This is a genomic window from Flavisphingomonas formosensis, assembly GCF_009755815.1.
Lineage (GTDB): Bacteria > Pseudomonadota > Alphaproteobacteria > Sphingomonadales > Sphingomonadaceae > Flavisphingomonas > Flavisphingomonas formosensis.
In genome coordinates this window covers 168,051-282,557 of the sequence record NZ_WRPK01000010.1, presented here as the reverse complement: position 1 = coordinate 282,557, position 114,507 = coordinate 168,051, and the positions used below count along the sequence as shown (strand labels likewise).

102 protein-coding genes and 1 pseudogene (2 of these 103 running past the window's edge) are annotated in these 114,507 nt (G+C 66.1%); 54 read left to right on the top strand and 49 right to left on the bottom strand.

Annotated elements, in window-relative coordinates; all coding sequences use genetic code 11:
* Positions 1–334, bottom strand: the 5' portion of a protein-coding gene (locus GQY20_RS24940) for a hypothetical protein (RefSeq protein WP_157219853.1). 326 nt of this gene lie to the left of the window's left edge; 334 of the gene's 660 nt are visible here — the first part of the coding sequence; it begins with the start codon at positions 332–334; its stop codon lies off the left edge, out of view.
* Positions 335–486: 152 nt separating this feature from the next.
* Here GQY20_RS24940 and GQY20_RS24935 point away from each other — a divergent pair, with 152 nt between their 5' ends.
* The 8 genes from GQY20_RS24935 (at position 487) to GQY20_RS24900 (ending at position 8,979) form a co-directional block, all read left to right on the top strand.
* Positions 487–2,109 carry an NAD(P)/FAD-dependent oxidoreductase gene (locus tag GQY20_RS24935; protein WP_157219852.1) on the top strand — a complete coding sequence of 541 codons (1,623 nt, stop codon included), beginning with the start codon at positions 487–489 and terminating at the stop codon, positions 2,107–2,109.
* Complete coding sequence (locus tag GQY20_RS24930) at positions 2,106–3,284, top strand: BaiN/RdsA family NAD(P)/FAD-dependent oxidoreductase (RefSeq protein WP_157219851.1); 1,179 nt, start codon at positions 2,106–2,108, stop codon at positions 3,282–3,284. The genes GQY20_RS24935 and GQY20_RS24930 overlap by 4 nt, the downstream gene beginning before the upstream one ends.
* A gap of 114 nt (positions 3,285–3,398) precedes the next feature.
* The gene (locus GQY20_RS24925; protein ID WP_157219850.1) at positions 3,399–3,773 is read left to right on the top strand and encodes a hypothetical protein; all 375 of its coding nucleotides are present in this window, start codon (positions 3,399–3,401) and stop codon (positions 3,771–3,773) included.
* Between the two features lie 12 nt (positions 3,774–3,785).
* On the top strand, positions 3,786–3,875 hold the full coding sequence (gene kdpF, locus GQY20_RS24920) for a K(+)-transporting ATPase subunit F (protein ID WP_157219849.1): 90 nt from the start codon (positions 3,786–3,788) through the stop codon (positions 3,873–3,875).
* A 13-nt stretch (positions 3,876–3,888) separates the two neighbouring features.
* Entirely contained in the window at positions 3,889–5,592 is a 1,704-nt protein-coding gene (gene kdpA, locus GQY20_RS24915; protein ID WP_157219848.1) for a potassium-transporting ATPase subunit KdpA, read from the top strand.
* Positions 5,593–5,605: 13 nt separating this feature from the next.
* Complete coding sequence (gene kdpB, locus GQY20_RS24910; RefSeq protein WP_157219847.1) at positions 5,606–7,642, top strand: potassium-transporting ATPase subunit KdpB; 2,037 nt, start codon at positions 5,606–5,608, stop codon at positions 7,640–7,642.
* A gap of 12 nt (positions 7,643–7,654) precedes the next feature.
* Positions 7,655–8,242 (top strand): potassium-transporting ATPase subunit KdpC, encoded by a 588-nt coding sequence (gene kdpC / locus GQY20_RS24905; protein WP_157219846.1) that lies wholly within the window; start codon positions 7,655–7,657, stop codon positions 8,240–8,242.
* A gap of 44 nt (positions 8,243–8,286) precedes the next feature.
* A complete protein-coding gene (locus GQY20_RS24900) occupies positions 8,287–8,979 on the top strand; it encodes a response regulator (protein WP_157219845.1) in 693 nt (230 codons plus the stop codon).
* Between the two features lie 12 nt (positions 8,980–8,991).
* On the opposite strand, the gene GQY20_RS24895 is transcribed toward GQY20_RS24900, so the two are convergent.
* Positions 8,992–9,888 (bottom strand): DMT family transporter, encoded by an 897-nt coding sequence (locus GQY20_RS24895; protein ID WP_232476237.1) that lies wholly within the window; start codon positions 9,886–9,888, stop codon positions 8,992–8,994.
* Between the two features lie 102 nt (positions 9,889–9,990).
* Here GQY20_RS24895 and GQY20_RS24890 point away from each other — a divergent pair, with 102 nt between their 5' ends.
* Positions 9,991–11,424: an aminotransferase-like domain-containing protein gene (locus GQY20_RS24890; RefSeq protein ID WP_198351189.1), complete on the top strand. Its 1,434-nt coding sequence runs from the start codon at positions 9,991–9,993 to the stop codon at positions 11,422–11,424.
* Here the strand turns inward: GQY20_RS24890 and GQY20_RS24885 are convergent.
* On the bottom strand, positions 11,402–14,785 hold the full coding sequence (locus GQY20_RS24885) for a DUF3857 domain-containing protein (RefSeq protein WP_198351188.1): 3,384 nt from the start codon (positions 14,783–14,785) through the stop codon (positions 11,402–11,404). The two genes, GQY20_RS24890 and GQY20_RS24885, sit on opposite strands and share 23 nt — an antisense overlap.
* Positions 14,786–15,007: 222 nt before the next feature.
* Here GQY20_RS24885 and GQY20_RS32870 point away from each other — a divergent pair, with 222 nt between their 5' ends.
* On the top strand, positions 15,008–15,133 hold the full coding sequence (locus GQY20_RS32870; RefSeq protein ID WP_269769779.1) for a hypothetical protein: 126 nt from the start codon (positions 15,008–15,010) through the stop codon (positions 15,131–15,133).
* Between the two features lie 10 nt (positions 15,134–15,143).
* Here GQY20_RS32870 and GQY20_RS24880 read toward each other — a convergent pair whose 3' ends face one another.
* A complete protein-coding gene (locus tag GQY20_RS24880; RefSeq protein WP_157219843.1) occupies positions 15,144–16,661 on the bottom strand; it encodes an acetyl-CoA hydrolase/transferase family protein in 1,518 nt (505 codons plus the stop codon).
* A 116-nt stretch (positions 16,662–16,777) separates the two neighbouring features.
* Here GQY20_RS24880 and GQY20_RS24875 point away from each other — a divergent pair, with 116 nt between their 5' ends.
* Complete coding sequence (locus tag GQY20_RS24875; protein ID WP_157219842.1) at positions 16,778–17,677, top strand: LysR family transcriptional regulator; 900 nt, start codon at positions 16,778–16,780, stop codon at positions 17,675–17,677.
* A gap of 11 nt (positions 17,678–17,688) precedes the next feature.
* On the opposite strand, the gene GQY20_RS24870 is transcribed toward GQY20_RS24875, so the two are convergent.
* Positions 17,689–19,596, bottom strand: coding sequence for a potassium transporter Kup (locus GQY20_RS24870; RefSeq protein ID WP_157219841.1), 1,908 nt, complete (start codon positions 19,594–19,596; stop codon positions 17,689–17,691).
* A 212-nt stretch (positions 19,597–19,808) separates the two neighbouring features.
* Here GQY20_RS24870 and GQY20_RS24865 point away from each other — a divergent pair, with 212 nt between their 5' ends.
* Positions 19,809–20,174, top strand: a complete 366-nt coding sequence (locus tag GQY20_RS24865) for a hypothetical protein (RefSeq protein ID WP_157219840.1) — start codon at positions 19,809–19,811, stop codon at positions 20,172–20,174.
* On the opposite strand, the gene GQY20_RS24860 is transcribed toward GQY20_RS24865, so the two are convergent.
* From GQY20_RS24860 to GQY20_RS24845, 4 genes are all read right to left on the bottom strand, one after another.
* Complete coding sequence (locus GQY20_RS24860; protein ID WP_198351187.1) at positions 20,141–20,977, bottom strand: IclR family transcriptional regulator; 837 nt, start codon at positions 20,975–20,977, stop codon at positions 20,141–20,143. The two genes, GQY20_RS24865 and GQY20_RS24860, sit on opposite strands and share 34 nt — an antisense overlap.
* A 46-nt stretch (positions 20,978–21,023) precedes the next feature.
* Entirely contained in the window at positions 21,024–21,848 is an 825-nt protein-coding gene (locus GQY20_RS24855) for an SDR family NAD(P)-dependent oxidoreductase (protein ID WP_157219838.1), read from the bottom strand.
* Complete coding sequence (locus tag GQY20_RS24850) at positions 21,823–23,637, bottom strand: acyclic terpene utilization AtuA family protein (RefSeq protein ID WP_157219837.1); 1,815 nt, start codon at positions 23,635–23,637, stop codon at positions 21,823–21,825. The genes GQY20_RS24855 and GQY20_RS24850 overlap by 26 nt, the downstream gene beginning before the upstream one ends.
* Positions 23,638–23,742: 105 nt before the next feature.
* Positions 23,743–25,059 carry a hypothetical protein gene (locus tag GQY20_RS24845; RefSeq protein ID WP_157219836.1) on the bottom strand — a complete coding sequence of 439 codons (1,317 nt, stop codon included), beginning with the start codon at positions 25,057–25,059 and terminating at the stop codon, positions 23,743–23,745.
* A gap of 122 nt (positions 25,060–25,181) precedes the next feature.
* Here GQY20_RS24845 and GQY20_RS24840 point away from each other — a divergent pair, with 122 nt between their 5' ends.
* From GQY20_RS24840 to GQY20_RS24830, 3 genes are all read left to right on the top strand, one after another.
* Positions 25,182–26,318, top strand: a complete 1,137-nt coding sequence (locus GQY20_RS24840; protein ID WP_157219835.1) for a sterol desaturase family protein — start codon at positions 25,182–25,184, stop codon at positions 26,316–26,318.
* The gene (locus GQY20_RS24835; protein ID WP_157219834.1) at positions 26,272–26,925 is read left to right on the top strand and encodes a hypothetical protein; all 654 of its coding nucleotides are present in this window, start codon (positions 26,272–26,274) and stop codon (positions 26,923–26,925) included. Before GQY20_RS24840 ends, GQY20_RS24835 begins: the two co-directional genes overlap by 47 nt.
* 541 nt (positions 26,926–27,466) lie before the next feature.
* Positions 27,467–27,835, top strand: coding sequence for a hypothetical protein (locus GQY20_RS24830; protein ID WP_157219833.1), 369 nt, complete (start codon positions 27,467–27,469; stop codon positions 27,833–27,835).
* 33 nt (positions 27,836–27,868) lie between these two features.
* On the opposite strand, the gene GQY20_RS24825 is transcribed toward GQY20_RS24830, so the two are convergent.
* A complete protein-coding gene (locus GQY20_RS24825) occupies positions 27,869–28,951 on the bottom strand; it encodes an AraC family transcriptional regulator (RefSeq protein ID WP_157219832.1) in 1,083 nt (360 codons plus the stop codon).
* A gap of 266 nt (positions 28,952–29,217) precedes the next feature.
* On the opposite strand from GQY20_RS24825, the gene GQY20_RS24820 reads away from it, so the two are divergent.
* The 5 genes from GQY20_RS24820 to GQY20_RS24800 all read left to right on the top strand — a co-directional run bounded on the left by GQY20_RS24820 (position 29,218) and on the right by GQY20_RS24800 (position 35,551).
* Entirely contained in the window at positions 29,218–30,333 is a 1,116-nt protein-coding gene (locus GQY20_RS24820) for an alkene reductase (RefSeq protein ID WP_232476236.1), read from the top strand.
* Between the two features lie 140 nt (positions 30,334–30,473).
* Complete coding sequence (locus tag GQY20_RS24815) at positions 30,474–31,268, top strand: SDR family NAD(P)-dependent oxidoreductase (protein ID WP_157219831.1); 795 nt, start codon at positions 30,474–30,476, stop codon at positions 31,266–31,268.
* 145 nt (positions 31,269–31,413) lie between these two features.
* On the top strand, positions 31,414–33,333 hold the full coding sequence (locus tag GQY20_RS24810) for a winged helix-turn-helix domain-containing protein (protein ID WP_157219830.1): 1,920 nt from the start codon (positions 31,414–31,416) through the stop codon (positions 33,331–33,333).
* 324 nt (positions 33,334–33,657) lie between these two features.
* Positions 33,658–34,845, top strand: a complete 1,188-nt coding sequence (locus GQY20_RS24805) for a hypothetical protein (RefSeq protein ID WP_157219829.1) — start codon at positions 33,658–33,660, stop codon at positions 34,843–34,845.
* A 193-nt stretch (positions 34,846–35,038) separates the two neighbouring features.
* On the top strand, positions 35,039–35,551 hold the full coding sequence (locus GQY20_RS24800) for a hypothetical protein (RefSeq protein WP_157219828.1): 513 nt from the start codon (positions 35,039–35,041) through the stop codon (positions 35,549–35,551).
* 48 nt (positions 35,552–35,599) lie between these two features.
* On the opposite strand, the gene GQY20_RS24795 is transcribed toward GQY20_RS24800, so the two are convergent.
* Entirely contained in the window at positions 35,600–36,187 is a 588-nt protein-coding gene (locus tag GQY20_RS24795; protein ID WP_157219827.1) for a TetR/AcrR family transcriptional regulator, read from the bottom strand.
* Positions 36,188–36,283: 96 nt separating this feature from the next.
* Between GQY20_RS24795 and GQY20_RS24790 the strand changes: the two genes are divergently transcribed.
* From GQY20_RS24790 to GQY20_RS24760, 7 genes are all read left to right on the top strand, one after another.
* Positions 36,284–39,184 carry a DUF2339 domain-containing protein gene (locus GQY20_RS24790; RefSeq protein WP_157219902.1) on the top strand — a complete coding sequence of 967 codons (2,901 nt, stop codon included), beginning with the start codon at positions 36,284–36,286 and terminating at the stop codon, positions 39,182–39,184.
* Positions 39,185–39,211: 27 nt separating this feature from the next.
* Positions 39,212–42,607 carry an acyl-[ACP]--phospholipid O-acyltransferase gene (locus GQY20_RS24785; protein ID WP_232476235.1) on the top strand — a complete coding sequence of 1,132 codons (3,396 nt, stop codon included), beginning with the start codon at positions 39,212–39,214 and terminating at the stop codon, positions 42,605–42,607.
* Between the two features lie 286 nt (positions 42,608–42,893).
* Positions 42,894–44,414, top strand: coding sequence for an MDR family MFS transporter (locus GQY20_RS24780; protein ID WP_157219826.1), 1,521 nt, complete (start codon positions 42,894–42,896; stop codon positions 44,412–44,414).
* A 342-nt stretch (positions 44,415–44,756) separates the two neighbouring features.
* Positions 44,757–47,342 (top strand): putative bifunctional diguanylate cyclase/phosphodiesterase, encoded by a 2,586-nt coding sequence (locus tag GQY20_RS24775; RefSeq protein WP_157219825.1) that lies wholly within the window; start codon positions 44,757–44,759, stop codon positions 47,340–47,342.
* A gap of 78 nt (positions 47,343–47,420) precedes the next feature.
* A complete protein-coding gene (locus GQY20_RS24770) occupies positions 47,421–48,347 on the top strand; it encodes a BKACE family enzyme (protein ID WP_157219824.1) in 927 nt (308 codons plus the stop codon).
* 102 nt (positions 48,348–48,449) lie between these two features.
* Entirely contained in the window at positions 48,450–49,607 is a 1,158-nt protein-coding gene (locus GQY20_RS24765; protein WP_157219823.1) for an iron-containing alcohol dehydrogenase, read from the top strand.
* 233 nt (positions 49,608–49,840) lie between these two features.
* A complete protein-coding gene (locus GQY20_RS24760) occupies positions 49,841–51,904 on the top strand; it encodes a VCBS domain-containing protein (RefSeq protein ID WP_198351186.1) in 2,064 nt (687 codons plus the stop codon).
* An 84-nt stretch (positions 51,905–51,988) separates the two neighbouring features.
* Here the strand turns inward: GQY20_RS24760 and GQY20_RS24755 are convergent, their stop codons facing one another.
* Positions 51,989–52,894, bottom strand: a complete 906-nt coding sequence (locus tag GQY20_RS24755; RefSeq protein WP_157219900.1) for a formylglycine-generating enzyme family protein — start codon at positions 52,892–52,894, stop codon at positions 51,989–51,991.
* Between the two features lie 38 nt (positions 52,895–52,932).
* A complete protein-coding gene (locus tag GQY20_RS24750) occupies positions 52,933–53,601 on the bottom strand; it encodes a TetR/AcrR family transcriptional regulator (protein WP_157219821.1) in 669 nt (222 codons plus the stop codon).
* 260 nt (positions 53,602–53,861) lie between these two features.
* Between GQY20_RS24750 and GQY20_RS24745 the strand changes: the two genes are divergently transcribed.
* The 3 genes from GQY20_RS24745 to GQY20_RS24735 all read left to right on the top strand — a co-directional run bounded on the left by GQY20_RS24745 (position 53,862) and on the right by GQY20_RS24735 (position 57,309).
* Complete coding sequence (locus GQY20_RS24745) at positions 53,862–56,255, top strand: arylsulfatase (protein ID WP_232476234.1); 2,394 nt, start codon at positions 53,862–53,864, stop codon at positions 56,253–56,255.
* A gap of 156 nt (positions 56,256–56,411) precedes the next feature.
* Positions 56,412–56,675, top strand: coding sequence for a hypothetical protein (locus tag GQY20_RS24740; protein WP_157219820.1), 264 nt, complete (start codon positions 56,412–56,414; stop codon positions 56,673–56,675).
* A 49-nt stretch (positions 56,676–56,724) separates the two neighbouring features.
* A complete protein-coding gene (locus tag GQY20_RS24735) occupies positions 56,725–57,309 on the top strand; it encodes a hypothetical protein (RefSeq protein ID WP_157219819.1) in 585 nt (194 codons plus the stop codon).
* 16 nt (positions 57,310–57,325) lie between these two features.
* Here the strand turns inward: GQY20_RS24735 and GQY20_RS24730 are convergent, their stop codons facing one another.
* Together GQY20_RS24730 and GQY20_RS24725 are read right to left on the bottom strand one after the other, a co-directional pair.
* Entirely contained in the window at positions 57,326–57,913 is a 588-nt protein-coding gene (locus tag GQY20_RS24730) for an NAD(P)H-dependent oxidoreductase (RefSeq protein WP_157219818.1), read from the bottom strand.
* A 58-nt stretch (positions 57,914–57,971) separates the two neighbouring features.
* The gene (locus tag GQY20_RS24725; RefSeq protein ID WP_198351185.1) at positions 57,972–59,939 is read right to left on the bottom strand and encodes a pyrroloquinoline quinone-dependent dehydrogenase; all 1,968 of its coding nucleotides are present in this window, start codon (positions 59,937–59,939) and stop codon (positions 57,972–57,974) included.
* 144 nt (positions 59,940–60,083) lie between these two features.
* Here GQY20_RS24725 and GQY20_RS24720 point away from each other — a divergent pair, with 144 nt between their 5' ends.
* Together GQY20_RS24720 and GQY20_RS24715 are read left to right on the top strand one after the other, a co-directional pair.
* Positions 60,084–60,713 carry a TetR/AcrR family transcriptional regulator gene (locus GQY20_RS24720; RefSeq protein ID WP_157219816.1) on the top strand — a complete coding sequence of 210 codons (630 nt, stop codon included), beginning with the start codon at positions 60,084–60,086 and terminating at the stop codon, positions 60,711–60,713.
* 73 nt (positions 60,714–60,786) lie between these two features.
* Positions 60,787–61,194 carry a MerC domain-containing protein gene (locus GQY20_RS24715; protein ID WP_157219815.1) on the top strand — a complete coding sequence of 136 codons (408 nt, stop codon included), beginning with the start codon at positions 60,787–60,789 and terminating at the stop codon, positions 61,192–61,194.
* A gap of 39 nt (positions 61,195–61,233) precedes the next feature.
* Here GQY20_RS24715 and GQY20_RS24710 read toward each other — a convergent pair whose 3' ends face one another.
* The gene (locus GQY20_RS24710) at positions 61,234–63,405 is read right to left on the bottom strand and encodes a S9 family peptidase (protein ID WP_157219814.1); all 2,172 of its coding nucleotides are present in this window, start codon (positions 63,403–63,405) and stop codon (positions 61,234–61,236) included.
* Between the two features lie 62 nt (positions 63,406–63,467).
* A complete protein-coding gene (locus GQY20_RS24705; RefSeq protein ID WP_157219813.1) occupies positions 63,468–64,085 on the bottom strand; it encodes a TetR/AcrR family transcriptional regulator in 618 nt (205 codons plus the stop codon).
* 111 nt (positions 64,086–64,196) lie between these two features.
* On the opposite strand from GQY20_RS24705, the gene GQY20_RS24700 reads away from it, so the two are divergent.
* The 6 genes from GQY20_RS24700 (at position 64,197) to GQY20_RS24675 (ending at position 73,169) form a co-directional block, all read left to right on the top strand.
* Positions 64,197–66,545 (top strand): TonB-dependent receptor, encoded by a 2,349-nt coding sequence (locus GQY20_RS24700; RefSeq protein WP_157219812.1) that lies wholly within the window; start codon positions 64,197–64,199, stop codon positions 66,543–66,545.
* A gap of 104 nt (positions 66,546–66,649) precedes the next feature.
* Positions 66,650–67,057, top strand: coding sequence for a hypothetical protein (locus GQY20_RS24695; protein ID WP_157219811.1), 408 nt, complete (start codon positions 66,650–66,652; stop codon positions 67,055–67,057).
* 266 nt (positions 67,058–67,323) lie between these two features.
* Positions 67,324–68,982, top strand: coding sequence for a YbaL family putative K(+) efflux transporter (gene ybaL, locus GQY20_RS24690; RefSeq protein WP_157219810.1), 1,659 nt, complete (start codon positions 67,324–67,326; stop codon positions 68,980–68,982).
* Between the two features lie 199 nt (positions 68,983–69,181).
* Positions 69,182–70,297: a zinc-binding dehydrogenase gene (locus GQY20_RS24685; protein WP_157219809.1), complete on the top strand. Its 1,116-nt coding sequence runs from the start codon at positions 69,182–69,184 to the stop codon at positions 70,295–70,297.
* Positions 70,298–70,440: 143 nt separating this feature from the next.
* Positions 70,441–72,561, top strand: a complete 2,121-nt coding sequence (locus GQY20_RS24680) for a TonB-dependent siderophore receptor (RefSeq protein WP_157219808.1) — start codon at positions 70,441–70,443, stop codon at positions 72,559–72,561.
* A gap of 155 nt (positions 72,562–72,716) precedes the next feature.
* Positions 72,717–73,169, top strand: coding sequence for a hypothetical protein (locus tag GQY20_RS24675; protein WP_157219807.1), 453 nt, complete (start codon positions 72,717–72,719; stop codon positions 73,167–73,169).
* 40 nt (positions 73,170–73,209) lie between these two features.
* Here GQY20_RS24675 and GQY20_RS24670 read toward each other — a convergent pair whose 3' ends face one another.
* The 5 genes from GQY20_RS24670 to GQY20_RS24650 all read right to left on the bottom strand — a co-directional run bounded on the left by GQY20_RS24670 (position 73,210) and on the right by GQY20_RS24650 (position 77,271).
* On the bottom strand, positions 73,210–73,599 hold the full coding sequence (locus GQY20_RS24670) for a nuclear transport factor 2 family protein (RefSeq protein WP_157219806.1): 390 nt from the start codon (positions 73,597–73,599) through the stop codon (positions 73,210–73,212).
* Positions 73,600–73,694: 95 nt separating this feature from the next.
* Positions 73,695–74,543, bottom strand: a complete 849-nt coding sequence (locus tag GQY20_RS24665; RefSeq protein WP_157219805.1) for a helix-turn-helix domain-containing protein — start codon at positions 74,541–74,543, stop codon at positions 73,695–73,697.
* A 154-nt stretch (positions 74,544–74,697) separates the two neighbouring features.
* Complete coding sequence (locus GQY20_RS24660; RefSeq protein ID WP_157219804.1) at positions 74,698–74,991, bottom strand: Dabb family protein; 294 nt, start codon at positions 74,989–74,991, stop codon at positions 74,698–74,700.
* Positions 74,992–75,005: 14 nt separating this feature from the next.
* The gene (locus GQY20_RS24655) at positions 75,006–76,208 is read right to left on the bottom strand and encodes an LLM class flavin-dependent oxidoreductase (protein WP_198351184.1); all 1,203 of its coding nucleotides are present in this window, start codon (positions 76,206–76,208) and stop codon (positions 75,006–75,008) included.
* A 265-nt stretch (positions 76,209–76,473) separates the two neighbouring features.
* On the bottom strand, positions 76,474–77,271 hold the full coding sequence (locus GQY20_RS24650; RefSeq protein WP_157219803.1) for a crotonase/enoyl-CoA hydratase family protein: 798 nt from the start codon (positions 77,269–77,271) through the stop codon (positions 76,474–76,476).
* 168 nt (positions 77,272–77,439) lie between these two features.
* On the opposite strand from GQY20_RS24650, the gene GQY20_RS24645 reads away from it, so the two are divergent.
* On the top strand, positions 77,440–78,414 hold the full coding sequence (locus tag GQY20_RS24645; protein ID WP_157219802.1) for an NAD(P)H-dependent flavin oxidoreductase: 975 nt from the start codon (positions 77,440–77,442) through the stop codon (positions 78,412–78,414).
* Between the two features lie 80 nt (positions 78,415–78,494).
* On the opposite strand, the gene rsmD is transcribed toward GQY20_RS24645, so the two are convergent.
* From rsmD to GQY20_RS24630, 3 genes are read right to left on the bottom strand one after another with little or no spacing between them, the layout of a single operon-like run.
* Complete coding sequence (gene rsmD / locus GQY20_RS24640) at positions 78,495–79,031, bottom strand: 16S rRNA (guanine(966)-N(2))-methyltransferase RsmD (protein ID WP_157219897.1); 537 nt, start codon at positions 79,029–79,031, stop codon at positions 78,495–78,497.
* A gap of 2 nt (positions 79,032–79,033) precedes the next feature.
* The gene (locus GQY20_RS24635) at positions 79,034–79,816 is read right to left on the bottom strand and encodes a pseudouridine synthase (RefSeq protein WP_157219801.1); all 783 of its coding nucleotides are present in this window, start codon (positions 79,814–79,816) and stop codon (positions 79,034–79,036) included.
* 49 nt (positions 79,817–79,865) lie between these two features.
* Positions 79,866–81,173 (bottom strand): dicarboxylate/amino acid:cation symporter, encoded by a 1,308-nt coding sequence (locus tag GQY20_RS24630; protein WP_157219800.1) that lies wholly within the window; start codon positions 81,171–81,173, stop codon positions 79,866–79,868.
* Between the two features lie 100 nt (positions 81,174–81,273).
* On the opposite strand from GQY20_RS24630, the gene GQY20_RS24625 reads away from it, so the two are divergent.
* On the top strand, positions 81,274–81,726 hold the full coding sequence (locus GQY20_RS24625) for a response regulator (protein ID WP_157219799.1): 453 nt from the start codon (positions 81,274–81,276) through the stop codon (positions 81,724–81,726).
* Between the two features lie 239 nt (positions 81,727–81,965).
* Complete coding sequence (locus tag GQY20_RS24620) at positions 81,966–83,288, top strand: AmpG family muropeptide MFS transporter (RefSeq protein ID WP_157219798.1); 1,323 nt, start codon at positions 81,966–81,968, stop codon at positions 83,286–83,288.
* Positions 83,289–83,426: 138 nt separating this feature from the next.
* Here GQY20_RS24620 and GQY20_RS24615 read toward each other — a convergent pair.
* From GQY20_RS24615 to GQY20_RS24555, 13 genes and pseudogenes are all read right to left on the bottom strand, one after another.
* Positions 83,427–83,754, bottom strand: a pseudogene (locus tag GQY20_RS24615) (DUF6628 family protein).
* A gap of 152 nt (positions 83,755–83,906) precedes the next feature.
* Positions 83,907–85,235 (bottom strand): bifunctional folylpolyglutamate synthase/dihydrofolate synthase, encoded by a 1,329-nt coding sequence (locus tag GQY20_RS24610; RefSeq protein WP_157219797.1) that lies wholly within the window; start codon positions 85,233–85,235, stop codon positions 83,907–83,909.
* 34 nt (positions 85,236–85,269) lie between these two features.
* Positions 85,270–86,121: an acetyl-CoA carboxylase, carboxyltransferase subunit beta gene (gene accD, locus GQY20_RS24605; RefSeq protein WP_157219796.1), complete on the bottom strand. Its 852-nt coding sequence runs from the start codon at positions 86,119–86,121 to the stop codon at positions 85,270–85,272.
* Complete coding sequence (gene trpA / locus GQY20_RS24600; RefSeq protein WP_157219795.1) at positions 86,118–86,936, bottom strand: tryptophan synthase subunit alpha; 819 nt, start codon at positions 86,934–86,936, stop codon at positions 86,118–86,120. Before trpA ends, accD begins: the two co-directional genes overlap by 4 nt.
* Positions 86,933–88,144: a tryptophan synthase subunit beta gene (trpB, locus tag GQY20_RS24595; protein WP_157219794.1), complete on the bottom strand. Its 1,212-nt coding sequence runs from the start codon at positions 88,142–88,144 to the stop codon at positions 86,933–86,935. The genes trpA and trpB overlap by 4 nt, the downstream gene beginning before the upstream one ends.
* A complete protein-coding gene (locus GQY20_RS24590) occupies positions 88,141–88,785 on the bottom strand; it encodes a phosphoribosylanthranilate isomerase (RefSeq protein WP_157219793.1) in 645 nt (214 codons plus the stop codon). Before GQY20_RS24590 ends, trpB begins: the two co-directional genes overlap by 4 nt.
* Before the next feature lie 42 nt (positions 88,786–88,827).
* Positions 88,828–89,502 carry an orotidine-5'-phosphate decarboxylase gene (gene pyrF / locus GQY20_RS24585; RefSeq protein ID WP_157219792.1) on the bottom strand — a complete coding sequence of 225 codons (675 nt, stop codon included), beginning with the start codon at positions 89,500–89,502 and terminating at the stop codon, positions 88,828–88,830.
* Positions 89,499–89,828: a hypothetical protein gene (locus GQY20_RS24580; RefSeq protein ID WP_157219791.1), complete on the bottom strand. Its 330-nt coding sequence runs from the start codon at positions 89,826–89,828 to the stop codon at positions 89,499–89,501. Before GQY20_RS24580 ends, pyrF begins: the two co-directional genes overlap by 4 nt.
* An 89-nt stretch (positions 89,829–89,917) precedes the next feature.
* Positions 89,918–92,227: a patatin-like protein gene (locus GQY20_RS24575; RefSeq protein WP_157219790.1), complete on the bottom strand. Its 2,310-nt coding sequence runs from the start codon at positions 92,225–92,227 to the stop codon at positions 89,918–89,920.
* A gap of 48 nt (positions 92,228–92,275) precedes the next feature.
* Positions 92,276–92,962 (bottom strand): fumarylacetoacetate hydrolase family protein, encoded by a 687-nt coding sequence (locus GQY20_RS24570; protein WP_157219789.1) that lies wholly within the window; start codon positions 92,960–92,962, stop codon positions 92,276–92,278.
* Positions 92,963–92,970: 8 nt separating this feature from the next.
* Complete coding sequence (locus tag GQY20_RS24565; protein WP_157219788.1) at positions 92,971–93,999, bottom strand: DUF481 domain-containing protein; 1,029 nt, start codon at positions 93,997–93,999, stop codon at positions 92,971–92,973.
* Between the two features lie 15 nt (positions 94,000–94,014).
* Complete coding sequence (locus tag GQY20_RS24560; protein ID WP_157219787.1) at positions 94,015–94,485, bottom strand: RNA pyrophosphohydrolase; 471 nt, start codon at positions 94,483–94,485, stop codon at positions 94,015–94,017.
* Positions 94,482–95,429 carry an alpha/beta hydrolase gene (locus GQY20_RS24555; RefSeq protein WP_232476232.1) on the bottom strand — a complete coding sequence of 316 codons (948 nt, stop codon included), beginning with the start codon at positions 95,427–95,429 and terminating at the stop codon, positions 94,482–94,484. The genes GQY20_RS24560 and GQY20_RS24555 overlap by 4 nt, the downstream gene beginning before the upstream one ends.
* Before the next feature lie 57 nt (positions 95,430–95,486).
* Between GQY20_RS24555 and GQY20_RS24550 the strand changes: the two genes are divergently transcribed.
* From GQY20_RS24550 to GQY20_RS24520, 7 genes are all read left to right on the top strand, one after another.
* Positions 95,487–96,392, top strand: coding sequence for a histone deacetylase family protein (locus GQY20_RS24550; protein ID WP_157219896.1), 906 nt, complete (start codon positions 95,487–95,489; stop codon positions 96,390–96,392).
* 75 nt (positions 96,393–96,467) lie between these two features.
* Positions 96,468–98,354, top strand: a complete 1,887-nt coding sequence (locus GQY20_RS24545; RefSeq protein WP_157219785.1) for a 2-oxoacid:acceptor oxidoreductase subunit alpha — start codon at positions 96,468–96,470, stop codon at positions 98,352–98,354.
* 41 nt (positions 98,355–98,395) lie between these two features.
* Positions 98,396–99,430: a 2-oxoacid:ferredoxin oxidoreductase subunit beta gene (locus GQY20_RS24540; RefSeq protein WP_157219784.1), complete on the top strand. Its 1,035-nt coding sequence runs from the start codon at positions 98,396–98,398 to the stop codon at positions 99,428–99,430.
* Positions 99,427–99,885, top strand: a complete 459-nt coding sequence (locus tag GQY20_RS24535) for a periplasmic heavy metal sensor (RefSeq protein ID WP_157219783.1) — start codon at positions 99,427–99,429, stop codon at positions 99,883–99,885. The genes GQY20_RS24540 and GQY20_RS24535 overlap by 4 nt, the downstream gene beginning before the upstream one ends.
* 37 nt (positions 99,886–99,922) lie before the next feature.
* Positions 99,923–101,296 carry a cryptochrome/photolyase family protein gene (locus tag GQY20_RS24530; protein ID WP_157219782.1) on the top strand — a complete coding sequence of 458 codons (1,374 nt, stop codon included), beginning with the start codon at positions 99,923–99,925 and terminating at the stop codon, positions 101,294–101,296.
* A gap of 59 nt (positions 101,297–101,355) precedes the next feature.
* Positions 101,356–102,624 (top strand): SAM-dependent methyltransferase, encoded by a 1,269-nt coding sequence (locus GQY20_RS24525; protein WP_157219781.1) that lies wholly within the window; start codon positions 101,356–101,358, stop codon positions 102,622–102,624.
* An 86-nt stretch (positions 102,625–102,710) separates the two neighbouring features.
* Complete coding sequence (locus GQY20_RS24520; protein ID WP_157219780.1) at positions 102,711–103,499, top strand: hypothetical protein; 789 nt, start codon at positions 102,711–102,713, stop codon at positions 103,497–103,499.
* Between the two features lie 34 nt (positions 103,500–103,533).
* Here the strand turns inward: GQY20_RS24520 and GQY20_RS24515 are convergent, their stop codons facing one another.
* Together GQY20_RS24515 and purF are read right to left on the bottom strand one after the other, a co-directional pair.
* Positions 103,534–104,247, bottom strand: a complete 714-nt coding sequence (locus GQY20_RS24515) for an SDR family NAD(P)-dependent oxidoreductase (protein WP_157219779.1) — start codon at positions 104,245–104,247, stop codon at positions 103,534–103,536.
* A gap of 18 nt (positions 104,248–104,265) precedes the next feature.
* On the bottom strand, positions 104,266–105,726 hold the full coding sequence (gene purF, locus GQY20_RS24510; RefSeq protein ID WP_157219778.1) for an amidophosphoribosyltransferase: 1,461 nt from the start codon (positions 105,724–105,726) through the stop codon (positions 104,266–104,268).
* Positions 105,727–105,814: 88 nt separating this feature from the next.
* Between purF and hisI the strand changes: the two genes are divergently transcribed.
* Genes hisI through GQY20_RS24495 form a run of 3 tightly spaced genes read left to right on the top strand, consistent with a single transcriptional unit; the run spans position 105,815 to position 108,441 of the window.
* Positions 105,815–106,177: a phosphoribosyl-AMP cyclohydrolase gene (hisI, locus tag GQY20_RS24505; RefSeq protein ID WP_157219777.1), complete on the top strand. Its 363-nt coding sequence runs from the start codon at positions 105,815–105,817 to the stop codon at positions 106,175–106,177.
* Positions 106,178–106,208: 31 nt separating this feature from the next.
* Positions 106,209–106,613, top strand: a complete 405-nt coding sequence (locus GQY20_RS24500) for a MerR family transcriptional regulator (RefSeq protein ID WP_157219776.1) — start codon at positions 106,209–106,211, stop codon at positions 106,611–106,613.
* 37 nt (positions 106,614–106,650) lie between these two features.
* A complete protein-coding gene (locus GQY20_RS24495) occupies positions 106,651–108,441 on the top strand; it encodes an acyl-CoA dehydrogenase C-terminal domain-containing protein (protein WP_157219775.1) in 1,791 nt (596 codons plus the stop codon).
* A 127-nt stretch (positions 108,442–108,568) separates the two neighbouring features.
* Here GQY20_RS24495 and GQY20_RS24490 read toward each other — a convergent pair whose 3' ends face one another.
* From GQY20_RS24490 to GQY20_RS24455, 8 genes are all read right to left on the bottom strand, one after another.
* Positions 108,569–108,802 carry a hypothetical protein gene (locus GQY20_RS24490; protein ID WP_157219774.1) on the bottom strand — a complete coding sequence of 78 codons (234 nt, stop codon included), beginning with the start codon at positions 108,800–108,802 and terminating at the stop codon, positions 108,569–108,571.
* A gap of 13 nt (positions 108,803–108,815) precedes the next feature.
* Entirely contained in the window at positions 108,816–109,067 is a 252-nt protein-coding gene (locus GQY20_RS24485; RefSeq protein WP_157219773.1) for a hypothetical protein, read from the bottom strand.
* Between the two features lie 22 nt (positions 109,068–109,089).
* Positions 109,090–109,425: a hypothetical protein gene (locus GQY20_RS24480; protein WP_157219772.1), complete on the bottom strand. Its 336-nt coding sequence runs from the start codon at positions 109,423–109,425 to the stop codon at positions 109,090–109,092.
* Positions 109,426–109,492: 67 nt separating this feature from the next.
* Entirely contained in the window at positions 109,493–109,774 is a 282-nt protein-coding gene (locus tag GQY20_RS24475; protein WP_157219771.1) for a hypothetical protein, read from the bottom strand.
* A 27-nt stretch (positions 109,775–109,801) separates the two neighbouring features.
* On the bottom strand, positions 109,802–110,185 hold the full coding sequence (gene pspC / locus GQY20_RS24470) for an envelope stress response membrane protein PspC (protein ID WP_157219770.1): 384 nt from the start codon (positions 110,183–110,185) through the stop codon (positions 109,802–109,804).
* 29 nt (positions 110,186–110,214) lie between these two features.
* Positions 110,215–110,478, bottom strand: coding sequence for an envelope stress response membrane protein PspB (gene pspB, locus GQY20_RS24465; protein WP_157219769.1), 264 nt, complete (start codon positions 110,476–110,478; stop codon positions 110,215–110,217).
* 4 nt (positions 110,479–110,482) lie between these two features.
* Positions 110,483–111,154 carry a phage shock protein PspA gene (gene pspA, locus GQY20_RS24460; protein WP_157219768.1) on the bottom strand — a complete coding sequence of 224 codons (672 nt, stop codon included), beginning with the start codon at positions 111,152–111,154 and terminating at the stop codon, positions 110,483–110,485.
* Between the two features lie 100 nt (positions 111,155–111,254).
* On the bottom strand, positions 111,255–111,761 hold the full coding sequence (locus tag GQY20_RS24455; RefSeq protein WP_157219767.1) for an energy transducer TonB family protein: 507 nt from the start codon (positions 111,759–111,761) through the stop codon (positions 111,255–111,257).
* A gap of 164 nt (positions 111,762–111,925) precedes the next feature.
* Between GQY20_RS24455 and pspF the strand changes: the two genes are divergently transcribed.
* From pspF to GQY20_RS24440, 3 genes are all read left to right on the top strand, one after another.
* Entirely contained in the window at positions 111,926–112,975 is a 1,050-nt protein-coding gene (pspF, locus tag GQY20_RS24450; RefSeq protein WP_157219766.1) for a phage shock protein operon transcriptional activator, read from the top strand.
* A gap of 52 nt (positions 112,976–113,027) precedes the next feature.
* Entirely contained in the window at positions 113,028–113,618 is a 591-nt protein-coding gene (locus tag GQY20_RS24445; RefSeq protein WP_157219765.1) for a tetratricopeptide repeat protein, read from the top strand.
* A gap of 108 nt (positions 113,619–113,726) precedes the next feature.
* Positions 113,727–114,350 carry a superoxide dismutase gene (locus tag GQY20_RS24440; RefSeq protein ID WP_157219764.1) on the top strand — a complete coding sequence of 208 codons (624 nt, stop codon included), beginning with the start codon at positions 113,727–113,729 and terminating at the stop codon, positions 114,348–114,350.
* Here GQY20_RS24440 and GQY20_RS24435 read toward each other — a convergent pair.
* Positions 114,347–114,507, bottom strand: the 3' portion of a protein-coding gene (locus GQY20_RS24435) for a septation protein A (protein ID WP_232476231.1). Its footprint extends 460 nt past the window's final position; the window shows 161 of its 621 coding nt (coding positions 461–621); its start codon lies beyond the right edge, outside the window; it ends in the stop codon at positions 114,347–114,349. The two genes, GQY20_RS24440 and GQY20_RS24435, sit on opposite strands and share 4 nt — an antisense overlap.

The following is a 114,507-nucleotide window of genomic DNA, read 5'->3' as shown; positions in this document are numbered from 1 at the left end:
TCACTTTCAGGGAGGCCGAGCCGTCGGTTTTCTGGGTGATCGTGACGACACGGAAGAACAGGCCGTGGCCCTGGGTGAAGACGAAACGGATGATCCTGGCCGTGTCGTCCGGCAATCCATGCCACAGCGGCTTCTCGCCGATCTCCTTGAGACTGCAGGCAGACCAGCCAGCCGAGACGGCCATTTCATATATTGTTGGAGGATAGGTACCACAGCCAGGTTCGGCATAAGCCTTTCCCGTAAAGACGAATGCCATGCAAAGGAGGATCGAACGTATCGGCAATCTTTTTAGGATGAGGTAGAGGCATGTGTCGGCATTTTCAGTCCAGGACATCCTCTTGCCTCCTGCTCTTTTAGCCAAGGTCGTAAGCTTTCCGCGTCACTGCTTGAACGAAAAGGGAGCACTTCGACAAGCTCGGCGCGAACGGCGGCGGAAAAATGCCGCTCGGTTGGCGCCCGGCGCTTTTCGCCGCTAAAGGGCGCGCCATGCTGCGTCTTTCCGAACTCAAGCTTCCGCTCGACCATGCGCCGGAGGCGATGCCCGCCGCGATCTGCGCGCGCCTCGATATCGCGCGCGAGGAGTTGATCGATTACACCGTCGCCCGCCGCGCCAATGACGCGCGGCGCAAGTCGGCGATCCTGCTCGTCTATTCGGTCGACCTGACCCTCAGGGACGAGGCCGCGGTCCTCGCGCGCTGTGCCGGGGATCGGAACGTCCAGCCGACGCCCGACACGGACTATCGCTTCGTCACGCGCGCGCCGGAGGGGCGCAGCGGGCTCCGGCCGGTCGTCATCGGCGCCGGGCCGTGCGGCCTGTTCGCGGGCCTCATCCTCGCGCAGATGGGTTTCCGCCCGATCATCGTCGAGCGGGGCAAGGTGGTGCGGCTGCGGACCAAGGACACCTGGGGCCTGTGGCGCCGCAGCGTGCTCGACCCCGAATCCAACGTGCAGTTCGGCGAGGGCGGCGCCGGCACCTTCTCCGACGGGAAGCTCTACAGCCAGATCAAGGATCCGCGCTTTCTCGGCCGCAAGGTGCTGACCGAATTCGTCAAGGCCGGCGCGCCGGAGGAGATCCTCACCGAGGCGCATCCGCATATCGGCACCTTCCGGTTGGTGACGATGGTCGAGAGCATGCGTGAGACGATCGAGGGGCTCGGGGGCGAATATCGTTTCGAGCATCGCGTCGAGGACATCGCCCTCGAGCCCGATGCGGACGGGCGCCGCCATATCCGTGGCCTGCATTTCCACAATGGCGATTTCCTGGAGGCGGACCGCGTCGTCATGGCGGTCGGCCACAGCGCGCGTGGTACCTTCGAGATGCTTCACGGCCACGGCGTGCCGATCGAGGCGAAGCCTTTCTCGATCGGGGTGCGCATCGAGCATCCGCAGAGCTGGATCGATCGGGCGCGGTTCGGCGCCTGCGCCGGCCATCCCGATCTCGGCGCGGCGGCCTATGCCCTCTCGCATCACTGTGCGAACGGCCGCAGCGTCTACAGCTTCTGTATGTGTCCGGGCGGCCGCGTGGTGGCGGCGACGTCGGAGCCCGGCCGCGTCGTCACTAACGGCATGAGCCAATATTCGCGGCAGGAGTTCAACGCCAATTCCGGCCTCGTCGTCGGCATCGACCCGGAGCGCGATTATCCGGGCCATCCGCTGGCAGGGATCGAATTTCAGCGCCATTGGGAGTCGCTCGCCTATGTCGCCGGCGGATCGAGCTATCAGGCGCCGGGCCAGCGTGTCGGCGATTTCCTCGCCGGGCGGCCGTCGGCCGCGCTGGGCGAGGTCACGCCCTCCTACAAGCCCGGCGTGCATCTGACCGATCTTGCGCAATGCCTGCCCGATTTCGCGGTCGCGGCACTGCGCGAGGCGCTGCCCGTCTTCGGCCGGCAGATCGCCGGTTATGACCATCCTGACGCGATGATGACCGGCGTCGAGACGCGCACCTCCTCGCCGATCCGGATCACCCGCGGCAAGGATTATCAGAGCCTGGGCGTCGCCGGCCTGTTCCCGGCGGGCGAGGGGGCGGGCTATGCCGGCGGCATCCTTTCGGCCGCGGTAGACGGCATCAAGGTGGCGGAGGCGGTGGCGTTAAGTCTGGCGGGCGCGTGAGCGCGGAGCGTTACGACGCGATCGTCCTCGGCGCGGGTGCGGCGGGGCTGATGTGCGCCGCGCTCGCCGGCCAGCGAGGGCGACGAGTGCTGCTGGTCGATCATGCGCCGGAACCGGGCCGCAAGATCCTGATCTCCGGCGGCGGCCGCTGCAACTTCACCAATGTGAATGCCACCGCCGATCGCTACATCTCGGCCAATCCGCATTTCGCCAAGTCCGCGCTCGGGCGCTATACGCCGCGCGATTTCCTGGCGCTGGTCGAGCGTCATGGCATCGCCTGGCACGAGAAGACGCTGGGCCAGCTTTTCTGCGACGGATCGGCGCGCGAAATCCTCGCGATGCTGATGGCGGAATGCGCGGCGGGGCAGGTGGCGTTCGCATCGGGCGCGCCGGTTTCCGCCATCGATCATGGGGATGGCTTGTTCCGCGTCCGAGCGGGTACCGTTTCCGCCGAGGCGCCCGCGCTGGTACTGGCCACCGGCGGCCCTTCCATCCCCAAGCTCGGCGCGACCGGCTTCGCCTATGACGTCGCGCGCCGGTTCGGCCTGTCGGTGGTCGAGCCGCGGCCTGCGCTGGTGCCCTTCACCCTCGGGCCGGAGGAGACGCTGTTCCGCTCGCTCTCCGGAGTATCCACCGATGTCGAGGCGCGTTGCGGCAAGACGGCGTTTCGGGAGGCGGCGCTGTTCACCCATCGCGGGCTTTCGGGGCCGGCGATGCTGCAAATCTCCTCCTATTGGCGGCATCGCCAGCCGATCGCGGTGGATTTCCTGCCCGATAGCGCCACCGGCTGGCTGATCGAGGCCAAGCGCACCCGGCCGCGCGTCACGCTGCGTTCCGCGCTCGCCGCGCAACTGCCGGATCGGCTCGCGGAAGCGCTGGCAGACCGCCTCGCGCTGGCGGGTGAACTCGCGAACCTGTCTGACAAGGCGCTGCGCGCAGCCGAGGAGCGGCTCGGCGGCTGGTCCTTCACGCCCTCGGGCACGGAAGGTTTCGCCAAGGCGGAGGTGACGGTCGGCGGCATCGCCACCGCCGGGCTTTCGTCGCAGACGATGGAAGCGCGGCGCGTGCCCGGCCTTTACGCGATCGGAGAGGCCGTCGACGTGACCGGCTGGCTCGGCGGCTATAATTTCCAATGGGCCTGGGCGAGCGGGTGGGCGGCGGCGCAGGCGATTTAGTATGTGATGACGAAAGGCCGATACGTCATTCCCCGCGTCATGCGAGCGGAAGCTCGCATCACTCTCAGCTGGCAGCCGGGGTGACTGTGGAGAGCGACCCCAGCGTTCGCTGGGGTGACGAAGAAGAAAAGCTCCAAATCAACGGTCTGTGAACGCCGCAGAGCGTTCGCTGGGATGACGGGCTTTGAAATGCGGCGAGAAGCCTCGCTACGCTCCGCTGAGCCTCTCGATTTCGCTCGGGGCGCAAGCAGGGCGATGCGCGTCCCGCCCGATCCCGAACATATGCAAATCCTATGCGAACGGCTCGCGGCGCGTCTCGAATATAAATTGGCGGCGGGCCTAATCGCATTCTCGCAGACGACTCGTGCCGCAGATCCGCGGCGAGCGTCCTGCGGGAGCCTATTCATGCAGGATCTTTTCTGGATCGCCATCACGCTGGGGCTGCTGGCGGCGACGCTCGCCTATGTGCAGCTCTGCGACAACGCTTGAAGGATTGCTTCGATGACAATCGATCTCTGGCTTGCCGCGGCCACCGGGGCGGGTCTTCTCCTCTATCTGGTCGCCGTGCTCGTGCGGCCCGAACGCTTCTGAAAGGAGGCGCATCATGACCGTCCAGGGATGGATGCTGATCCTCGCCTTCGTCGGCATCCTGCTCGCGCTCACCAAGCCGCTCGGGCTGTGGCTGCATGCGCTCTATGAAGGCCGCAGCACGCCGCTGCACGCGATATTGGGCCCGATCGAGGCCGGATTCTACAGGCTGTCGGGCATCGACCCGACGGCAGAGCAGAGCTGGCGCCGTTATGCGGTGCATATGCTGATATTCAATGCCGTGCTGCTGTTCTTCACCTATGCGATACTGCGTCTCCAGGGCATGCTGCCGCTCAATCCGCTGCATTATGGGGCTCTGCCGGAGCATCTGTCGTTCAACACGGCGGTCAGCTTCACGACCAATACCAACTGGCAGAGCTATGGCGGCGAATCGACCATGTCGAATCTTAGCCAGATGCTGGGCCTCACCATCCACAACTTCCTGTCCGCGGCGACGGGCATCGCGCTGGCTTTCGCCTTCTTCCGCGGCTTTGCCCGGCGCAGCGCGAGCACGATCGGCAATTTCTGGGCCGATTGCACGCGCATCACCCTCTATCTGCTGCTGCCGCTCTGCATCGTCTACGCGCTGTTCCTGATTGCCAGCGGCGTGCCGCAGACATTGGCAGGCTCGGTCGACGTGACGACCCTGGAGGGTGCGAAGCAGACGCTGACGCTCGGTCCCGTCGCCTCGCAGGAGGCGATCAAGATGCTGGGCACCAATGGCGGGGGCTTCTTCAATGCCAACAGCGCGCATCCGTTCGAGAATCCGACCGCGCTGACCGATTTCGTGCAGATGCTGTCGATCTTCGCGATCGGCTTCGGGCTGACCTGGACGTTCGGCAAGGCGGTCGGCAATCCGCGGCAGGGCTGGGCGATCCTCGCGGCGATGGTCACCATCTTCCTGATCGGCGTCACCATCACCTACTGGCAGGAGGCGGCGGGCAATCCGGTGCTGCACCAGCTCGGCGTGCCGGGCGGCAACATGGAAGGCAAGGAGGTGCGCTTCGGCATCGCGGCCTCGTCGCTCTTCTCCGTCGTCACCACGGCGGCATCGTGCGGCGCGGTTAATGCGATGCATGACAGCTTCACCGCGCTCGGCGGCATGATTCCGCTGTTCAACATCCAGCTTGGCGAAGTGGTCGTCGGCGGCGTCGGCGCTGGCATATACGGCTTCCTGCTGTTCGCGATCCTCGCGGTTTTCGTCGCCGGGTTGATGGTGGGTCGCACCCCGGAATATGTCGGTAAAAAGATCGAGGGCCGGGAGGTGAAGCTCGCGGTGCTCGCCATTGCCGTGCTGCCGCTGGTCATCCTCGGCTTCACCGCCATCGCTTCCGTCACCCAGGCCGGCCTCGTCGGACCGCTCAACAAGGGGCCGCACGGTTTCTCCGAAATACTCTATGCATTCACCTCGGCGGTGGGCAACAACGGCTCGGCCTTTGCCGGCCTGACCGCCAACACACCCTTCTATGACGGCCTGCTCGGCGTCGCGATGTGGATCGGCCGCTTCTTCATCATCGTGCCCATGCTGGCGATCGCCGGGAGCCTGGCCGCGAAGAAGTACACGCCGGAATCCGCGGGGTCCTTCCCGACGACGGGGCCGCTGTGGACGAGCCTGCTGATCGGCATCGTGCTGATCGTCGGCGGACTCACCTTCCTGCCCAGCCTCGCGCTCGGCCCCATCGCCGATCATCTCGCGATGATCGGCGGACACCTTTTCTGATTGGAGCGAAGCAATGGCTCGGTCCGCACAAAAATCCGTCTTTACCGCTGATCTGATCGTGCCGGCGATCGGAGATGCGTTCCGCAAGCTCAATCCGGTGGAACTGATCCGCAATCCGGTGATGTTCACCACGGCCGTCGTCGCGACCTTGCTCACCGTGCTGCTCGCGATCGGCACCGACACGCTCGGCTTCGCGTTCAAGTTGCAGCTCGTCGTCTGGCTCTGGCTCACCGTATTGTTCGGCACCTTCGCCGAGGCGCTCGCCGAAGGGCGCGGCAAGGCGCAGGCCGCCTCGTTGCGCGCCACCAAGGCGGAGCTCGTCGCCAAGAAGCTCAAGGGCAAGGGCGATAACTATGAGAATGTCGCAGCCAGCACGCTGCGCATCGGCGACGTCGTGCTGGTCGAGACCGGCGATCTCATCCCCTCGGACGGCGAGGTGATCGAGGGCGTCGCCTCGGTGAACGAGGCCGCGATCACCGGCGAGAGCGCGCCGGTGATCCGCGAGGCGGGCGGCGACCGCTCGGCCGTCACCGCCGGCACGCGTGTCCTTTCCGACCAGATCAAGGTGCGCGTCACCGTCGATCCCGGCCAGGGTTTCCTCGACCGCATGATCGCCCTCGTCGAGGGCGCGGAGCGGCAGAAGACGCCGAACGAGATCGCGCTCACCATCCTGCTCGTCGGCTTGACGATCATCTTCCTGATCGCGGTCGGCACCATCCCGAGCTTCGCGCATTATGCCGGCGGCGACGTGCCGGTGGCGATCCTCGCGGCGCTGCTCATCACGCTCATCCCGACGACGATCGCCGCGCTGCTCTCCGCGATCGGCATTGCGGGCATGGACCGGCTGGTGCGCTTCAACGTGCTCGCCAAATCGGGCCGTGCGGTCGAGGCGGCGGGCGACATCGACACGCTGCTGCTCGACAAGACCGGCACCATCACTATCGGCGATCGCCAGGCGAGCGAGTTCAAGCCGGTGCATGGCACCACGCCGGCCGAGCTCGCCATGGCGGCCCTGCTCGCCAGCCTCGCCGACGAGACGCCCGAAGGCCGCTCGATCGTGCAGCTCGCGCGCGAGAAGTTCGGCGTTACCCAGAGCAGCTTGCCCCATGATGCCGAGGTGATCCCCTTCACCGCGCAGACGCGCATCTCCGGCGTACGCATCAACGGTTCGCTTATTCAGAAGGGCGCGGTGGATTCGGTGCTGCGCGCCAATCCCGGATCGGGCGAGACGCCGGCCGCGGCCGAACTGCGCCGCGTAACCGACGAGATCGCCCGCTCCGGCGGCACACCGCTGGCAGTGGCGCAGGACGGGCGGCTGCTCGGCGCGATCTTCCTCAAGGATGTGGTGAAAGCCGGCATTCGCGAGCGGTTCGGCGAGCTGCGCCGGATGGGTATCCGCACGGTGATGATCACCGGCGACAATCCGCTGACCGCCGCGGCGATCGCGGCGGAAGCCGGCGTGGACGATTTCCTCGCCCAGGCAACGCCGGAGGACAAGCTCGACCTGATCCGCAAGGAGCAGCAGGGCGGCCGCCTCGTCGCGATGTGCGGCGACGGCACCAACGACGCGCCGGCGCTGGCCCAGGCCGATGTCGGCGTGGCGATGAACACCGGCACCCAGGCGGCGCGCGAGGCGGGCAACATGGTGGATCTCGACAGCGATCCGACCAAGCTGATCGAGGTCGTCGGCCTCGGCAAGCAACTGCTGATGACGCGCGGCGCGCTGACCACTTTCTCGGTCGCCAACGACGTCGCCAAATATTTCGCGATCATTCCCGCGATGTTCATCGCGCTTTATCCGGGTCTTACCGTGCTGAACGTGATGGGCCTCGGCACGCCGCAGTCGGCGATCCTGTCGGCGATCATCTTCAATGCGCTGATCATCCCGCTGCTGGTGCCGCTGGCGCTCAGGGGCGTGACATATCGGCCGATCGGCGCCGGCCCGCTGCTGGCGCGCAATCTCGCCATATACGGCCTCGGCGGGATCATCGCGCCGTTCGTCGGCATCAAGCTGATCGACGTCGCGGTCAACGGCCTTGGCCTTGCGTGAGGAAACAGGACAATGAGCAAGGATTTCCTGACATCGCTGCGTCCCGCCCTGGTGATGACGCTGCTTTTCGCCCTGCTGCTTGGCATCGTCTATCCGCTCGCGCTGACGGGCATCGGCCAGCTCGTCTTTCCGGCGCAGGCCAATGGCAGCCTCGTCGAGCGGAACGGCAAGACGATCGGCTCCCGCCTGATCGGGCAGGGCTTCGCGAGCCCGCGCTATTTCGCTGCGCGTCCTTCGGCGGCGGGCAAGGGTTATGACGGGCTCGCCTCGTCCGGCTCCAATCTCGGGCCGACCTCGCAGGCGCTCGCCGATCGGGTGAAGGGCGATGTGAAGACGCTTTCGGCGCAGCATCCGGGCCAGCCGGTGCCCGCCGATCTGGTGACGACCTCGGGCTCGGGCCTCGATCCGGACATCACCCCGGAGGCTGCCCGCTACCAGGTTGCGCGCGTCGCGGCGGCGCGCGAACTGCCGGCGGCGCAGGTGCGGGCGCTGGTCGACCGGTCAGTGCAGCAGCCGCTGCTCGGTTTCCTCGGGGAGCCGCGGGTCAATGTGTTGGCGCTCAACCTCGCGCTGGATGCGATGCCGGCCTCGGAGCGGTGATCATGGTCTTCTGTGCGGATGATGAAGAATAAGGAAGAGGACGGATGACATCCCGTCACACCGTGCTGGTCGTGGACAATGAGCCGCAAATCCGCCGGCTGATCAACGCGGCGCTCACCCGCGCCGATTATCGTATCGTCGAGGCCGAGACCGGCCGCGAAGCGCTCGATCGGCTGCGCGGAGAGCGGCCAGAGGTGACCTTGCTCGATCTCGGCCTGCCGGATCGCGACGGGCTGGAGCTGGTGCCGCTGATGAAGAAGGAAACGGACACCACCCTGATCATCATCTCCGCGCGCGACGCCACGGAGGAGAAGGTGGCCGCGCTGGACCTCGGCGCGGACGATTATCTCACCAAGCCCTTCGACACCGACGAGTTGCTGGCGCGGGTGCGCGTCGCGCTGCGCAACCGGATGACCAAGGACGGCGGCGCGCTGACCGTCCGTGCCGGCGATCTCGAGATCGATCTGATGCGCCGCCACGTCGCCAAGGCGGGCGTCGAGGTGCATCTGACCCCGAAGGAATATGCCGTGCTGGCGCAACTCGCCCGCCATCCCGGCCGCGTCATCACCCATGGCCAGATCATGGATCATGTCTGGCCGCACGAGATCGAGCATCATGTGGAATATCTGCGCGTGCTCGTCCGCGCGCTGCGGCAGAAGCTTGAGACGGACCCGCAGCGGCCGGAGATCATCACCAATGAGCTAGGCGTGGGGTATCGGCTGCGGACGGGCGAGTGATCCGCCGCACCCTCATCCGAAGCGTTTCGCGCCCGCCACGCACAGCACGACGAGCCCAGTCGCCGCGATCATCGTCGGGCTGATCGGCTCGCCGAGCAGCAGCCCGGCCAGGGTCAGGCCGAAGAAGGGCTGGAGCAGCTGGAGCTGGCCGACGCGCGCGATGCCGCCGAGGGCGAGACCGCGGTACCAGAAGACGAAGCCGATCAGCATGCTGAACAGCGAGACATAGGCGAGGCCCAGCCAGGCGGGCGCACCAATGCCGGTCCACTGCGCGGGTCGCGTCGCCAGGGCCAGGCCGGCCGTCACGGGCAGGGTGAGCAGCAGCGCCCAGCAGATCACCTGCCAGCCGCCGAGCCGGCGCGAGAGCGCGGCGCCCTCGGCATAGCCGAGCCCGCAGACGATGATCGCGGCGACGATGAGCAGGTCGCCCACCACCGATCCGTCGCCGCCGCGCGACAAAGCGAAGACCATGACCGACAGCGCGCCGATGCCCGAAAACAGCCAGAAGGCCGGCCTCGGCCGCTCGCCGCCGCGCAGCACGCCGAACAGCGCCGTCGTCGGCGGCAGCAGCCCCATGAACACGATCGAATGGGCCGAGCTGATATGCTGCAGCGCCAGCGCCGACAGCAGCGGAAAACCGATCACCACGCCGAACGCCACGATGGCGAGCGAAGCGAGGTCGCGCCGCGCGGGCCACGGCTGCCGTATCGCGGCGAACAGCACCATGCCCAGCACTGCCGCGATCACGGCGCGCGCCGAAGTGAGGAACAGCGGCGAGAAGCCAGCGATCGCCAGCCGGGTTGCGGGCAGCGAACCGCTGAAGATGATCACGCCGATCATCCCGCTGATCCACCCTTCCGTGCCGGCCGTCGTCACCCGGGCGGATGTCATGCTCGTCGTCGTTCTCATGCTGCCTCCCGTGCCTCGCTTAGGCAGGATGGGCTGGCGACGACAGCGACAGTTCAGTACAATTCAGGAATACTGTATGGGCACCAAAGGGCATACGGCGGGATGGCGACGATCGGGGAAATGAAGCGCGGCCGGACCGGCGCGGTGATGGCGGCGATCCGCGCCAGGCTTGCCAGCCACGCGCTCACCACCGGCGATCGCCTGCCTTCGGTGCGGCGCTTCGCGGCGACGATGGGTGTATCGCCGTCGACCGTGGTCGAAGCCTATGATCGGCTGGCGGCGGAAGGCGTGATCCGGGCTCGACCCGGTTCCGGCTTCTATGTCTCGGCACCGCCGCCGCCGCTGGCCCTGGCGGAGATCGGGCCGAAGTTGGATCAGGCGATCGATCCCTTCTGGGTCTCGCGCCAGTCGCTGGATACGGACAGGGCATTGCCCAAGCCGGGCTGCGGCTGGCTCCCCGACGACTGGATGCCCAATGCCGCGATTCGTCGCGCGCTGCGCGGCCTTGCCCGCCTGGATGATGCCCGGCTGTGCGACTATGGCACGACACGCGGGCCGCTGCCGCTGCGCGGCCTGCTCGCCCGCCAGTTCGCGGGGGAGGGGCTGGCGGTGGCGCCGGACCAGCTGCTGCTCACCGGTTCGGCGACGCAGGCGATCGACCTCATCTGCCGGTTCCTGTTGCGCCCGGACGATACGGTGCTGGTCGACGATCCCTGCTATTTCAATTTCCGGGCGCTGCTCCGCGCCCATCAGGCGAAGATCGTCGGCGTCCCGTACACGCCGACGGGGCCGGACATGGACGCCTTTGCCGAGGCGGCAGCGCGGCATCGGCCGCGGCTCTACGTCACCAATTCCGCGCTGCATAATCCGACCGGCGCCACGCTCTCGCCGCAGACCGCGCACAGGCTGCTTACGATCGCCGCCGCGCAGGACATCACCATCGTCGAGGACGATATCTTCGCCGATTTCGAGCCGGAGCCCTCGCCGCGGCTCGCGGCGCTCGACGGTCTCGCTCAGGTGATCCGGATCGGCAGCTTCTCGAAGACGCTCTCCGCCTCGATCCGCTGCGGCTACATCGCGGCGCGACGGGACTGGATCGAGGGGCTGGTCGATCTGCAGATCGCCACCAGCTTCGTCGGCGTGAGTCCGGTCGCGGCCGAGCTGGTCTTCGCGACGCTCGGCGACGGCAGCTACCGCAAGCATCTGGAAGAGATCCGCCGCCGTCTTGCCCGCGCGCGGCGCGACGTGGCGGAGCGGCTGGAGGCGATGGGCATCACGCCCTGGCTGATGCCGCGGGGCGGCTTCTATCTGTGGTGCAGCCTGCCCGAAGGCTGTGACGCGGCGGCGGTGGCGCGGACGGCGCTCCGCGAAAATGTGGTCCTTGCTCCTGGCAACGTGTTCAGCGTGTCGCAGATGGCCTCGCGCCATATGCGGTTCAACGTCGCGCAGATGGGCGATCCCGCTGTCTTTGCGGTGCTGGCGCGGGCGCTGGATGTGGCGGCAGTCGACGCCGCTATTCCGGGATCGACACGGTAAATCCCGGCGACAGCCCGTAGCGGGCGAACTCGGCCGCGATATCGGGATCCAGCAGTTGCGCTGCGATGAGATCGGCGCGTGCCTGCTTCACATCGCCTTTGCGCGCCCAAGCGATGCCGCGGCCGTACATCGAGAAGGCACGATAAGGGTCCCGCTTCAGGATTTCCGAATAATCCGCGATCGCTTCGTCCGCCCTGCCGATGCGGAGTTTGGCGAGGCCGCGGCTTTCGAGTGCCGCGGTGGAAGCGGGAAGCAAATGCAAGGCGGCATCGCAATCTGCGGCGGCGGTTTCCGGGGCGATATTGAGCGTAGCCTTCATCCAGCATCGTTCGTACAGCGCGGCGGCACTACGCTGGCTTTTCGCAACATATTCGTCTGCCATGCGCAGCGCTTCCAGCGGCTTGCCCCGGCGCGCGAGAATATTCTGTTTCATGAAGATCAGATCGCGGTCCTTGGGAGCCAGTCTTTCCCATACCGCGATGTCGGCTTCCGCGGCGTCCAACTCACCATTGTCGATTTCGTCCGACGTGCGAAGCCGATAGGCGGCGACATAAAGGGGATCGAGCCGCAGGGCCGCTGTGAGATCTGCCTGCCGGCCGTACCGATCGATGGCGGGGCGAGCCGCTGCCCTTGCCGTGAAATTGGCTGCCGTGGGTTTCCGAGCGATCACCATGTTCAGATCGGCCACGGCTTCCTGGCGTCGGCCCACCTTCGCGCGCAGCCGCGCGCGACGGGCACGGATCGCTTCGTCTTCGGGCCGTGAAGCGACGGTTCGGTCCGCTTCATCGAGAGCGTCCTCCGCCCGGCCAAGATGCATGAGCGTTTCGGCACGATCCATGCCGATGTTCACCGATGGATCAAGCGCACGTGCGGTATCGAAATCCGCGAGCGCACGTCCATATTGGCCGATTTCCAGATAGGCTATCGCTCGCCCTGAATATGTGAGCGCATCACCCTTTGCGCGGGCAAGCGTTCGGTTGAAAATGTCGATCGCATCAGAATAACGCTGTTGCGACATTGCGACCATGGCCTTGGCGCGCCACGCCATCCACTGCCCGCTATCCAGCGCAATGGCGCGATCTGCTTCAGCGTCCGCGCCGGGCATGCCGGCGGTTGCGAGGATGAGTGCATAAAGCGCACGACCTACGCCGAAGTCGGGCGCGAGTTCGACTCCCAACCGCGCTTCGCGCTCGGCATTCTTGTCTTCATGCTTCTTGAAGAGATCGAGGGCTTCGCGGAAATGTGCCTTCGCCTGCTCGAGCGTGTCGCCGGCAGGTTCCGGGCGTTCCGGGGGCGGAGGCACGAAGATCGGCGGCGGCGCGACCGGTGTGATTATTGGCGGTGCGGACGGTGTGATTATTGGTGGCGGGACCATGGCGCGATCTTCCAGGGGGGCACGGATGAAGACGCCGTCCTGCGTAAGCTCGGTCAATTCGCGTCGCGTCTGTTCCGCTTTCGCCGCAGGCAATTCGGGCGCCAGCGCGCGGGTTTCCGCTTCCATCGTCATCACGCCGTTCGAAATGGCGACCTTGCGGTGAAAGGCGTAGAGCCCGCCGATCGTGCGATCGAAGGATCCACCCTGCAGGCCGAAACCAACGCCGCCGCGTGGCAGCTTGATGGTTTGGCGGTTTTGCCACCAGTCCGGATAGTCGAAGGCGAAAGGCGCGTCGGCGTTGATTTCGCCGTCGCGATCGGTGTCCAGCTTCCACCCGAGCGTCGCGCCATTCACCTCATACCAGCGCGCGCCGTTCTGCGTCCGCCAATCCATCCGCGCGGTGCCCGTCATCGTCATGATGAAGTCGCCACTGTCGGGATCGACCTTCGTGGTCACCGTCTCGGGGGTCACGAAATCATAAATTGAACGCCACATCTTGCGCAGCGCCTTGTCCCTGTCGGAAACGGACAGTTCGGCGAGGCCCACGCGCAGATCCACGGCCTTGTCGCCGCGATAGCGTATTTCGCCCGATGCGGGTGCCGGAGCGTCTATGCCTTTCGTCGCGTCGAGCATCAGGCTGGAAACCTGCATGGCTTGCGTCGGCTGCTCCGGTATCAGAGGCACGAGCCCCGCGCCTTCCGCTTCGATCGGGAGACCGACGCGATAATTGGGCGTTTGCAGCTGATCCAGGTGGCGGTCGCCGAGACGCGTTCCATCCATCCAATAGGAACGGCCGGCAATGCGCGCCTCGACGATCACATGATCGAAGGCGCTCACGGCAGGCAAGCGTTCGGCCACGAAATCGCCGCGTTCCGTGTTGACCAGGACAGGACGCGCCTCGATGCCGAGCTCGCGCAGAAGGGCGATCAGCAGCACCGTCTTTGCCTTGCAATCGCCGAAACGCCGCGTCCAGGTGAGCTCGGCCGCGGCCGGGACGTAGCCGCCATCGTCCATTCCGAGGAACAGGTAACGAACATTGTCCTGCACCAGCTGAAGCGCGAGTTCCGCGCGGGTTCGCGGGTCGCTTGTCGTCTTTGCGATCCGCGCCGCTTCAGCCTTGACGGCGCTGTCCTGCGCGAGCGCCAGCGCCTTGGCGTAGAGTGGTGCCATCACGCGCGAAACCGTGGCCCAATCCTTGAAATCGGTCGCCTCGATGGCGTTGATGATCTGAAACCGCGAAGGGGCGCCGCGCGGAGCGCGCGCCGTGGTGACGTTGGTCAGGTCGGAAACGAGTTCCAAGTCGCCGTTCGCCCGGCCGAGCTTCGGTTGCAAGGCGCCCGGCAGCACACGCCATTTCATCGGCTTGGAGCTCGGCCAAAGCAGCCGGACGCGGCTTCGGCCATAACTGAGACCATCGCCCGGCCCGACGAGCAGGTCCGAATGGCCTGCCATCGCCGGATCGCGACGCGTAACGCTGTAGGCCATGTCGAGAATGTCGCCGACGCGTACGTCTTCGGGCTGCAGCGTGGCGGTCAATTGCCCGTCCAGAGCCGCGCGTTCGAGATTGGTTTCGCGCCGGACGATGGTGAGCTTCGATCCATCGCCGAGCAGGTCGATGGTCACACCATTCCTGATGAGGCGATAATGGTGGATCGTCACGGTTTCGAGCGCAGGATCCCATTCGATCTGGAGCGCGCCTCCGTCGAGCCCCTGCGCGCTCGCTATCTTTTGGATGCCGTTGAAATAGTCGGTATTGCCCTCGTCCGTGAGGCGATGCTGCGAGTCCGAGAGCAGGATGATCGTCGCGGCGCCCTCGGCAGCGGGGGGAGCGGGCGGTATGGCCGCCGGGAGCACCCAGGATGCCGGCGGGCCGATCAGCGGCCGTTCCGACCGCACGGCGGCAGCCGGTGCTTCGGCCCAGACTGGACATGGCAGGGAGATCGCCCCCAGCCCGAGCACGAATTGCGCGGCACGCGCCAGACGCATTGCAAACACCCCCCTGAAAGCCCCGCCGAAGCCATAGATTGCTGCTCTGCGGACGTCGAGAGGTTTTGTTCCCTTTTTGTATCCGAAGCTGTGCCATCGGGCACGGCGTCCATATGCAAAACCTATGCGTTCATCGCGGTTGCGCTCTCGAATCCCAATGCCGGACCCGCCTAGTCCGTCCGGATGGAGCACAGACCCGACCGACCCTATGAACGCGCTCTCATGCCATCGCCTTCGCGCTGGACGCGGATCGTGGACTGGCTGGGCGCGCAGGGGGCAGCGAACCTCACACTCTATTCCTGCTCGATTTCCGCAGTGATCGGCACGGTTGCCGCGCTGCTGCGCTGACTCACGCCGGTCAGAGTGCCGGCTGCATCGATCCCGTCTCGATATAGCGCTGGTGCCAGGAGAGCGCTTCGCCCGGCAGCGATGGTGCGTGGCGGCCATAGGCGGTGCGGGAGGCGCGATCGAAATAGTCGCGCAGCGCATCGCGATAGGCGGGATGGGCGCAGCGCTCGATGATCAGGCTCGCGCGCTGCCTGGGGCTGAGGCCGCGGAGGTCGGCGAGGCCCTGCTCGGTCACCAGCACGGCTACGTCCTGCAAGATATGGTCGACATGGGCCACCTGCGGCACGATCGCGGAGATAGCGCCGCCCTTCGCGGTCGAGGGTGTCATGAAGACCGACACATAGGCGTTGCGCGCGAAATCGCCCGATCCGCCGATGCCGTTCTGGATGCGCGATCCCATCACGCAGGTGGAGTTCACATTGCCGTAGATGTCCGCTTCGATCAGGCCGTTCATCGCGATGCAGCCGAGCCGGCGGATCACTTCCGGATGGTTGCTGATCTCCTGCGGGCGCAGGATCATGCGGCTGCGATAGCGGTCCATCTCGGCATTGATGCGCAGCGCCGCTTCCGGGCTCAGCGAGAAGGCGGTGGCCGAGGCCATGCGCAGCCGGCCCGCATCGAGCAGGTCCAGCATGCCGTCCTGGATCACCTCGGTATAGGCGGTGAGATCGTGGAACGGCCCGTCGACCAGACCGGTGAGCACCGCATTGGCGATATTGCCGACCCCCGATTGGAGGGGCAATAGCGACGCCGGCAACCTGCCCAGCGCCACCTCGTGCCGGAGGAATTCGATGAGATGGCCCGCAATGGCATGAGCGGTGGCGTCGGGCGGGGAGAAGGGCAGATTGCGGTCGCTCGCGTCGGTCTCGACGATGGCGACGATCTTGTCCGGATCGCACGACAGGGTCGGCTCGCCGATACGATCGTCCGGCCGCACGATCGGGATCGGCACGCGGTGCGGCGGCAGGGCCGTGCCGTAATAGATGTCGTGCATCCCTTCGAGCGCGGGATTCTGCCAGCGGTTGACCTCCAATATCACCTTCTTCGCGCGGTCGAGCCAGGTCTTGTTGTTGCCGACGGAGGAGGAGGGCACCAGCGCGCCATCGGGCCGGATCGCCGTCACCTCGACGACGGCGACGTCCAGCGGCCCGAGGAAACCCTGCCAGGCCATCGGCGCCACCTGGCTCAGATGCATGTCGAGATAATCCATCTCGCCGCGGTTGATTCGCTCGCGCGCGATCGGATCCGAATTATAGGGCAGGCGGAATTCGATCCCGTCCGCCTTGGCGAGCGCGCCGTCCAACTCGGGTCCGGTGGAGGCGCCGGTCCAGACGCGGACGCGCATCGGCCGGCCGGCGGCATGCTCCGCCTCGATCCGGGCGGCGAGCGCCATCGGCACGGCCTTCGGATAGCCGGAGCCGGTGAAGCCACTCATGCCCACCGTCATCCCGTTCTCGATCAGTGCGGCGGCATCGGCGGCCGACATGGTGCGTGCGGCGAGACGCGGATCGGAAATTCTTTCGGACATCGCTGTCTCCCAAGAGGCGGCCGGTCGCTTCCGCCGGCCTCGGGGATATGATCGGATAGTGCAAATCATGTGACAATATTAAATAGAGGCACGTCACTTGTGCAGGATATGTGTAGATGAGCGATCTGGTACAGGCGCTGCGGACCTTCGTGCGAGTGGCCGAACGACTGAATTTCTCGACCGTCGCGACCCAAAGCAATGCCAGCCATACCACTATCGCCCGCCGGATCGATCAGCTGGAGGCGCATTTCGGCGCGCGGCTGCTCAATCGTTCGACCCGCAAGCTGACCTTGACCCGCGAGGGCGAGCGGCTGCTCGATCATGCGCGCGTGGTGATCGAGGAAATCGACCATGCCGAGGCGGAGCTGGGCGGGGAGGCGGCGGCGCGGGGCGTCGTGCGCGTCGGCGTCACCACCGCGCTCGGCCTCTATTATGCCGGGCGCATGATCGCCCTGCATGCGCGCCACCCCGATCTCAGGGTCGAGTTTTCTGTCACCGACTGGCAGGGCAGCCTCGTCGAAAGCGGCCTCGATCTCGCGCTGCGGGTCGGCGATCCCGCGCCGGCCGCGCCGGATGTCCGCCCGCTCGGCCCGTTCGGCCGGCTGCTCGTCGCGGCGCCGGCCTATCTCGATATGCGCGGCGCGCCGGTTTACCCCGAGGACCTGCTGGCGCACGACTGCATCACCTATGGCTATGGGCCAAGCCGTGCGCAGTGGGAGGTCGGCGGGCAGATGCTGCGCATCGCCGGCTGCTTCCGCGCCAACAGCAGCGAGGCGGTCCATCGCGCGGTGATCAGCGGGCTCGGCATCGGCTTGCTTCCCGCGATCCAGGTGCGCGAGGACGTGGCGGCCGGGCGGCTGGCGATCATTCTGCCCGATGCGGCGATCCCGCCCTTGCAGCTCGCCGTCGCGCATCGCTTCGCGGGCATGCGGCTGCCGATGCGAGTAAGGGTGGTGCTCGACTTCCTCGTCGATCACTTTCCTGCCGGGGAGGAGCCGGTCGTCGGCGGCGGGTGACAACCCCGGCTTCAGATCTCCACCTGCGATCCCAGTTCCACGACCCGATTGGTCGGCAGCTTGAAGAATTCCATCGCGCTCATCGCGTTGCGGACCATCCAGGCGAAGAGCTTCTCGCGCCAGATCGCCATGCCGGGCTTCTTCGACGGGATCAGCGTCTGCCGGCTCAGGAAATAGCTGGTGTCGGCTGGCAGTAATGGCGCGCCGCAGTTTCTCACCCGGGCGAGGCTCGCCGGGATATCGACCTCCTGCATGAAGCCATGGTGGAGGCGGATGCGGTAGAAGCCTGAATCCGCGGGGATCACCTCGATCTGCTTGTCTTCCGGCACATGGGGCACGCCCTGGGTGATCACGGTGAGGATGATCACCCGCTCGTGCAATATCTTGTTGTGCTTGACGTTGTGCAGCAGCGCGGGGGGCACCCCGTCGGTCGTCGCGGTCAGGAAAACTGCGGTTCCCGGAATGCGCTTTATCGAAGCCGTCGAGCTGATGAACAGATCGATGTCCATCGTGCCGACCTGCAGATAGTGGCGCACGATCTCCCGCCCGCGCGACCAGGTGGTGAGCAGGGTGAAGGCGACGGCGGCGACGAGCAGCGGGAACCACCCGCCGTCCGGGATCTTGGTGGCGTTGGAGGCGAAATAGATGCCGTCGATCAGCAGGAAGCCGCCGGTGGTGAGCCCGGCGAGCAGCCGGTTCCAGCGCCACACGCTGAACGTGAGGAAACCCAGCATGCAGGCGGTGATCAGCATCGTGCCCGTCACCGCTATGCCGTAGGCGGCGGCGAGATTGTTCGATGTCTTGAATCCGAAGGCGAGCAGGATGACGAGCACCAGCAGGCCCCAATTGACCAGCGGCACATAGATCTGGCCGGCAGCCTCGGCGCTCGTATGGGTGATCTTGAGCCGCGGCAGGAAGCCGAGCTGCACCGCCTGCTGCGTGACCGAGAAGGCGCCCGAGATCACCGCCTGGCTGGCGATGATCGTCGCCATGGTCGCGAGCAGCACGAGCGGCAGCCGTGCCCAGTCCGGCGCCATCAGGAAGAAGGGGTTCTGCACGTTCGCCGGATCGTCGAGCAGCAGCGCGCCCTGGCCCATATAGTTGAGCAGGAGGCAGGGAAAGGCGGCGTAGAGCCAGGCCACGCGGATGGCGCGCGCGCCGAAATGGCCCATGTCGGCATAAAGCGCCTCGGCACCGGTCACGGCCAGCACGACCGAACCCAGCGCCAGAAAGGCGAGCTGCGGATCGATGAGGAAGAAGGCGAGGGCGTACATCGGGTTCACGATACCGAGGATCTCGGGATGCCGCAGGATTGCTCCGATGCCGAGCGCCGCGAGGACGATGAAATAGACGACCATGATCGGTCCGAACAGCGCGCCGACGCGTGCCGTGCCGTGCTTCTGGATCAGGAAGAGCCCGACCAGGATCAGGATTGCGATCGGCAGCACCATGCTGCCGAGGCCGGGCTCGACCACCGTGAGGCCCTCGACAGCGGACAGCACCGAGATCGCCGGGGTGATGATCGCATCGCCGTAGAAGAGCGCGGTGGCGAGCACGCCGAGCAGGACGATGCCGGGCGTCCATTTGCGCTGCCCGGCCTTGCGCGCGATCAGCGCGAGCAAGGCGAGGCTCCCGCCCTCGCCATGATTGTCGGCGCGCAGGATGATGAAGACATATTTGACCGTGACGATCAACGTCATCGTCCAGAAGACGAGCGACAGCACGCCGTAGATATGGGCGGCATCAACGGTCAGCGGATGGTGGCCGATGAAGCTTTCCTTGAGCGCGTAGAGCGGAGAGGTGCCGATGTCGCCGAAGACGACGCCGAGCGCGCCCAGCGCGAGGGTCGGCAGGCTGCCCTGCGGTCCATGGTGGGTGTCGGCGGTGGCTTCGAGATCACGGTGCGCGGCGTCTGCCATCTTGCCTTCCCACGGATTCTTCGGGTCGCGGAGATGCCGCGCCGCGAATAGGAACACCAGAGGTGTTCCGCGTCCAACGCATATGGATCGCATATGTTTTGGTTCCGCGGCGATCCGGAATCCTACGAAAACACTATGGAGATCGCCGTTCCTCCGTCTCGAATCGCTATGCCGCGCCGCGTACCTCGTTCCTGTGGGCGAGGAGATGGACGATGGCACGGCATCGCGATGGACGGATCGATATCGGTTTGCGGACTGGGGGGCTCATGCTCGTCGGCGCCGCCGCCGGCACGGCGCTGCTGCTGCGCGTGCTGACGATCGCGCATGCCGGTCGTCCCGGCCCGTTGGAGCTGCTGCTGGCGGCGATTCTTTTCCTCTGCGGCAGCGTGGGCGCCGCACTGCTGTTCACCGGCGCCCATATCTTCGATCGCATCGAGTTGGCGAGCCGCTGGCGCAGCACCCAGTTCTTCCCGGTCCGCCGACCGGTCGAGCCCCGGCGCATCGCCGTCGAGGAGATGCAGGAATCGGCCGAGCTGCGTCGCGTCTATGCGGCCGAGCCGTCGACCGCTCCTGGATAGGCGATCCGCGCGCCGAGATCGCGCGATAGCCGTTCCGCCGCGTCGTGCACCGCCGCGCGGATAGCAGCCTCGTTCGGCGCCAGACGAACGGAAGGACCGATCACGCCGATTGCGGCGCAAGGCCAGCCGTCGGCGTCGAACACGGGCGAGGCGAAAGCGAGCACGCCTTCGAACATCGAGTTGCGCGTGGTCGCGATACCGGTCGCGCGCACCTCGGCGAAGGCCGCTTCCAACTCATCCGGGGTGCAGATCGTGTCCTTGGTATAGCGTTCGGCGTTACCCGCGGAGATGAATGCCGCGCGCTCCTCCTCGGGCCGCATGGCGAGGATCGCCAGGCCGCCGGACGAGCAGTGGATCGGTGCCATCTGGCCGGTCGCCATGCGGAACTGAAGCGGATGGCGGCTCTGCACGAAATCGCGATAGACGACATGGCGATCGTCATTGAGCTCGGACAGCGCGCTGGTCTCGTCGCATGCCGCCGACAGCGCCTCCAGATAAGGGTGGGCGACGGCCATCAACGTGTCGCGCCCGGCAAGCAGGTTGGCGAGCGTGATCGCGCCGTTGCCGAGCTGATACTGGCCGCGATTATTGACGATATAGCCGCCATGATGGAGCGCGCGCAGCAGCTCGTGCAGGCTGCTTTTGGGGACCTGCATGGTCTTGGCGAGCTCGGCGAGGGTCAGCCCGTCGGGGCTGACGGCCAATTTCTTGAGGGCGTCCAGCGCGCGCAGCGCCGATCGTGGCCCGCCCCCGGCTTCGGATGGGGCGGGGAGGGTATCTTCTGGCAAGGCGGCATCGGTCATGATGCCGCCTAACATGCTCGCGCTCGCGCGCAAACGCGGTGCCGGTTCAGGCGGCATCCGGCAGCTTCGGTTCCCAGGCTACGCCGTTGATATGGCCGCCGCCATCGACGTGGAGGGTGTTGCCGGTGAGGTAGCGGCTCGCCTCGCTGGCCAGGAACACCGCGACCGGGCCGATGTCCGTCTCCGGATCGCCGACGCGGCCCATCGGGATCTGCGATGCGGTCTTGGCGGCATTTTCCGGGCTGGCGGCGCGATAGCGCTCGAAGGCGGCGGAGGCGGCGGCCGGGCAGATGACGTTGGCGGTGATGCCATGCTTGGCCCATTCGCGCGCCGCGGTGCGGGTCAGGGCGCGGACGCCCTCCTTGGCGATATTATATTCCGCCGAATACATATGCGCGTTGATGCCGTTCAGCGAGCACATGTTGATGATCCGGCCCCAGCGCCGATCGCGCATGTGCGGGAAGGCCTGCTGCATCGCCCAGAAGGTCGCCCAGAGCGCCATCTGTAGCCCGCCCTGCAGGATCGCGTCGGTCTTGTCCTCGAGCCGCATGATCTTGGTGCCGCCCCAGGCATTGTTGACCAACACGTCGATCGCGCCGAAGCGCCGGACCGTCTCGTCCACCGCGCGGGTCACCTGATCGCGGTCGGTGACGTCGGTCGCGACGGCGAATGCCTCGGTGCCGAACTCGTCGCCGATCGCCTTGGCGGTCGCCTCGCCGAGATCGGGCTTGATGTCGGCGATGACGATCCGCGCGCCTTCCTTGGCCATGGCCCGCGCCATGCCGCGGCCGATGCCCTCGCCGGCGCCGGTGATCAGCACCGCGCGGCCGGCGAGTCTCTTCTCCTCAAGCGGCACGCTTCGTCTCTCCATTTTGCAGCTCGTTGGCGAGCGCCCGCGGCACGCGGATCGGGTGGAAGAGCAATTGCTGACCCATCGTCTTGGCGACCGGATCGAGCCGCGGCGAGCTGTTGATGCCGCCGTCGAGCGACTCGTGGACGACGAAGTTGAGCGCGTTGAACCCCGGCAGGTCGTAGCGGTCGACGCGGGCGCGGCTCGCATCGGCGAACTGGTGGCGATACCAGGCGGCGACGGCCTCCGGCGTCAGCGTGGCGCGGATCCAGGGCAGATACTCCGGCCGCCGCGCGATGATGCCGACGTTGAACAAATTGCCCTTGTCGCCGCTGCGCGCCCAGGCGAGCGCGATCAGCGGCACCTCGGCCTCGGCACCCTCCGGCGCCGGTTCCACGGCAGGACGGACGAGCGCGGACGGCTCCAGCCGCACGCCCGCGGCATCGGGCAATTCGATCGTCTCGCCGCTGATGGTCAGCCGCGGCGTGGCCTTGCCTTTGTCGAGCAGGAAGAGGTGCAGCTCGGTGAGCGGCACGACCTGGGTCGACAGGTTGATCGAGGTGCCGGGCGACATGGTCGAGGCGGCATTGTGCTGCTCGCGCGCGAACAGCTCGGCCGCCGCCCGCTCGGGATGATCGACGACGATGCGGACCAGCACCTCGCGGCTCTCGATCGGGCGCTGCTGCGCGCCGAAGCTCGCCTCGGATCCGATCACGGTGTGATAAGTACGGGTGAACGGCCCGAGATTGCGGCCGCGCATCAGATCGGCGGTGCGCTCCAGGATCGATTCCGCGTGGCGTTTGGCCTTGGCGCCGGCTTCCCAGCCGACGATCGGAGTGAGCGCGCTCGCCCTCCAGCCGGCATCATAGGTGACACAGACCTTGTAGCTCGGCGTCGGCGGCAGGCCGCGCGCACCGCTCACCTTCACCCGGTTCGGGCCGACCTCAACGATCTTCACCGCGCTCATGTCGGTGACGACGTCGGGCACGATATAGGCCTGCGGATCGCTGACCTCGTAGAGCAATTGCTCGGCGACGGAGCCGACCGAGACGAGGCCGCCGGTGCCTTCCGGCTTGGTGATGACCAGGCTGCCGTCGGCGCGGCATTCGCCGATCGGATAGCCGATATGCGCCCAGTCCGGCACGTCGCGCCAGTCGGTGAAGGTGCCGCCCGTCACCTGCGCGCCGCATTCGAGCAGATGGCCGGCGACGGTGCCGGCGGCGAGCAGATCATGATCCTCCGGCTTCCAACCGAATTCGTGGATCAGCGGCCCGAGGGTCAGCGCGCTGTCCACCACGCGGCCGGTGATCACGATGTCCGCGCCGCGGTTCAGCGCCTCGGCGATCGGGAAGGCGCCGAAATAGGCGTTGATGCTGGTGATATGCTCGGGCAGCTCCGCTCCGGAGAACATGTCCTTGGGCGCGAGCGCGCGGATCTCGTCGATCCGGTCGCGCAGATCGTCGCCGTCCACCACCGCGACCTTGATCGAGACGCCCTGCTCGGCGGCGAGCTTCTCCACCGCGCGGGCGAGGCCGTGCGGATTGACGCCGCCGGAATTGGCGACGACGCGAATGCGCCGCGCTGCAAGCTCGCGCAGATGCGGGCCGACATGCACGGTCAGGAAGTCGGTGCCGTAGCCGGTATTCGGATCCATCTGGGCCATGCGGCCGAACAGGCCCATCGAGCCCTCGGCGAGATAGTCGAACACGAGATAGTCGATCTGCGGCGCCTTCAGCAGCTGCGGCACGGCCATCGCGCTGTCCATGAAGAAGGCAGACGCGCCTCCGATGCGAACCACCTTGTCCGACATATCACCCTCTCGTCCGGTTATCCGAATGGTGATCGGTTTGGCGGAATGGTTCGGGAAGGTCAAGAGGGGGTGCGGCGATGCAGGAGTGCCCGTGGAACCGATAGGCTATCCATTGGAGAGAAGAGCTTCTTCCTCTTCTTCTTCGGGTGGCGGGGGCTCGGCGCGGCCGGGCGGGGCGCAGCCATGGGCGCGCCAGTGGCGGCGATGGAGGTCATATTCGGCAACGCGCGCGCGGGCTTCGGCGAAGAGGCGGGCGGCCTCGGCGGGTTCGAGGTCGGGCTGCGGGCGGTGGGGCGACCACCGTTCGGACTGGCGGCGGCCGAGCCAGAATAGGGCGGCGACGAGCGAGGGCGGTTGCTCGACGAGGGTTTCGGAGCGGAGCACCTCGCCCTCGTCGGTGAGGAAGACCGTCTCGCGCATATAGCAATAGCCGGTGGCGCGGGCGAGGAGCGCCGCCTCGACGGCATCGTCGGCGACCGCCTTGCCGAGACGGACGGCCTGCCCGAAGGCGGCGTGGCGGAGCGTCCATTGGCGCAGCGTGGTGAGGGTGACGCCGAACGCGCGGGCGAGATCGCGGTCGAGCGCGCCCTGCTCCGCCATCTGGCGGGCGAGGGGGATGAAGGCGGGATCATATTTCGAGGCCGTAGCGGGCGGCGGCTCGGCGTCGACGGGCTCGGCGGGGATGGCTTGGGTGAGCGCGGGCAGCGGGGGGTGTATGCGATGAGGGAGGGTATCGGGTCCTGCGCCCAGCCCGTCATCCCAGCGAAAGCTGGGATCATTCTCGACAGCCACCCGCTCGCATGTGGAGAGCGATCTCAGCGTGCGCTGGGATGACGGGAATGGCGCGTCCGTTTCGAGATCCACCAGCGGATCGCCATCGTCCGCCGGCGCGGCAGGACCGGGATCGAGCGCATCGATCCGGGCCATTCCATCTTCGTCGCCGTCCATCTCCGGCCCGCCATCCTGGGCGGCGCACATCGCCTCATAGGCATCCTCCTCGATATCGCGCAGCGCCTCCTCGGTGGAGGAGAGGGCGTCGTCGTCGGCGCGCTGGATCATCGGCGGTGGGTCCCAGCGGTCCGGACGGCGGACGCGCAGCCAGAAGGTGGCGGCCTTGTCGCAGGGCGGGACATGCTCGGTTACGGCGACGCGGACGACCTTGCCGTCGCGCAGGAAGACGCGCTCGGTCTCGCGGTCATAGCCGGTGGCCCTCCGGAACAGCGCGCGCTCGACCGCTGCGTCGGCGGCGTCGGGCGGGAGACGGCAGGCGGCGGCGAAGTCGGGATGGCGCTGCTTCCACTCGCGGATCGTCTTGAAATGGACGCCGAAGGCGGCGGCGAGATCCTTGTCGAGCGCGCCGCGCGCGGCGAGCGTGCGGGCGGCGGGGATCAGGGCGGGGCTGTAGCGGGTCGGGGGGGTCATGCTGCGACGGTGGCATGAGCGGGGGGATTGCCGGGAGGGCGCGATCCCGTGCGGATGTGCTCCCATCAGTGGAGATGTCTTTTCTGTCATGACGCTCTAGGTTGCGCTCCGGGAGGGTTGATATGGCAGGTTTCCTCAAGGCGCTGACGCGCGATCTCGAGGCGCCGATCGAGGCGCGAGGGTTCGGCACGGGGTGGTTCGCAGGCTTCTTCGCGATCCTGCTCGGCTGTGTCGGGCTCGGGATGGTGCTCGCGTTGCGCTACCCGGCGTGGCTCGGAACGCCGGCCTTGGCGGCGGTCAAGAATTTAGAGGGGTTTCGGCCGGCCATCCATGCAGTGATCCTGGGATCCTATGCGCTGGCGCTGATCAGCCTGATCCTGCGGCCGCGCAAGGCGCTGGGCTTCACCGCGTTGATCCTTGCGCTGATCGCGGGGCTGCTGGGCGGATCGGGGGCGGAAGCACGCGAGGTGCATGATTGGGGCATCTTCTTCGGCCTCGATTTCTTCGTGCTCAACCTCGTCATGACCGGCCTGATCTTCGCGCCGATCGAGCGCTTTCTGCCGCACCACGCCAAGCAGCGGCTGTTCCGGACCGAGTGGCGCGAGGATCTGTTCTATTATCTGATCAGCTCGATGATGGTGCAGGCGCTGACCTTCCTCGCCTTCGCGCCGTCAAAGGCGGTGCTCAGCGTCAGCGGCGGTTTTGCCGGCTTCCGGGCGCTGGTGGGATCGCAGCCGCTGGTGCTGCAGGTGATCGAGATCATGCTGCTCACCGATTTCGTGCAATATTGGTTTCACCGCGCGTTCCACCGCGTGCCCTTCCTGTGGGGCTTTCATGCGGTGCATCATTCCGCCAAGGCGATGGACTGGCTGGCCGGCGCGCGCATGCATTTCTTCGAGATCGCGGCTCTGCGCGGGGTGACCGCGATCCCGATGATGACGCTGGGCTACACCCCCACCGCGCTGCAAATCTATATAGGCCTCGTCTACGTCTATTCCTCACTGCTCCACGCGAATCTGCGCGGCGATTTCGACCGGCTCGGGCGTTTCGTGGCGACGCCGCGTTTCCATCACTGGCATCATGGACTGGAGAAGGAGGCGGTGGACGTGAATTTCGCGATCCACTTCCCATTCCTCGATCGGGTGTTCGGGACCTATTATTATCCGGCGGGGCGCTGGCCGGAAGGTTATGGCGTGCCGGAAAAGGTGCCGAATGGCTATGTGGCGCAGTTTCTCTATCCGTTTCGGCGAAAAGGGTAGCGGGTGTCAGCGTTCGATCGAATGGGGGCGTTCGAAAGCGATGCGAGTTTGGTTTGCCATCACGGTTGCTCTCGTCGCGAGCATCGCGCTGCCGATGTCCGTAGGAGCTCTGAGAGGTATCGGGCTGAGCAGGGCCGCTGATGGAAACCAATCATTTCCGTTCGCGGAAAGCTATTATGATGAAATACTTCCGAGTTCCGGCACCCATTTGAGGCAGCGTCACGAGTTTGCTTTTGTTTATAAGAATAGGTATGGAGTGACGATACGTGGTGGGAGTGCCTGCCAAAACCGTCTTCAGCGAGCCTTTGTCAATCCGAGCGCGATCGTCGGCGGGGCTTTGAGTTTGCAAAGATCGCTCGCTCTGGAGGACATCTTCGATAGGCCCGGGATTGCAGCCATCGAGCAATATCCCGGCCCACTGGTCGGAGCGCTCAGAGGCTGCAGATACACACTTTTGACATTCGTCTGTGACTCCTGGGGCAGAGCGACGGTATCGCGCGCCAACCTTGCTAACGCCGCGGCCTTGCAGAAAGAAAAGGAAGAATGGGTTCGGGAGAGTGAGAGTGCGAGCTGTATCGTAGCCGATAAATTCAAGGCTTCTGAATGAAGCGCGACCATTATGGAATCAGTGCCGGAAAGTTTCTCTATCTGTTTCGGCGGAAGATATGATGCCTGATCAGCCATGGACGCTCGGAAATGGATGCACGGTTAGTGATGCCCTTGGCGACTGTCATTCTGCACGCTAAATGCAGGCAATGGCCGAGTTGGTGCATGAATACTGGGAAAACGACGATGGTGGCGAGTTCGGCCCCGTCCGCCAACGAAACGATGACCTCCGGCCAACGCTAGTTCCCGGAGCAAAGCTTGTTTTCAGTCTCCGAGCCTCGTCATGGCACCAAGCGATGCAGATGTATAATGAACGGCTGGATTACGGCGACTATATACCCTGTGAAGGGGTACCGGACCACTTCTATTCCGACGAGGAGGCGGCGGAGCAGGCTGCTTACCTTAAAGTCCGCAACGTCCCCTGACCACCATTTTTTGCCGTCCGACGCCGGGCACCGCGTCGCTAGGGGGAACCGCGGCTAACGCCCCAGTTGCGGACATAAGCAGTCGCATCCATAGTAGGTTTGCGGAAGGAACAGGACGTGCGGAATCGGCTGACCGAGCGTTACGATGTCGACGCCATCCGGTTTACGCGAGAAGCGCCGCACAACGCGCTGTCTCGGGATTTATTGGGAGCAGTCGATTCAATCCGTTCAGGTGGATCGGTTTTCCACATACTGCGCGACACTCCGGAGGACTCCGGGGACGAACTTTTGGTGCTGATCGACGGCGAAATCATCGTTCATTTCGAGCTACCTCGTTTGAGCTTTAAACGAACTCGCGTAGTGGGTGGACCGCCGGTTGATATTCAAATCGAGTCTCTTGAGGAGTTTCGCAAGCGGATCGGGCAAGGCCGATTCCGGCTGTTGTTGGATAGAGCCGTGGACGACGCCCATCTGCATAGAGCGTAGCGTCCGCTTCCCACCAAAGTCAGACAATCCGGTCTACAAGGTCCGCGCGACGGTTCGCCACCGCGTCGGCGAGCGCCCATGCCATCGCTGAAACGCCCGTCGAAATGCGCCCGCATCGCTGAAGAAGAGCCGCTGCGCGATCTCGGTGATCGACAGGCGGTGGTCGGCGAGGAGACGGGCCGCGGCCTCGCGTCGTGCCTGTTCCTTGAGGAGTGACAGCGACGTTCCTTCCGTCGCGAGGCGTCGTTTCAAGGTGGCGATGCTGATGCTCAGCTGCTGTCCGAGGCGCGCCGCGGTCGGTAGCGGTTCGCCGCTGGCGAGCGTGGTGACGAGCAGGCGTGCGATGCGTTCGGAGAGCGGCATGTGCTTCGACTGGGGCTGCTCCAGGTCGAAGGGGAAGGCGGCGATGAATGCCTCCAGCTCGGCGGGGCTGCGCACCACCGGGCGATCGAGACAGGCGGCGGGGAAGTGGAGGGCGTTTTCGGGCGCGTCGTGATGGATGGCGTGTGGCATCAGCCAGGCGGTGGTGGTCGCGCCCAGCAGCGGGGCATAGCGCATCTCGACGCGCAGCAGGGGGATGGATTCGCCGATCAGCCAGCCGAACAGGCGGTGATAGGTGGCGAGGCCGGTGAGATCGGACAGATAGGCGCAGGCGTTGCGGTGCTGGCGCTGGGTCGCCATGCGCAGGCGTGCGACGCCGTCCTCCACCATGAGGTCGAACCGGGCCAGCCGGGGGCCGAGCAGCAGCGCGAACCGATCGGCTCGCAGGATCGCGTCTCGCATCGTGCGGGTGGTGATCACGCAGTGGCAGAGCATGTCGATACCGAGCTTGGTCAGCGGCTCGCGCCCTTCCTGCCGGGCTGCGGCGGCGTCGAGCGCCCAGGTGCAATGGGCGTAGAGCCGGGCGAACTGGGCGTGGCTCAGCGGCGCGCGGCTCGCCTGAGGGTCACGCAAGGAGGGGCCGAGCAGCGAGGGGGCGAGCGGTGACAGCTCCGCCTCGCGCAGGATCCGCGCCGGATCGCCGCCATGCTGGCGCACGAGGCGGAGCAGGTCGCGGGCGATCGCCGCCGAGGCGCGGCCGGGGGCGGGGCGGGAGAGGTGCTTCTTCGGGGTCATGCCAACGCGCGCATGCTTTGCTTTCCCGTTTGGGCTGAGCTTGTCGAAGCCCTCCCTTTTCTTCTCTCACCTTCAAGACCTTGAAGAAGAAGGGAGTGGTTGACCTTCGGTCGACTGCGTCTCGACAAGCTCAGCACGAACGGGGATTGGAGGGGATCGCCGTCGATCATCATATGAGCCGTTCCGTTATGGGCTTTGAGCCCTTAAGCTGTTTCCGCCGTAGAGGCGATGGGAGACAGAGGGGGATAACGGGAGAGGAGGATCGATTGGCGGACGTTGAACGGGAGACGCGCGCAAACGCCGCGGGTGAGAGCGACATCTTCTCTCCGGTCCGGCTGGGCGCGCTCGATCTCGCCAACCGCATCGTCATGGCGCCGATGACCCGCGACCGCGCGGGGCCGGAGGACGAGCCGACGCCGATCATGGTCGACTATTATCGCCAGCGCGCCTCGGCCGGCCTGATCGTGACCGAGGGGACTCAGCCGAGCCCCGCCGGAAAGGGCTATTGGCGCACGCCCGGCATCCATAGCGAGGCGCAGGTCGAGGGCTGGCGCGCGGTGGCGGACGCCGTGCACGGCGGGGGCGGGCGGATCGTGATGCAACTCATGCACACCGGTCGCGCCAGCGTGCGCGCCAACAAGCATCCCGACGCCGAGACGATCGCTCCCTCCGCCATCCTCTGCCCGGACAAGATCCCCGGGCCGGACGGCGTGCCGCAGGAAACGGAGATGCCGCGCGCGCTCGAGACCGGCGAGATCGCCGGGGTGATCGGGGAATATGTGACGGCCGCCCGCAACGCGCGGCGTGCGGGGATCGACGGGGTCGAGCTGCATTGCGCGAGCGGCTATCTGCCGATGCAGTTCCTCTCTTCGAACAGCAACCAGCGCAACGATCGCTACGGCGGATCGGTGGAGAATCGGATCCGCTTCGTCGTCGAGACGCTGGAGGCGCTGGCCGCGGCGATCGGGCCTGGGCGGGTGGGCTTTCGCATCTGCCCGGGCGTGACATTGAACGGCATGGCGGACGCGGATCCGCACGAGACCTATGCGGCGCTGCTGAAGGCGGTGGACGGGCTCGGTCTAGCCTATGTTCATCTGATCCACATTCCGCTTCCGGGGCAGGACGCGCTGGAGCTCGTGCGCGCCAATTGGAGCGGGCCGGTGATCGAGAATTGCGGGCTGACGCTGGAGAAGGCGCGCGCGGTGCTGGCCGAGGGCAAGGCGGATGCGGTGTCTTTCGGCTATGCCTTCATCGCCAATCCCGACCTGGTCGAGCGGTTCCGCACGGGCGCGGCGCTGGCCAAGGCGGATCGCAAGAGCTTCTATACCGGCGATGGCGACGATCGGCGGGGGTATACGGATTATCCGGCGCTGGGGGTGTGATCCTTCTTCGTCATGCTGACGGAAGTCAGCATCCATTCGCGTTCCCTCTGCCATTTCAGCGGAGCGTCAATGGATCCTGACTTTCGTCAGGATGACGGGTGATCCCCCCACCATTTTGAACGACATAGGGAGAATGCAGGATGGGCAAGCTGCTCGAAGGGCGCACCGCGCTGGTCACCGGGGGCGGGCAGGGCGTGGGGCAGGGCATCGCCCGCGCACTAGCGGAAGCGGGGGCAGATATCGTCATTGCCCAGCGCCGCGGCGAGGAGGCGGAGCGCGAGGCTGCGTGGCTGCGCGACACCTACGGTGTTCAGGCCTTTGCGCAGGCGGTGGACGTGTCCAAGGCCGATGAGGTGGATCGGATGGTGAGCCTTGCCGTCGAACAGCTCGGCGGGCGGCTCGATATCCTGGTCAACAATGCCGGCGGCAGCTTTCCCAAGCGGCTGGAGAACCACACGGACGAGGATATGGCCGGGTCGTTCGACCTCAATTACTGGTCGGCCTTCCGCGCGATGCGGGCTGCCTTTCCGGTGATGAAGGCGCAGCGCTATGGCCGGATCATCAACCTCGGCTCGCTGAATGGCGTCAACGCGCACATGTTCACGGTCGCCTATAATGCCAGCAAGGAGGCGGTGCGCGCGCTGACCCGGACGGCGGCGGTGGAATGGGGGCCGCACGGCATCACCTGCAACATCATCTGCCCGTCGGCGACCAGCCCGCTGGCGATCGAATATTTCGAGGCCAATCCGGAGATGGCGACGGCGATCCTGCAACAGGTGCCGGCCGGGCGGTTCGGCGATTCCACCAAGGACATCGGGCCGGTGAGCGTGTTCCTGGCCAGCGAGGGCGGCGGCTATGTGACGGGCAATACCTTCTTCGTAGACGGCGGCGGGCACATCAACGGCGTTTCCTGGCGGCCGGCGGTGGAGGACTGAACCGAGGCGCCACCCCCGCCGATCCGCGCCCTTTCTCTCCGACCAGTCCGATTCACCCTTCCAATCCCTTGGAAGCCATGGAAGAAATCGCTTTGGCATGCTTTTGGGATGCCTTTGGCTTTCGGGCTACAGGGGGTAGCGCTGCATGGCTTCACGGGCGAGCGCCGGCGAAGGGATCATCCTCGCGCACGAGCCGCAATTCAGCATAGGGACGGTCGAGATCTGGCCGTCCCTCCTGGAAATCCGATCCGTCGACGAACGGATCACGATCGAGCCTCGCGTGATGCAGGTCCTGACGCTGCTCGCCGGGGCCGGTGGGCGCACCGTGTCGCGCGAGGAGCTGGTCGCGCGGTGCTGGGCGGGACGTGCGGTCGGCGAGGACGCGATCAATCGCGTGATGTCGCGAATTCGCAAGCTTGCGGCGCTGGACGATGGACGCTCCTTCGCGCTGGAGACGGTCCCGCGCGTCGGTTACCGGCTGCGGGAGATCCGCGGCTCGCCGGCGCCCGTCGCGCCGATAGCGGCGGACGAGCGGATCGACATCGAAGTCAGGTCGATCACCGCGGCTCGCCGGCCCGACCGCCGGACCATGCTCCTCGCCCTCGGCGCCGCGGCGGGCGTGGCGGCATGCGGCGGCGCGTTCTGGTGGACGAGGCCTGCGGCGGCGGCGCGCGCGCGCATCGCCGTCCTGCCGTTCGATGTGGACAGGCCGGACCAGCGCGTGATCGCGGACGGCCTTGCCGATGCCTTGATCGGGGCGTTGGTCGGCGTAGCCGAGATCGACGTCGTCGCCCGCTCTTCCACCTTCGCGCTGCGCGGTGCGCGCAAGGCCGAGGCGGCGAAGCTGCTCGGCGCGAGCCATCTCATCGACGGCGCGGTGTCCGAGCTGGGCGGCGCCGAGACGGTGACGCTGGATCTGATCGACGCTGCCAGCGAGACGACCTTGTGGTCGCGCCAATATCCTGTCGCGAGCGAGACGCTGTCGCTGCTGCGGGCGCGGGTGGCGCGCGACACGGCTGCGATCATGCGCCAGTCCCTGGTGGAGGGACCGGCCGGCGGCACGATCGATCCGGTCAGCTACAGGCTGTTCCTGCAGGGCCGCGGCCTCCTGCTGCAGGATCCGCCGCAGCCCGGCGAGGCGATCCCGGTCTTGAAGCAGGCGCTCGCCCGTGCCGCGGACTATTCGGCCGGCTGGACGCTGCTCGGCACCGCCCAGCTCATGACCCAGGCGCGGCTCGATCCGGACCTACCCGTGCCGCCGGGCCGCGCTGCCGCCCGAGAGGCCGCGCGCCAGGCGATCCGGGCGGATGCGCGCAATGCCGACGCCTATGCTCTGCTCGCCGCCGCCACCGATCGCAGCGGCCAGTGGCAGGCCGTCGAGCGCCTGCTGGTCCGCGCGCTCGAACTCGGCCCGTCGAGCCCGGACGCGCTCTACCGGGCGGGCACCTTCTACGCCGACGTCGGGCGCAACGATCGCGCGATAGAGCTGCTCCAGCGCGCCTGGAACCTCGATCCCCTGAATGCGGATGCCGCCTTCCTCCTCCTGCGCGTGCTGGAAGCGGCTGGCCGTGAGGAGGAATTGGAGAGCTTCCTGGCCAAGGTGCGTATGCAGTGGCGCGACGATCTCGGCATCTGGCGTTTCGCCATCTGCCGTGCCGTATCGCTTCGCCGGCTGGACGAGGCACAGGCGCTGATCGCGGATCCCTCCGCGGAGGCGGGCGCGGCCGTCGCCTATTTCGCGGATCTCCTCGCCTGCATGCGCGATCCGGCCTCACCCCGGATCGCGACCTTCCTGGCGCCGCTCGAAGGTCCGCTGCCTCTGTTCTGGCCGATCTCGGTCTTCGCGCTTGCGATGATCGGCCGGCGCGAAGCCTGCCTGGCGCTCATCCGCCGAATCTTCCTGTCGCCTGTCGGCCGCGCCGAGGCGCCGACCTGGGTGCTGCTCCAGACCATGGTCCGGCCGCTGTGGACCGAGCCGGCGCTGCAGGCGGTGCTGCGCGAGCTCGGCCTGTTCGATTTCTGGCGCGTGCGGGGCGGCAATCCTCTCTCCGCAGCGGGAATATAGGCCGATCCGCCGCCCGATCGGCAAAAGATCGGGGGCGGATCGGCCAATCATCAGGCCACCGTCCTTTCGGCGTCCCGCGGCTTTCCCTTAGCCCGATCCCCAGAGGGCGCCGCCTGGCGCTTCCGCAGAAAGAACGGGGACCATGCATATGCCGGCGGCGCGAGGGCGCCCGCCTGCTGCCGCCCCGTCACGCCTGCCGAAGCTGCCGACGCCGCCCGGCTCGGACGAGTTTCAACCAGGGGAGTCACGCGCATGACCTATGCATCGGCTAATCGGAAATCATCTGTCTATTCTTCCCGGAAGGCAGCCGGCAGGGGCCGCCTGTTGGCGGCGGGCGCGCTGGCTCCCTTCATAGCGGCCGGCCTCGCGCCGGCGCCGGCGCAGGCGGAGGTTCGGTTCACCGACAGCTATTTTACCAATCGATCTGAGAGTGTCGTCTGCCAAGGTTCCGGTGGGACGTTCGCCGTCGTGTTCGACAGCGACTGCGGTACTGGCCTGACCGGGCATGATCCCGACGAATTCATCCCTTTCGATCGGCTGGAAGTCGGCAACGATACCGGCACCGGCTTTGCGGTCGATCCCCAAGGCAATCTGACCTCCAACGCCAGCGCCACCTTCAATGGCGGCACGACCTTCAATGGGGGCGTGCAGTTCAACGGGCAGGTCGGGTTTACCGGGATCGTGCAGGCCAAGCAGATCAACACAGTCAACATCGTCAACAGCGGCACGATCCAGACGGCAAATCTCAATGCCGGCTTCATCAACGCCAGCGGCAACGTGAAGGTCACGGGTTCGCTGACGGCGGGCAGCCTCAGCGCCGGCAGCACGGCGGTCGTCGATCTCTCGGTGGCGACCAACGCGAAGGTCAACGGGACCTTGACGGTCGGCAGCAAGCTCGCCGTCGCCAGCGGTGCCACCGTCGATATGGGGGGCAACCGCGTCCAGAATGTCGGCACCCCGGTTGCCGCCACGGACGCCGCCAACAAGGCCTATGTCGACAGCACCGTGCAGGGCGTCCAATCCAGTGTTTCGACGCTGAGCACGCAGGTGGCCGATCACGAGACGCGCATCACCGCTGCCGAGGCGGTCAACACCCAGCAGAACACGCATCTCACCAACATCGATTCCCATCTCTCCACCATCGATGCGACCAACACGCAGCAGGACAGCCGCCTTTCCTCGATCGAGGCGCTGGACGCGCAGCAGGGAGCGGACATCCATAATCTGCAGAGCGACGTTTCCAGCCTGCAGAGCGACGTGAACGGCCTGCATCGCGACATGCGTCGCGCCAATGGCGGCATCGCCGCTGCCGTGGCGCTCGGCGGCACGATGGTGGTGCCCGACAGCGTGGTGAGCATTTCGTTCAACCTCGCCACCTTCCGCGGCGAGCAGGGCTTCTCGGGTTCGATCGTCGGCCAGATTGCGCCTAAAGTCTATGTTCAGGCCGGCATCGGCGGATCGACGGTACGCGGCACCACCACGGGAAGGGTCGGTATCACCTTCGGCATGTGACGGGGGAGGGGAGCCGCCCGGCGAGCGCGGCTCCCCCTGTGGCTGGCAGCCGTGACCGACATGCCGGATCTGCGCCCCAGACTGGCGGCGATGAAGATGGTCGAGCCGGATGAAGCCGTGGATGACGCTTCTGCGCAGCTCTATCCGACCCGACGAAGGAAAGCTCGTCGGACCGGGCAAAGGATCGCATGTCATGGATTATCACCTTATTTTCAGGCTGTTGCCTCTCCTGTTGGTTGCGTTGCTTGCGATGCGGTTCGTCCAGGCGCGGCGGGCCCGCCGGTTGGACGCTTCCCGTCCCGGAATGGCCATGCCGGACGGGGAGGGCCTGATCGTCCCGGTCACCGCGGCCTATATGCGAGGAGGCTTCATGTTCGGCAGCGTGCAACGCAACAGCATCCGTTCCTTCCTGTCGATCTATCGGGAAGGCATCCGCTTCCGCGTCCTGAGCGAATCCCGCTGGCTCTTTTCGGACATGGACCATGTCGACGTGCGCGAGGGCTTTTCGGGTATGAAGCTGATCTTCTCCGCCAAGGGCCGTCGGGGCGTGTTCATCGCCGACGTTCCGAGCCGGCAGATCGCGATCAGCGTACTCGCCAATCTGCCATCCACATTGGCGCTGACCGAACGTGCGGCGATGCTGCGCGACGGCACGACCGATGCGGCCACGCCAGGCCTCAGCCCCTATGACGGGCCGATGCGGTAATCGGGGACGCGGCCGGAGATCGGGTGCGGGCGCTTTCGGCCCGGCCCGTCAGGCCGCAGCCATCGAATCCCTGACCCGCTGAAGCGCCGCGCCGAACGGATCGCTCTCGCCCATCAGCAGGAAGGTGCCGTTCAGCGCGAACAGGCAGTGGCCGTGCACCGTCGCGATCAGCGAGCGGGCAAGGCCGGCTGCCTTTTCGCGCGCATCCGCCGGCAGCGCGGCAGCCACTTCCGCGATCACGATGTCGGTCAGTTCGGCGCGCTGGGCCGCAAATTCTTCCGGCATCGGCGTGCCGGGCGGCAGGCGATGGTCGTAGATCGCCATCCACAGGTTGGGATTGCCGCGCGCGAAGCTGAAATAGCCCTCCACCAGTGCCTTGATGCGATCCTCGCCGTCCTCGGCGAGCCGCGCGCGCAGATGCGCCGCCCAGAGCTGGAAGGTGCGCGTGTTGATCGCCAGGATCAGCCGGTCATAGCTGCCGAACACATTGTAGAGCGTGCCGATCGAATAGCCGATCCGCTTCGCCACCTCGCGCGCCGAGAAGCGGGCGAAGCCGGTTTCGGCCATCTGGCGATGGCCTTCATCGAGAATGAGCGCTTCCAGCTCGGCGCGGCTGTGGTCGGATCGGCGGGCCATGGCGAAGCCCGCTACAGCATCAATTGAACAGTGTCTAATATTTTTATTGAACAGTGATCAATTGCGAGCTAGAGGGCGCGGCGAGGGAGACGGATGATGCTTGTCACCATCGCATTGATCGCCATCGTTGCCGGGCTGCTGCAGATGCGCAGCCGGATCCACCTGCTCGAACGTCGGATCGCCTTGCTCGAGACCGGGCCTTTGCCCGGAGCGGCGGCGCCCTTCGCCTGGGCCGAGCCGGAAATCATGCGGGATGCTCCGACCATGGCTCCGGCTGTGCCCGAGCCAGAAGCGGTAGCCGAAGTCGAGCGCCCCGAACCGGTGCGCGTGCCGGAACCGGTGATTCTCGAAGATCATGCCATGCCGATCGCTCCGGAGCCTGCCATGCCGAAGCCGGCGAGGCGGCGCATCGGTTTCGAGGAGCTGTTCGGTCGTCGCCTGCCGATCTGGGCGGGCGGTGTCACCCTGGCGGTCGCAGGCATGCTGATCGTCAAATATTCGATCGATGCGGGGCTGCTCTCGCCCTTCGTGCGGGTGGTCTGCGGGCTGCTGTTCGGCTTCGGCCTGATCGGCGGCGCGGAAGCGGCGCTGCGCAGCGATGACCGAGTGCGCGATCCGCGCGTGCGCCAGGCGCTGGCCGGCGCGGGCATCGCCAGCCTCTATGCCAGCGTGCTGGTCGCGGCGAACCTCTATCATCTGATCGGGCCGATGACGGCCTTTATCGGGCTTGCCGCGATCACCGCGCTCGCCATGGCGCTGTCCTTGCGCTTCGGCGCGCCGAGTGCGCTGCTGGGGCTGGTCGGCGGCCTTGCCGCGCCGGCGCTGGTCGGTTCGGCGGAGCCGGACGTGCCTTTGCTTACCCTCTATCTCACGCTTGCGGTCGGCGGTTTGTGCACCCTGTCGCGGGCGCAACGCTGGGCGTGGCTCGGCATCGGCGCGTTGGCCGGCGGCTTCGGCTGGGGCACGCTGCTGCTGATCGGCGGTGCGCTCGATACCGCCGCCACCGTCTCGCTCGGCCTGTTCCTGATCCTGGTCGGCGCCGTGCTGCCTTTGATGCTGGTGCCGGCACGCGCCACCACCGTGCTGCGCCTTGCCGGCGCGGCCGGCGCGGCGGTGCAGATGGCGGCACTCGTCGCCACCGGCGGGTTCAGCCTGCTCAACTGGGGTCTCTTCGGCCTGATCGCGGCAGCGATCATGCTGCTCAGCCGGCGCGAACCGGCGCTGCGCCGCCTACCGGCGGTGGGCGTCGCGATCGCGCTTTGCCTGCTCGGCGCCTGGCCTGGTCCGGCGATGGGCAGCTTCGCGCTAGTCGCGCTCGGCCTTGGCGCGATCTTCGCTGTGCCGACCCTGCTCCGGCTCTGGCAGTCGGGCGACCTGGCCGATGCCGCGCTGATCGCGGGGCTTGCCGTGGGCGGTCTCGTCGTCGCGGCGCTACAATTCCATCATGTCGGCACCGACACCGGCTTCGTGCTGCTCAGCCTCGGCGCGGCGCTGCTGCCGGCCGGCGCGGCCGCGATCGGCTGGCTGGTGGAGGCGCGGTATCGTGATGCGCGCTTCGCCTTGCTCGTTACCACCGCCGCGGCGCTCGTCGCCACCGCGGCCGGCTTCGCCCTGCCGATCTGGACCGTCGCGCCTGCGATCGCGCTGATCGGGCTCGCTCTGCTGCTCTTTTCCTTCCGCGCTCATGATACGCGGCTGGAGGCAAGCGGCTGGGCATTCGCCGCTGCTGGGCTGTTCGGCCTGCTAACCACGGCGCACGGCCCGGACGAGGTCTGGCGGGCGCTTGGCGGCGGCGGTCACGTCGCCATGACCCCGGCGCTGGTCCGCTGGGCGGTGCTGGCCGGCGTCGCCGGCGCGATGGCGGCGCTCGCCCGCAGCCGCGAAGGGCGCATCGTCGCCCAGGCGGCGGCGGCGCTGCTCGGCTATGGCGTTGCCGCGCAGGTCTTGGCGGCCGATTGGCTGGCGGTCGTCCCGGCGCTCGGCCTCGTCGCTCTGGTGGGCGGCGAACGGATGCGGCCCGCGCTGCGTCTCGTCCCGGCGCTGGCGAGCCTGATGCTGGTCTCGCTGCTGTGGGCGGCCGAGCCGTTGATGGACTGGAGCGGCGCGGCGCTGCTTTCGCTGGCTGGCGAGCCGATGCTGCTGGCAGCCGTGCCTGCGATCCGAACGCTGCTGCTCCATCTGGCGGCTCCTGCCGCGGCGTTGCTCGCGGTCGCACTCCTGTCGCGGGACGAGACGCTTGCCCGTGCGCGGCCGGCGCTGTTCGCGGTGGCCGGGGTGCTGGCCACCGTCGCCGTCCACGGCCTTTACAAGCATCTGTTCGCGCTGGATGCGGCCGGCTTCGTCCGGTCGGGTCTTGCCGAGCGCACGGTGTGGGAAGCGTTGCTGGCGGCGGCCGCCGTCGCGCTCTGGCGGATGGGCGGTCGTATCGCCGCGCTCGCCGTGGCGGCTGCGTCGGTCGCGCATTTCGCCGGCTATACGCTGCTGCTGCACGATCCGCTGTGGGCGGAGCAGGCCGTGGGGGCGGCGCCGCTCGTCAACTGGCTGCTGCCTGCCTATGCCTTGCCGCTCGGCCTGCTGTGGCTGGCCGGGCGATACGAGCCTGCCCTGGCCGCGCGTTTCGATCGGCCGCGTTCGATCGCGCAGATGCTGCTGGTGCCGATGCTCGCCGTCTCGCTGTTGCGCCAGCTCTGCGTCGGCGGGCTGCTGACCGTGCCGGGCGTCGGCGATGGCGAGGATATCGCCCGTTCGGTGCTGATGGTCGCGCTCGGCGTCGGCTATCTGCTCTGGGGCATCCATCGCCGTTCGCGCGACTGGCGGATCGGATCGCTGCTGCTGATGCTGGGCGCCGCCGCGAAGGTGTTCCTGTTCGATGCCTCGGGCCTGGACGGCCTCGCGCGCATCGCCTCCTTCGTGGCGCTCGGTTTCAGCCTGATCGGTATCGGTTGGCTCTACAGCCGATACCTCACCGCTGATGCGCCGTTAACCACCGCGCGCTAAAGCAACCCGCAACTCATCGGGGGAAGCATGTCTGCACCGGATCTATCGCTGCTCGCCAAAAGGCGGTTCGCGCCCTTGTTCGTCGTCCAGTTCTTGGGAGCGTTCAACGATAATCTGCTGAAGTTCGCTATCCTGTTCCTGGCGAACTTCACCCTCTACAGCAGCCAGCCGGGCAAGGCGGAGATGCTCGCGACGGTCGCCACCGGCATCTTCGTGATCCCCTTCTTCCTCTTCTCGGCGCTCGCCGGGCAGATCGCCGATGCGTGGGACAAGGCACGGCTGGTGCGCATCGTGAAGGGGGCCGAGGTGGCGATCATGCTGGTCGCGCTGCTCGGCTTCTGGCTGCAGTCGATTCCGCTGCTGCTCTCCACCCTGTTCCTGATGGGGCTGCATTCGACGATCTTCGGGCCGGTCAAATATTCGATCCTGCCGCAGCATCTCGGCACGCAGGAGATCATGGGCGGAACCGGCCTGATCGAGGCGGGCACCTTCCTCGCCATCCTCGGCGGGCAGCTGCTGGCCGGGATCGTCACGCCCTGGCAGGCGGGGATGATCGCGGTGGGGCTCGCGCTGCTCGGCCTCGCGGCGAGCTTCGCCGTGCCGACCGCGCCGGCGACGGCGCCCGGCCTCAGCATCGATCGCAACCCGCTGCGCGCCACCTGGAACATCCTCTCGGCGGCGCGCGACGGGCGCGGCGTGTGGCTCGCCATCCTCGGCATCAGCTGGTTCTTCGCGGTGGGCGCGGTGCTGCTCGCCGATTTCGCGCCGCTGGTCAGCGGTCCGCTGCGCGGCGGGCCGTCGGTCGTCACCGTGTTCCTGGTGATTTTCTCGGTCAGCGTCGCGCTCGGCTCGGTGATGGTCAATCGTTTGCTGCGCGGCGAGATTTCCGCGCGCTACGTGCCGATCGCAGCGCTCGGCCTCGCCTTTTTCCTGATCGACCTCAGCTATTCGACGCGCCATTTCGTGCCGGCACCGGGCGCCGTCGGCATGGCGGGCTTCCTGGCCGGATCGGGCAGCTGGCGCATCCTCGTCAATCTCGTCGTCATCGCCTTTTCCGGCGGCATGTTCGTCGTGCCGCTCTATGCGATATTGCAGACGCGCAGCCCGGCCGTCGAACGTTCGCGCACCGTCGCGGCGAACAATATCGTCAATGCAGGCGTCACCGCGCTGCTCGTCATTCTCTCGGGCATGTTGCTGTCGCGCGGCGCGGGCGTGCCGGGCGTGATCGGCACGCTCGGCTTCGCGACCTTCGCCATCGCGCTGATCTCCTGCTGGCTGCTGCCCGAGACGCTGATCAAGTCGCTGGTCCGTACGGCCTTGCGGCTGCTTTATCGGGTCGAGCTCGTCGGTGCGGAGAATATGCCGAAGCCCGGCGAGCGCGCCGTGGTGGTGGTGAACCATGTCTCCTTCCTCGATGGCCTGCTGCTCGCCGCCTTCCTGCCCGGCAAACCCACCTTCGCGGTGCACACCCGCATCGCCAAGGCGTGGTGGGTGAAGCCCTTTCTCGGCCTGTTCGATGCCTTTCCGGTCGATCCGACCAACCCGATGTCGGCCAAGGCGATGGTGAAGGCGGTGCGCGAGGGGCGCACGCTCGTGATCTTCCCGGAGGGCCGCATCACCGTGACCGGTGCGCTGATGAAGATCTTCGACGGCCCCGGTATGGTCGCCGACAAGGCGGACGCGCCGATCGTTCCGGTGCGCATCGACGGCGCACAGTTCACGCCTTTCTCGCGGCTGCGCGGCAAGGTGCGCCTGCGCAGCTTTCCGAAGATCCGGCTGACCGTGCTGCCGCCGCGCCGCTTCGCGATCGAGGGCGAGATGAGCGCGCGGCAGCGCCGCGCCATCGCCGGACGCAGGCTCTACGACGTGATGAGCGAGATGATCTTCGCGACCTCGCCGATCGACGAGACGCTGTTCGTGGCGCTGCTCGAGGCGCGGCACATCCATGGCGGCAAGGCGCCGATCGTCGAGGATGTGAAGCGCGAGCCGCTGAGCTACGACCGGCTGGTCACCGGCAGCCTCGCGCTCGGCCGCGCGCTCGGCGCCTCGACCGCGCCGGGGGAGGCGGTGGGCATCTTGCTGCCCAATGTCGCGGGCGTCGTGGTCGCCTTCTTCGCGCTGCAGGCGACGGGGCGGGTGCCCGCGATGCTCAACTTCACGGCGGGGCTCGCCAATCTCGACGCGGCCTGCCGCGCCGCGGAGATCCGCACCATCGTCACCGCGCGCGCCTTCGTGGCGCAGGCGAAGCTCGGCGAGGTGCTGGCCGGGCTAGAAGGGGCGGGGCGGCGCATCCTCTATCTCGAGGATATTGCCGCCGGCATCGGCACGGGCGCGAAGCTGCGCGCGCTGGTCGCTGCCCGCTTCGCACGGCGCAGCCATCGCCGGCTCGGCATCCGGCCCGATGCGCCGGCGGTGATCCTGTTCACCAGCGGATCGGAGGGGTTGCCCAAGGGCGTGGTGCTGACCCATCGCAACCTGCTCGCCAATTGCCGCCAGCTCGCCGCGCGCATCGACTTCAACGCGGCGGACATCGTGCTCAACGCGCTGCCGGTGTTCCACAGCTTCGGCCTGACCGGCGGCACGCTGCTGCCGCTGCTGAACGGGGTGAAGACGCTGCTCTATCCGAGCCCGCTCCACTACCGGATCGTCCCGGCGCTCGCCTATGATGCCAATGCGACGATCCTGTTCGGCACCGATACCTTCCTCGCCGGCTATGCGCGCATGGCGCATGGCTACGATTTCTATGCGCTGCGTTATATCTTCGCCGGCGCCGAGAAGGTGCGCGACGAGACGCGGCGCACCTATGCCGAGCGTTTCGGCCTGCGCATCCTCGAAGGCTATGGCGCCACCGAGGCTGCGCCGGTGATCACGGTCAACACGCCGATGCATTTCCGCGCCGGCAGCGTCGGGCGGTTGCTGCCGGGGATCGAAGCGCGGCTCGATCCGGTGCCGGGGATCGAGGAAGGCGGCCGGCTGTTCCTGCGCGGGCCCAATATCATGGCGGGCTATATGAAGGCGGATGCGCCGGGCCTGCTCCAGCCGCCGGAGGAAGGCTGGCACGACAGCGGCGACATCGTGACGATCGACGAGGCGGGTTTCGTCACCATCCGCGGCCGCGCCAAGCGCTTCGCCAAGATCGGCGGCGAGATGGTCTCGCTGCCCGCGGTCGAGGGCTATGCCGCGACGCTCTGGCCGGGATCGGACCATGCCGTCGTCACCCGGCCCGATGCGCGCAAGGGCGAGCAGCTGGTGCTGTTCACCACCCGTGCGGGCGCGGCCGCGGCGGATCTTCAGGCGTGGGGCCGCTCCAACGGCGTCACCGAGCTCGCCATTCCGCGCGATATCCGTGTCGTCGAGGCGTTGCCGGTGCTCGGGACGGGCAAGCTCGATTATGCGGCGATGACGCAGATGGCGGCGGGGTGAGACTGAAGCCTTTTTGATCCTCCCCGGAACGGGGAGGGGGACCGCCGAAGGCGGTGGAGGGGCTTCCGCGCGATCCAGGGGTAGCGGCATCGCTTTCCGCATCTGGCTTGCCCCTCCACCACGCTACGCGCGGTCCCCCTCCCCGTTCCGGGGAGGATGAAGGACTCCTTTGCTGCATTGCATCAGAATCTCGGCCGAAAGGGGTGGCAACCGCCGCCGATCGGCCTATCTGGCAAGAGAGTGAAGGCGTAGACGGAGGCAAAGCGGCGGGCGTGAGGAGCAAGCTATGCTGAGGCCGCGCCGCCGGGGGATCGCCGCCGTCAATGCCGAGGTTCGCGACGGGATCGTGCCTGCCGCCACCGACGTCGTGCAGACCGCGACCGCGGGCGACCTCAGGACCAAGCCCGCCCGCAACTATCGCATCGTCGCGCTGATCATCGCCTGCGCGCTGTTCATGGAGCAGATGGACGCGACGGTGCTGGCCACCGCGCTGCCCACTATGGCGCGCGATTTCGGCGTGCCGGCGCCGAGCATGAGCATCGCGCTCACCTCCTATCTGCTCGCGCTCGCCATCTTCATTCCGGTGAGCGGGCGGATGGCCGACCGCTTCGGATCGCGGCTGATCTTCCGCCTCGCCATCGCGCTGTTCGTGATCGGATCGATGCTGTGCGGCCAGGCGACCAACCTGCCATTCATGGTGGCGGCGCGCTTCATCCAGGGGCTGGGCGGGGCGATGATGATCCCGATCGGCCGGCTGGTGCTGCTGCGATCGGTGGACAAGCGCGACATGGTCTCGGCCATGTCCTGGCTGATCATCCCCGCGCTGATCGGGCCGATCGTCGGGCCGCCGCTGGGCGGCTTCATCGTCACCTATCTGGACTGGCGCTGGATCTTCTACCTCAATCTGCCGATCGGCGTGCTCGGCCTGGTCCTCGTGTCGATCTTCATCGAGGAGGTGCGCGCCGATCGGCCGCCCGCCGCGGACGCCGCCGGCTTCCTGCTGTCGGGCATATCGCTCGGCTGCCTGCTGTTCGGCTTCGAGATGGCGAGCCGGCCCGGCGAGGGGAGGCTCGCCGTCCCGCTCATCCTTATCGGCATGCTGTTCGGCGCGCTCTATATCCGCCATGCCGGCCGGCGAGCCGACCCGGTGCTCGATCTCTCGCTGATGCGGATCAGCTCCTTCCGCCTGTCGGTGATCGCCGGCTCGCTGACCCGCATCACCCAGGGCGCGCAGCCTTTCCTGCTGCCGTTGATGCTCCAGCTCGGCTTCGGCATGACCGCGGCGGAGAGCGGCAGCATCACCATCGCCACGGCGATGGGGTCGCTCGCGATGAAGGGGCTCGCGCCGCGCGTGCTGCGCCGCTTCGGCTTTCGCCAGAGCCTGATCGTCTGCGGTATCGCCGCGGCGGCCGGCTATGCGGTCTGCGGCCTGTTCCGGCCGGACTGGCCGGTGGCGGCGATTTTCGCGGTGCTGGTCGTCTGCGGCTTCTTCATGTCGTTCCAGTTCACCGCCTACAACACCATCGCCTATGACGAGATTCCCAAGGAGCGGATGAGCTCCGCCACCAGCTTCTATTCCACCTTCCAGCAGCTGATGCTTTCGTTCGGCATCTGCATCGGCGCGACGGCCCTGCATGTCGCCATGCTGGCCGGCAATCGCGGCGCCCCGATCCCGCGCGATTTCACCGTCGCTTTCCTGATCGTCACCGGCATCTCGGCGCTCGCCACAATCTGGAACATGCGCTTCGCACGCGACGCGGGATCGGCGATGAGCGGTCATGCCGTGGAGCAACCGGGCCGCGGGTGAGGGCGCGCGGAGGGGCGGCCATGCCCCTGGTGCTGCTAGAGATCGTTTCCGGCTCTGCGGAAAAGGAACGGCGCAAACTATCCGATATGTGGCAACCAGAGATGGGAGCTGCCCTCCTGCGTGGTTCGTTTCGGTTTCGGTACCATCCATATCGGATCAACTGCGGTTTGTCCGAAACCAGGCTCAAAGGTTTCGTTAGCAATTTGGCTCGTAATATTTCGTGGGGAAAAAAAGGCGTTGTGGACACGACAGGGATCATGCGGTGTAGGAGCTCGAAGCTGACGAGGGCCATAAATGCGCAACACGTTGCTTGGCATGTCTCGCAACGGGGTGTGACGGCCGGTGGATAGGCTTGCGGCACTCGATCACGTCGTGGCGCTGGCTGCGGATGCGATCGGGGCGCCGATGGCCTTCCTCAGCCTGCATGTGTTGGGTCGTCACATCGTTCGGGCGCAGTTCGGTATCAGCGGGCCGCTGCGGCCTGCGGACATGCTGCTGCCCAGCGCCATACTCGAATCCGATCAGCCCACCATCACCGGCCTGCCGCGTGCGGACGGCACGTCCGTGCCGGCGGAAAGCCTTCTCGGCGCGCGCTTCATCGCCGCATTTCCGGTCTGCGACGAGGGGCGGGACGTGGTCGGCACCTTATGCGTGCTCGACAGCAGGACGCGTCCCGAGGGGCTGGGCGCCCGCGATCGGCAGATGCTGGCACGCCTGGCGGAGTTGGCCGCTACGCGGCGGTCCGACGCGCAGCTGGCTTCGGCATTCGATGAACGCCTGTCCTTTGTCATGCAGGCGGAGACCGGTTTCGAGGACGATGTCGCGGCCCAGCGCGCGATCGTGCAGGCACTGCGCGAAAGCGAGGAACATCATCGTTACTCGGTCGAGCTCAGCCCGCAGATCCAGTGGACGGCGACGCCGGAAGGCTGGATGGAGGAGGTCGGCCCGCAATGGCTCGATCTCACCGGCCATACGGCCGAAGAGGCGCGGGGGTTCGGCTGGTTGTCGGCAGTGCACCCGGACGATGTGGAAGCGACCGTGCAGCTCTGGGCCGACCGGCGCCGGGATGGCGTTCCGGTTGACGTCGAGTATCGCGTTCTGACGGTCGGCGCCGGTTATCGCTGGATGCGCGCCCGCGCCGCGCCGCGCCGAAACGAGGCGGGCGAGATCGTTCGCTGGTACGGCACACTTGCCGATGTCCACGATCACCGTATGGCGCAGCTGGCCCTGGCCGACAGCGAGGAGCGCTTTCGCCTCGCCGTCAAGTCGGCACGGCTCGGTATCTGGGATTTCGACGCGGTTACCGGCGAACGCCAATGGTCGCACGAATTGCGAGAGATTCTCGGCCTCGGCGACGATGTCGAGCCGAGCATCGAAACGGCGATGCGGGTCACCCATCCCGAAGATCGGCACAAGCTGATTGCGATCATGGATGCCGTCACCTCGCGGAGCACGGTGCCGCATTTCGAGACGGCGCTGCGCATCATCCGCGCCGATAATGGCGAAGAACGGTGGCTCAAAAGCGCGGGCTGGACGACCGTTTCGGAATCCGGCCAGTTTCGCAGGCTGATCGTCACGTTCCAGGACGTGACCGACCAGCGTACCGCCGAGGAGCGGGTGCAATGGGCTGCCGCCCATGATCCGCTGACCAGCTTGCCCAACCGCACGGCACTGCGGGAGGCGCTGGAGCATGCAGTGGAATGGCGCAAGGCGGTCGGCGGCGGCTTTGCGCTGCTGCTGCTCGACGTCGATGAACTCAAGCGGACGAATGACACGCTGGGCCACGATGCCGGTGACGCGCTGCTACGCACCTTTGCCGAACGTCTAGCGGTGATCGCACCCTCCGACGCCTCGATCGGCCGACTGGGCGGAGACGAATTCGCCATTGTCGTGCCGGGCATCGACAGCCGCGGCGCGCTGGAAGACTGCGCCAGCCGGCTGCTGCGCGGATTGCGCGAGCCTTTCACCTATGACGGCAATATTCTTGACTGCGCGGCCAGCATCGGCGTCAGCATGTTCCCCGAGCATGGCGACGAGGCGCGCGAACTGCTGAAGGCGGCCGATCTCGCCCTCTACGCCGCCAAGGCGGCGGGACGCGGCCGGATGAAGGTCTTCGCGCCGGAGATGCGCGCCGACATGCAGACACGCGCTTCCATGATCGGAATGGCAGCGGAGGCGCTGCGCAGCGAACTGATCGTGCCTTTCTATCAGCCGAAGATCGATCTGCGCACGCGCCGCACGGTCGGCTTCGAGGCGCTGCTTCGATGGCGGCACCCGCGGCTCGGCATACAGACGCCGGACACCATCTCGGCCGCTTTCGGCAATCCCGATCTTGCGGTGGCGATCACCACGCGAATGCTGGAGGCGATCACGGAGGATATCCTGCGGTGGCGCGAAATGGGTATCGTCACCGGCAGCATCGCGCTGAACGCCGCAGCCGCCGACTTCCAGCATGACAATTTCGCTGAAAAGGTGCTGGAACGGCTCGATCAATGCCGCTTGCCCACGTCCTGTCTGGAAATCGAGGTGACGGAAACCGTGTTCCTCGGTCGCGACGCCCCTTATGTCGAACGCGCGCTCAAGCTGCTCAGCGCGCACGGCGTTCGCATCGCGCTCGACGATTTCGGTACCGGCTACGCGTCGCTCAGCCATCTCAAGCAATATCCGGTCGACATATTGAAGATCGATCGCAGCTTCGTGAGCAATGTGCAGCAGGACCGGGAGGATGCCGCGATCGTGGATGCGGTGATCACGCTCGGCCGGACGCTGGGCATCGAGGTGGTCGCCGAAGGCGTGGAGAACGAGGAGCAGGCGGACTATCTGCTCGCCCGCGGCTGCGGGGTCGGCCAAGGCTATCTTTTCGGTGCGGCCGGCTCGGCTGCCGATACGGAACGCATGCTGCGCGGCGCCATCGAGAACGCGGCCTGATTTAGCACGCCCGATATTTGCCTCGACGCCGTTCGCCTCTAGGAGCGATGCAGAGCATCGAAGCCCGGAGAGAATCTTATGCCGTCGAAGGTGATCATCAGCTGCGCGATCACGGGATCGATCCACACGCCGTCCATGTCGCCCTATCTTCCGGTGACGGCGGCCGAGATTGCGGACTCTGCGCTGGGAGCGGCAGAGGCGGGTGCGGCGATCGTTCATCTGCATGCGCGCGATCCGGAGACGGGTAAGCCGGATCAAAGCCCCGAGGCGTTCGAGCCGTTCCTGAAGGTGATCAAGCAATCGTCGGACGTGGTGGTGAACCTGACGACGGGGGGCTCGCCCTATATGAGCGTGGAGGAGCGGGTGCGTCCCGCCGCGGTGTGGAAGCCGGAGGTAGCGAGCCTCAACATGGGCTCGATGAATTTCGGCCTGTTTCCGATGCTCAAGCGCTACAAGGAATTCAAGCATGAGTGGGAGCCGGCGATGCTGGAGGGCAGCCACGACCTGGTTTTCCGCAACAGCTTCAAGGACATTCGTTATGCGTTGGACACGCTGAACGAGACGGGCACGCGCTACGAGTTCGAGTGCTATGATACGAGCCACCTGCATAATCTCCATTATTTCTGGATGGAGGGGCTGGTGAAGGCGCCGCTGTTCATCCAGACCTGCTTCGGTCTGCTGGGCGGGATCGGTGCGCATCCGGAGGAGGTGCTGCACATGAAGCGGACGGCGGACCGGCTGTTCGGCGATCAGTATCGCTGGTCGGTGCTGGCGGCGGGGAAGAATCAGATGCCGGTGGCGGCGCAGGCGGCGGCGATGGGCGGCCATGTTCGCGTCGGTCTGGAGGACAGCTTGTGGCTGGGGGCGGGGCAACTCGCCACGACCAATGCCGAGCAGGTCACGCGCGTGAGACAGATCCTCGAGGGCCTCGGCCTCGAGATCGCGACGCCCGACGAGGCACGCCGCATCCTCGACCTCAAGGGCGGCGACAAGGTCGGGTTCTGACGATCTTCGTTGAGTTTCTTGTCCTCGTCCCGGCTGTTCCTGGGAACGGCATATGGAAATGGATAAGCTCGCCCGACGAACAACCCAGCAGGAGATAGCGGAATGACGACGCTCACTATGCCCCGTACCCTGCGCGTCGGTGGCGGTGCGCTCGCCGAGCTGCCCGATGCGCTGGCTCAGGCGGGACTGGCGCGGCCCTTCGTCGTCAGCGACCGGTTCCTCGCCGGCAATGGCCTGCTCGACCGGCTGGTCGAGATACTCCGCGCGGCGGGAATCGCGCCGGGCGTCTTCGTCGACACCGTGTCCGATCCCACCATCGCCGCGATCGAGGCGGCGCTCGCGGCATTGCGCGAGGGCGATCATGATTGCGTGATCGGCTTCGGCGGCGGCAGCCCGATCGACACGGCCAAGGCGGTCGCGGTGCGTGCGGTGCATGACGTGCCTTATGCGGCGATGAAGGCGCCGGTTGCCAACGATGCGCCCGGCCTGCCGATCGTCGCCGTGCCGACGACCGCGGGCACCGGATCGGAAGCCACGCGCTTCACCATCATCACCAATGAGGAAACCGACGAGAAGATGCTGTGCGCGGGGCTCGGCTTCCTGCCCAGCATCGCCATCGTCGATTATGAGCTGACCCTGGCCAAGCCGCGCCGGCTGACGGCGGATACCGGCATCGATTCGCTCACGCATGCGATCGAGGCCTATGTCTCGCGCCGCGCCAATCCCTTCTCCGACGCGATGGCGCTCTCCGCCATGCGGCTGATCGCGCCCAATCTGCGCCGCGTCTGTGCCGATCCGGGCGATCGGCCGGCGCGCGCGGCGATGATGGAGGGCGCGCTCCATGCCGGCATCGCCTTCTCCAATGCCTCGGTGGCGCTGGTGCACGGCATGAGCCGGCCGATCGGCGCCTTCTTCCACGTGCCGCACGGGCTTTCCAATGCGATGCTGCTGCCGGCGGTCACCGCCTTTTCCGCCCCGGCCGCGCTCGGCCGCTATGCGGACTGCGCCCGGGCGATGGGCATAGCCGACGAGCGCGAGGGCAATCAGGCCGCGGTCGCCCGGCTGGTTGGGGAACTGGGTGCGCTGAATGCCGAGCTGGAGGTGCCGACGCCGGCCGCCTACGGCATATCCGAGACGGACTGGTTTGCACGCATGCCGACAATGGCGCAACAGGCCGTGGCGTCCGGATCGCCAGCCAATAATCCGCGGATTCCAGAGATTGCGGAGATCGAGCAGCTCTATCGGGACGTGTGGAGATGATGTGCGAGGGCGGACGTTCGTCTTGCCCAAAGGGGGTAGAAGAACGAAACTATACCTGAATTCATGCGGGTGATCGTCTGAAATTTCCTTCGCTACTACTTAGTGGCTCATTGGGATAGGGCGCGCCATTTGGAATAATGCCCTTCCGCACGATTAACCGTTGCGTGCAAATACTGCAGTTGTGTCTCCTGCAATCGGGCGCATTCCGTGCTTCGATCTGTGGGGAGGCGGACATGGTGGACAAGACGGGTGGCACCGGCGCCGACGTTCTTGCGGGAACGTCGGGCGACGACACATTATATGGCGGCGACGGCAACGATACGCTGCGCGGCGGAGATGGCGGCGACACGCTGTACGGCGGCGAGGGCGCCGATACGCTGGACGGCGGCAATGGTGACGACGTCATGGTCGGCGGCAACGGCAACGACACCTATATAGTGATGTCGGCGGGCGACGTGGTCATCGAGAGCGACAATCAGGGCGTCGATCTCGTCAAGGCCTATGTCAGCTACAGCCTGAGCGCAAACCTCGAGAATATCTATCTGATGGGGACCGATGCGATCGACGGCACCGGCAACGGCCTCGCCAACGGCATCAGGGGCAATGATGCGAACAACATATTGTCAGGACTTGGCGGCAATGACCAGATTGACGCCGGGGGTGGCAATGACAGGCTGCTCGGTGGGGCGGGCAGTGATTATCTGAAAGGCGGTGCCGGCGCCGATGCGTTCGTCTTCGCCGCATCGGATCTGACATATGGAGGCAGCGCGACCGACCAGATCGCGGATCTGTCCTTTGCCAGCGGCGACACGATCGTCCTGACCGGCTTTCGCGAAGGCGCGCCGCGCGTCATCGACAGCTATGCCTCGCTCGTCCACATGACGGACGTCGATCCGACCGTCACCGTGGCCAAGAAGGCCGAGGGCGGACAGATTAATGTGAGTGTGCAGGGGCCGGGCGGCACCACGCAGACGATCACCATAACGGATGCGGACGGAAGCGCCTGGAACAATTTCAGCGCGGCCGCCGTGCGGCCCGTCGCCGGTGCGGACGTGGCGACGACCGACGAGAAGACGCTGGTCTCGATCAACGTCCTCGCCAACGATACCGGACCCGATCTCTCGGTAATCGCGGCGCATGCGACGTCCGGTCTCGGCAAGACGACGATTGTCGACAATCATGTCGTCTTCGCGCCGGGCGCCGATTTCAACTATCTGGCGGCCGGCGAAAGCGCGAACGTCACGATCGAATATACGCTGAGCACGGCTGCCGGACGGACGACGACCGGGACGGTGACGCTGACCGTTACCGGGCTCGACAATCCGGCAGAAATTGCCGGCGTCACGACGGGTGACGTCTATGAAGGCGGCGAGGGGCAGGCGGCGGGCCATCTCACCATCACCGATGCCGACCATGACCAGGCCGCTTTTCAGGCGCAGACCGTAACCGGCACGTTCGGCGAGCTCACGATCACCGCGTCGGGCGACTGGCAATATACGCTCGACGATCATGCGCCGGGGCTCAAGGCGCTTAACACCGGCGAGAGTTCGCCCGAGCATATCCTCGTCCATTCGCTGGATGGCACGACGCAGTCTATCGAGATCACGGTGCATGGCCATGACGAGGTGATCACGCTGCCGACGGCCTATGCGGGCGGCGGCGATCCCAACGACATGGACGGGGTCACGGGCGGCGGCGTGCTCTACAGCACCGTTTCCGATGCCGCGCTCCGGGGATCGAACATCCTCTATGGCACGGCGGATGCCGACACGATCGATTCCAAGAACGGCAACGACACCGTCTATGGCTGGGGCGGCGACGACGTGATCTCGGGCGGGCAGGGGATCGATACGATCTACGGCGGCTCGGGTAACGACGCGCTCGACGGAAATCAGGCGCAGGACACGCTATATGGCGGTTCGGGCGATGACATCATCCGCGGGTTGCAGGGCAACGACCGGATCGTCGGCGGCTATGGCGCCGACATGCTGGTCGGTCATGACGGCACCGACACCTTCGCGTTTCTCGACGTGAAGGATACCAACGATACGATCGTCGATTTCCTGCCCGGCACCGACAAGCTGGACTTCTCGTCCTTTTTCGACGGGGGCGTGCAGCACCACTTCACCGGGCCGGTCAAAGCCACGCATTTCAGCGCGGGCCACGATCTGATCTGGTCGACGGACGGCAACACCACGGTCATCCTGGGTGATACCGACGGCAATTATTCGACGGCGGAATTCATGGTGACGATCCAGGGGCAACCTCCGTTGACTGCCGCCGATTTCACGCTCTGAGGTAAAGTCTGCAGGCTTGCGGGGGCGCACGATCCGTCAACGATCGGCGCCCCAATTTTCCCGATCCAGCTATTGCGGCGCCGATCAAGCTGCGCAGCGAAAGCCCAGATGGCTCGTCGACGTGTCGATCGTCTCCGGATGCCGCGCGGCGGGCCTGTAGCGCTGGCAATAGTTGGGTGCGCAGAGATGCGATCCCCCCTTGATCACGCGCCGCGGAATGCGGATCGACGGGATTTCGGGATCGTAGCTCTGCTCGGCTCGCGCGCCGCGAGGATTGCGCGGGATGCAGCAAGCCTTGGCGGCGTCGGCCTGATGGCGCGGCGCATAATAGTCCGCCGTCCACTCCCAGACATTGCCGATCATGTCATAGAGGCCGTGGCCGTTGGGCGGGAAGCTGCCGACCGGCGACGTGCCCTCGAAGCCGTCTTCCGCTTGATTTTCGTGCGGGAATTCGCCCTGCCATATATTGGCCATGTGCCGGCCGCCGGGGGTGAGTTCGTCGCCCCAGGCATATTCCACGCCGTCCAGCCCGCCGCGCGCGGCAAATTCCCATTCCGCCTCGGTCGGCAGGCGTTTGCCCGCCCAGCGCGCATAGGCCTCGGCATCGGCATGGGCGACATGGACGACGGGGTGATCCGCGATTGCGTCGATCGAACTGCCGGGGCCGGCCGGATGGCGCCAGTCCGCCCCGAAGGAGAAGGACCACCAGCGCCCCCAGTCGGCGAGGCCGACCGGATGGGCTGGCTTCTGGAACAGCAGCGATCCCGCTTTCAGCATCGCCGGGTCTGCGCCGGGATAATCCTCCGCCGACGGTGCGCGCTCGGCGACGGTGACATGGCCCGTCGCGGCCACGAAGCGTGCGAAGGCGGCATTGGTGACGGGGAAGCGATCGATGCGGAACGGATCCACCGTCACGCGATGTGCCGGCGCCTCCTCTGGATAATGATCGTTCGATCCCATCAGAAAGGTGCCGCCGCTCAGCGCGACCATGTCGTCCTGCCCGGACATGGCGGTCATTGGATCGCCGCTCACTGCGCGCCTGCTGCGGCAATCGCCTCGGCCAGCGCCGGAGCCGGCGCGGCGGTAATCGCGGCCGTCACCATGTCGAGCGTATCGCCGATCAGCAGATCGTCCGGCACATGCGGGGCGTTGCGCAGCAGATGGAACAGGCTGCCGATGAACAGCGCGGGGGCGAGGGCGAGGCGCTGGGCGATGAGATCCGGCGATACCTGCGGCGCCGCCTTCGCCATCAGCGCCGCGGCGCGCGCCGCAAGGGGGGCGAGATTGCTCACGGTGCCGAAGCGGCCGTTCAGCCCGTCCTGCGAAAAGGAGAGCGACAGCAGGAAGGCCGCATAAGAGCGTTTGCCGGCGCCATTGCGGATCTCCACCGAGGGGCGGAACAATATCTCCGCGACCATGCGGGGATCGCCGAGGCGCTGCTCGGCCTCGGCTTTGGCGAACATCGCCTCGCGCATCCGCTCGATCTCCGGCAGTCGCTTCTCGAAAACCGCGCGGATCAGCGTCTCGCGATCGCCGAAATGATATTGCACGGCGAAATTATTGGCGCCGCCCGCGGCCGTGCTGATCTGACGCAGGGAGACGCGATCGATGCCGTATTCGCCGAACAGCGCCTCGGCCGCATCGATGATCGCATCGCGCGCGGCGGCACCCCGGTCGTCTCTGCGTGCAGTCTTCATCTGGCCGGTCCGGGAGAAAGCAATACGCAATTCCTATCGGCAGCTCCGGAAAGGGTCAACGCTTCGCCTGTTGGCCAGGAAATGTCCGGAAAACAATGAAATACGATCCTCAGGACGATAATTTAAGGCGGTTGACTTACGGATGTTGGAGCTGCATTCTCGCGCTTGGATCGAAGCGGCAGCTGGGGATCCAGGTTCGGCCTTCGTGCGCGCGTCCATGGCCTTGGCGCGCGGCGAACCGGATCCGGACGGGAGAGGTCATGACGAAGAAAATACGCGCGAAGCTGCTGGCCGCGACTGGGCTGCTCATGGCTGCTCCGGTCCTGGCACAGCAGCAGCCGGCACCGGCACGCGATGTGCTCCCGGTGCCGCCCACGCCGTTCGGCGGCACGATCGGGCCGGATACGGCCAGTTCCAAGCCTTTCTGGCCGCAGCGCGTCGAGGCGCCTGCGGGAGCGCCCAATGTGCTGCTGATCATGACCGACGATGTCGGTTTCGGCGCCTCCAGCACCTTCGGCGGCCCGGTGCCGACGCCCAATCTCGATCGGCTCGCTGCACGCGGCCTGCGCTACAATAATTTCAATACCACCGCGATTTGCTCGCCCACCCGCGCTGCGCTGCTCACCGGGCGCAACTCGCATCGGGTCGGCACCGGCTCGCTGATCGATTCCGCCATGGGCTTTCCGGGCTATACCGGCATGATCCCGCCGAGCGCGGCGACGATCGCCCAGATCCTCCGGCTCAACGGCTACAACACCGCCCAGTTCGGCAAGCATCATAACGTGCCCTATCAGGATCGCAGCGCCGCCGGCCCGTTCGATCTCTGGCCGACCGGCCTCGGCTTCGAATATTTCTACGGTTTCGTCGGCGGCGATTCCCACCAATGGATGCCGCACCTCTATCGCGGCACGACCCAGATTCCGGACAGCGAGAATGACGGCAAGCTTCTGGACTATCGCCTGGCGACCGAGGCGATCGGCTGGATCCATAATCAGAAGGCCGCAGCGCCGGACAAGCCTTTCTTCGCCTATATCGCGCCCGGCACGCTGCATGCGCCGCACCAGGCGCCCGACGACTGGATCGCCCGGTTCAAGGGCAAGTTCGACGGCGGGTGGGACCAGCTCCGCACCGAAAGCTACAGGCGCCAGCAGGCGCTGGGCGTGATCCCCGCCAACGCCGCGCTCACCGACCGCCCAGGCGAGATTCCCGCCTGGGATACGCTCGATCCCGCTACCAGGAAGGTGGAGGCGCACAGCATGGAAGTGGCCGCGGCCATGCTCGCCTATCAGGACGCGCAGATCGGCCGCGTGATCGATGAGCTCGACCGCATGGGCATATTGGACAACACGCTGGTCGTCTTCATCGAGGGCGACAACGGCGCGAGCGCGGAGAGCGGCACGGAAGGCACCGCCAACGAGATCGGCGCGCTCACCAATCAGGTCAAGGATGGCACGGCTTCGCTGGCCCGCCAGCTCGACAAGCTCGGCGCCGCGGAAACCTATTCCAACTATTCTGCCGGCTGGGCCTGGGCGCTGGATTGCCCATTCCGCTGGACCAAGCAGATCGCCTCGCATCTCGGCGGCATCCGCAACGGCCTGGTCGTCTCCTGGCCCAGCCGGATCAAGGCGGTCGGCCAGGTCCGCTCACAATTCACCGACGTCAACGACGTCACGCCCACCATCCTCGATGCGGCGGGAATCCCCGCGCCGAAGATGGTCTATGGCGTGCCGCAGCAGCCGATGGACGGCATCAGCTTCGCCTACACTTTCGATGCGCCCGATGCGCCGGAACGGCACGACACGCAATATTTCGAGATCTATGGCGCCATCGGCTTCTATCATGACGGCTGGTTCCTCAACACCGCGATGAACCGCCTGCCCTGGGAGAATATGCCGCGTTATCCGGAGACGAAGTGGGAGCTTTACAATCTGAAGGCCGATTACAGCCAGGCGCATGACCTGGCGGCCGAGCAGCCCGCCAAGCTCAGCGAGATGAAGGCGCTGTGGGATGCCGAGGCGAAGCGCAACAACGTCTATCCGATCGATCAGCGCTTCGGCTCGGCACGGACGATGTCCAGCCTCGCGCCGCTGCGCAAGCAGCTTGCCCGCACCAGCTTCACCTATTGGGGCGCGGATACCAGCGTCGATCCCTGGGCCGGCCCCAGCTTCGCCGCGCGATCCTTCACCATCGATGCCGACATCGTCGTGCCGAAGAGCGGCGGCTCCGGCGTGGTGGTGGCCACCGGCAGCTGGTTCGGCGGCTGGAGCTTCTATCTCGACAAGGGCCGTCCGGTCGCGTTCGAGGCCTTCTCGCACAAGCCCGAGGACAAGTTCAGCGTCGCGGCCAGCACCGCGCTCAAGCCTGGGCCGGCGAAGCTCAGCTACAGTTTCACCAGCGACGGCGGGCTGATGGCCGGCGGCACCATGCGCATAGCGGTGAACGGCCAGCAGATCGCCGAGGGCCGCATCGCGCGTACCCTGCTGATGACCGCGGGTCTCGGCGAGACATTCGATATCGGCCGCGACACCGCCGTGCCGGTGCTGCGCTACGACCGGCCCGACGGTGCTTTCGACGGCACGATCAACCGCGTCGACGTGAAGCTCGGCCCGCCGACCGTCATGCCGCCGGGCGCGAAACCCAAGCCGCAATCCTGATCTGGCGGTGCTTTGCGCCGCCGCTTTCGTGCCGCGCGGCAGGGCATGGCGCCTTCGCTTAGAACGACGCTGAGAAAGGATCGGCACGCCATCGCTTTGGGGGTGACGCGCGGCCGATAATGTCGGATGCTGGCTTCATTCAGGCTCGGGGGAAGCATGGCTATCGTCAGACGTGAGGTGAGTGATCGCAGCCTGTTCGGCAAGCTCGCCAAGTGGGCCTTCATCGCATTCAATGCGGCGATGGCGCTGTGGCTGATGATCGGCACCGGGGGCAGCCTGGACGTCGCGCCTCCAGGCGGGGCGGAGGATCCCGCGCTCGGAACCGAGCTGATCGTCATTCTTTGGGTGGTCGGTGCTGTGCTGCTCGGCCTCGTCGTGCTGTTCACGAGGCGCAGGAAGATCGTCGAAATCGAGAAATAGTCCGGCATCCGATCGAAATCCGCTTCAAGTCGCGCACCGGCTCGGCCATTTGGCCGGCGTGACCGACTATCCGGTGATCCTCGATCCCAGTGCGATGCGCGGGCTGTTGGCGGGTGAGAAGACCGAGCTGCGCCGTCTCGTCGCTTCCCCGCTGGCCGCCTGCCGTCCCGGCGACCGGCTGTGGGTGCGCGAATCCTGCGTGGCGGCGCGGCTCGCCCCGGACGGCCGCAGCGAGGAATCCGCCAGGCTGCGCAACGCCGAGCTGGTCGTGCTGGCCGACGGCTGGCGGCAGTATCGTGACGGCAGCGGGCGGGCAGGCGCCCCACCGACCAATCGGCGGCTCCTCTGGACGCCTGCCATATTGATGCCGCGCTGGGCTTCGCGCGCGAGCCTCCTGATAGAGGCGGCGCGGGTCGAGCCGTTGCAGGCGATCCGCCCCGAACAGGTCCGCGCCGAGGGCTTGCGTCCGGTCTGTGCCGGGCTGCTCTGGCGCTGGCCACCGCCCGTCCGCGGGTTGTGGCGCGATCCCGTCGCCGCCTTCGCCGCGATGTGGGATCGTCATCACGCCACGCCCGGCACGCGCTGGCGCGACGATCCTGCCGTGGTGGTTCTGCGGGTTCGCCTGGACCGATAGGGGGTGCCCGGGGCGTTCAGATTTGCCCCATCACCTTCCGAACATGTTCCAGATGCCGTCGCCGCTTGGCTTCGCTCGCACGGTCCATGTCGTGCAGGCTCAGCATCCGGAACCGCACGCCCTTCGCGCACATGGGCGCGATACCCCATTTCAGCACGCGGCGCACCGGATCGCCCAAGACGAAGCGGACCAGCCAGAATGGCGAGCCCGTCGTCGTCAGTGCGTAGAGCGAGTGGATGTTGGTGAGGCCCCGCACGATGCCGCCGGCCGGATTGTGGGTGAAAGCTACGTCGGGCACGAGGACGCGGTCGAAATAGCCCTTCAGCATCGCCGGAAAGCCGAACCACCATGTTGGAAAGACCAGGATCAAGCCCTCTGCCGCGCGCAGCCGCGCGACATGCGAAGCGACCGGTGCGATGTCGTAAACTTCCCGGAAATAGGCATGATGCTCGGCTGCGGACAGGCAGGGCTCGAACGCTTCGCCATAGAGATCGAGCCAATCCACCTCATGGCCATTGGCGGTCAGGGTGGCGCGCGCCGTCTCGGCGACGGCCGCGGCGAAGCTGTCCGCAACGGGGTGGGCGAGGATGAGGAGCAGCCGCATGGCCCTCAGCTTAGGATATTATACGGATGAGGGAACCAGCTTTACGCGGCGCGGCTCCTCAGCGTGGCAACGCGAACGCCACCAGAGCATCTCCGGTCTTCTCGCCCAGCGCGCCATGTCCGCCTGCCGCGATCACGACATATTGGCGGCCCGTCCGGCTGAGCTTGTAGCTGATCGGGGTGCTGTTCGCGGCGAAGGGCAGCTCGTGTTTCCACAATTCCTTGCCGGTATCCGTGTCGATCGCCCGGATATTCTGATCCATCGTCGCGCCGATGAAGACCAGGCCCGATCGGGTCTGCAGCGATCCGCCGATATTGGGCGTGCCCCATTCGAACAGGCCGCCGATCAGCGGCGCCTTGGGATTGTTGGCGAGCGTGCCGAGCGTGCGGCTCCACAAGGTGCGTCCGCTGTCGAGATCGATCGCGACCAGCCTGCCCCAGGGCGGCGGCACGCAGGGCGTGCCCCAGGGCGAGAGGAACGGTCCGCGCGCGACGCCATAAGGCGTGCCGGTCTGCGGTCCGAAGCCGACCAGATCCGATCCCGCGGCCGTTCCCGCCTTGGCGCGGGGGACGAGCCTGATCGTGAAAGGCGCCATCTGGACGTTCACCAGCATCCGCCGCCGAACCGGATCGATCGAGACCGAACCCCAGTTGATGCCACCGCCGAGCCCCGGATATTCGAGGATGCCGCGCAGCGAAGGTGGCGTGAACGGCCCTTGATAGTCGAGCGCGTCGAACGCGTCGCGGCATGCCTTGCGATCGATCGGCGTCACGCCCCACACGCTGTCGCGGGTCAGCTTCGGCGGCAGGATCGGCGCGGGCAGGGTGGGAAAGGGCTGCGTAGGCGCGGCGGGGATGTCCGGCACGGTCGATTTCGGTACGGGGCGCTCCTCCACCGGAAAGAGCGGCTTCCCGGTGCGGGCATCGAGCAGGAAGAGGAAGCCGAGCTTGGTCGCCCCGACCACGGCCGGTCTGGCGCGGCCGGCGTCGCGATGCTGATAGAAGACCGGCTGGGCGCCGACGTCATAATCCCACAGATCGTGATGTACGGTCTGGAAATGCCAGCGCAGCTTTCCCGTTGCGGCATCGAGCGCGATGATCGAGGAGCCGTAATAATCCATGTCGCCGCGCTCGGGCCCACCATAATGGTCGGGCGAGGGGTTGCCGGTGCCGATGAAGACGAGGTTCTGCTCCGGATCGGCGGACATCAGGCCCCAGGCATTGGGCGTGCCCGGCGTCAGGACGGCGCCCGCCTTCACCGCTTCCGCCGTTACCGGCACTTTATCCGGGGGCACCGGATCCCAGACCCATTTCAATTCGCCGGTACGCGCGTCGAAGGCACGGATCGCACCGCTCGGCGCATCGAGCCGCTGGACGTCCTTCACAAAGGCGTTGGTGAGCACGAGATCGCGAACGACGAGCGGCGGCGCTGTGACATAATATTCGCCGAAGTCGACCCGGCCGAGCCCGGCCTTGAGATCCACCGTGCCCGCCTTGCCGAAGCCGGCGCAGGGCTTCCCGCTTCGCGCATCGAGTGCGATCAGCCGCGCATCTATCGTGGCGACATAGATGCGATCCCTGCAGGGCTCGGCCGGCGCGGCGGCGGCATCGCGCCAATGGCTGACGCCGCGGCACACCGCCTCATAGACGCCGCGCTGGTCCACATCGGGAACGAAGCGCCACTTCTCCTTGCCCGTTTCGGGATCGAGCGCGATCACCCGGTCGTTCGGCGTGCAAATGTACATCGTCCCGTCAACGACGATCGGCGATGCCTCGAATGCGGTGGTTGATTCGCCCTTGCCCCCGCGGAAATAGTCACCCGTCCGGTAGGTCCAAGCCACTTGCAGGCCGTGCACATTGGTCTTGTCGATCTCGCCGAGCGCGGCATAGCGTTGCCCGCCATTGTCGCCGCCGACGACCGGCCACTCGGCGGTGCGGTTCTCCGGCGCGGGAGGCGCCTTGCCGCACGAGGCGAGTCCGAGCAGCAGCAGCATCGAGGCGCAGATTGCCTCCAGCCAGTTCCGCATGCACCCCTCCCACCCTGTTATACCTTCGTGATAGGGCAGGAAACATTTCATCGGAATTGTTTTTCTGGTGTGGAATCCGGTTCCGACTTACGCTGCCGGGGTCACTGCCTGTGGCGGAGGCGGGCAGATATCGAGAGGGTGGCCATGTCGCAGAGCGAATTGGACGGGGAAGCCGGCCTTCAGGCGGCCAAGTCGCGCCGTACGCGCGATCGTATCCTGAGTTCTACCATCGCCTTGATCAAGGAAGGCGGCTTTTCCGCTGCCAGTTCGAAGCGGATCGCGGACCGCGCGGGCATGACCTGGGGGGCTGCCCAGCATCATTTTGGATCGAAAGACGATATATTGCGCGCCGTCATCGAGACGTCGCACCAGAAGTTCGTCGCCCGCTTTGCTGACATCCCGGTCGACGGTTTGGCGATCGAGGATCGTATCGCGCTGCTCGTCGATCGCATGTGGGGCCATTATCAGGACGATATCTATCTCGCCGCGGTCGAGATCGTCATGGCCTCCCGCGATCTCGATCGCGCCGCGGCGCGCCGCGATCTGATCGATCGTCCCGGCATCGATCACCTCGCGATGATGCAGCGCATCTTTCCGGAACTGGCAGCGGAAGCGGAGGGTCTGCTCGACACGCTGATCTTCGCCCACTGCCTGCTGACCGGGCTCGCCATCCAGAAGACCGTCGAAGGCCCCATGACGCGCACCGACCGCTATCTCGCCTTCTGCAAGGAGGAGATGGGCGCGATCATGGCGCGGATGCTGCTTGACGAATGACCCGGCCGTCTCTTGATTTAATGATATAACGTATCATATGGATACGCATGCTTGAAAGCGGGGCGGATCGAATATGAGCGGATTGGCAAATCGCGGTAGCGGGGTGGAAAGGGCCGGCTCGATACTGGACGGCCTCGCCATCGGTGCGTCCGCCACCTGTCTGGTCCATTGCCTGGCGCTGCCGTTGCTCTTCGCCCTGTTGCCCGCGCTTGGCCGCTGGGTCGATCCGCATGGCTATTTCCATCTGGCCATGCTCGCTTTTGCTCTTCCGACCAGTGCGCTGGCCCTTATCGGTGGTTGGTGGCGCCATCACAATCTCGCCGCCCTGCTCCTCGGGCCGGCGGGGCTGGTCCTGATGACGCTGGGAGTCGTGTTCGCCGAGCGGGAGATCGTCGAGACCATTCTCACCGTTTCGGGCAGCCTGATGCTCGCATCGGCGCATATCGCAAACTGGAAGGCACGCGCGGCATCCTGCCATTGAATTCCGCGCGGTCCGCGGTGGCATCGGGCTCGCTTCTCGCTATGCCGTGCAGGCCTGTGCGAAGGCCCAGAACAGCGCGGCCCGGCCGAACATGCTGTCGCGATCGTCGCTCGACTGGTGGCCACTGTTCGGATCCAATAGCAGGATGGCAGGATTGGCGGACGTCGACCGATCGCGGATCGCCGCGATGAACTTTGCCGGTTCCCAATAGGAGACGCGGTCGTCCTTCAGCCCCGCCGTGCAAAGCACCGGCGGATAGGGCGCGCGGCGAACATTTTCGTAGGGCGAGATCGAGGCGATATAGTCATAAGCCTTGGGATCGGCGAGCGGATCGCCCCAGTCCGGCCGGAACAGCGGCACCAGCGGGTGATCGGCATCGCTCATCGTGTTGAGCATGTCGACGAACGGCACCTGCGCGATGACGCCCGCCCACAGCTGCGGCTCCAGATCGAGTGCGCCGCCGACGAGCAGCCCTCCTGCCGAAAGTCCGTCAGAGACGATCTTGCCCGGAGCGGCGCGGCCGATCGTCCGCAGATGGTGCGCGCAGGCGATGAAGTCGGTCATCGAGTTACGCTTCTTGAACCGGCGGCCATCGAGGAACCAGCGGCGCCCCTTTTCCGATCCGCCCCGGACATGCGCGATCGCATAGCGGAAACCGCTGTCCACCAGAACCGTAGCCGGCAGCGAGAAGACCGGATCGCTGGCAATGCCATAGGCGCCATAGCCGGTCAGCAGCAGCGGCGCGGCGGCGTTCGCCGGCATGTCGACGCGCGAGAGGAGGGTGATCGGCACGGTTTCGCCGTCGGGCGCCTGCGCCTCCAGCCGTTCCACCCGATATCGGGCGGGATCGAAATCGCGAGGCTTCTCCTCCGCCACGACGGTGCGTGCGCCGGTCGCCAGATCGATGTCGATCCAGCGCGGGGGCATGGCAGGCGTCTGGTGGATGATGCGGACCTGCTTCGCCGCATAATCCTGCCTCTGTACGAGTTCGATCGCATAAGCGGGTTCGTCGAACGCGATCGGAATCTCTCTTCCGTCGTCGTGGCGCAGCACCAGCCGATGGAGGCTGTCCTTGCGTTCGAGCCGCACGAGCGCGTCCGCAAAGGGCAGCAGCGCGATGATCGGAATGCCCGGCCTATGGGGGACCAGTTCCGCGACGGTCGCGAAGCTGCGCGGATCGAGGCTCAGTATCTTGCGGTCGATCGCGCCGTCGGCATCGGTCAGCATCAGCAGGCGGCCAGACCATTCCTCTACCTCGTAACTCGTTCCGCGCACCCGCGGCCGCACGATGCGCGGCGCAGCGGTTTCCGCGCCGGACGCGATGAGCTGCACCTCGCCCGTGTCGGGGCCGGCGAGCGTCAGGGCGACGAAACCACCAGCCGCAGTGCGCCGAACCTGCATGAAGATCGCCGGATCGCTCTCCTCATAGACCAGCACCGCCTCGCCGCCGTCGACCGGCGTGCGATAGAGCCGGGTCGGCCGGTTGTGCGCGTCGCGCCAGATCCAGAAAAGAAAGCGCGACGACGGGGAGAAGACGAGGCCGCCATAGCCGTAGGCATCGGCTTCCACCGCTATACGAACCGTGCCGCTCTGCATGTCGAGAATGCAGATGCGATGGCGGTCGTTGCCGATGACGTCTTCTGCCCAGGCGAAGTAGCGATCGTCCGGGCTCGGCTGATGATCTGTCGCGCGATAATAGGCGTTGCCGCGTGCCCGCTCGGTTTCGTCGAACAGCGTCTGTTCCCGTCCTTCGGGCGAGGTGCGCACGTAGATCGGATGGGTGCTCTCGGCACCGCGTCGGCTGCCATAGCGCCAGCCCTTCGTCGGCGGCAGCGGCGGTGCCGCGCTTGCGCCCGCACGCGCCAGCATCCGATCGAGAAATCGCCTTCGCGCCGGCTCGAGCGGTGCGAGCATCGCCTGGGCATAGGCCATCTCGGCACGCAGATGATCGCGCAGCATCGGCGGTAGCGTGTCCAGTGTCCGGCTGCCTTCGGACGGGACATATTTCAGCCACGCATAGGGATCGTTGCGCTTGCGGCCGAGCTGCTCGATCCAATGATCGATCCGGGGCGTGCGCGGTGCGGGGAGCCTCGGCCAGAGCGAGCCCGACAGGGCGAAGGATGGCGCCGCTGCGGCGCACAGGCCGGATGCCGCCACGCCACGCAGGAGGGAGCGGCGCGATAGGCGGGGGGAAGGGGCGATCGGAGGCATGACGGATCGTGGCCTGCGCGGAACCGTCTGTCGAGATGCGTGCGTCGGCGGCTACAACGGTCTTAATCCTCCGCCGCGATCCCGCGTGCCACGAGATCAGCGGCCGTTCCCGCGATGGCGCCGACATCGTCGGCATCCTGCCAGATGCCGTAGCGCAGGCCGAGGAAGACGTTCATCCCCATGATCGCCCAGGCGCGAACCTCATTGTCGCCGGGGCGGACCTGGCCGCTGGCAACGGCGGCGTCGAGGCTCTGGCGATAGCCCTCGGCGATGCTCTGATAATGATCGTGATGTGCGTCGGCGGCGACGAACTGCGCCTGGTCCATGATCCGGTAGAGCGCCTTATGCTCGCGCACGAAGCCCAGGAAGGTCTCGATCCCGATCCGCTCCCCATCCAGCCGGTTCGGCACGGAGAGGATTCGCGGGCCCACCGTGCCGCGCACCTGATCGCTCATGTCCTGCACGAGCGCGCGGAAGATATCCTCCTTGGAATCGAAATAGGTGTAGAAGCTGCCGATCGCCATGTCGGCGCGCGCCGCGATCCGGGCGATCGCCGCATCGTGGAAACCCTTCTCGCCGAATTCGTCCGCCGCCGCGTCGAGCAGCGCCCGCAAAGTCCTGCGCCCACGCTCGGTGCGGGGCGTCTTCGCCGATCCTGCCGCCATCCCCTCTTCCTTCATCGCCGGCCTCTCATCAGAAGTTGAAACCCGGTTCAGGTTTCAGTATAGACTCGCCTAGTCAGGAGCAACCCTTCGAGAGCGTTGCCCGTCACAGCAAGAGGGGTGCCGACCATGGCTCGCATATATTCGCTTCCCGTTCGTCTGGCATTGGGCGCCGCGGCGCTGCCGCTGTTCGCCGGCGCTCCAGCCCTGGCCCAGTCCGCTGACCTGCCGGTGGCGGATGCTGCCGCGGCGGGGGCGGGAGATATCGTCGTCATCGCGCGCAAGCGGGCAGAGCGGCTCGTCGACGTGCCGATCGCGATCACGGCTGTTTCAGGCGACGAACTCGCCAAGATGCAGGCGGTCGATCTGTCCGGCGTGCAGGGCTCGATGCCCAACGTGAACCTCGTGCAGGGCCGCGGCTCCACGTCGAACGCGAACATCTTCATCCGCGGCGTGGGCCAGCCGGATGCGTTGCAGACCTTCGATCCCGCGGTCGGCGTCTATGTCGACGGCGTCTATATCAGCCGCATCCAGGGGGCGCTGTTCAATCTCTACGACGTCGATCATGTCGAGGTGCTGCGCGGTCCGCAGGGGACGCTCTACGGCAAGAACACGATCGGCGGCGCGGTCAACATCGTCAGCAAGAAGCCCGATCTCGGCAGCTTCCATGCCGCCGGTTCCTTCACCTATGGCAGCTACAACCAGATCGTCGCCAACGGCTATCTGTCGGTGCCGCTGATCGCCGACAAGGTGGCGCTGAGCGTGGCCGGCGCGGAGGACAAGCGCGACGGCATCGTCACCGATCCGATCACCGGCCGCAAATATAATGACCGCAACGGCCAGGCCGTCCGCGCGATCCTGCGCGCCAAGCCGACGGATCGGCTCGAACTGATCCTGTCCGGCGATTATGAGCGGCAGCGTACGCGCCCGACGCTGGGCTATGCGACCGCGCCGCTGATCAGGACCGATTTCGCCACCGGCGCCCAGGTGGTGGTGCCCGCCTATCCCTATGGTTCCTACGATTACAAGGCGTCGACCAGCCTCAAGCCGGGGCAGGGGCAGAGGCTCGATCATTGGGGCGTCTCGCTGACCGCCAATTACGCGCTGAACGAGATGCTCTCGCTCACCTCGATCACCGCCTATCGCCATCTGGTGCCGGACTATTATCTCGATTTCGACGCCACCCAATATCAGATCGCAGATGCGTTCGTCGGTTTCCGACAGCATCAGCTCAGCCAGGAGCTGCAGCTGAAGCTGAACACGCACAAGCTGAAGGGCGTCTTCGGCCTCTATTATCTCGACGAGCATGTCCGTTCGCATCAGGAAAGCTATGACGACGGGCTGTTCAGCTATGCCGGTTTCCCGATCAGCTTCACCCGCCTGATCGACGATGATCAGCGCACGCGGAGCTATGCCGCCTTCGGCCAGCTCACCTATGATTTCACCGATCGTTTCTCGATCACCGGCGGCCTGCGCTACACCCATGAGAAGAAGCGCTACGATCGCTTCACCACCACCGTTTCCAACCTGCCGCTGCTGAACGGGATCGACTTCTCCTTCCCCGGTGACCTGCCGGCGCCCTACAATGGCGACGACACGGTCGGCTTCCATGCCTGGACGCCCAGCGTCACGCTTTCCTACAAGCCGACGCGCGACACGTTGCTCTATGCCTCGGCCTCGCGCGGCTTCAAGTCCGGCGGCTTCAACGGCCGGGTGAACAGCGCCGCGGACGTGACGCAGATCGTCGATGGCGTCGCCACCATCGTGCCCTATTTCAAGCCCGAGACAGTGTGGACCTATGAGGTCGGCGCCAAGGCCGAGTTCCTCGGCGGTCGCGTGCGCCTGTCGGCGGATGCCTTCTATTCGGACTACAAGGATTTCCAGGCGCGTGTCGGCGGCGGATCGATCGGGGCGGCGGCCAACGGCTCCTTCCCGGTGCTCAACGCCGGCAAGCTGCGGATTGCGGGCTTCGAGGCGGAAGTGGCGGTGCGGCCGGTCGACGCCTGGTCGCTGCGCGCGACCTTCGGCTATCTCGACGCCAAATATCTGCGCTTCGACGACGGACGGCGCCTCCCCCCGGAAGGCCATGATGCCTTCTCCTGCAATCCCACCGGGCAGCACGTCACCTGCCAGCCGGCCTTCGCCCCGCCGATCACCTTCTCGGTAGCGACCGACTATGCCATCCCGCTCGGCACCGCCGGCACGATCACCCTCGGCGGCGATGCGCGCTTCGTCGACAAGCAATGGCTCTCGGTCGACAACCGGCCGGGACTGAAGGAGCCGGGCTACTGGCTGGTCAATGCCTATGTCCAATATGATGCGCCGGACGGAAAATGGTATGTGCGCGGCGGCGTCAAGAACCTCACCAAGGCGATCTACCTGACCGACGCCCAGGAGTTCAGCTCGGTGGGCAATATCCAGACGGCCTATTATGGCGACCCGCGGACCTGGAGCGGGACCGTCGGTTTCCGGTTCTGACGGGGACGAGACGATGATTCGCGCCATCGCGGGTTGACCGCACCCGGCCGCGCACCCCATCTTCCCCTCGTCGGTGATCCGTGCCGGCGTCTGTGGGAGTAGGGATGGAGCGGACCGCAGCGAGATGGCGCAGGCCGGAAAGTCGCCAGGGTTTCCTGGCGACGGCATGGCTCGCGCTGCTCACCGCGCTGCTCTGCGCGCTCGTGCCGGATGGGCCGCCCGCATCCAAGACGATCGGTTCGGCTTTCAATCCGGCGACGACTGCCGTGCCGCTCAAGGCGCGGTCGCAGCTGGCGCGCCTCTTCGTCAAATCCGCCGGGGACAAGGCGAGGGCGCCCGTCGGCGGCAGGGATCCGCATCATCTGCCGGGCGCCGCCGTCCTGGCATCCGCCTTCGCGCCGTCTCTGCGCGGTGATGCACCATCGTCGCTCAAGATCGGCGACGATGCTCCTATCCTTCCGCCCTTCGCGCAGCATCGGCTGCGCCTGTCCCGGGCGCCGCCCCTGGCTTGACCTGGCCGGCCGTCCCTTTGCGGACGCGCCGCTTTCCCTCTTTGTCCGGCCCGCCTTCGCGCGGCCGATCCTCGTCCCGAAGGGGAGAAGGATGATGAAGAAGATGCACGGGCGGCCACCCTGGTGGTTCGGTGCCGCGCTCTGGTCGGCGCTGGCCGGCACGGCGGCGATCCTCACCGCCATGGTCGTCGCGAACGGCTGACCGTTTCGATCGGGCGGCACGGTTGCCGCCCGGTCATCCCGAATATTGCGATGGAGGTGCATCCATGCCGCATCATACGCCGCTGATCGCGACGATCGTCGTCGGTCTGGTTTTCGCCTTCGTCATGGGCGCGCTCGCCCATCGGCTCAAAGTGTCTCCCATCGCCGGCTATCTGCTGGCCGGCGTCCTGGTCGGTCCGTTCACGCCGGGCTTCGTCGCGGATGCCCGCCTTGCCAACGAGCTTGCCGAGATCGGCGTCATCCTGCTGATGTTCGGCGTCGGCCTGCATTTTTCGCTGCGCGACCTGCTCGCCGTCCGCGCCATCGCCGTGCCGGGCGCGGTCGGGCAGATTGCGGTCGCCACCCTGCTCGGCATGGGGCTTGGCTGGCTGCTCGGCTGGGGGCCGCTCGCCGGCTTCGTCTTCGGCCTCGCGCTCTCGGTCGCCAGCACGGTGGTGCTGCTGCGTGCCCTGCAGGGGCGGCAGATGGTCGAGACCGAGCGGGGCCGCATCGCGGTCGGCTGGCTGATCGTCGAGGATCTGGTGATGGTGCTCGCGCTGGTGCTGCTGCCCGTGCTCGCCCGCATCATGTCCGGCGCGGCGGAAGGCGGGTGGGAGGCGATCGCCCAGCCGGTGTTCGCCACGCTGTTCAAGATCGCCGGCTTCATCGCCCTGATGCTCGTCGTCGGGCGGCGGTTCATACCCAAGGCGCTGCACTGGGTGGTGCACACCGGCTCGCGCGAGCTGTTCCGCCTGGCCGTGCTCGCCATCGCGCTCGGCGTCGCATTCGGTTCGGCGCTCGCCTTCGACGTATCCTTCGCGCTGGGCGCCTTCTTCGCGGGCATGATCCTCGGCGAGACCCCGCTCAGCCGCCGCGCGACGGAGGAGACGCTGCCGCTGCGCGATGCCTTCGCCGTGCTCTTCTTCGTCTCGGTCGGCATGCTGTTCGATCCGAAGGTGGTGATCGAGCAGCCCTTGCCGCTGCTCGGCACGGTCGCGATCATCCTGGCCGGCAAGTCGGTCGCGGCCTTCGCCATCGTTCGCGCCTTCGGCCATTCGCGCGAGACGGCGCTCACTGTCGCGGCGAGCCTCGCGCAGATCGGCGAATTTTCCTTCATCCTCGCCTCGCTGGGTACCGATCTCCATATCCTGCCGGAGGAAGGACGCGATCTCATCCTCGCCGGCGCGATCCTCTCCATCTTCGCCAACCCCTTCTTCTTCTCCTACGTCACCAGCCGCCGCGGCGCGCCGGCCGAAGCAGGGGGCGGACCATCGGCAGCACCCCGTGCGGCGCGTCATGTCGTGCTGATCGGCTATGGCCGTGTCGGCCGCAGGGTGGCCGAGGCGCTACGCGGCCGCGGTACCCATCTGATCGTCGTCGAGGACCAGGCGGACATGGCGCGCGATGCCGAGACGGATGGCGTCGAGGTGGTACGTGGCAATGCCGCCGATCCGCAGATACTCTCTGCTGCCGGGCTGGACAGGGCGGGCACCGTGCTGATCACCATTCCGGAGGGGTTCGAAGGCGGCGCGATCTTCCAGCATGCCCGCAGGCTCAATCCCGCCGTCCGGGTGATCGCGCGCGCCCATTCCGACGCCGAGGTGGCGCATCTCGAGGCGCTGGGCGTGCCGGACGTCGTGATGGGCGAGCGGGAGATTGCGCTGCGCATGCTGGCGCTGTGCGCGGCTCCCCGTCCGATGCCGTCGCAGCCGCATGCTGCCTGACGATCTGTGCGCCGGATGGATCCCAAATATACAGGCGCCAGCAGCGCGGCTGGAAGGGAGCCGCGATCACCTTTTGCCGCTTCGTCGGACGATCGCGATAGCAAGGATCCTGGCGGCTGCAAGGCTGCGGTAGCCTTGAATTGGCGGTGGTTTCGCCCATCTCGGCGCCACGCGTGAACCAGCGATGCAGGAGGATGATATGGCGGCAGAACGGCATGGGCTCGAATTGCACTCGTTGGTCACGGAGGAGGGGACGCTTCGCATCACCCTCGATCCCGTTCCGCTTGCCGAGCCCGGCCCTGGAGAGCTGCTCGTCCGGGTGGAGGCGGCGCCGGTCAATCCCTCCGATCTCGGCCTGTTGTTCGGTCCCGCCGACATGGCTACGCTGCGACGCGAGGGGGATGCGCTGATCGCCGACGTCCCGCTGGACCGCCTGCCCGCAGTCGCCGGGAGGATCGGCAAGCCGATGGCAGTGGGCAACGAAGGCGCGGGCACCGTCGTCGCTGCCGGTCCCGACCTCCAGCATCTGATCGGCCGCAAGGTCGGCATGATCGGGGGTAGCATGTACGCCCAGTACCGCCGCGTCGCGCTCGCCGACTCCCTGCTGCTTCCAGAGGATGCGGCCGCGGCCGAGGGAGCGTCGCTGTTCGTCAATCCGCTCACCGCGCTCGGCTTCGTCGAGACGATGCGGGCAGAGGGCCACAGCGCGATCGTCCACACCGCCGCTGCCTCCAATCTCGGCCAGATGCTGGTGCGGATCTGCAAGGCGGACGGCGTGCCGCTGGTCAACATCGTGCGCAGCCCTGCGCAGGTCGCGCTGCTGCGCGATCTTGGCGCGGAGCATGTGCTGGACAGCAGCAGCCCCGATTTCGATGCGCAGCTCGTCGAGGCGATCGCCGCCACCGGCGCCACCATCGCCTTCGATGCGATCGGCGGCGGCACGCAGGGCGGCCGGATCCTCGCGGCCATGGAGGCGGTCGCCGCGCGTTCTCTCAAAAGCTACAGCCGCTACGGGTCGGACAGCTTCAAGCAGCTGTACATCTACGGAATGCTCGATGTCGGGCCGACCGTGATTGATCGTCATTTCGGCTTCGCCTGGAGCATGGGCGGCTGGCTGCTCTTTCCCTTCCTCCGCAAGGCCGGCGCGGAGACGGTGGCGCGTATGCGCGCGCGGATCCTCGCCGAATTCCGGACGACCTTTGCCAGCACCTATACCGCGACGATCGGACTTGCCGATCTTCTGGATCCCGAGGTCGCCCTCGCCAGCCAGCGCAAGGGCACCGGCGAGAAATATCTCGTCGATCCGAGCCGGTAGGAGCGCAAGGCGTCAGACCGCCGACGGGCATGAGGGAGGCGGCATTCCTCCCTCGACGCCAAGCTCGGGCAATGGAATGAGATTGACTCGCAATAGCGATATATTTACGGCCCTCCCTCTGCTTTCCGAGGGGGTAATTTCGCATGTATCGTCGCGTCCTGAAATTCGTGCCTGCGTCGATGGTGGCGGGGCTGATAATCTGCCCGTCGGCCGCCATGGCATATGATGCGGCGGATGCGTCGGCGGAGGAGGATGGCCGGGCGGACATCATCGTCACCGGCCTCACCCCGGACAAGGGACAGAACCGGTCGACTGCCAACGGTGCGCTCGGTGCGAAGACGCTGCTCGACACGCCCTATTCGATCACCGTGGTGGATGCGGCGGAGATTTCGAAACGGCAGGCGACGTCGATCGCCCAGATCTTCGCCAACGATCCCTCGGTCTTCTCCTTCGCGACCGCCGGCACCACCAATTGGTGGGGCACGCAGATCCGCGGCCTGGGCGTGCGCAACTATTATATCGATGACGTTCCGCTGCTGCTCTACTGGGGCGGCGATTTCCCGCTGGAATCGATCGAGACGGTCGAAGCGCTCAAGGGCCTGACCGGCTTCATGTATGGCTTCGGCTCGCCCGGCGGCGTCATCAGCTATCGCACCAAGCGGCCGACGGCCGAACCGCTGCTCACCACCGAGATCGGCTATCGCACCAACAGCGATTTCTTCGGTCATGTGGATGCCGGCGGACCGCTCACCCCGGATGGCCGCCTCGGCTACCGCGTCAATCTCGCGGGCGAGAAGGGCACGGCCTATAATGCCGCGGGCGTCAACCGCTGGACAGGCTCTCTAGCCCTCGAATACGCCTTCACGCCCGACGTCAAATGGTATGCCACCGCCACCTATGAAGATAGCAATCTGAAGCATGAGCCGTTCCAGATCTATTGGAGCGGCTATCAGGGCACGAAGCTGCCGAAACCGACCTACGATTATGACGACATCAATATCGACAACAGCTTCTACAAATCCCGAACGCTGGCGACGGCCACCGGGCTGGACTGGGCCTTTGCGAACGCTTGGTCGGCCAAGGTCACCTATGGCTATACCAGCAAGAAGCACAGATCGAACAAGATGTTCGTCTACATGGTGGATCAATCGGGCGACTATGAGGGCTATGCCTATAATTTCGCCGAGCTTGATCGGAATCATTTCGTCCAGGCCATGCTGCAGGGCGAATTTGCGACCGGTCCGATCCGGCACGAGATCGTGGCGGGCGCCTCATATCAGGTGAACGACGCCTTTTTCGGTCTCGACGACTATTATTGGGGAAATGATTTCAACGGCAACATCTACGAGGAACAGACTTTCCGCGTCACCCGTCCGATCTCCTTCGGCACCGGCGGTTCGATCACCAAGGAACGGCAGCGTGCGCTGTTCTTCAGCGACACGCTGCACCTCGGCGATCATATCCAGGCGATGGTCGGCGCGCGCTACACGCGCTACCGGCTGCTCGATACCGATGGTGATCCGTCTGCGGACAGCGGCTACCGCACCTCCGCCGTCACGCCCACTTTGGCCCTGATCTACAAGCCCGTGCCCTATGTTTCGATCTACGGCAGCTATGTCGAGGCGATGGAGCCCGGCAGCCGGGTGAGCGGCGAATATGCCAATGTGGGCGACGTGCTCAGGGCGACGGTCAGCAAGCAATATGAAGCCGGCGTCAAATATGAGCATCGCGGCCTGAGCCTGACGGCCGCGGCATTCCGCATCGAGCGGGCCAACACGATCGACCGGCTGATCGATGGTCAGCGCTATCTCACCCAGGACGGATTGACCGTCTACAAGGGCATCGAGGCGATCGGCAGCTACCGCGTGAGCGAGGATTTCCGTTTCGGCCTGGGTGCCATCCATCTCGATCCGCGCATCCGCGACGTTTCGGAAGACAATGCGGTGCTGATCGGCAACGTGCCGGCCGAGGCGGCGAAATGGCAGGTCACTGCCAATGCCGAATATTATGTCTCCGCCATTCCGGGCCTCAGCCTGCACGGCAATGTCCGCTATTTCGGCAAGGCGCCGACCGACGATTATGACACCCTCTATATTCCCGCCCGCACGCTGGCAGCGATCGGCTTTCAATATGAAACGCGGATCGGCGGACGGACGGTCGCCTTCACCGGCAATGTGAACAACCTCTTCAACAAGAAATATTGGGGCCTCGGCAATATCGGCGAAGCCATTAACGGCGCGCTGAGCGCCCGGATCTACTGGTGACGGACCGGGGAGCCATATGATTGCGAAAACTAGACTGCATCCAAAATCTCGCTTAGGCTTGCAAGGCCTGTTACATGGCGGGCAGCCGGCGCCGAAGGGCGGCCGGAACATTCATGATCGGAATGCTAAAATTCCGACTTGAGGAGGAGAGGGCGATGCGGCGGTTCGTCATTGCGGCGACATGTGCGATGGTCGGCACGGGGGCCTATGCGGCCGACGGCCCGGGCGTCGGCAAGTGGATCTGGAGCGCCGAGGAATCCCACTATGAAACCGGTCACTATGCGACCCATCAGACGATGGAGATCACGCGCAACGACGACAGGGGCATCGCCGTATCCCAGCAGGTCACGCTGACCGACGGCAAGAGCTTCAGCTGGAATATCGACGCGCCATATGACGATAAGATGCGGCCCGCATCCAGTTGGATGTCCTTCGCGTTCAGCCGCATCTCGCCGACCGAATTTCGCGATCGCTACGTGATGAATGATACCGGCGTGAAGGGCGAGGAGGTCTTCACGATCACGCCTCGTAAGATCACGATCAAGGGCCATTCGTTCATGAACGGCAAGCAGCAAGATTATGTCGAGGTGTGGAACCGGGTCGAGTGATCCGGCCAGCGCCCATCCGACCCCGTCTTGCGCGGGGCGATCAGGCGAGGGTCAGGTAGATTTCCGCCTCGATTGCCCAGTCCGCACCACTCAAACGCCATTTGGCGCTGTAGAGTCCGGACGCTATCGGCTGTCCGCCTGACGCCGCGACACCTTGCCACTCGCCTTGCTCCAATGCGATCGGCTCGACCGGCGAGGCGGTAATGGCGGACGGCGTGCGGGTGTAGACGACGCGCTCCGCCGCCGCGAACTCCCGCTTCCAGGCCGCCAGTTGCGCCTTGCGGCCGGAGAGCAGCGCGCTGTCCGTACCAGTGACGAGGATGGCGTTCGGCGCGAGGAGGGGCCCGATGGCAGCAAGATCCGCCTCGGCGAGCGCCCGGTTGAAGGCCGCGCGGCGCAGGCGGATCGCGAGATCGGCAGAGGATGACATGGAGGTTTCCGCGCAGGATGAGAAAAGCGTCCTATCGACTGGGAACGCGCCGCTGTCGATGCCGATCGCTTTCCCTGCCAAATGGCGCATGGTTCTTACGCCGTGCCGGCAACTGCCTCCCGCCGCGTGGCGCGATAGCTGCGCGGCGTCATCCGCGTGGCGACGCGGAAGGCGGTCGAGAAATTCGCCGGATTGGCATAGCCGAGCCGATAGGCGATTTCCTTGAGCGGCAGGTCCGTCTCTGCAAGCAGCATCTCAGCGCGGCGCATCCGCCAGTTGGCGAGATATTGGCCGACCGTCTGGCCGGTGCTTCGCAGGAACAGCCGCCCGAAATAATGGGTGCTGAAGCCGCACAGCCGCGCCACGTCGCTCACCGAAGGAAAGCCGACCTCGATACCCGCCAGATAGTCTTCGATCATCTTGAGATGCTGAGGCGAAAGCCCGCGTTTTTCCGATCGGTCGCCTTGCCGGATCGCGCGTATGCTCTCGATCAGCAGGGTCAGCGCCATGGATTCGATCAGCGTGTCGCCCGCGAAGCCCGGATTTTGCAGCTCGCGCAGGATACGGCGGAGCAGCACATGCACGGTCGCGTCCTCGACGCGCAATGCCCGCGTCAATTCTTCCGGGGTCAGCGCGCTCAGGCATTCCGCCATCTCGCCGCGCGGTGGATCGAAGACGCAGCGCAGCGCGCGGATATGACCGCCCGGACCCCGGCCGATCACTTCGCGATGCGGCGCCGTCACCAGAACCGTGCCGATCGGCTGCCAGTCTCCATCGGGCAGGGCGCGGTCGCGTCCCTCCGCCTCAAAGCCTTCGCGAGACAGCAGCATGCTGACGATCAGCTTGTCGTACACCCAGCTCGAACCGTCATGGTCCGGTATCTCGCCTTCCAGCAGTTCGACGGCGCAGCTCCCCGTCTCCTTGCGCGCCATGGTCTGCAGCATCCGCCTCTCCCGTTTTATCGTCGGCCGCGGGTGCAAATCTAAACCAGCTTCATCGCATGCGGGCACCCTTAGCCGCCTTCAAAACGGCATCCACCCATCACACTGAGGCCCGATTTGTGGCTGCGGCCCGAAAGTGCAGCGGACCGCGGGGCGTTCAGAACTGCGCCGTGCTGTAATCGAGCATATGGGCGCCCAGCACGGGGAAGATCACCTCGCCATGCGCGGGGTGCACCGAATAGCGCCGGAACGCCTCCTCATCCTCGAAGGTGGCCTGGATGGCCAGATCGGCATTGCCTTCGAGCAGGCCGCGATCGCGGCCGACCTGCATGGAGAGGATGCCCGGGATGAGCCCCGGCAGGCTCAGATAGGCCTGCTCTATGCGCTGCTGCATCTGCGGCGTCACGCTGGCCGGATCCTTGTAGCGGATCAGGCAAAGATGGCGGATCATCGCACGCTCTCCCGTCATTCCGCCGCCCTGTTCCGCCGCGCGACTTCCTCCTCATGCGCGCGGATCGCCTCCTGGATGCCACCCACATAGGATGTCATGAAGCGGTCGGCATTCGCCGCAGCCCATTCGAGCGACGGGCCGCGATTGCGGTTCGCGGTCTGGAAATGCGGCATCACATGGCGGGCGAACAGCTCGTAGCTTTTCTTCGTCGCCGTGAAGTCGGCGGCATTGTGGGCCAACGACAAGAAGGCGCCGAAGCCGCCCGACTGCTCCTCGAGCTTTCGGATATGCGCGATGAGATCGTCGGGCGTGCCGACCACGCCGACACCGAATGCGCCGAGCCCGCCCGACGTCCAGATGCTCAGCGCCTCCTCGAAGCTCGATGCGACCGGGAAGGCGCTGCCGCCGAACTTCCGGAAATAGCGCATCATGTCCATCAGCCCGAAGCGCAGATCCTCCAGCGCCTGTTCGCGCGTCTCGGCGATGTGGAAGGGGGTGACGATCCGCCAGTTGGCGCGGCTGACCTGCCGGCCATGCTCGCGCGCCTTCTCCTCGCAGATCGACCAATGGTTGGCGAGCTGGCGGAAACCCTCGGGGCTGGAGGCGGCGACGGAGATCATGCCGATGCCATATTTTCCGGCGGCCCGCGCGCCGGTCGGCGAGATGGCGGAGGCGACCGCCATCTCCACCGTCGGCGCCTGATAGGGCAGGATCTGGCAGCGCGCCTCGCGCAGCGTGAACCAGTCGGTCTCGCGGGTGCACGTCTCGCCGTTCAGCAACCGCACGAGGCAGTCGAGCGATTCGTCCATCTTGCGGCGCAGGGTCGCGGGATCGATGCCCATCATATAGGCGTCGGCGACGAGCTGGCCCGGCCCCACGCCGAAGATCAGCCGCCCGCGCAGATGGTGATCGAGCTGCGCGATGCGATCGGCCAGCACCAGCGGATGATGATAGGCGAGCGAACTCACCCCTGTGGCGAGGCGGATGTGCCGGGTGCGCTCGCCGGCGATCGCCAGGAAGACTTCGGGCGAGGCGATGCACTCATAGGCGCCCGAATGATGCTCGCCCACCCAGGCCTCGTCATAGGTGAGCCGATCCAGCCATTCGATCAGCTCGAAATCCCGCTCGAAAGCGAGCGTCGGGTTCACCGCCTCCGAATGGAAAGGGGCGAAGAACGCGCCGAAACGCATACGCCCGCCGTTGCTGCCGTGGTCCAAGATGCCGGCTCCTCTTCCTGTGCCGGATGATCCTGTGACAGAAACATTTCTATCGCAATGTTTTCGGATTGTGGCGTTCGGGCTTCGCGCGATTTGCCTCCCGCGTCCCAGCTGAAGCCGGCATCACTCTCGACGGGCAGCCGGATGATTGTGGAGAGCGTCCCAGATTGCACTGGGGTGACGAAGAAGAACGCGCTTCAAATCAATGAAGCGCGAATGCCGTAGCGCAGGCGGGAGGGGGAACGCCTGTCGCCATCCAACGACGCTATCTGCCCTCGAAGCGCGCAGGACGCCGTTCGATCATCGCGTTCACACCTTCCATATGATCGGCGGTCTGGTGGGCGATCGCCTGCACCGCCGCGCTCATCTCCATGACCGCGTCGTAGCTCGCGCTCTGCCCCTGTCGAAGCAACGACTTGGTGAGGCGCAGTGCGTGCGGGGGCTGCTGGGCGATCGCTTCTGCCATCGCCATCGCCTCGTCGATCAGCCTGTCGGCAGGCACCACTTGGCTCACAAGCCCCCAGCGTTCCGCCGTCGCGGCGTCGATCGTCTTGCCGGTGTAGAGCAGCTCCGCCGCCCGGCTCATGCCGATCACGCGCGGCAACAGCCAGGATCCGCCGTCGCCCGGCACCAAGCCGATCTTCAGGAAGGTGGCGCCGAAGACGGCGCTGTCCGCCGCGATGCGGATGTCGGTCATGCAGGCGACATCGCAGCCGAGGCCGATCGCCGCGCCGTTGATCGCCGCGATCGAGGGTACGTCGAGGCCGTAGAGCGAACGCACGACCATGTGGATGTTGCGCCGATAGCCGTCGCGGACGGCGACCCCGCCGCCGGCGAACGCGCCCACCCGGTCCCGCATCGCCTTGAGGTCGCCGCCCGCCGAAAAGGCCTTGCCGGCGCCAGTCAGTATGACGCAGCGAATATCCTGGTCCGCGTTGATCGCTTCGCATACGGCACGCACCTGCTCGCCATCGCCCTCGCGGCCGAGCGCGTTGAGCACCTCCGGCCGGTTCAGCGTCAGCAGCGCGACATGGCCGCGTTTTTCCAGGGTCAGCAGCGTCATGGCGGTGTTCGATCCTCCCAGTCTCTCCGGGAAGCCGTACCGGTCGCCCGGTCCGGCCGCAACGTGCACGCGATTTCACATCCGGACACCGGCTGACACAGGTTTCGTCCGATTTACCCGGCCGACGCAGCGACTATGCCGAAACCTGTGGCAGCAGGGCAGGGACGAATGATCAGGACGCGTTTCACCGAGCTTCTCGGCATCGAGCATCCGATCGTGCAGGGCGGCATGATGTGGGTCGGCCGCGCCGAACTGGCTGCCGCGGTGTCCGATGCTGGCGGCCTGGGGCTGATCACCGCACTGACCCAGCCGACGCCGGACGATCTGCGCCGCGAGATCGATCGCTGCCGCGCGATGACGGACAAGCCGTTCGGCGTGAACCTGACACTGCTGCCGTCGCTCAATGCGCCCAACTATGTCGAATATTGCCGTGCGATCGTGGAAAGCGGGATCCGCATCGTCGAGACTGCAGGGCACAAGCCCAAGGAATATGTCGACAATCTCAAGAGCCACGGCGTCACCATCATCCACAAATGCACCTCAGTGCGCCATGCCCTCTCCGCGCAGCGCATGGGCGTCGACGTGATCTCGATCGACGGTTACGAATGCGCCGGCCATCCGGGCGAGGACGATATTCCCGGCCTGATCCTGATTCCCTGCGCGGTCGACGCGCTCGATATCCCGATCATCGCCAGCGGCGGTTTCGGCGACGGCCGCGGCCTGGTCGCCGCCCTGGCGCTGGGCGCGGAGGGGATCAACATGGGGACGCGCTTCTGCGCGACTGCGGAGGCGCCGATCCACGACAATATCAAGCAGTTCATCGTCGCCAATGACGAGCGATCGACCAATCTCATCTTCCGCAAGTTCCACAACACGGGCCGCGTCGCCAAGAATGGCGTGTCGGACAAGGTGGTCGAGCTGTCGGCGCGGCCCGATGCGGTGTTCGAGGACGTCGCCGATCTGGTGAAGGGGGCCAAGGGCCGCCACGCGCTGGAGACGGGCGAGATCGAAGCGGGGCTCGTCTGGGCCGGCCAGGTGCAGGGCCTGATCCACGACGTGCCGACCTGCCGGGAACTGATCGCAAGAATCGTCGGCGAGGCGGAGCAGATCATCCATCAGAGGCTGGCACGCTTCGCGGCTTGAACCTGGCCGACCTCGCGTCATCCCGCAGAGGCCGGGGTCGTTCTGCGCTACCGTGACAGGGCATATCGAACGTTCGATATTTACGCACAGCGCAGCAGGGTGAGCTTCGCCTTGCCATGGCGGCGTTCGGTCTCGACAGTCCAGCCGCTTGCCGATACCGGTTCCTCGCGTCCGGTCTCGATGCTGGCCCAGGCGCCGGGCGCGGCCCAGCCAAGACGGGTCAGCCGCTCGATCAAGGCGCCGCCGCCGCCGCTCGCATAGGGCGGATCGAGCAGCAGCAAATCGCAGGGTGTGGCGATGGCACCGAGCGATGCCACCGCGGCCGGGCGGATGTCGGCCGAAGCGCCGAGCTTGGCGACATTGGTGCGGATCGCCTCGATCGCCGCGCGATCCTGATCGACGAAGATGCAGTGCGCCGCGCCGCGTGACAGCGCTTCAAGGCCCAGCGCACCGGTGCCGGCGAAGAGGTCCGCGACGCGCAAGCCTTCGAAGCTGCCCAGTCGGCTGGCCAGCATCGAGAACAGCGCCTCGCGCGCGCGATCGCTCGTCGGGCGGGTGGTTTCGCCCTTGGGGGCCACCAACGCTCGTCCGCGCCATTGGCCGGCGATGATGCGCAGGCTCATTTCAACGTCTTGCGGAAGGCGATCAGATCGTGCTGGCGTATCTCGTCGACCGCGCCGACGGGGATGTCCGCGAGCGGAAAGGGGCCGTAGGCGGTGCGGATCAGCCGCGAAACCTTGAGGCCGAGATGCTCGAGCACCCGGCGGACTTCGCGATTCTTGCCCTCGGCGAGCTTGAGCTCGATCCAGACGTTCGCGCCGGTGCGCCGTTCGAGATTGGCGTCGATCGATCCGTAGCGCACGCCGTCGATCTCGATCCCCTCGATCAGATCTTCCAGCTGCGCCTGGCTCACCTCGCCATAGGCGCGGGCGCGATAGGTGCGCTCGACGCCGGTCGACGGCAGCTCGAGCTGGCGCTTGAGGCCGCCGTCGGTGGTGAGCAGCAGCAGCCCTTCGGTGTTGAGATCCAGCCGGCCGACCGGCATCACCCGCGGCAGCTCGGGCGGCAATTTGTCATAGATGGTGGGCCGGCCCTTGGGATCGCGTTCGGTGGTCAGCAGGCCGGATGGCTTGTGATAGCGGAACAGCCGTGCCGGGGCCGGCGGCTTCACCGGCTTGCCGTCCACGGTCACGCCGTGCAGCGAGGTGACGATGGTGGCGGGCGTCTCGAGCGCGACGCCGTCGATCGCGACGCGGCCCTCCGCGATCATCCGCTCGATCTCGCGGCGCGAGGCGATGCCGGCACGGGCAAGGAGCTTGGCGATCCGCTGCGGCTCGCGCTTGCCCGCGCGCAGCGGACGATCGGGCTCGCGTCGGGGAGCATCGGGAGAGGGCTTGGGCATGGCGATGCCCATAGAGCGGTTTCGCCGAACCGTCATGCGCGAACTTGGCTCAGGGCTCCAGGTCGAGCCCCTTCCTGCCTCGGTGCGGCGTATGCGCGGGCGCATGCGGGGGCTCGATCTCGGCGGGTTCGAGCACCTCGATCGAGCCTTCCCATTTGGCGACGACGGCGCTCGCCACCGCATTGCCGATCACGTTGGTGGCGGATCGTCCCATGTCGAGGAAATGGTCCACCGCCAGGATCAGGAGCAGCCCTGCCTCCGGAATGTTGAAGAAACCCAGCGTGGCGGAGATCACCACCAGGCTGGCGCGCGGCACGCCGGCCATGCCCTTGCTCGTCACCATCAGCAGCAGCAGCATGGTGATCTGCTGTCCGATGCTGAGTTCGATCCCATAGGCCTGCGCGATGAAGATCGTCGCGAAGGTGCAGTACATCATCGAGCCGTCGAGATTGAACGAATATCCCAGCGGGAGCACGAAGCTGGCGATGCGGCGCGGCACGCCGAACCGGTCGAGCGCTTCCAGCGTGCGGGGAAAGGCGGCTTCGGAAGAGGCGGTCGAGAAGGCGAGCAGCACGGGCTCGCGCAGATAGCGCACGAGCAGCTGCGCCCTCGGCCCGACGATCAGCCGCGCAGCCGCGATGAGGACGATCCACAGCAGGATCAGGCCCAGATAGAAGCCGCCCATGAAGTATCCGAAGGTGCCGAGGATCGATGGTCCTTCCTTGGCGACGGCTGCCGAGACCGCCGCAAAAACCGCGAAGGGCGCGGCGCGCATGACATAGTCGGTGATCTGCAGCATCACCTGGGCCAGCGCCTCGATCCCCTTCACCAGCGGCGCGGCCTTTTCGCCGATCGCGGTGATGGCGACGCCCATGAAGATGGAGAAGACGACGATCTGCAATATCTCGTTGTTCGCCATCGCCTCCGCGATCGACTTGGGCACGAGATGCGTCACGAAATCCTTGAGCGTGAAGCTGGCGCTTTCGACGCCGCTGGCGGCGCCGCCGGCGGGCAGGGCGAGATGGAGGCCGATGCCCGGGTTCAGCAGATGGACGAGGATCAGGCCGAGCGTCAGTGAGACGATGCTGGCGCTGACGAACCACAGGATCGCGCGCAGGCCGATCCGGCCCAGGGCGCCGGTATCGCCCATATGTGCGATGCCGACGACCAGCGTGGAGAAGACCAGCGGGGCGATGATCATCTTGATCAGGCGCAGGAAAAGATCGGTGACGATCGAGAAATGATCGGCGATCGCGACCAGGGTCGCGTGATCCGCGATCGTCGCATTCAGCGCCCACCCCGTCGCGATGCCGAGCGCGAGGCCGGCCAGGATGAACCATGTAAGCTTCTTCGCCAAACGTTCAGCCTTTCGTCAGCACTCTTTCGCCATATCCCTCGTCGACCGGAAACATGGTTTTGGTCAAGCGTTGGGACAAAGCGTAACGACCGGGGTATCGATGGCGTTCGGATTGAGACGGCAGCATCGCAAGTATGTGAAGACGGTGCTGATCGTCGAGGACGAGCCGTTGCTGGCTTTCGATACCGAACATATCCTGACCGAGGAAGATTATGGCGTCGTCGGCGTGGTCGACACCGTTGCCGAGGCGGTCGCGCTCCTCAGCGGTTTTGCGGTCGATCTCGTTCTGGCGGACGTGAGACTGTCCGGAAGCGATGGCGGTATCGAGGTGGCGCGGGAAGCGCACGCACGCGGAGTGCCCGTGCTCTTCGTCAGCGGCAACTGCCCGATCGACGCGCGGGCGCTCGCGATCGGTTGCCTCGCCAAACCCTATCGTCCGCGTGATCTGCTGGCCGCGCTCGACGCGATCGACATTCTGCTCGCAGGCGAAGTGCCGAGGCGCCTGCCACGTTCGCTCAGCCTCTATCCGCGCACCGCAGCTGCCGGCAGCTGATCGCGGCGGCGACACGGCCCTGCTTTCGACGATGCCCGTCGGCTGTTCGTCGAAACGAAAATGAATTTGGGACGTTATGAGCGTCAGGTGCGGCCGGGATGATCCCGGTCGTGGTGATGACGAAGACCGAGTTCCTTGCAAGGGAGCGGAACGCCTCCGAACATTGGTTCGGAGGCGTTTTGTTTGGAGGGTTCTCAAAAGAGATTCAAAGTCTCGCCGCGCGCCACTAAGGTCCCGCCATGACAGAGACAGCAAAAGCCGCCGGATGGCGCGCAACCTTGCCCGCCGCCGTGCGGCCTTATGTTGAACCTGCCCCGCTGGCTGCCCTGTTTCTCGGCCTTTCGTCCGGTTTCGGCTATGCGATGATCGCGTCGACGCTGGCGAGCTGGCTGTCGGACGAAGGGATCGACATCAAGCAGGTCACCGCCTTCGCCCTCGTCATCCTGCCCTATAACTTCAAGTTCCTGTGGGCTTGGATCATCGAAGGCGTGAAGCTGCCGCTGCTGCACCGCCTCGGCCAGCGCGTGTCCTGGATGCTGGTGGCCGGTGTGCTGATGATGGTCGCGCTCGCCAATCTCGCCGCACATCCGCCGTCCGCGGATCTGGCGGCGACGGCTGTCGCAGCGCTGCTGGTCGGTATCGCGGGCGCGACCTACGATATCGTCATCGACGGTTATCGCATCGAACTGCTCCCGCCGGAGCAACTCGGTGTGGGCGCGGGCATGTCGCAATATGGCTGGCGGATCGGCGCGAGCGCGGCAGGCGCGCTCGCCCTGGTGGTGGCGCAGAGCTGGAGCTGGCAGGCGGCCTATCTCGTCTGCTCGGGCTTCGCATTGTTCGGCATGGCCACCGCGCTGATCATGGGCGAGCCGAAGCGTCACGAGGAGATCAGCGCCCGCCGGCCCATGGCGGAAATCGGCCGAGCCGTGATCGGCCCGTTCGTCGAGTTCTTCCAGCGGCGCGGTGCGCTCGTGATCCTGCTCTTCATCATCCTCCACAAGATCGGCGACACGCTGGCCAACCTGACCTTCCGCCCGTTGTTCAAGACGCTCGGCTACACCAAGAACGAGATTGCGCTGTTCGATGTCGGCGTAGGTTTCTGGGCGTTGCTGATCGGCGTGTTCGTCGGCGGCATCCTCTATGCCCGGATGGGGCTGAAGCGCTCGGTGCTGTTCAGCCTCGTCCTCATGATGGTCTCGAACCTGAGCTTCGCCGGGCTCGCGCTGGTCGGCCATTCCAATGCGGCCATGGCGGGGGCGATCGGCTTCGAGAATTTCGCGAGCGGCATCGGCGGGGTGACGGTGGTCGCTTATTTCTCCGCCTTGTGCGACCTGCGCTTCACGGCTGCCCAATATGCGCTGATCTCCGCCGCGGCCAGCATCGTCGGTCGGGTCGTCACCGGCACGACGGCCGGCACGCTGATCGATGCGATGGGTTTCGTCGAATTCTACATCTTCACGACAATCATCGCCTTGCCCGGCATCCTCTTATTCTGGGTGATGATGCGGATGGGCCTGATCGAGGATTCTCTCGGCACCGCAGGCGCCGAACCGGCTTCCTGAAAAAATACCCTCTCCCCGGCTGGAGAGTGCCGGGGAGAGGGTGAGCTCAGCCATCGGTTCCGTCCCTCGTCGGAACCGGGGCGTTCGCTCGAGTTAAGCGGCGCGGGGAGTCATGGGAGGCGCCGCTGGAGAGCCGGTTCAAAAGGTCAGGTCGGTCACCGCCTCGCCCAGCGCTTCGGCGCTGGTCAGGGCACCGAGGCACAAGGGGGTGCCCAGCAGATCCTCGAGTGCGTTGTGCGCTTCGAAACGGTCGCGAGGCGCGGCGGTGATCGCGTGCATCAGCATCGCTTCGTCCCTGGTCATCCGCGGGCAGCAACAGGGCGCCACGACGATCTTGCGCGCCGAGGCGCGCGAAAATCTCCGCCATCAGCGCACGCAGCAGGATAAGCGGCCGGCGATAGGAAAGGCCGAAGCCAGTCAGGCAGGCATGGGCGGCATGCGCATCGTTGAGCCCGTGCGCTGCCATCCGGCGGATTGCGAGCAGGAGCAGACGTGAACGCTCCTCAGGCGGGGCAGCGAAGGGCAGGACGGCTGCGAAATCGTCGCGCGGCATGCGGAACTCCTCTCTGGGCTGCGACCAAAGAAGCATGTTCGCTATTGCAAGTCAATCGCAATAAATCAGTCGGGGATTTCCTCGTTGAGTGCGAGTACCGCGCCCGCGAGGTAGAGCGAGCCGAGGATCAGCACGACCGGCGGTTGTGCCCGATCGGCGTGGCGGCCGATCCAGTCGATTGCCTGTTCCGGCCCGCCGGCCGTCAGCCCCACCAGGCCGGCGCCGCGCGCGGCGGCTGCCAGCGCGGTTGGCTGATGATGATCGTGGTTCGGCACCGGCACGGCATGGACGGTCGCGGTTCGGCCGCCGAAAGGCCGGAGCACGCCAGCCGGATCCTTGTTCGCCAGCATTCCGAGAATGATGTGGAAGGGTCGGCCCGCCGCGACATGGCCGCGGAAGAAATCGGCGATGGCCCGCGCGGCGGCGGGATTGTGGCCTCCGTCCAGCCACAATTCCGACCCCTGAGGGAGCCGTGCGTGGAGGGGGCCGCTGCCGAGCCGTTGCAGACGGGCCGGCCATTCCGCCCAGCCCATCGCCGCGCGATAGGCCGAATCGGGAATGTGGATCGCATCCTGATGGCGCATCATCGCGACGGCGAGCGCGGCGTTCATCGCCTGGTGGCTTCCGGGCAACCGCGGCAGCGGCAGATCGAGCTTTCCCGTCTTGTCGCGATAGTGCAGCCGCTTCTGATAGGCGGCGGCATCCCAGACGCCACCTTTGGCGAGCCAGTTCGCGCCTTTGGCCATCACGACCTCGCCGATGCGCTGCGCCAGGCTCGCCGGATAATGCATGGTGACGAGCGGCACGCCGCGCTTGGCGATGCCGGCCTTCTCGGCGGCGATGTCCTCGGCCGTGTCGCCGAGAAAGGCCTGATGATCGAGGCCGAGCTGTGCGATTCCGGTGACGGCCGGGGCCTCGATCACGTTGGTCGCATCCAGCCGTCCGCCGAGGCCGACCTCGAGGATGCAGGCATCCGCCGGCTCGCGCGCGAAAGCGAGGAATGCGGCGGCGGTCGTTACTTCGAAGAAGCTGGCGCCGACATCGCTCCCGACGTCCAGCACCTCGCTGAGCAAGGGGGCGAGCGCCTCGTCCTCGATCAGGCGTCCCGCGATCCGGATGCGTTCGTTGAAGCGCACCAGATGGGGGCTCGTGAACACATGGGCGCGCAGCCCCGCCGCCTCGATCGCCGCGCGCAGATAGGCACAGACCGATCCCTTGCCGTTCGTACCAGCGACGTGGAAGATCGGCGGAAGGTCACGCTCGGGGTGGCCAAGCCGGTCGAGCAGCAGCGAGATACGCTCCAGCCCGAGAATGTCGGCGCCGGGCGAAAGCCGCCAAAGCCGGTCGAGCTGTGCCTGAACGGCGGGATCCGACGATGTCGCGTGGTCGGGCATTAGTCTCCCGTGGGTGGATTGAGACCGCGAAGCGTCACGCAGCTTTCGCGGGGGCGAGATAGCCGATGAGCTGGGCCAGCCGCGCACGCAGATCGTGGCGGTGGACGACCATGTCGATCATGCCGTGGTCCAGCAGATATTCGGCGCGCTGGAAGCCCTCGGGCAGCTTTTCGCGGATGGTCGATTCGATCACCCGCTGTCCGGCGAAGCCGATCAAGGCGCCCGGCTCGGCGATCTGCACGTCGCCGAGCATGGCATAGCTGGCGGTGACTCCGCCCGTCGTCGGATCGGTCAGCACGACGATATAGGGCAGGCCCGCCTCGCGCAGCTTGGCGATGGCGACGGTGGTTTTCGGCATCTGCATCAGGCTCAATATGCCTTCCTGCATGCGCGCGCCGCCCGCCGCGGTGAAGATGATATAGGGGCTGCGCTCCGCGATCGCCGCTTCCACTCCCGCGACGAACGCTGCGCCCACGCCGAGACCCATGGATCCGCCCATGAAGGCGAAATCCTGTATGCCGACGACGGCCTTATAGCCCTCGATCGTGCCTTTGGCGTTGATCAGGGCGTCCGTCTCCCCTGTGGCCGTGCGGGCGGCCTTGATCCGATCGGTATAACGTTTCGAATCGCGGAATTTCAGCGGATCCTCGGTTACCTGCGGGATCGGCAGCAGCGTGTAGACGCCGCTGTCGAACAGATCGTTGAAGCGCGCATCCGGGCCGATCCGGCCATGATGGTTGCACTTCGGGCAGACCGACTGATTTTCCTCATATTCCTTGACGAAGATCATCTGCCCGCAACCGGCGCACTTATGCCAGAGATTGTCGGGCGTCTCGCGCTTGGTGATCGACGCGATGGACTGACGGACGCGGTTGAGCCAGCTCATGCCGCCTTCTCCTGCCGGGCGCCGCGGATCGCCGCGCTCAAGGTGGATATATAGTCTTTCACCGGTCCGGGCGCACCCGCGCCATGCTGGCCGACCAGGTCGACGATCGCCGATCCCACGACGACGCCGTCGGCGACGCGCGCGATCGCCGAGGCCTGCTCGGGCGTGCGTACGCCGAAGCCGACCGCGACGGGCAGCGTCGTCGCCGCCTTGAGCCGCGCGACCGCGCTTTCGATCGAAGCTTGGGCGGCCTGCTGCAGCCCGGTGATGCCGGCGACAGAGACATAATAGAGGAAGCCCGAAGCGCCTTCGAGCACGGTGGGCAGGCGGGCGGCATCGGTGGTCGGTGTCGCGAGGCGGATCAGATCGATGCCGGCGCTGCGCAGCGCCGGCCCGAGCGCGTCATCCGCCTCGGGTGGCACGTCCACGCAAATCACGCCATCGATGCCCGCCTTCGCCGCCTCGGCCGCGAACCACAGCGGCCCGCGCCGGACCATCGGATTGGCGTAGCCCATCAGGACGAGTGGAAAATCGGGATGCCGCTTGCGGAAATCGGCAGCGATTTCGAGGAGCTTGATCGTCGTCGTTCCCGCGCCGAGGGAGCGAAGATTGGCTCTCTGGATGGCGGGGCCGTCGGCCATCGGATCGGTGAACGGCATGCCGAGCTCGATCACGTCCGCGCCGCCTGCGACGAGCGCGTCGAGGATCGCGGGGGTCGCCTCGGGTGTGGGATCGCCGCCGGTGACGAAGGTGACGAGCGCCGCGCGATCTTCTGCTGCGCAACGGGTGAAGGTGGAAGAGAGGCGCGTGGTCACAGCTTCACCCCCAGCGAGTCCGCCACCGTGAAGATGTCCTTGTCACCGCGTCCGCTGACGTTGACGACGACGATCTTGTCCTTGTCCAGCGTCGGCACGATGCGTTCGGCGACGGCCAGCGCATGGGCAGATTCGAGCGCGGGGATGATGCCTTCCAGCTTGCACAGCGTCTGGAAGGCGGCCAGCGCTTCGTCGTCCGTGCACGGTTCGTAGGTCACCCGGCCATTTTCGTGCAGCCAGCTATGCTCCGGCCCGATGCCAGGATAGTCGAGCCCGGCCGAGATGGAATGCGCCTCGGTGATCTGGCCGTCCTCGTCCTGGAGTAGATAGGTGCGATTGCCATGCAGCACGCCGGGGCTGCCGCCTGCCAGGCTCGCCGCATGCTGGCCCGTCTCGATGCCATGGCCCGCCGCCTCGACGCCGATCATCGCCACGTCGGGATCGTCGAGGAAGGGATGGAACAGCCCGATCGCGTTGGACCCGCCGCCCACCGGCGCGATCAGCAGGTCGGGCAGCCGGCCCTCCGCCTCCAGCATCTGTGCGCGGGTTTCGACGCCGATCACCGACTGGAAGTTGCGCACCAGCTCCGGATAGGGATGCGGGCCGGCGGCCGTGCCGATGATGTAAAAAGTGTCGTGGACGTTGGCGACCCAGTCGCGCAGCGCCTCGTTCATCGCGTCCTTCAGCGTCTTCGCGCCGGATTCGACCGGACGGACCTCCGCGCCGAGCAGGCGCATGCGGAAGACGTTGGGCTGCTGCCGGGCGACGTCCACCGATCCCATGAAGATGGTGCAGGGCAGGCCGAAGCGCGCGGCCACCGTCGCGGTAGCGACACCATGCTGGCCGGCGCCGGTCTCGGCGATGATCCGCGTCTTGCCCATCCGGCGGGCGAGCAGGATCTGGCCGATGCAGTTGTTGATCTTGTGCGCGCCGGTGTGGTTCAGCTCCTCGCGCTTTAGATAGACCTTCGCGCCGCCAAGATGCTCGGTCAGGCGCTCGGCGAAATAGAGCGGGCTCGGCCGGCCGACATAATGGGTCAGCAGCGAGCGGAATTCCGCGTCGAATGCCGGATCGGCCTGCGCGGCGCGATATTCGCGCTCCAGGTCGAGGATCAGCGGCATCAGCGTTTCGGCCACATAGCGTCCGCCGAACTGACCGAAATGGCCGCGCTCGTCGGGCTGGGCACGCAGGGAGTTCTTGATGGTCATAGTCGTGCGACCGCTTGGAGGAAGCCGGCGATCTTGTCCACATCCTTGACTCCCGGCGCGCTTTCCACGCCGGAGGAGATGTCGACCAGCCGTGCGCCGGTGATGCCGACGGCTTCGGCGATGTTGTCCGTGTCGAGGCCGCCCGAAAGCGCCCAGGGCAGGGCATGAGAATGGCCGTTCAGCAGCTTCCAGTCGAAGCGCAGGCCGTTGCCGCCGGGCAGGTCGGCGCCCTTGGGCGGCTTGGCATCGTAGAGCAGCCGGTCCGCCGTGCCGCGATACAGGCGCCCCGCATCAAGATCGGCACGGGTCCGCACCGGGATCGCCTTCCACAGCTCGATGCCGGGATGCGCCCGGACGCGGTGGAGTAGCTCGGGCGGTTCGGCGCCATGGAGCTGGATGACGTCGAGCTTGGCGACCGCCAGCACATGCGCGACGAAGCCGGGATCCGGATCGACGAACAGGCCTACCCGCGCCACATGCGCGGGCACGCGGGCGGCCAGCCCACCCGCCTGCTCCGGCGTCACGTTGCGCGGGCTCTTCGGAAAGAAGACGAAGCCGACGTGCGACGCGCCGCCGCCAATGGCAGCATCGAGCGTGTCGAGCGTCGACAGCCCACAGATCTTGGCGGTGATTCGAGACATGGTCCGTATCTAGGCTCGCTTTCCCGCTTTCGGGAGAGGCCGTTACAGAGTGGCTTCGATCGCGCGCGCGGCCAGGTCCGGATCGCGGGCCTGGGTGATCGGCCGGCCGACGACCAGGATCGAGGCGCCGTTGTCGAGCGCCTGGCGCGGCGTCATCACCCGCTTTTGATCGGCCAGCTCGCCGTCCGCCGGGCGCACGCCCGGCACCACGAAGAAGCCGCCCGGCCAGAGCTTGCGCGCAGCCGCCACTTCGTTGCCCGAGCAGACGATGCCATCCAGCCCCGCCTCGCGTGCCAGCATGGTCAGCCGCTCCACCTGGGGATGCGGATCGGAGCCGAGGCCGATCGAAGTCAGGTCATCGCCGTCCAGGCTGGTCAGCACCGTGACGGCGACCACCTTGGTGCCGAGCGGCGCCGCGGCCTTGGCATCCTCCATCATCGCGCGGCCGCCGGCGGCGTGGATGGTCAGGATCGCCGGCTCCAGCCCTTGCAGGGCCTGGACAGCCTTGGCGACGGTGTTCGGAATATCATGGAGCTTGAGGTCAAGGAAGATCGGCAGCCCCAGCGCGGCCATCTCGCGCACGCCGGCATGGCCGTTGGCGCAGAAGAACTCGAGGCCGAGCTTCAGCCCCCCCACATGATGGCGCACCCGCTTCGCAAGCTCGAGCGCGCGGCCGAGGTCGGGTGTGTCGATGGCGACGTAGAGGCAGCTCGTCATGGCATTTCCGGGGGAACGGGGGAAGGAAGCGGCGCGCCTTCAGGCGGGGCCGCGGGCAGCGTCGGCTCGGGCGCGGCGCGCGTTTCGACCAGTGTCCGCTCAGCCGTTTCGAGACGGCGGCGAAGCTGCCAGCGCGTCGCGCGATGCAGGATGAAGGGCGGCAAGAAGCCGATCAGGAAGGTTATGCCGAGCAGCACGGGCAGCGGCGTATAGGCTTCCAGATCGCCCCACAGGACGATCTTCGTCGGCGGCGACCAGTTCTTGAGCGAGAACACCGCCGCGATCACGGCGAGCACCACCCAGAAGAGGGTCTTGAGGAATTGCATGTGCTCGTCTCCTTGCGACCATCTAGGCAAAGTGACGGAAAATGGCCAGAGCCACGCCATTTCCGACCCGGGCGGCGTCAGGAGCCGCCTCAGCCTACCTCGTTTTCCAGCGTTTCGAACAATTCGGGTATGGCGGTCAGCCGGTTGCGCTCTTCAGCCAGAATCGATCGGAAAGCCTGCCGCTTCAGTGTCGTGATGCGGCCAGGCGGCAGGCGCGTTCCCTCGGGCAGGGCGGAAACGACGATGTCGATCAGCCGCTCGGCGCCGTGCAGCCGGCCCCACAGATAGTCATTCTCCCGATAGGCGCGGCTGAAGAAGGCGCCGAAGCTGTTGAACTGTATGCCTTTCAGCGTCGCTTCCGCGCCACCTTCGCGGATCGCGGTGGCGTCGTCGGGTGAGATCCGGTCCACTTTGATCGTCTCGAACTCGAACTGGCCCTCGCTCTGGGTGAGGGGAAGCGTGGCGATGTCGTAAAAGGGATAGCCGAGATAGGCGAGCAGCATGGTGCGCCGTTCCGCTCGCGGCAGGGCCGAGAAGGCGGCGGCCAGGCGATCGTCGGCCATCGCATCGATCGCAGCCAGATCGCGCGCTTCGGCCAGCCGGTCGAGCGTATTGGCGGGTTCGCGCCCCGCCTTGCGCGCGGCGTCGATCATCGCGGGTCCGTAGAAGGCGCCCGTCTCCCGATCGAGATAGAGGGATAGCATGGCATAGATGGCGTTGCGGGCCTCCTCGGCGAGATCGAGCGGGCAGCTCTCCGCCTGTTCGATCTCGCCGATCTGGCGGGCGAGGAAACGTAGCCGGCGGATCCGGAAGCCGAGATCATGGGCACGGAAGAAGGCGATCGCCTCGGCACTTGCGCCGCCCGCGGCGATCGCGCCGTCATTGTCGAGGCCGTGCGCCGCGGCCGCCCTGCGGACGATGTCGCGCAGCTTGGGCAGGCTGTTCTGGTCGCTGCCCACGAGGTCGCAGAGCAGGATCGCGATTTCCTCGATCACGCGCTCCAGCTTCAGATGGCCGTAGGAGGCGTAGGCATAGCCGGCCTGTCGGGCGGCGGCGTCCTGTGCCTTGTCGCGCCACACGGCGAGGCGGCTGGCGGTCGGCCGATCGAGGAAGAAGGTGTGTCCGAACAGGCGCTCGATCGTGGTCTCCACCTCCGGGCGGATGGCATCGACGATCCGCCGCATGCGCGCGATCCGTTCCGACCGGCGCGCGATGGATTCGAGATTGTCGCGGATTGGCTGCTCACGGGGAATATCCGAGAGCGCGCCGAAAATCGTCCGGAAGAAGCCGGGCAGTGTCTCGTCATCCTCATGCCCGCCGAAGCGGATGGATTGGCGGCCTGGCTTGGGATCGATGTAGACGAAGCGGCGGTCCACCTCGCGCCGCGCAGGCCGGTCGCGCAGCGCCTCCATCGCCGGGCGGAACGGCGCATTGGCGAGCACCGATCCGTCGATCAACACGGCACGATCGGCCATGCCGGCGGCGAATTGGCGCGGCAGGATACGCTTCAGGAAATCTGCGCGCCCGGGCCAGCTGCGCTCGCGCCGCTCGAGCACGCGATCGAGCTCTGCGACGCTGAAGGGCGGGAAGGCCCCCGGGAAGCTCGCCGTGGCGCGTGCTGCGAACGCCAGTTCCGCAGCGTCGCCGATCGTCCGAGGCGAGCGGCCGTCGTCGGTGAAGGAGATGGTCAGCCGGTGCTCGGTCTCCACCGCTTCGCGCGGCAGGTGAAGCTGCAGCCGCTCGGGATGGCCATGGAAATCGGTGACGGTGACGAACAGGTCGAGGGGCTGGCCTTCGGGGAGCAGGGCAGGGCCAGCGGGGGCTTCGGCCATGGCATCGAGTGCGTTGAGCAGTAACTCCGTGAAGCCTGTGCCGCCGAACGGGGGGGCGAACCAGCGCGCCCGCACGAAGCTGGACAATTTTGCGCGCACTTCGTCCCGCGCGGTTTCGTCGACCGTGCGTTCCACCGCGCCGCCGGGCTTGCCCGTCGCTACCCAGGCGATCGGCGCCGCCCAGATCTTCGAGAAGCGCGACCAGGGGCGCGCGTCGGGATCGATCAGCGTGTCGACGTCGGCAGAGTCGAGCCACATCGCGGTCAGCGGTTCGAGCGACTGGCCGGTCGCGATCGCCTGCGCCAGAAAGACTCCGTTGATGCCGCCCGCGCTCGCCCCCGCGATGATGTCGGTCAGGATCCGAAGCCGCAGGCCGGCCTTATCCTCGATCAGCGCGAGCAGCGACTGATAGACGCCCTGCGTTCCCGTGGAGCTGTTATTGCCTTCGTGAAAGCTCCGGCTGGCCTTGGCGAGCCGCCAGATTTCCTTCGTGATTCCATGCATATAGACGGCGAGGCTGATGCCGCCATAGCAGATCAGCGCCAGCCGCAGTTCCTTCTGCCGCATCAGCAGGGGGTGCCACAGATGCGGCAGCCTGCACAACAGCGCAGGCGGCTAGAGATAGTCTACCTCGATCGCGCCCACTCCTTCGCACAGTCCGACCAGCCGGTCGCCGGGCCGCACGGGGCCGACGCCAGCGGGCGTACCGGTCATCAGCAGGTCGCCCGGCGCGAGCGCCACGAAGCGGGAGAGATAGGCGATCGCTTCGGCGACCGGCCAGATCATGTCGGCCAAGTCGCCTTGCTGCCGTATCGCGCCATTGACCTTCAATTCGATCCGCCCTCGATCGGGATGGCCGATGCGGGACGCGGGCACGATCGGACTGATCGGGCAGGATTCGTCGAAGCCCTTGGCGAGCGCCCAGGGACGGCCGGCCTTCTTGGCCTCCGCCTGCAGATCGCGGCGGGTCATGTCGAGTCCGACGGCGTAGCCGAACACGCAGTCCAATGCCTGACCGACCGGAATGTCGATACCGCCTCCGCCGAGCGCGACGACGAGCTCGATTTCATGATGCAGGTCGGCGGTCGCCAGCGGAAAGGGCAGCGTGCCGCCGCCCGGCACCACGGCATCGGCCGGTTTGGCGAAGAAGAAGGGCGCTTCCCGTTCGGGATTGCCGCCCATCTCCCGGGCATGCTCCGCATAGTTGCGGCCGATGCACCAGATCCGGCGCACCGGAAACGGCTTTTCCGATCCGACAATAGGAACGGTAGGAATTTCAACGACAAGCGACTCGGGATTCATCTCGTCTCTCAAAAGCTGTAGAGCAGGGTCGCGCGGCTGGTGGTGTCGACGGGATCGGTGCCGACCGGGGCGTTCTTTTCATATTGGATATTATAGGAGAACCTGGCCTTCAGCGCGCCGATCAGCTTGGTGTCGATCGATGTCGTAGAGTTGGCGGTGTTGTTACCCTTGTCGAAATAGACCGCGGCATCCTGCTGGATCGTCACGGTCGGCCGAACCTGCCATTTGAACGCCATGGAGGCGCGGCCGGCGAGCGCTGTCTGACGATCCTCATCGACGAAATCGGTGTATCGAACCGCCGGACCGCCTTCGAAGGACAGGGAGATGGTGGGCTTCTTGACGACGGTGTAGCCGATACCGCCGCCGAGCGTGTAGCGGCCGTCATAACCCAAGATCGGATCATGCTCATATTGGGCGATGCCATAGGTATAGAGCTTGTCGTCGAACTTGTAGTTCGGCTGATACTGTGCGTTCATCCGCTCGGTGGTGGTGACATGTTCGGTGCGTTGGTAATCGGCGCGGATGCTGACGCTGTGGCGCCACTTCAATCCTTCGCGATTGAGCTTGAGCGAGCCATAGGCGCCGACGCTTTCCGAGTTGCCGGTCGTCTGGGATGCACCGACCTCGACCTCGCCCTTCCAGTTTTCGAGCAAGCTCGCATTGGCGAGCTGATCGGCGCGGGCGCGCGCTGCAGCTGCCGCCTTCTCCGCGATGCGCGCGTCGTTTTCGGCCTGCAGCGCGTCGATCTGTGCCGCGCCCTGTGGATACATGGCGCGGGCGAGCTTGATCACCGCGGCCACGGACTGCGGATCGCCGCTCGATATCGCCTTCTCGATCAGCGCGCGGGCCGGCGGCGGCAGCGCGATCGCCTCGGGAGAGGGCGGTGGCGGGATGATCAGCGTGACGATCGGGGCCGGGGGCGGAATCACCACCGTCGGCGGATAGCTGCTGTCCAGTAAGTCTTGCGCGATGGCGGGGCAGGCGAAGGTCAAAGGAACGAGCGCCATCAGGGCGCGCAGCGGGCGGCTGAAATACAAACTGGCCTCCGTCCTTCAGCTCAGATGCTCGGCAAACTCCCTTAGCACATCCTCGTAGAGCGCACGCTTGAAAGGCACGATCATATCCGGCAAGTCCTTCGGTTCGGCCCATTTCCAGGCCCGGAACTCGGGGTGCGGCGTATTCAGGTCGATGTCGCCGTCGCTGCCGAGGAAGCGCGCGAGGAACCAGGTCTGCCGCTGACCACCATATTTGCCCTTCCACAGCTTGCCGACCAGATCGGCCGGCAGATCGTAGAGCAGCTCGCTGCGCGCCCGTGCGATGATCCGCACGAGATGGGGACCGATGCCGGTTTCCTCCTCCAGCTCGCGCAGCGCGCCGGCCTCGGCATCCTCGCCCTTATCGAGGCCACCCTGCGGCATCTGCCAGGCCTCCAGCGTCGTATCGATGCGCTGGGCGACGAACACCTTGTCGTCCGCATTGAGAAGCATCACGCCCGCGGCGGGACGATAGGGCAGGCCATTCATTTGGCGGTCTCCGCGATCATCAGCTTCAGCGCCGCGCAGGCTCCGTTCAGGTCGGCCTGGGACGAGGGCAGCGCCTTGCGCAGCGTCAGGAAGCCATGGATGGTGCCCTGCGCCTCGCGATAGACGGTCGGCACGCCGGCCTGCACCGCGGCCGCTGCATAGGCGCGTCCCTGGTCGCGCAGCGGATCCAGCGAGGCAGTGAGCACCAGCGTCGGCGGCATGCCGTTCTGATCGGCGAGTTGGGGCAGGGCGCGCCAGTGCCGCAAGTCCATGCGATAGGCGTCGTTGAACCAGATCATCGCTTCCCTGGTGAGGAAATGATCGGTGCCGAACAGGTCGAAGGACGGGTATTTGTCCGCAAGATCGGTCGCCGGATAAATCGCCCATTGCGCGATCATCGGCACTGGGGCGGGATCGTCACGCAGCGCGAGAGCGGTGATGATGGCGAGATTGCCGCCTGCGCTGTCGCCGGCGAGGACAAGGCCGGTCGCTTCCAGCCCCAGCGCCCCCGGCTGCTGCGCGATCCAGCGTGCCGCTGCCTCGCAATCGTCCGGCGCGGCCGGCCAGCGATGCTCGGGCGCCAGCCGATAATCGACCGAAATCACCGGAATGTCGAGCTGGCGGGCGATCTCCGCGCAGACCGGGGAATAGGAGTTGAGATCGCCCAGCACCCAGCCGCCACCGTGGAAGAACACCATCACCGGTCCCGGTCCGCGCGACGCGCGCGCGTCGAACAGCCGGAGCGTGATGGGCCCGGCAGGTCCCGGGGCCTCCAGATCGCGAATCACGGCCAGCGGGCCGATCGGGACTTCCGCCAGCTGATGCGTCGCCGACGACATCTGCCGGGCGGTCTGAGCGTCGACCTCATAGATGCGCGGGCCGGGGGCGGCATTGAGATAATCGAGGAAAGCTCTCACATCGGGGCGCATAAAGGGTTGGGACAAGGGGGACTCCTCTTGCGTGTCCGGCCCCCGATCCACCACCATCGCCTTTCGATCAAGATGTTCCATCTCGTCCATCACCCCGATTATGCCGTCGCCGCCCCGCCGGGCAGCCCCTATCCGTTCGGAAAGCACGGCATGGTCATGCTCGCGCTGCGCGAAAGCGGCGCCGATTTCGTCGAGCATGTGCCCGATTCGATGCCACGCCCCTGGCTGGAGGCAGTGCACGACCCCGCCTATGTCGCCGAGGTGCTGAGCCTCGCCGTGCCGCGCGAGAAGGAGAGGCGGATCGGCTTTCCGGTGACGGATGTCGTGGCGCGGCGATCGCAGCTCGCGCCCGGCGGCACCTGGCTGGCCGCCCGGCTGGCGCTGACCCATGGCTTCGCTGCGAACACCGCCGGTGGCAGCCATCATGCCCTGGCGGATAGTGGCGCCGGATATTGCGTGTTCAACGATCTGGCGATCGCCGCCCATCGGCTGTTGGCAGAAGGAGATGTGCGGCGCCTCTTGATCGTCGATCTCGACGTGCACCAGGGTGACGGCACGGCGATGCTGCTGGCCGGACGCGAGGAGGCCTTTACCTTCTCCATCCATGGCGAGAAGAATTTTCCCGCGCGCAAGGCATCGTCCGATCTCGACGTGGCTTTGCCGGACCGGACGGACGATGCCGCTTATCTCGACACGCTCGCGGCACACCTGCCTCTCGCGATCGATCGCTCTCATCCGGACATCATATTGTATCAGGCCGGAGTCGATTCGCATGCCGAGGATCGGCTCGGTCGGCTCGCGTTGAGCGATGCGGGGCTGGAAGCGCGGGATCGTCTCGTCATGGCTGCGGCGCAAACCGCCGGTATTCCGCTCGCGAGCGTGCTCGGCGGCGGTTATGGCCGGGATGTCATGGCAGTTACACACCGTCACGTCCGTTCGATACTGACGCTTGCCGACGCAAGCGGCGCTCGGCCCTGACCGACATTTTCTTCTTTGAGAGCCGGGGCGTGCGGGCGTAGGAAGCCCCAAACTTGAGAAGAAGGGTATCTTATAATGGCGTCAGCCGCTCGAGAGCTCACTCCGCGGGAAGCGTCCGCGCATCCGGCGCCGGAGGCGGTCGTCGTGCGTTTTGCGGGCGATTCGGGCGATGGCATGCAGTTGACCGGCGGGCAATTCACTCTGTCGACGGCGCTTGCCGGCAACGATCTTTCGACCTTTCCGGATTTCCCGGCCGAAATCCGTGCGCCGCAGGGCACGACCTTCGGCGTTTCCGCCTTCCAGATCAATTTCGGCTCGACGGCCATCGAGACAGCGGGCGACGAGCCCGACGTGTTGATCGCGATGAACCCCGCGGCACTCAAGACCAATTCGCCTTCGCTCAAGGCCGGCGGGCTGATCATCGCCGACGAGGGCGAGTTCACCGCGCGCAACCTGGCGAAGGCCGGCTATCCGGACGGCGTCAATCCGCTGCACGACGGCAGCCTCGCCAAATGGCAGGTGATCTCGTTCAACATCTCGCAGCTCACCATGGATGCCGTGAAGCCGTTCGGCCTCGGCAACAAGGAGGCGCTGCGCTGCAAGAACATGTGGACGCTCGGTCTGGCGCTCTGGATGTTCGATCGCCCGCGCGAGCCGATCGTCGATTGGCTGAAGGGCAAATTCTCCAAGGCGCCCGTCCTGGCCGATGCCAACATCGCCGCGCTGAACGCCGGCCATGCCTATGGCGAGACCGCCGAGATCGGCGGCCCGATGAAGCAGCATCACATCGATCCGGCGCCGGCCGAACCGGGCCTTTACCGGACGGTGACAGGTGCCGAGTCGATCTCCTTCGGCCTCGTCGCGGGCGCACAGCTCGCCGGTCTGCCGATGTTCTTCGGCGGCTATCCGATCACGCCGGCCTCGGCGATCCTGCATCATCTCTCGCGTCTCAAGGAATTCGGGGTCACCACCTTCCAGGCGGAAGACGAGATCGCCGCCATCGCCTCGGCGATCGGCGCCTCCTATGCCGGCTCGCTCGGCGTCACCTCCTCCTCGGGGCCCGGCGTGGCGCTCAAGGGCGAGGCGATGGGCCTGGCGATCATGACCGAGCTGCCGCTGGTCATCGTCAATTCCCAGCGCGGCGGCCCGTCGACCGGGCTTCCGACCAAGACCGAGCAATCGGATCTCTATCAGGCGGTCTATGGCCGCAATGGCGACGCACCGATGCCGGTGATCGCCGCCCGCTCGCCCGCCGATGCGTTCGAATGCGCGATCGAGGCGTGCCGCATCGCCACCCAGTTCATGACCCCGGTGATGCTCCTGACCGACGGCTATATCGCCAATGCGGCCGAGCCCTGGAAGGTGCCGGACATGTCCGGCTACGAACCCTTCCCGGTGTCGTTCAAGACCGATCTGCCCGCCGAGGGCGAGGTGCTGAAGCCCTATGCGCGTGACGAGAAGCTGGCGCGCCCGTGGATCAAGCCCGGCACGCCCGGCCTGCTCCATCGCATCGGCGGCATCGAGAAGCAGGTCGATACCGGCCACATCGATTATGCGCCCGCCAATCACCAGCGCATGACCGACATCCGCAAGGACAAGGTGGACGGCATTGCCAACCACATTCCCGATCAGGAGATCGAGCTCGGCAATGCGACCGGCAAGCTGGTGATCGTCGGCTGGGGCTCCACCTTCGGTCCGATCCATCAGGCCGTCCGCCGGGCGCGGCGCAAGGGCCTCGACGTCAGCCACGTCCATATCCGCCATATCTGGCCGATGCCGAAGAATCTCGGCGATCTGCTCCGCGGCTTCGACAAGATCATCGTGCCGGAGATGAATACCGGCCAGCTCAAGACGGTGCTGCGCGATCAGTTCCTGGTCGACGCCAAGCCGCTCAACAAGGTCTCCGGCCAGCCCTTCCGCATCGCGGAGATCGAGGCTGCGATCGAAGCCGCGCTCGCATGAAGCCCCCCTCCCCGATGGGGAGAGGGTAAAGGAAGAAGACCATGAACGAGATGACCACCATCAAGACGAGCCCGAAGGATTGGGAGACCGACCAGGAGGTGCGCTGGTGCCCGGGCTGCGGCGACTATGCGATCCTGAAAGCCGTCCAGCGGACCATGCCGGAGCTCGGCGTTCGGCCCGAGAATACGGTGTTCATCTCGGGCATCGGCTGCTCGTCGCGCTTCCCTTATTATATGGAAACCTACGGCTTCCACACGATCCACGGCCGCGCGCCGGCAGTTGCGACGGGCGTGAAGCTCGCCAATCCGGAGCTCGACGTTTGGATCATCACCGGTGACGGCGACGCGCTGTCGATCGGCGGCAACCATACGATGCACATCCTGCGCCGTAATCTCGATTGCCAGATCCTGCTGTTCAACAACGAGATTTACGGCCTGACCAAGGGCCAATATTCGCCCACCAGCCGCGTCGGCACCCGCTCGCCCTCGACCCCGTTCGGATCGGTCGACCGGCCGGCCACGCCGTGCAGCTTCGCGCTCGGCTCGGGCGCGCGTTTCGTCGCCCGCGGCATCGATACGCACAAGTCGCTGCCGTCGGTGCTCAAGGCGGCTCATGCCCATAAGGGCGCGAGCTTCGTCGAGATCTATCAGAATTGCATCGTCTACAATGACGACGTGTTCGCGCCCTTCACCGAGAAGAAGGCGGCGCCGGAAGGCCAGATCTGGGTCGAGCATGGTTCGCCCGTGCTGTTCGCGGGCGGCACCAAGGGGCTCGCGCTCGATCACCAGAATTTGCGCCTGCACGTCGTCGACGTGGCCGATGGCGACTGGCAGGCGGCGGGGGTGATCGTGCATGACGAGACCAATCGCGGTCTCGCCCAGATGCTGATCGACTATGCGCCGGGCGAGGGTGGCCCGGTCGTGCTCGGCGTAATCTACAATTCGCCGCGCCCGACCTTCGACAGCGCCGTGATCGAGCAGAACGAGGCGGCTGCGAAGGGCAAGAAGCCCGATCTGCAATCGCTCATTTCCAAGGGCCAGACCTGGCAGGTTACCAAGGAACCGCACGCCCTATGATCGGCGGGCTGCTGTTCGCCGCGCTGGCCGTGCCTTCGCCCGCTGCCGTCGCCGCCCCGGCACCGGCTCCGCGGGTGGCGGCTCCCGGCGCCGCAGCGGCAGCGCCCAATCGGCGTTCGATCAGCCTGTCCCCGCAGGGGACGGAAGTGGTCAAGCAGTGGGCGGCGCAGAAGGATCCCGAGCTCACGATGCTGATCCAGCAGCAGCGCGCGCTCGGATCGCAGATGCAGATGGTGATCGGCGCGCCGAAGATCGATCTGGCCAAGCTCGAAGAGCTGATGAAGAAGCAGGAAGGCCTGCAGTCCGATATCCGTCAGCGTCGCGATGCCCGCCTGCTGGCGCTGGTGAAGGCGCTGCCCGAGGCGGATCGCTCGATCTTCCTCAAGGGCCTGCAGCCTCCGCCGCCGCCGAGCCCGGCTGCGCCGCCGATCGTACCGCAGTCGCCCGCCAAATAGCATCGGAACCGCGCGGCCCCACGCTCATTCATCGGCGATGACCGCACCCGTCATCCTCTGGTTCCGCCAGGACCTGCGCCTTTCGGATCAACCCGCCTTGCTCGGCGCTGCGGCGAGCGGGCCGGTGATCCCCGTCTACATCCTCGACGATGCGGCGCCCGGCGATTGGCGGATCGGCGCGGCCCAGCGCTGGTGGCTGCATCACAGTCTCGCGGCACTGGAGGACCGGCTGCGCGAGAAGGGGCTGCGCCTGATCCTGCGCCGCGGCGATGCGGTGAAGGAGATCGCCAAGCTGGCCGGGCAGGCCGGTGCCGCTTCGGTCCACGCGCTGCGTCACTACGAGCCCTGGTGGAAGAAGGCGGAGGAGGCTCTCGCGGGGCGGCTCGATCTGTGCTTGTACGACGGCGGGCAATTGCTGCCGCCGGATCGGGTGCTGACCGGCAGCCAGGGGCGTTTCCGCATGTTCACCCCCTTCTGGCGGGCGGCGCTGCGCCAGCTGCCGCCACCGGAGGCGCATCGCGCACCCGCGAAGATCGAAGCGCCGTCCCATTGGCCGCATGGCGACCAGTTGGCCGACTGGGATCTGCGGCCGACACATCCCGATTGGGCGAAGGGTTTCGAGGAATGGACGCCGGGCGAGGAGGGGGCTCGCGCGGCGCTGGACGCCTTCCTGCCGGAGCTTGGCGATTATGATCATGCGCGCAACCTGCCGTCGGTCGAGGGAACGTCGCGCCTCTCGCCGCATCTCCACTTCGGTGAAATTTCACCTGCGCAGGTCTGGCACCGCGCGTCCAAGGCCGCCCATGCCCGCGCAGAGCCGTTCCTGCGGCAGCTGGTATGGCGCGATTTCGCTACCAACATCGTCGATATCCTGCCGGATTATGCCTACCGCAACGGCCGCCCTACCTTCGACCGCCTGCCCTGGCGATCGGGCAAGACGGCCGACGCCGATTTCCGCGCCTGGACGACGGGGCGGACCGGCTATCCGATCGTCGATGCGGGTATGCGCCAGCTCTGGGCGACGGGCTGGATGCACAATCGCGTCCGGATGATCGTCGCCTCCTTCCTCACCCGCCATCTGCTGCTCGATTGGCGGCGCGGCGAGCGCTGGTTCTGGGATACGCTCGTGGATGCCGATTATGGCAACAACGCCGTCAACTGGCAGTGGGTGGCCGGAACCGGCGTCGATGCGAACATGTTCGGCCGGATCATGACCCCGATCGGCCAGTCCGGGAAATTCGACGCCGCCGGCTATATTCGCGACTGGGTGCCGGAACTCGCCGATCTTTCCGACGCGACGATCCACGATCCGCACGCGGCCGGTTGCGCGCTCTCCGCCTATCCCAAGCAGATCGTCGGCCATCGCGAGGGGCGCGAGCGCGCGCTTGCCGCCCAGGCGAAAATTCGCTGATCGACAGTGGATTGCCTCCGCTCCGGGCCTATGTAAGCTGTGTTGCGATAGGGGAGCAGATGACGGCACCACAGCCAGCGAGAGGGCAGCACCTCGTGGCGGCGGATCGCGGTTTCTCGACCGGGTCGACGCTGCTCGCACGCCTGTTCGCGCCCGGTTTCCAACGGCTTCTGGACCGGATCGACACCGGCCTCGCATTCGGCGCGATCGACGTCGCGCTACCCGACGGTACGCAGCGCCACCTTGGCGGGCGAGGACCGGGGCCGATCGCCGAGGTACGCCTGGCGAGCTGGCGCCCGCTGATACGACTCGTCGCCTCGGGATCGGTCGGCTGGTATCGCGGCTGGGCCGAGCGCGAGTGGGACAGCCCGGATCCCGTCGCGCTCTTCGATCTCTTCATGCGCAACCGCCGCACCCTGGGCGATGCTGGCCGCGCCCACGGCCATGGCCGCTGGCTCAACCGCCTGCTCCATGCCTTCCGTCGGAACAGCCGGGAGGGCGCGCGCCGCAACATCGCCTTCCACTATGATCTCGGCAATGATTTCTACGCGGTATGGCTCGATCCTACGATGACCTATTCGAGTGCGGTGTTCGCCGCGCCGACGGACACGCTCGAGGCCGCGCAACGCCATAAGATCGCCCTGCTGCTCGATCGCCTCGCGTTGGCGCCGGGAAGCCGGTTGCTGGAGATCGGGAGCGGCTGGGGGGCGCTCGCGGCCGCGGCCGCGCGCGATCATGACGCCGCCGTCACCGGCATCACCCTGTCGAGCGAGCAATTGGCCTTTGCCGAGCGCCGGATCGAGGCGGAAGGCCTTTCCGGCCGCGTCCGTTTCGCGCTTTGCGACTATCGCGACGTTTCGGGCACCTTTGATGCCGTCGTCAGCGTCGAGATGGTCGAGGCTGTGGGCGAGCGTTATTGGCCCGACTATATGGCCGCGATCGCGCGAACGCTGCGGCCGGGCGGGCGGGCCGCGATCCAGTTCATCTCGATCGACGACGCCATTTTCGAAGGCTATGCCGCCAACACCGATTTCATCCAGACCTACATCTTTCCCGGCGGCATGCTGATCTCCGAAAGCCGCTTTAGGGCGGCGGCCGAGGCGGCTGGCCTGCGCTGGGAAGATCGCAAGGGCTACGGGCTCCATTATGCCGAGACGCTGAAGCGCTGGCGCCAGTCCTTCGACGCCGCGGCCCGGGAGGGCCGGCTGCCGCGCGGTTTCGACGACGCCTTCGTCCGCCTCTGGCGCTATTACCTCATGTACTGCGAAGGCGGCTTCCGCGGCGGCGGCATCGACGTCGCCCAGGTCACGCTGGTGAAGCCGGGCTGAGGGCTTGGGCGTCATGAAAGCGCTTTTTGTCTTCCCGATTTCATGAGAGGAACAAATGGGGATTCTCTCAAGGGGTAGGGAGCTCGATGAAATCATTCTTTTGCGGCTTGGCGCTGCTCGTTGCATCGGCGCCATCATATGCGGCGGATTTCAAGCCGAAGACTGTCGTGATTCCGCCGGTTGGCACGATCGTGGAAGCGACGCCTGGCCAGGAATTCTATGTCGAGACGGCGGTGCGCAGCGTTCCGGCCTATCGGCTCGCGTATCCCTTCAAGAGCAGCATGGCAGGCGCCATGGGCCTGCCGTTCAGCTTCTCGATCGATGATCCGCTCCTGATCCTCAAGGGGCGGTCGGAGGACGGAGTCTGGGCCTATTTCGTTCCGCAGAACGACGCATTTCACGCGTCTCATGGTTTGTTGGGCAGTGTCATTCGGCCTGGCGATATGGTGGGGCTGCGCGTCGACAAGCATGGCGTCAAAGAATGGTTCGTCGACAATTCCCATTATAATCGTGGCCTCAACACGATCTGGACGCGCCGGGTGAAGGAAGGCGATCCCCCCATGGAGTTGGTCGAATCGTCGACGAAAACGATCGGGAGAGAGCCGATCGAGCGCCTCGTCTATCTTGGCGTCGAGCAGGGACGGATGAAGATCCGCTATGAGCAGTTCACCGCGGGCCGAAGCTCCCAGAAAGACGAATTCACCTTTCCCGTGGACAAGGAAGGACGGGGGCTGGGCGCGGTGAACGGCGCCGAATTTTCGGTCGTCGCGGGACCGGTCAAGGCGACGATCGTCGTCACCAAGCCGATGTCGGGAGTGGACATCATCATTCCGGAGAAGCCCGAGGACGCTCCGCCGGCGAAGCCGACGACCTGAGGCGAGGGGTTCTGGCGGCGAAGGGCCGCCCGCCTTACCCCTCGACGCGCAGGCGGTGTCCCGTCTCGAAGTCGCCCGCGATCAGGTCCACGATCGCGTGGCCGACGACGATCGGCGATTTCAGCGTCGCCTGATCCTCGCCAGGGAAGGCCTTCTGGCGCATCTTGGTCGCGGTCGCGCCGGGATCGACAATGGCGACCTTAACCGTGCTCACATTGCGCATCTCCTCGCCATAGGTGAGGAGCAGCGTTTCGAGCGCGGCCTTGGAGGCGGCGTAGGGGCCCCAGAAGGGACGCGGCTGGGTCGCGACGCTCGAAGTCAGGCCAATAAGATGGGCGGCCTTGCTCCGCCGCAGCAGTGGATCGAAGGCGGCGATCAGCGCCTGCTGCGCAGCGATGTTGAGCGTCAGCAGCGAGGCGAGTTCCTTGGCGTCGGCATGCGGCACCGGCGCCAGCGTGCCGAGCATGGCCGCGTTCAGCACGAGGATGTCGAGCGCCTCCCAGCGGCCGCCGATGGCGCCCGCCAGCCGGCCGATGCTATCTGTCTCGGTCAGGTCGAGCGGCGCGATCGTGGCCGTGCCGCCGGCTTCGTGGATGCGTTCCTCCACCTCCTCGAGCCCGCCCGAGGAACGGGCGGTGAGGATCACGTGGGCGCCGGCACGGCCCAGTGCTTCCGCCGTGGCGGAGCCGATGCCGCGAGACGCACCGGTGACGAGGGCCAGACGGCCCGCAAGGGGTTTTTCGGTCATCTTCGGATCGGGCTGGGGTCAGACCATCACCCGCTCGGCCAGCAGCGAGAGCTGGTCGGCAGGGGCAACCTCCTCCTGATCGGTCAGGTGGGTCGGATAGTCGCCGGTGAAGCAGGCATCGCAAAATTGCGGCTTGGCGTCGTCGCGCATGTCCTCGCCGAGTGCCTTGTAAAGGCCGTCGATCGACAGGAAGGCGAGGCTGTCCGCCTTGATATAGTCGGACATCTGGCCGATCGTCATCTGTGCGGCGAGCAGCTTGGCCCGCTCCGGCGTGTCGACGCCATAGAAGCAGCTGTGTCGCGTCGGCGGCGAGGCGACGCGGAAATGCACCTCGCGCGCGCCCGCGTCGCGCAGCATCTGCACGATCTTGAGGCTGGTCGTGCCGCGCACGATCGAGTCGTCGATCAGCACGACCCGCTGGCCGCTGATTAGCGCGCGATTGGCGTTGTGCTTCAGCTTGACGCCGAGATGGCGAACCTGGTCGCCCGGCTGGATGAAGGTGCGGCCCACATAGTGGGAGCGGATGATGCCGAGCTCGAATGGAATGCCCGACTGCTGGGCATAGCCGATCGCCGCGGGCGTGCCCGAATCGGGAACAGGGATAACGAGATCGGCCTCCACCGGATTCTCGATCGCGAGCTGCGCGCCGATCCGCTTGCGCACCGAATAGACCGAGGAGCCGTCGACGATCGAATCGGGCCGCGAGAAATAGACGTGCTCGAAGATGCAGGGGCGGGGCCGGATCGGCGCGAACGGCCTGATCGAACGCAGGCCCTGCTCGGAAATGATCACCAGCTCGCCAGGTTCGACCTGACGGATGAAGGTGGCGCCGACCACGTCGAGCGCGACCGTTTCGGATGCGAAGATATAGGCATCGCCGACGCGGCCCATCACCAGCGGGCGGATGCCGAGCGGATCGCGGCAGGCGATCATGCCTTCGGGCGTCATGCAGACCAGCGAATAGGCGCCCTCGACCTGCTTCAGCGCGTCGATGAACTTGTCGAGCAGGGTCCGGTAGGAGGAGGTGGCGACGAGATGGATGATCGTCTCGGTGTCGCTGGTCGACTGGAAGATCGAACCGCGGCGGACGAGTTCGCGCCGCAGCTTCATCGCGTTAGAGAGATTGCCGTTATGAGCGACCGCGAAGCCGCCCGACGAGAGCTCGGCGAACAGCGGCTGGACGTTGCGCAGCGCCGTCTCGCCGGTCGTCGAGTAGCGGACGTGGCCGACCGCGACCCGACCCGGCAGGCTCCGAATCACCTCGTCCTTGTCGAAATTGCCGGCAACGTGACCCATCGCCCGATGCGAATGGAAGCCGTGGCCGTCCCAGCTCGTGATTCCGGCCGCTTCCTGGCCGCGATGCTGGAGCGCATGGAGACCGAGCGCGACCATGGCCGCGGCGGTTTCCGCGCCCCAGATGCCGAATACGCCGCACTCTTCGCGCAGCTTGTCGTCGTCGAAAGGATGTGTGGTGAGCATGTTTTTTTGACCCGTCGCCATGGCGGTTCGGCGCGCATATAGGGACGACCGGGCGATTTGTCGCCCCCAATGAGACGGATTTGTGACGATGGCCGACAACATGCTCGAAAACAGGACGCGACTCACCCCGAAATGGGACGAACGCGGGCTTATCCAGGCGATCGCGACCGATGCCGCGAGCGGCGACCTGCTGATGGTCGCGCATATGAATGCGGAGGCGCTGGATCGTACCCTGGCGAGCGGCGAGGCCCATTTCTGGTCGCGCTCGCGCCAGGCGATCTGGAAGAAGGGCGAGACCTCTGGCCATGTTCTGCGCATCGTCGAGATCCGGATCGACTGCGATCAGGATGCCGTGTGGATGAAGGTGGATCCCGCCGGCCCGGCCTGCCACACAGGTGAGCGTAGCTGCTTCTACCGCGTGGTCGAGGGTGGCCAACTCCGGCGGGATTGACCTTTACGCATACGTCAATTACATGCCGCGGATGCCGACCGCATCACGCCGTGCCGCGATCGACCTCCCAGACCATCGCGGCGAAGCCAATTTCACCATCACCGAGCTCTGCTCGGAATTCGGTGTCACGCCGCGCGCCTTGCGCTTCTACGAGGATGAAGGGCTCATCGCGCCGCGGCGCGAAGGGCTCGCCCGCATCTATTCGCGGCGCGATCGCGGGCGGCTGGCCTGGATCCTGCGCGGCAAGCGCGTGGGCTTCAGCCTTGCCGAAATCCGCGAGCTGATCGATCTCTACGACGTCGATCCCGATCATGTCGAACAGCGCCGCGCGACCGAGGCCAAGTGCCTTGAGCGGATCGCTCAGCTGGAAAAGCAGAAGATCGAGATCGATGCGACGATCGCCGAGATCAAGGCGTTCCTCGATCAGCTTCCCTGACGGGCAGCGGCCGCCACGAACATAAGGGAGAAACAGGATGCCGAGCTATTCCGCGCCGGTGCGCGACACGCGCTTCGTGCTCGATCATGTGCTGAAGATCGATCGCTACGCGAACCTGCCGGGCTTTGTCGCGGCCAGCCCGGACATCGTGGAGGCCGTGCTGGGCGAAGGCGCGAAATTCTGCGAGGAAGTCCTGTTCCCGCTCAATCCGGTCGGCGACCGGGAGGGCTGCACCCGCCATGACGATGGCAGCGTGACGACGCCGACCGGCTTCAAGGACGCCTATCGGCAGTATGTCGAGGGTGGCTGGACGACGCTCGGCGCGCCGGAGGAAGTCGGCGGGCAGGGGTTGCCTCATGTCATCGCCACCGCTTTCGAGGAATATCTCGTCTCGGCCAACATGGCCTTCTCCATCTACAATCTGCTCGCCCAGGGCGCGATGGCGGCGCTGCATGCGAAGGGCACGGACGAGCAGAAGCAGACCTATCTAACCAAGATGGTGTCGGGCGTCTGGTCCGGCACGATGAACCTCACCGAGCCGCATGCCGGCACCGATCTGGGCATGATCCGCACCCGCGCGGAGCCGCGCGAGGACGGCAGCTATGCGATCACCGGCACCAAGATTTTCATCTCGGCGGGCGAGCACGACCTGACCGAGAACATCATCCATCTCGTGCTGGCGAAGATCAGCGGGGCGCCGGACACTGTGAAGGGCATCTCGCTGTTCGTCGTGCCCAAATTCCTCGTGAATGCGGACGGCTCGCTCGGCGCGCGCAACGCCGTCTCCTGCGGCTCGATCGAGGAGAAGATGGGCATCCACGGCAACGCCACCTGCGTCATGAACTATGACGGGGCGACCGGCTGGCTGGTCGGCGAGGAGAATAAGGGCCTCGCCGCGATGTTCATCATGATGAATTCAGCGCGCCTCGGCGTCGGCCTCCAGGGCCTCTCTCAGGGCGAGGTCGCTTATCAGAATGCCGTCGCCTATGCGAAGGAACGGCGGCAGGGCAGGGCGCTCACCGGCCCCGCCGATCCGCAGGAAAAGGCGGATCCGCTCTTCGTCCATCCCGACATCCGCCGCATGCTGATGGAGTGCAAGGCCTATACGGAGGGCCTGCGCGCGCTGATGCTGTGGGGGGCGCTGCAGGTCGACCTGACCCACAATGCGGCGAGCGCCGAGGAGCGGCAGGCGGCCGACGATCTCATTTCCCTGCTGATCCCCGTGATCAAGGGTTATGGCACCGACAAGGGCTATGAGATCGCGACCATCGCCCAGCAGGTCTATGGCGGCCATGGCTACATCCGCGAGAATGGGATGGAGCAATATGTCCGCGATGCCCGCATCGCGATGATCTACGAAGGCACCAACGGCATCCAGGCGATGGATCTCGTCGGGCGCAAGCTCGCGGCCAATGGCGGCCGGGCGATCCGCGCCTTCTTCGATATGGTGGCGGCGGAGATCGCCGAGGCGAAGCAGGGGCCGCAGGCCGATTTCGCCGCGCGACTGGAAAAGGCGCTCGGAGAGCTGCAGGCGGCCACGATGTGGCTGATGCAGAATGCCATCGCCCAGCCGGATAATGGCGGCGCGGCGGCCTACAGCTACATGCATCTGGCCGGCATCGTGACGCTGGGCCTCATGTGGCTGCGCATGGCGCGCACCGCGCAGGTGCTGCTCGATGAGGGCGAGGGTGACCCCGCATTCCTGGAGGCGAAGCTGGTGACGGCGCGCTTCTTCGCGGAACGGATCATGCCCGATGCGGGCGCGCTACGGCGGAAGATCGAGGCCGGCTCCGAAGCGCTGATGGCGTTGCCGGCCGAGGCGTTTTGACGTCCGTGGGTTTCACTTCCGTTTTGGCTGAGCTCGTCGAAGCCTTTCCCTTCTTCCTTCTTCTGGACGTTGAAGAAGGGAATGCTTCGACAGGCTCAGCACGAACGGGAGAGAGGTGCCGGCTTCCTTAGAGATCCACGCCGGCCGCGATCGCCTCGAGCTTGCGGACGCGTTCCTTGAGATCGGCGAGCTCGATGCGCGAGCTCGTGCTGGGGGGCGTCGTGTCGCTGCGGCGGGTTTCGATTTCCAGCCGCTTGATGTCCAGCCAACCGCGCCAGCCGGTCAGGGCCGCCTGGCTGGCGATCGCGAGGCCGGAAAGGCCGGCCACTGCCGCGATCGTCCAGAGTATCGGGTCGGTCATCGCATGTCCTTCCTCAATCGCGCGAGCGGAGCGCCTCGATCTCGCGATCCAGCGCTACGCCGCGGTTAGTATCTGTGGCGATGCGCTCCAGCACGGCGACGCGTTCCTTGAGCGCCTTCAGCTCCTCGCGCATCCGCTCGGCATCGGCATCTTTGATCGGATATTCGTTGCCGTGCCGGTCGCGGCGGATGCCGTAGCGAGCGCGGGCAACGCTCGCGACCGCACCTATGCCCACGATCGCAACCACCATCGAAAACGGATCCATCCTCATTCTCCCCGTCTTGCGTTCAGTTGGCCCCGTGGCGCAGCGCCTCGATCTCCCGATCGAGACGATGGCTGCCGTCGGTGACGATGCGTTCGATCGTCGCCAGCCGGTCCTTCACCGAGCCGAGCTCGGCGCGAAGCTGCGCATTTTCCGCGGAGAGCAGCCTTATCCGCTCCATCGCCTCGTCGCTGGCCTTCGGATAGACGGCCTGGCCCCAGGCGCCGTCCAACGGATAGCCGTTGCGTACCCTCAGCCACGTCGTGAAAATCCAGCCGGCGATACCCATGATCCCGAGCAGCATGCCGCCGCCGATGATCCAGGGCAGGTTCGGCACGATCACCTGTTCACCCAAATCCATCGTTCATCCCCTAGAAAGCTTTCGACGACGCTTTCGACGGTTTCGACGAACCGCCGTCGCTTTTCGATCAACGCAAGGCGTCGATTTCGTCGCTGAGCGTGCGGGAGCGGTCGGTTATGATCCGCTCCAGCACCGCGACGCGTTCCTCGAGCCGGCCGACCTGATCCTTCAGCCGGCCATTTTCTTCCGCGATCAGATCGGTCTTGCGGCTGAGTTCGAGCTTGTCCGTCTCGTGGCCTTTCCCGTCTTCCAGCGGGTAGCCGTGGCGAGCCCGGATCCAGTTGCTGAAAAGCCAGCCGAGGGTGCTGATCGCGATCAGCGTCAGCAGGAATATCTGTCCACTGTCCATGCCGCATCTCCCTTGAAGACGGAGTGCCTAGCGCAGCGCCTCGATTTCGTTGGCAAGGCGGCTGTTGGATGAGGTGACGTGCGCCTCTATGTCGGCCAGTCGACGGTCAATGTCGCGGAAGCTGGCGCGGACGTCGCGGACCGAATTGCCCGGCTTGGCGCGCACACCTTGCCAGAATTTCGTTTCTTCCGGGCTGATGTCATAGAATTCGCGCGGCTTTTCGTTCGCGATCCAGCCGGTGATGAAATAAGCGATCACCGTCCAGGGAAAGCCCCCGATGATCGTCAGCAGCACGACGCCGACGCGGACGAGGGTGACGTCGAGACCGGTATAGTCGGCAAGGCCGGAGCAGACGCCCATCAGCTTGGCGTTGCGCTTGTCGAGATAGAAATTGGTGCGGCGGGCGGACATAGTCGTTCCTCCTGAAACGTGGTCGGCGCTCAGTTGGTCTTGCGCCAGTCGGCGGTGCGCTCGCTCTGGGCGGTCGCACGCCAGTTGGGGTCGTCGGCGGTGATGATCCGCTCGATCGTGGAAAGCCGGTCGTCGAGCCGCCGGGCGGTCTCGTGCAGCTCGTCGAGGAGATTCTCGTCCTCGACGCTCAGCGTCTTCGCCTTCTTCCACTGGGTGACATAGTGCAGCACCACCCAGGGCATTCCGATGAAGAGGATGCTGCAGATGACGATGGGCAGAAACACGTCTTCCATCGGATCAGCCCTCCTTGTTCTGGCTCCTCGCCTTCAGCGCTGCGAGTTCGGCTTCCACCTTGTCGGACGAGCGCAGTTCGGCGATTTCTTCTTCCAGGCTCTTGGGCGCGGCGCCCATGCCGGCCGCTTCTGCGCGGCCTTCGGCATAATCCACGCGGCGCTCGAGCAGGTCGAAACGAGCAAAGGCCTCATCGATCTTGGCGCCGGCATACATCTCGCGCATCCGCGCGCGATTCTGCGCCGATTCCAGACGCGCCACGATCGAATTCTGCCGGGCTCTCGCCTCGCGCAGCTTGTTCTGCAGCTTGGCGATATCCGCTTCCGAAGCGCGTAGCGTCTCGTCGAGCGTCTCGATCTCGTCCTTCAGTTGATCCGCCAGGTCGGCCGCCTTCTGCCGCTCGACGAGGGCGGCCTTGGCAAGATCCTCGCGATCCTTGGAAAGGGCGAGTTCCGCCTTTTCGAGCCAGCTCGACTGAACCTGCTCCAGGCGTCCGATCTGGCGGCGCATTTCCTTCTGGTCGGCGATGGTACGCGCGGCGGACGCGCGCACCTCGACCAGCGTCTCCTCCATTTCGAGGATGATCATGCGGATCATCTTCGCCGGATCTTCCGCCTTGTCGAGCAGGTCGGTGACGTTGGCGGCGATGATGTCCCGGGTGCGGGAGAAGATTCCCATAACGCTTTTACTCCTCTGTACGCATTCTGGTCTGCTTTGGAGCAGGTGGAAAGGGGTGCCGGGACGGACCGGGGACATTGGCCCGCCCCGGCTCTGCCGCTCAGCTCGTGGGGAGCGCGGCGGACAGTGTGGCGGTCTTTTCGGCGCGCTGCTCGGCAAGAGCCTGCATCGCGGCGACGGCCTTGCGGTCGGCCGCGGTGTCCGCGGCGCCGAAATAGACCATCATGGCAATCGTCTGCGGCCGGCCGCGCAGGCCCGAAGGCAATGCCGGATAGGCGACGCGATTGGCGGTGCGCAGGGCTTCCGCGTCGGCGGACGCAATGCCGGACGATTTCGATATGGCGATGGTATCGGCTTTGCCGTCCGCATCGAAGTGGATCGCGACGGTCGCTGCCGCATGGTCCCGGCCCTCGAGGCTGGGCGTGCGGAGCGTAGCATCGATCTGACGCTCCACATCCATCTTCCAGTCCTGGACGGTCAGCGGCGCATTCCGCTCGGCCGCGCGGGCCGGGGCGACCGCGCCGACGATGCAGGCGGCGCTCAGCAGCAGTGCGCCCACCGAAGCGGTGGCGAAGCGCTGGAAATCCGATTTGTCGAACGTAACCATAATCTCGCTCCCTTAACCTTCCGCATTCACGGTTCTGTTCGGTGTTAAGCAGGGAGCGTGCCAAATTCGATTTGTGGCGGATTTCCGGCGTTTTTCTATGACGCTCACGGGAGGGGAAGGATTTGGGTTTGCTAAGTATTGGGATTTTTCGCTAATCTTGCGCGATGGAGCGCGATAGCCAGTTCATCGGCCAGTCGGGGCCGTTTCTCGATGCGGTCGAACGTGCGAGCCGTGCGGCGGCGCTCAACCGGCCGGTGCTCGTGATCGGGGAGCGGGGAACCGGCAAGGAATTGATCGCCGAACGCCTGCATCGCCTGTCGACACGCTGGGCGGGACCGCTCGTTACGATGAATTGCGCCGCTCTGCCGGAGACGCTGATCGAGGCCGAGCTGTTCGGGCATGAGGCGGGCGCCTTCACGGGCGCCACCAAGGCGCGTGTCGGCCGGTTCGAGGAAGCCGATGGCGGCACGTTGTTCCTCGACGAACTGGCGACCCTGTCGTCCGGCGCACAGGAACGCTTGCTGCGCGCGGTCGAATATGGCGAGGTGACGCGCATAGGCTCTTCGCGGGCGCTGAGCGTCGACGTCCGTATCGTCGCGGCCACCAACGAGCATCTACCCGCGCTCGTCGATCAGGGGCGGTTCCGCGCCGATCTGCTGGATCGGCTGAGCTTCGAGGTGGTGACCTTGCCGCCGTTGCGTGCGCGGGAGGGCGATGTTCCGGTGCTCGCCGATCATTTCGGCCGGCGCATGGCGGCGGAGCTGGAATGGTCCTATTGGCCGGGTTTCAGTCCGTCCGCATCGGCGGCGCTCGATGCCCATGACTGGCCAGGCAACGTGCGCGAACTGCGTAATGTGGTCGAGCGCGCGGTCTATCGCTGGGACGATCCCGAGCGGCCGATCGACGCCATCGAGTTCGATCCCTTCGCATCGCCCTGGCGGCCGCGCCTTGCAAAGCAGGAGCGTCCTGCCCCCCCGACCGGGGATCCGGCGCCCATTTCCCAGCAATCCCCGAAGCCGGCGCCTGCACCGGGCGAGCAGGAGCCGGCGGTGGATTGCATCGATTTCCGAGCCGCAGTCGATTCCTTCGAACGCAAGTTGCTCGAACAGGCGATGAAGACGGCCCGTTTCAACCAGCGCGCCGCCGCCAAGGCGATCGGGCTGAGCTACGATCAGCTGCGCCATGCGCTTCGCCGTCACTCGCTCTTGGGTTGACCGCCGAACGGGTGTACGATCACAGCGCTCCCGACAGAGGAGAGAGGAGAGGATGGCAGGAGGATATCGGCTTGCGGCCCTATTGGTCGTGGCCATGGCCGCGTTTCCCGTCGAGGGCGCGGTCATCGTGAGCAACGGCGGAGACGCGCAGCGCTGCTACGAGGCGGCGAGCGCGACCAAGCCCAATCGGGCCGGCATTCGCGTCTGCACCCGCGCGATCGCCCGTGTGCAGCCCGGATCGCGCGAGCATGTCGCGACCATCGTCAATCGCGGGATCATTCGGATGGAGACGGGCGCGATCGGCGATGCCATCGCCGATTTCGATCAGGCGATCGCGCTCGATCCGCAGGAGCCGGAGGCCTGGCTCAACAAGGGATTCGCGGTGCTCAACCTGCCGGACGGTGCAGCATCGGCCAAGGCGATGTTCGATACGGCGCTCGACAAGCAGAGCCGTCGACCGGAGCTCGCTTATTATGGGCGTGCGCTGGCCGAAGAGGATCTCGGCAATCTGCGCGCAGCCTATCTCGACTATCAGCGCGCGATCGCGATAGCGCCAGATTGGGATGCACCGCAGCGCGAGCTCACGCGGTTCCAGGTGGTACCCAAGGTGGCACCCAGCAAATCAGTGATAGGGCGTGGTTGACGTACGACGAACCGTTTCAGATCGCGAAATATTTCGGTGCAAAACGAACCATATGACGACGGGGGCCGTTGAGGCCCCGAATCCCTCATTGATCAACAGAGGACCGTCATGGCTTTCACCCTCCCTCAGCTTCCTTTCGATCCGTCGGCGCTCGCGCCGTACATGTCGGCCGAGACGTTCGAATATCATCATGGAAAGCATCACAAGGCGTATGTCGACAAGGCGAACAGCCTGCTCGAGGGCAAGGATCTCGCGGACGCCTCGCTCGTCACGGTCATCAAGGCGGCGAAGGATCGCGGCCAGGCGGGGCTGTTCAACAACGTCGCCCAGATCTGGAATCACAGCTTCTTCTGGCAGTGTCTGGCGCCGGCCGGTCAGAAGCCCAGCGGCGTGCTGGCAGACAAGATCAATGAAAGCTTCGGTTCGACCGACGAACTGCTGAAGAAGCTCGCCGAGGAGGCCGTCGGCCACTTCGCGTCGGGTTGGGCCTGGCTCGTCCTCAACGGAGACAAGCTCGAGATCACCTCCTATCACGACGCCGATACGCCGGTGGTCTATGAAGGGGTGAAGCCGCTGCTCACCCTCGATGTGTGGGAGCACGCTTATTATATCGATTATCGCAACGCGCGTCCGAAGTTCGCCGAGACCGTGCTCGGCAACATCATCAACTGGGAATTCGTCGCGCAGAATCTCGACGGCGAAGGCGTGAGCCGCGCCGATCAGAACGGCTAATTGCCAGGCGGAATGGGCGGGGAGTCCTCGACGGCCTTCTCGCCCATGCCGTTGCGCAGCAGCATCGGGATCTGGCTGCCCGCGAACAGCAGGGTGATCGGGATCATCCCGAACACCTTGAATGTCAGCCAGGTGGATGTTTCGACATTGCGCCATA

Bases quoted from the DNA above. Each gene is read 5' to 3' on its own strand.
- GQY20_RS24935 (WP_157219852.1), top strand. From the start codon at position 487: ATGCTGCGTCTTTCCGAACTCAAGCTTCCGCTCGACCATGCGCCGGAG.
- kdpF (WP_157219849.1), top strand. From the start codon at position 3,786: ATGACAATCGATCTCTGGCTTGCCGCGGCCACCGGGGCGGGTCTTCTC.
- kdpA (WP_157219848.1), top strand. From the start codon at position 3,889: ATGACCGTCCAGGGATGGATGCTGATCCTCGCCTTCGTCGGCATCCTG.
- kdpB (WP_157219847.1), top strand. From the start codon at position 5,606: ATGGCTCGGTCCGCACAAAAATCCGTCTTTACCGCTGATCTGATCGTG.
- kdpC (WP_157219846.1), top strand. From the start codon at position 7,655: ATGAGCAAGGATTTCCTGACATCGCTGCGTCCCGCCCTGGTGATGACG.
- GQY20_RS24900 (WP_157219845.1), top strand. From the start codon at position 8,287: ATGACATCCCGTCACACCGTGCTGGTCGTGGACAATGAGCCGCAAATC.
- GQY20_RS24895 (WP_232476237.1), bottom strand. From the start codon at position 9,888: ATGAGAACGACGACGAGCATGACATCCGCCCGGGTGACGACGGCCGGC.
- GQY20_RS24890 (WP_198351189.1), top strand. From the start codon at position 9,991: ATGGCGACGATCGGGGAAATGAAGCGCGGCCGGACCGGCGCGGTGATG.
- GQY20_RS24885 (WP_198351188.1), bottom strand. From the start codon at position 14,785: ATGCGTCTGGCGCGTGCCGCGCAATTCGTGCTCGGGCTGGGGGCGATC.
- GQY20_RS32870 (WP_269769779.1), top strand. From the start codon at position 15,008: ATGCCATCGCCTTCGCGCTGGACGCGGATCGTGGACTGGCTGGGCGCG.
- GQY20_RS24880 (WP_157219843.1), bottom strand. From the start codon at position 16,661: ATGTCCGAAAGAATTTCCGATCCGCGTCTCGCCGCACGCACCATGTCG.
- GQY20_RS24875 (WP_157219842.1), top strand. From the start codon at position 16,778: ATGAGCGATCTGGTACAGGCGCTGCGGACCTTCGTGCGAGTGGCCGAA.
- GQY20_RS24870 (WP_157219841.1), bottom strand. From the start codon at position 19,596: ATGGCAGACGCCGCGCACCGTGATCTCGAAGCCACCGCCGACACCCAC.
- GQY20_RS24865 (WP_157219840.1), top strand. From the start codon at position 19,809: ATGGCACGGCATCGCGATGGACGGATCGATATCGGTTTGCGGACTGGG.
- GQY20_RS24860 (WP_198351187.1), bottom strand. From the start codon at position 20,977: ATGACCGATGCCGCCTTGCCAGAAGATACCCTCCCCGCCCCATCCGAA.
- GQY20_RS24855 (WP_157219838.1), bottom strand. From the start codon at position 21,848: ATGGAGAGACGAAGCGTGCCGCTTGAGGAGAAGAGACTCGCCGGCCGC.
- GQY20_RS24850 (WP_157219837.1), bottom strand. From the start codon at position 23,637: ATGTCGGACAAGGTGGTTCGCATCGGAGGCGCGTCTGCCTTCTTCATG.
- GQY20_RS24845 (WP_157219836.1), bottom strand. From the start codon at position 25,059: ATGACCCCCCCGACCCGCTACAGCCCCGCCCTGATCCCCGCCGCCCGC.
- GQY20_RS24840 (WP_157219835.1), top strand. From the start codon at position 25,182: ATGGCAGGTTTCCTCAAGGCGCTGACGCGCGATCTCGAGGCGCCGATC.
- GQY20_RS24835 (WP_157219834.1), top strand. From the start codon at position 26,272: ATGGCTATGTGGCGCAGTTTCTCTATCCGTTTCGGCGAAAAGGGTAGC.
- GQY20_RS24825 (WP_157219832.1), bottom strand. From the start codon at position 28,951: ATGACCCCGAAGAAGCACCTCTCCCGCCCCGCCCCCGGCCGCGCCTCG.
- GQY20_RS24815 (WP_157219831.1), top strand. From the start codon at position 30,474: ATGGGCAAGCTGCTCGAAGGGCGCACCGCGCTGGTCACCGGGGGCGGG.
- GQY20_RS24810 (WP_157219830.1), top strand. From the start codon at position 31,414: ATGGCTTCACGGGCGAGCGCCGGCGAAGGGATCATCCTCGCGCACGAG.
- GQY20_RS24800 (WP_157219828.1), top strand. From the start codon at position 35,039: ATGGATTATCACCTTATTTTCAGGCTGTTGCCTCTCCTGTTGGTTGCG.
- GQY20_RS24795 (WP_157219827.1), bottom strand. From the start codon at position 36,187: ATGGCCCGCCGATCCGACCACAGCCGCGCCGAGCTGGAAGCGCTCATT.
- GQY20_RS24790 (WP_157219902.1), top strand. From the start codon at position 36,284: ATGCTTGTCACCATCGCATTGATCGCCATCGTTGCCGGGCTGCTGCAG.
- GQY20_RS24785 (WP_232476235.1), top strand. From the start codon at position 39,212: ATGTCTGCACCGGATCTATCGCTGCTCGCCAAAAGGCGGTTCGCGCCC.
- GQY20_RS24780 (WP_157219826.1), top strand. From the start codon at position 42,894: ATGCTGAGGCCGCGCCGCCGGGGGATCGCCGCCGTCAATGCCGAGGTT.
- GQY20_RS24770 (WP_157219824.1), top strand. From the start codon at position 47,421: ATGCCGTCGAAGGTGATCATCAGCTGCGCGATCACGGGATCGATCCAC.
- GQY20_RS24765 (WP_157219823.1), top strand. From the start codon at position 48,450: ATGACGACGCTCACTATGCCCCGTACCCTGCGCGTCGGTGGCGGTGCG.
- GQY20_RS24760 (WP_198351186.1), top strand. From the start codon at position 49,841: ATGGTGGACAAGACGGGTGGCACCGGCGCCGACGTTCTTGCGGGAACG.
- GQY20_RS24755 (WP_157219900.1), bottom strand. From the start codon at position 52,894: ATGGTCGCGCTGAGCGGCGGCACCTTTCTGATGGGATCGAACGATCAT.
- GQY20_RS24750 (WP_157219821.1), bottom strand. From the start codon at position 53,601: ATGAAGACTGCACGCAGAGACGACCGGGGTGCCGCCGCGCGCGATGCG.
- GQY20_RS24745 (WP_232476234.1), top strand. From the start codon at position 53,862: ATGACGAAGAAAATACGCGCGAAGCTGCTGGCCGCGACTGGGCTGCTC.
- GQY20_RS24740 (WP_157219820.1), top strand. From the start codon at position 56,412: ATGGCTATCGTCAGACGTGAGGTGAGTGATCGCAGCCTGTTCGGCAAG.
- GQY20_RS24730 (WP_157219818.1), bottom strand. From the start codon at position 57,913: ATGCGGCTGCTCCTCATCCTCGCCCACCCCGTTGCGGACAGCTTCGCC.
- GQY20_RS24725 (WP_198351185.1), bottom strand. From the start codon at position 59,939: ATGCGGAACTGGCTGGAGGCAATCTGCGCCTCGATGCTGCTGCTGCTC.
- GQY20_RS24720 (WP_157219816.1), top strand. From the start codon at position 60,084: ATGTCGCAGAGCGAATTGGACGGGGAAGCCGGCCTTCAGGCGGCCAAG.
- GQY20_RS24715 (WP_157219815.1), top strand. From the start codon at position 60,787: ATGAGCGGATTGGCAAATCGCGGTAGCGGGGTGGAAAGGGCCGGCTCG.
- GQY20_RS24710 (WP_157219814.1), bottom strand. From the start codon at position 63,405: ATGCCTCCGATCGCCCCTTCCCCCCGCCTATCGCGCCGCTCCCTCCTG.
- GQY20_RS24705 (WP_157219813.1), bottom strand. From the start codon at position 64,085: ATGAAGGAAGAGGGGATGGCGGCAGGATCGGCGAAGACGCCCCGCACC.
- GQY20_RS24700 (WP_157219812.1), top strand. From the start codon at position 64,197: ATGGCTCGCATATATTCGCTTCCCGTTCGTCTGGCATTGGGCGCCGCG.
- GQY20_RS24695 (WP_157219811.1), top strand. From the start codon at position 66,650: ATGGAGCGGACCGCAGCGAGATGGCGCAGGCCGGAAAGTCGCCAGGGT.
- ybaL (WP_157219810.1), top strand. From the start codon at position 67,324: ATGCCGCATCATACGCCGCTGATCGCGACGATCGTCGTCGGTCTGGTT.
- GQY20_RS24685 (WP_157219809.1), top strand. From the start codon at position 69,182: ATGGCGGCAGAACGGCATGGGCTCGAATTGCACTCGTTGGTCACGGAG.
- GQY20_RS24680 (WP_157219808.1), top strand. From the start codon at position 70,441: ATGTATCGTCGCGTCCTGAAATTCGTGCCTGCGTCGATGGTGGCGGGG.
- GQY20_RS24675 (WP_157219807.1), top strand. From the start codon at position 72,717: ATGCGGCGGTTCGTCATTGCGGCGACATGTGCGATGGTCGGCACGGGG.
- GQY20_RS24670 (WP_157219806.1), bottom strand. From the start codon at position 73,599: ATGTCATCCTCTGCCGATCTCGCGATCCGCCTGCGCCGCGCGGCCTTC.
- GQY20_RS24665 (WP_157219805.1), bottom strand. From the start codon at position 74,543: ATGCTGCAGACCATGGCGCGCAAGGAGACGGGGAGCTGCGCCGTCGAA.
- GQY20_RS24660 (WP_157219804.1), bottom strand. From the start codon at position 74,991: ATGATCCGCCATCTTTGCCTGATCCGCTACAAGGATCCGGCCAGCGTG.
- GQY20_RS24650 (WP_157219803.1), bottom strand. From the start codon at position 77,271: ATGACGCTGCTGACCCTGGAAAAACGCGGCCATGTCGCGCTGCTGACG.
- GQY20_RS24645 (WP_157219802.1), top strand. From the start codon at position 77,440: ATGATCAGGACGCGTTTCACCGAGCTTCTCGGCATCGAGCATCCGATC.
- GQY20_RS24635 (WP_157219801.1), bottom strand. From the start codon at position 79,816: ATGCCCAAGCCCTCTCCCGATGCTCCCCGACGCGAGCCCGATCGTCCG.
- GQY20_RS24625 (WP_157219799.1), top strand. From the start codon at position 81,274: ATGGCGTTCGGATTGAGACGGCAGCATCGCAAGTATGTGAAGACGGTG.
- GQY20_RS24620 (WP_157219798.1), top strand. From the start codon at position 81,966: ATGACAGAGACAGCAAAAGCCGCCGGATGGCGCGCAACCTTGCCCGCC.
- GQY20_RS24610 (WP_157219797.1), bottom strand. From the start codon at position 85,235: ATGCCCGACCACGCGACATCGTCGGATCCCGCCGTTCAGGCACAGCTC.
- accD (WP_157219796.1), bottom strand. From the start codon at position 86,121: ATGAGCTGGCTCAACCGCGTCCGTCAGTCCATCGCGTCGATCACCAAG.
- trpB (WP_157219794.1), bottom strand. From the start codon at position 88,144: ATGACCATCAAGAACTCCCTGCGTGCCCAGCCCGACGAGCGCGGCCAT.
- GQY20_RS24590 (WP_157219793.1), bottom strand. From the start codon at position 88,785: ATGTCTCGAATCACCGCCAAGATCTGTGGGCTGTCGACGCTCGACACG.
- pyrF (WP_157219792.1), bottom strand. From the start codon at position 89,502: ATGACGAGCTGCCTCTACGTCGCCATCGACACACCCGACCTCGGCCGC.
- GQY20_RS24580 (WP_157219791.1), bottom strand. From the start codon at position 89,828: ATGCAATTCCTCAAGACCCTCTTCTGGGTGGTGCTCGCCGTGATCGCG.
- GQY20_RS24575 (WP_157219790.1), bottom strand. From the start codon at position 92,227: ATGCGGCAGAAGGAACTGCGGCTGGCGCTGATCTGCTATGGCGGCATC.
- GQY20_RS24570 (WP_157219789.1), bottom strand. From the start codon at position 92,962: ATGAATCCCGAGTCGCTTGTCGTTGAAATTCCTACCGTTCCTATTGTC.
- GQY20_RS24560 (WP_157219787.1), bottom strand. From the start codon at position 94,485: ATGAATGGCCTGCCCTATCGTCCCGCCGCGGGCGTGATGCTTCTCAAT.
- GQY20_RS24550 (WP_157219896.1), top strand. From the start codon at position 95,487: ATGTTCCATCTCGTCCATCACCCCGATTATGCCGTCGCCGCCCCGCCG.
- GQY20_RS24545 (WP_157219785.1), top strand. From the start codon at position 96,468: ATGGCGTCAGCCGCTCGAGAGCTCACTCCGCGGGAAGCGTCCGCGCAT.
- GQY20_RS24540 (WP_157219784.1), top strand. From the start codon at position 98,396: ATGAACGAGATGACCACCATCAAGACGAGCCCGAAGGATTGGGAGACC.
- GQY20_RS24535 (WP_157219783.1), top strand. From the start codon at position 99,427: ATGATCGGCGGGCTGCTGTTCGCCGCGCTGGCCGTGCCTTCGCCCGCT.
- GQY20_RS24530 (WP_157219782.1), top strand. From the start codon at position 99,923: ATGACCGCACCCGTCATCCTCTGGTTCCGCCAGGACCTGCGCCTTTCG.
- GQY20_RS24525 (WP_157219781.1), top strand. From the start codon at position 101,356: ATGACGGCACCACAGCCAGCGAGAGGGCAGCACCTCGTGGCGGCGGAT.
- GQY20_RS24520 (WP_157219780.1), top strand. From the start codon at position 102,711: ATGAAATCATTCTTTTGCGGCTTGGCGCTGCTCGTTGCATCGGCGCCA.
- GQY20_RS24515 (WP_157219779.1), bottom strand. From the start codon at position 104,247: ATGACCGAAAAACCCCTTGCGGGCCGTCTGGCCCTCGTCACCGGTGCG.
- purF (WP_157219778.1), bottom strand. From the start codon at position 105,726: ATGCTCACCACACATCCTTTCGACGACGACAAGCTGCGCGAAGAGTGC.
- hisI (WP_157219777.1), top strand. From the start codon at position 105,815: ATGGCCGACAACATGCTCGAAAACAGGACGCGACTCACCCCGAAATGG.
- GQY20_RS24500 (WP_157219776.1), top strand. From the start codon at position 106,209: ATGCCGACCGCATCACGCCGTGCCGCGATCGACCTCCCAGACCATCGC.
- GQY20_RS24495 (WP_157219775.1), top strand. From the start codon at position 106,651: ATGCCGAGCTATTCCGCGCCGGTGCGCGACACGCGCTTCGTGCTCGAT.
- GQY20_RS24490 (WP_157219774.1), bottom strand. From the start codon at position 108,802: ATGACCGACCCGATACTCTGGACGATCGCGGCAGTGGCCGGCCTTTCC.
- GQY20_RS24485 (WP_157219773.1), bottom strand. From the start codon at position 109,067: ATGGATCCGTTTTCGATGGTGGTTGCGATCGTGGGCATAGGTGCGGTC.
- GQY20_RS24480 (WP_157219772.1), bottom strand. From the start codon at position 109,425: ATGGATTTGGGTGAACAGGTGATCGTGCCGAACCTGCCCTGGATCATC.
- GQY20_RS24475 (WP_157219771.1), bottom strand. From the start codon at position 109,774: ATGGACAGTGGACAGATATTCCTGCTGACGCTGATCGCGATCAGCACC.
- pspC (WP_157219770.1), bottom strand. From the start codon at position 110,185: ATGTCCGCCCGCCGCACCAATTTCTATCTCGACAAGCGCAACGCCAAG.
- pspB (WP_157219769.1), bottom strand. From the start codon at position 110,478: ATGGAAGACGTGTTTCTGCCCATCGTCATCTGCAGCATCCTCTTCATC.
- pspA (WP_157219768.1), bottom strand. From the start codon at position 111,154: ATGGGAATCTTCTCCCGCACCCGGGACATCATCGCCGCCAACGTCACC.
- GQY20_RS24455 (WP_157219767.1), bottom strand. From the start codon at position 111,761: ATGGTTACGTTCGACAAATCGGATTTCCAGCGCTTCGCCACCGCTTCG.
- pspF (WP_157219766.1), top strand. From the start codon at position 111,926: ATGGAGCGCGATAGCCAGTTCATCGGCCAGTCGGGGCCGTTTCTCGAT.
- GQY20_RS24445 (WP_157219765.1), top strand. From the start codon at position 113,028: ATGGCAGGAGGATATCGGCTTGCGGCCCTATTGGTCGTGGCCATGGCC.
- GQY20_RS24440 (WP_157219764.1), top strand. From the start codon at position 113,727: ATGGCTTTCACCCTCCCTCAGCTTCCTTTCGATCCGTCGGCGCTCGCG.